A 110,921-nucleotide genomic window follows, 5' to 3' on the forward strand; every position below is an offset into this window, starting at 1 on the left:
CGATCTGAAAAATCCATTCCGGCTGTCTCCTCAATCTTAAGAATACGAAGGCGCTAATAATAACCGCTGTTGTATCAAAATTTTCGTCTTATTCCCGAAAAGTTTTCATATTTTTTGTAGCAAGAACAGGTGTATTCTAAATATCAAAGTTTTTGCTGAAATGAATACCTTCGGGTACTGCCTTTGTGTAAATCTGCGCTGTTCAGGGCAGTCTGCGAGCGGGTTTGCAGGCCATCGGGAAAAGCAAAATGTACACTGGTATGGCATACCAGTCATCACTGTCAGGTGATAATTCCAATTACGGTTTTGGCCTAATCTGTTCTGACAAAACAGACGACACTGCGGGCCGGTAATATAAATGTTCCGTGTTCACTCAGATAGCGTGCTTCAGCGGCAATCCGTGGATCGCCGGCATGACTTTGCATATGCACAGGATGCAGCTGATATCTGAGGCGCTGCTGTTCCGGAATAACAAGTGTCTGGGCGTGCTGACTGACGTTGATGAAATACATCAGTACTGGAAACGGGTTTTCTGCCAGGCCGGTTCCATCCAGATGGGCGGCAATCACGGCCGGATTCTGATCCGGGCCGGTATTATAAAAATGCAGGCGCTGTTGCACCTCTGCTGCATCATTCAGATGAAATAAAGGCGTGCTGTTGCGGATGCGTAGTAAATCGAGAAACGCATCACGACTCATGGCGATGTCTGCGAGCCGTGGTTTGATAAGAGGATTCCGCAGCAGGGGGCGCATCAACGGGTAATATCGGGCGTTACCTTCCGCCGGCGGCAAGCCGTTACCAAAATAGTTATCGCGTCCGCGCCAGTCGATCCGGTTAAACCAGTCGCCGGAGTTAAAGCTGTTGCCATCCAGCGATTTGGAACGCAGCAGTTCCGAACCTGCATGGAAGTAGGCAATGCCCTGACTGAAAGCAGTCAGGCCCAGGCCGAGTATCTGTGTTCTTGCCCTGTCTTCATGGCTGGTCTCGACGGGCAGCCGGAAGACATTGATGTCAAACAGGGTCTGGTTATCGTGATTTTCCACATAATTGACGACCTCAGTGGGGGATTGCGCATAGCCGGCGGGTTGTCCGTTGTAATTCATCTCGTGAAGCGCCAGTAACTGACCATCGGCAGTCTGCATGCGGTAATCACGCAGTGAGCCGGCGAGGCCGACGCGCACCATGTCTGCCGTACGGCTTTGCTCCTGGCGGGATGGCGTCACAGATAAATCATTCGGCGCATCCACCATGCCATTGATATAGCCTTGATTGCGCACGATGCTGGCAGCATCGTCACCGGGACTGGCGCCACGGATGGCATCTCTGGCGCGGTCGCTGAAAGTGCCGATACCGCTGCCATAAAGGCTGAGCTGGGTTGCCTGGACGAAGCGGGCGTCATTGGCGACTTCGCCGAAATTCCAGCCTTCACCGATCAGCTGGATTTCTCGGCCATTGTCATTGCGCAGCATCCTGCGGATGTTTTCCATCACAGCTCGTGGCTGATGTCCCATCAGATCGAAGCGGAAAGAGTCGATTTTGTATTCGCGTGCCCACATGCGGACGGAATCGCGCATCAGTTTCCCCATCATCCGGTTTTCAGTGGCGGTATTGCCGCATGGCTGACAGGTTGATTCCTCTATCTTCCCTTCGCTGTTGAGTCGGTAGTAATAGCCAGGAACAATCCGGTCCAGCACGGATTTCGGATGCTGGCCGCTGAACATGGTGTGGTTGTAGACCACGTCCATGCCGACCCGCAGATTGTGCCGATGCAGTGCCATTACCATGTTGCGAAATTCCAGAATACGCTGTGCCCCGTTTTCTGCCGAGCTGGCATAGCTGCCTTCCGGCGCATTGTAGTGCAGCGGATCATAACCCCAGTTGAAGCAGTCCCGATCGGCAAAGCGCGTGATGATGGCTTGCTGCGTCTCGCTGTCGGCACCACCTTTTATATGTGGTGTGATACATCCTTTTTCCGGTACAGATGCGATATCAAAGACGGGCAGCAAATGGATGTCGGTGATGCCGGCCTTGCTGAGCGCCTCCAGATGTCGCATGCCATCGGACTGCTTCTCGGTAAACGCCATGAATTTCCCACGGTATGCAGGCCTTACGCTGGCATCATTGATCGAAAAATCCCGGACATGCAGTTCATATACCGCCATGTCTGTGGGCTGACGAACGCGGTCAGGACGGTCTTGCCGATCCCAGCCATCGGGTTTCAGACGGGCATTTTGCAGGTTGGCGATATAGCTGCGCCCGGAATCGGTGTTCAGGCTGACGGAGTAAGGGTCGGTGACCAGATTTCTGACGATGCCTTTCCCGGGAACATACACTTTGACCAGATAGCGGTAATACTGGCCGCCCAGATTTTTGCCGGTATCGCCGTGCCAGATACCGGTCTGGGGATCCGGCTGCATATTAAATATGCTGCTGGCCTTACGCTGGCCATTGGGATAAATGCAGACGGCAACATGTTGTGCGACCGGCGCCCACAGATGGAAGCTGGTCGTGCCGCTTTGTCTGGATGCAGATGCTTTCCGGACAGGCGTGTCTGCGCCGAGGAATTGCTCATCGGCAGCCTGATACAAGTCATCCAGCACACCGGCGATTTGCAGTCCGGTGTATTGCCGTACTTCTCCGGCTTCGCTTTCCTGTACCAGTAATACTTGCTGCGTCAGCAGTTTGCGGAGTTCAGCACGGCTCAGCGCGTGACGTAATATCTTTCCTCCGGCGATGAAACGAAAGCGCGCCTGGGTGTCGGAAGGCACTTCCACCTGAGCAGTGATGTGCAAAGGAATGCGCTGATCTGCGCCACGCACGTGCTCTCCGGCATGCAGCGTCAGTCCGGCGTTTTCCGACGCATACAGATAAAACCGGTCACCTGGCGTTGCCGGCATATCGGGCCACTGTATCAAGGACTGATTCAGCCAGTAAGCCCGAGCCGAGACTGCCAGAGCAGGTGCGGCCGGACTGAGTACGGATGCATAGACGCCGTCACATTGCGCTATACCGGAGTGGCGAACAGGGGCAGTTTCAGCCTGCACCGCAATGACCTGAAGCCATAGTAGTGCCGTCAGCAGCCACTGACAGCCAGATCGCCGGATAGCTGGCCGCAGGCCTGTGTTTTGTGACGATATAAGAAAGCGCACCTTAAAAGTGTCTCCGTAAATATTTTTAGTATAAGTAGTTCAACTACATTAATGAGGTATGAAGTAATGCCTATTCATACCTTGTTTTTGCCCGATTTTATATCTGTGGATTAAATTTTACCGCATAAAATCAATAAAATGTTAGACAGCTTGATTTTATATATGTAGTATTGTTACATAAATGAGGGAGTGTCGGTATCACCGGCATCTGATTCTCACAACATTATTTATGGTGACAGGCTGGTGCAAGAATTGACGACATATAACCATCATCCCCCCCGTCTGCTGGCGGATATTGGCGGCACCAATGCGCGCTTTGCGCTGGAATTGGGGCCGCACCGGTTTACTGCGGTGCTGGTGCTGGCATGCAACGCTTATGCCGGCTTGCACGAGGCGATCCGGGCTTATCTGGAGAGCGATACGGTGCGCCAGGCATATCCAGCGATAGCGCAGGCACCGATTCGTCATGCCGCGATTGCGATTGCCAATCCGGTTGACGGCGATCTGGTCAGCATGACCAATCATCACTGGGAATTTTCAGTCAGTCAGCTGCGTGACGGGCTGGGCTTGCAGACACTGGTGGTCGTCAATGATTTCACGGCGCTGGCAATGGCGCTGCCTTATCTGCAACCGGAAGAAAAAGTGCAGGTCGGCGGTGGTCAGGCACAACCACAGCGCGTGATCGGACTGATCGGTCCGGGTACCGGACTTGGGGTTTCCGCCATTATTCCGGCTGGAAAGCAATGGGTGCCGTTGTCCAGCGAAGGCGGGCATGTGAGTTTCTCCCCTGTCGATGCAGAAGAATTGCAATTGCTGCAGGAAGTCTGGCGTGAATTCCCGCATGTCTCAGCCGAAAGACTGATTTCCGGCATGGGAATTGAGTTGATTTACCGTACGCTTTGCTGCTTGCAGGGACAAACGGATGCCCTGGAACTGCCAGCAGCAGAAATCAGCCGTCAGGCACTCGATGGCAGCTGTCCGGTTTGCCAGAAAACGATAGCGCACTTCTGTGCGATGCTGGGAACGGTGGCAGGCAATCTGGCGATTACGCTGGGCGCAACCGGCGGGGTGTATATTGGCGGCGGTATCGTGCCGCGTCTGGGTGAGCTGTTTGCGCATTCCGCATTCCGTCAGCGTTTTGAGGCAAAAGGGCGCTTTGTGAATTATCTGGCGCAAATCCCGACATTTGTGATTACTGCTGAATACCCTGCGTTTCTGGGGGTGTCTGCGATCCTGACAGAACGCTTGCCCGATATTGCCTGCTGAGCTGATTTTATTTCGCGTCTGACCATATTAATTACACTTGATTATGTCCATCCCAGTTTCTCAAACCAATATGACTTCTGCTGCTGACTGGTGGCGTGAGGCCGTGATTTATCAGGTTTATCCACGCAGTTTTTATGATACCAACAAGGATGGCATCGGTGATTTGCCGGGTATTACGCGCAAACTCGATTACATCGCTTCGCTGGGTGTGGACATTGTCTGGATTTCGCCATTTTTTAAATCGCCGATGAAAGATTTCGGCTACGATGTTTCCGATTACTGTGATGTCGACCCTTTGTTCGGCACGCTGGCCGACTTTGACCGGTTATTGCAGCGGGCGCATGAGCTGGGACTGAAGGTCATGATCGACCAGGTGCTCTCACACTGCTCCGAGCTGCATCCGTGGTTTGTGGAAAGTCGTCAGAGCCGTGATAATCCAAAGGCAGACTGGTATGTCTGGGCTGATCCGCAACCGGATGGTTCACCGCCGAACAACTGGCTGTCCGTCTTTGGTGGCTCCGCCTGGCAATGGGATGCGCGTCGCCGGCAATATTATCTGCATAATTTTCTGGTCAGCCAGCCGGATCTGAATTTCCATCATCCAGATGTGCAGCAGGCACATCTGGACAGCATGCGCTTCTGGCTGGAGCGTGGCGTGGACGGATTCCGTCTGGATGCCTGCAATTTCCATTTCCACGATCGTTCGCTACGCAGCAATCCGCCGGCGCTGAATCGCGATACTAAAACTGTACAGGATAACAATCCTTACGGCATGCAGGCGCATATCTATGACAAAACACAACCGGAAAACCTGGCGTTTCTGGAGAAGATACGCAGTCTGCTCAATGAATACGGTGCGATTGCCATTGGTGAAGTCGGAGCGGATGACTCTCTCGGGGTGATGGCGGAATACACGGCTGACGGCAATAAACTGCACATGGCATACAGTTTTAATCTGCTGACGCCGGATTTTTCCGCAGCATATATCCGCAAGCAGGTCGAGGAATTTGAGGTCCGGGTAAAAGGCGGCTGGGTTTCCTGGTCGGTTGGCAATCACGATGTGGTCCGGGTGATGTCGCGCTGGGGCGGCGTACATCCGGTGCCGCAATTTGCAAAGATGATGCTGGCGATGCAGTTGGCACTGAAAGGCACACCATGCCTGTATCAGGGTGACGAACTGGCATTAACAGAAGCGGATATTGCCTATGAGGATATTCAGGATCCTTACGGCATCACATTCTGGCCGGAATTCAAAGGGCGCGACGGATGTCGTACTCCGATACCGTGGGTGGCAACCGAGCCGCACGGTGGATTCAGCCCGGTCAAACCCTGGTTGCCGGTTCCCCCGGAACATGCCTCCAGTGCCGTAGATGTGCAGGATGCCGACCCGGCATCGGCGCTGAATTATGCCCGGCATATTTTGCACTGGCGCAAACAGTGGCCGCAATTAACGCGCGGCGAGATGCATTTTTACGATGCTCCGGAGCCGGTGCTTGCCTTGCGGCGTGATTTACCCGGACATCCGGCAGTGATGGCCTTGTTTAACTTGCGTGACCAGCCCATCAGTTTTAACTTGCCTGATGCGGCGCAAGCGACGCAGATGCCCGGCTATGATTTGCCTGGTAAGGTCAGCGGCGCACAGGTTGAACTGCCCGCTTTTGGCGCCTGGTTTGGCATACTGGAATCATGATTTGAGTGAGGCATGTGAGTGGCCGTGTTGAGCAGGCTGTGTCCCAAGCGCAGCCTGCTTATTTTTCTTTCAGATATATCCGGTCATCAAAAGTGAATAACCATTGCGGCCGGTAAACCGCAAAAATCGTCACCAGAAATCCCGTCAGAAAAGCTTCCCCCCAGGTGAGCAACAGCATATAGGCAAACGCATCGGCAGGAATCACCTTGCCTGGCAGCAGCCAGCCATGCATCAGCAATGCCAGCAGGCCTGCGCTGGCATTGACCGCAAATGCTCCGAAAAAACCGTTCCCAAACAGATAAACAAACATATGATGCGGCAAATATTCCCTGCTTTTACTCAGGATGAATGCACTCACCGAACATGGAATAACCGCCAGCAGCAGCATATTTGCGCCGAGATTGAGCCAGCTGCCGCCATATTCGGCCGTATACGCAAAAACAGCGACGGATGCGCCCCACATCGCCAGCGTCCGGTCAAACATCAATGCCAGTAGTGCAACCCCCATCAGATGCAGGTACAGGTCAGGATGCACCGGAATCCGCATGCGCCACACCAGAACCAGCACGATCACACTGGCGCACCAGGCAGAAAAAACGGTTGGCTGCTGCAGTTTTTGCCAGGGAAGCTGGTTTGACAGCAGCATCAGGGCTGCCAGTGCCAGCAAATTAAACAGAATGCCGGTGGTGAAATCGAGTGGAATATAAAAAAGACCCATGATGAGGTTCGCCTGTCCGGGAAAATGGTTGCCGGAGAAAGTATAAAACAAGCCGGCTGGCAGCAGGGTCGTCTGGATGTGTCCTGGTTCTGCCAGCGTAAGTAATGAAGAAAAATCTTGAGACAGATCAGCATCAACTGAAAGGTGATATCCAGAGGCAATACAGGCGAAAAAAAAAGCAGCGCTGCTGCGCTGCTTCAATGATCTGGCTATACCCGGCGAGATCAGGGATCGACCAGCAGCACAGTTGCTGTGGCTGTACCACCTCTGCCATCGCTGATGGTGTATTCAAACGTATCAGCAAAAAACGATTTGACTGGTGTGAACAGCACTTTGTTGTTCACGACAGAGATGGTGCCGGAACCGCCGGCAGGCTGGGTAGTGGACAGAATCGTCAATGGATCGCCATCCGGGTCGCTGTCATTTGCCAATGGGTCAAGCAGGCTTGCCTGATGGCCGGATACCGAAAAGAAATCATTTCTGGCAATAGGCGGATGGTTCGGCGCAACGACTGGCGGCTGCGGTGGAACCGGTGCTGGTACAACCGTTACCGCAACCTGTGCCGTGGCATTGCCGCCATGTCCGTCAGTGATGGTATAGCTGAAGCTATCAGCGCCGGCATAATCTGCGGCGGGCGTGTACAGGATTTTCTGTCCCTGAATTACTGCGGTGCCATGCGCTGCGCTGCCGACGCCGGAAATGCTGATGGGATCTGCATCCGGATCACTGTCATTACTTAACACGTCAATCAGCACGGGCTGATTCTGTTTGGTGCTCGCCGTATCATTGACTGCAACAGGCGGGCGGTTCAGGTAAGCGCGGGTGCGGGTCTGTACCTGTGTTTTTTCCTGGGAACGGTAGACGTCTACGCTGCGTTTATGCTCCATGCTCTGGCGCAGTGCATTGCGTACCCAGGCCGGTTCCTGCGGGATGTCTTCACGCCGGTAAGTGACGGATGGCTCTTCTCTCGTGATGTACTGTTCCGGGATATCGATGACTTCGTCTTTGTCGATCTGGCTGACAAACTCCAGATCAACGCGACGGTTTTTCTCGCGCATCTCCCTGGTGGCCGGATATTTCGGCTCCGACCTGCCTTTGCCCTCGACGACCACATCGACCGTATTCAATGCACCCAGCGAGATCAGATAGTCGCGGACAGCGATTGCGCGCTGCAAGGATAATTTCTGATTGAATTTTACAGAGCCCAGATCGCAGGTATGGCCCGTGATCCTGACATTGCCTTCGCGCTGATATTTTTTGAGCGTGTCGGCAATTTTTTCCAGTTCGGTACGCGCCACATCGGTAAGCCGGGCGCTTTCGATCACGAAGAAGGCATCGCCGCTCATGCTGGTGGTGGTCTTGACCAGACGGTGTGCCGTCGTTGCCGGTACGGTGGTCGTTACGAGTTTGGTAGTTTTTTCTTCCACCATACGGTATTTTTCGGCATGTCTGCTGCTGGTAGCACCGAAGTTGTAACGATAGAAGAATCCGATCCGGCTGTCATTCAGGCGGTCTTCAAAATCACCGGATTTACGGTAGTGCGCCAGTTGCAGCGCGACGCTGTGCGGTGTGCCGGTAAAGAATTTTTCGGCGGTCAGACTGGCGCCGGTCTGCCGGGCATTGGATTTGCCCCATTCGTAGTCCAGGCCAGCCGTAACGCGTAGTTGCTGTTCCGTGTAATGGTGGCCGGCGCGCATACCCAGACCGTAGTCATAAGCACGTTCATACAGGCGCGTTTCCGTCACGGTGTTGACTGTGTCGATGTAATCGCGACCGGCTTCATTGCCACGGATTTCATCCGTGGCCGAGATGATTTTACTGTTCAGCAGGCGGCGGTCAGAGTCGCTGTAGCTGGCAGACAGATGGCCAAACCAGTCGGCAGTTTCCCTGCCGACGCCAATGCTCAGTTTGCGATCATGCCGGGTATTCTGATCAATCGCGACGAAGGATTTGATCACGGCATTGTTGTGCAGGAAGTGATAACTCAGCTTGCCACCGCCAGCCTGATTATTCAGCCAGAGTTCGCCCAGCCATGCGGAATCAATGCTTTCATTCAGCAGGCCGGATAATTCTCCCGTCATTCCGCCCCGGTTCTGGAAACCGATGCCCAGCCGGGCGCTGTCGCCAATGAATTGCAGGCTGCCGCCTTGCTGTACAGGAGGTTCATTCAGTTGTGCATGAGCGGAGGGCAGGGCGTAAAGTAGCGCTAAGAGTAACGGCGAGTATTGCGGGCGGGAGTGGTGAGAAGGCATGAAAATGTAAAGGTTGAAAGTTTTGAATCTGGGATGGCCTTGTAATGTGCAATGTCGCAGCTGTCATGAAAACCGAACCAACGTCATGCAAACCGGATACCAATAACAAAAAACGCGATAAAAAACCCGCATCAGCACTGGGCTAGAAGCGGGTTTTTGTACATCTTTGGCGTACCTTAGATGAAATTCTGGTGGTGATAGGTGGACTTGAACCACCGACCCCAGCATTATGAGTGCTGTGCTCTAACCAACTGAGCTATATCACCAAGAAGCCTGAAATTATGTCATCCGGCAGATATTCTGTCAAGATTTTCGTGTGATTTTTCGCCAGCAAATGTACTTTTGGTGGAGAAAATGCAGGAAAAATTGCCGTAACATTAAGTCACGGCATTTCCGGTAAATCTTCTCCGCTCAGGTCAGCGGGCTTGCCTGTTGCAGCAGTTCGCTGATGCGGGTTGGCGCATCCGGATTAAAGCAGTCGATGATATGGCGTTCCTGCATGGAGCGCAGCCAGGTCAGCTGACGTTTTGCCAATTGGCGGGTTGCGATAATTCCGCGTTCGCGCATATCTTCATAGCTACTGTGTCCGTCGAGATACTCCCATGCCTGACGATAACCGACGCAGCGGATTGAAGGCAGATCCGGATGCAGGTCTGAGCGCAGGCGCAATTGCCGGACTTCATCCAGAAAACCCTGTTCCAGCATCAGGTCAAAACGCAGTGCGATCCGCTCGTGCAGGCGATGGCGTTCTGCCGGTTCCAGCGAAATTGAGAATAGTTCAAACGGTGCTGCGGCTTTTGTTTGCCTGGCCAGCAGGGCAGACATGGTCTGTCCTGTAATCATGTAAATTTCGAGCGCACGCTGAATACGCTGGCTGTCGTTGGGTTTCAGGCGGGCTGCCGTGTCCGGATCAATCTCTGTCAGACGCGCATGCAGGCCGGGTACGCCGATGTGCACCGCTTCGGCATCCAGCTCGGCCCGGATATCCGGGTTGGCGCCGGGCAGGTCATCGAGGCCGTGCCGGAGCGCATTGAAATACATCATGGTGCCGCCAACCAGCAGGGGTTGACTGCCCCGGGCGCGGATTTCCTGCACCAGACGCACAGTGTCTTTGCGGAACTGCGCTACTGAATACGATTCGGCCGGATCGATGATATCAATCAGATGGTGTGGAACTGCAGCAAGTTCGCTGGCGTTTGGTTTGGCTGTACCGATATCCATACCGCGATAGACCAGTGCTGAATCGACGGAAATGATTTCCACCGGCATCTGGCGGGCAATCGAGAGCGCGGCGGCAGTTTTGCCGGATGCTGTCGGCCCCATGATGGCGATGACAGGTGGAGTGCCAGATTGCGACTCCCGTGTTTCTTCCGGGTTTGAGTGAGATGTTGTCATTATTGGCCGCGCAGGAACATTTTATCCAGATCATTCAGACCCAGTTGCACCCATGTCGGGCGGCCATGATTGCACTGGTCGGCACGTTCGGTCTGTTCCATCTGGCGTAACAAGGCATTCATTTCGGTGACGGTCAGGCTGCGGTTTGCCCGGACCGCGGTATGGCATGCAAGCGTACCCAGCATTTCATTGCGGCGGTCGATCAGCACCCGCGAGCCGCCGAATTCTCTGACGTCGCGCAGCACGTCGCGTGCCAGTGACTGGGCATCGGCGTTTTTGAGTAAAGCCGGTACGGCGCGGACTGCCAGGGTGGTTGGGGAAATTGCCGTGATATCAAAGCCAAGTGTGCTGAGTATTTCGTGCTGTTCGCTGGCGGTGCCGACTTCGACTTCATCCGCATAAAAAGTCACCGGAATTAATAAAGGCTGCACCGGCATACTGTTCTGATCCAGCGCATTTTTGAGCTGTTCATACAGAATTCGTTCATGGGCGGCGTGCATATCGACCAGCACCAGACCTTTGCTGTTCTGCGCCAGCACATAAACGCCGTGCAATTGGGCCAGTGCAAATCCGAGCGGATGTTCGTCTTCCGGCAGCGTGTTGCCGCGCGCTGCCAGTGCAGAAGATGGTGATGGAGCCGGTGACTGAAACAGGGCGCCGTAATTTTGCAGACTCTGCGCCACACCCATGCCCTGGAGACTATCGCTATAAGTACCTGCACCGGTGTAAGCGGCGCTATCGGCCTGAGCTGCAGGAAATGCAGTCGCAAACTGTGACGCAAAAGTCGCTTGCTCACCAGTAATCCACGGCAGCGCTTTTCCTGTGGACATGGCAGTTGCCGGAGCCGGCACCGTACCGAATGCAGTCGCGGAAGTCTGTGCCAGCACACGGCTGACCGCATGGAAAACGAACTGGTGAACTGCGCGGCTGTCGCGGAAACGGACTTCAATCTTGGAGGGGTGCACATTCACATCCACCAGCGCAGGATCCAGATCCAGCGCCAGTACATACGACGGATAGCGGTCGCCGTGCAAGACATCCTGATACGCGGCACGCACGGCGTGGGTCAGCAGCTTGTCGCGCACGAAGCGGCCATTCACATAAAAAAACTGGGCATCGGCACGACCTTTGGATGCGGTCGGCAAGCCGGCAAAACCATGTAGTCGCAATGGTCCCGCTGTTTCATCCAGCGGAAGGCGGGCGCTGGAAAAGCTTTCTCCCAGAATCTGGGCGCTGCGCTTATCAATCGCGCTGACGTTCCAGTGATCGACAGTTTTTCCATTGTGATTTAAGGAAAATGCCACATCCGGGCGGGCAAGCGCGATGCGCCGGACCACTTCGGCGCAATGACCGAATTCAGTCTGCTCCGATTTCAGGAATTTCCGGCGTGCCGGCGTGTTGTAGTACAAATCCCTGACATCGACGGTGGTGCCCGGAGCGCCGGATGCAGGTGAAACCGTGCCGTTTTCTATCTGCCAGGCATGTGCTGCATTGGCTGTGCGGGTAGTCAGCGTCAGTTGAGAAACCGAGGCAATCGACGCCAGTGCTTCACCCCGAAAACCCAGCGTGGCAACATGCTCCAGCTCGGTCAGAGAGGCAATCTTGGACGTTGCGTGGCGTGCCAATGCGAGCGGTAACTGTTCCGGAGGGATGCCACGGCCATTGTCGGTGATCGCAATCCGTTTCACGCCGCCTTCTTCCAGCCGGATAGTGATCTGGCTGGCGCCGGCATCAAGGGCATTTTCCAGCACTTCTTTGACGACCGCCGAGGGGCGTTCGACGACTTCGCCGGCGGCGATCTGGGAAATCAGATGATCAGGCAGTGCCTGAATCGGACGGTAAATAGGGGAGTTGGCATTCATGGCGTGATTATACCCGTGCCGCCTTACGCAGATCGGGCTCAGAACCTGTTTCCGATCTTACTGCGCGTGCGTGATTCGGACATGCAACATACATTCCGCTTTTTGCACTGATCGCACGCTGCTCACGCCCGCTCGCGACAGATTGTAAAGAGAGGTTCTTGGTGTATGATTGCGGCGGTTTCACTGACTTGGATAAAAATGGATTTCATGCAACTTCTGGACATGATTCTGCATGTCGACAAAATGCTGGGCGCGGTGATCACACAGTACGGGACATTGGTTTATTTCGTCCTGTTTGCGATTATCTTCTGTGAAACGGCATTCGTGATTTTTCCGTTTCTGCCCGGAGATTCGCTGTTATTCATTGCCGGCACCTTCAGCGCAACCGGCGCGATGGATCCGCTGATCCTGATTCTGCTGCTGATTCTGGCATCGATCTCCGGAAACACGGTGAACTATTGGATAGGCAGTCTGATCGGTCATAAAGTGCTGGAAAAAAATTACCACTGGATCGATAAAAACGCGCTGCAAAAAACGCATGAATTCTACGAAAAGCACGGCGGGAAAACAGTCGTGCTGGCGCGTTTTATTCCGATCGTGCGGACATTTGCGCCATTCGTCGCGGGTATTTCTGACATGACGCATAAAACCTTTCAGACCTTCAATATCATTGGTGCGCTGCTGTGGATTTTGAGCCTGGTACTGAGCGGCTATTTCTTCGGCAATATTCCGTTTATCCGTGAGCACCTGAACAGCATCGTGCTGGTCGGTGTGGGCGCGGCTGTGATTCCGGTCGTGCTGGGAACCTTGTGGAAATTGCTGAAAGGCTTGCGGAAAGCATCTTGAAACACCCGTTGCATGCCGGGGATGCGCAGGTCATCTGGCTACACCGGCAAGCGCCGCCTAAGCCGGTTGCCGGACAAGTCTGCAACGGTTGCGGCGTGTGCTGCACCATCGAACCCTGTCCGGTGGCAAGCGTATTTCTGTGGCAATACCGTGGCAGTTGCCGGGCGCTGATCTGGGCGCCGGATGCGGAGCGGTATCTGTGCGGGATGCTGATCCAGCCTGCCCGTTATCTGCGCTGGCTGCCGCAGCGCTGTGAAACCTGGTTTTCACGCCGGGTAGCACGCTGGATTGCGGCTGAAACGGTCTGCGATTCGACCGCCTCGGCTGAGCTGCAAACGGAACCAGCTTCTTTACATTCCGAAAATCTGCCGAAATAACACACCCGCAAGGTGTCAGGGATGCGCGCAGATCTGATCGCAAAGATCAGGTCATGCGGTTTTTTGCCAGAGGTGGATTTTTGGCGAAATATTTTTTCACCCCTTTCAGCACCGCCTCTGCCAATTGATCCTGATAACTGTCATCGGTCAGCCGCGCTTCTTCTTCCGGATTGGAGATAAATGCTGTTTCGATCAGGATGCTCGGGATATCCGGTGCTTTGAGTACGGCGAATCCGGCCTGCTCCACGGCACCTTTATGCAGGCGGTTAATGCCGCCGATTTCATTCAGCACTACTTTACCCAGTTTCAGGCTGTCATTTATCTGCGCCGTGGTCGATAAATCCAGCAACACGCTGGCGAGCTGCTTGTCATGAGTTTTGATGTTGACGCCGCCGATCAGGTCGGCCGCATTTTCTTTATCGGCCAGCCAGCGCGCTGCTGTCGAGCTGGCGCCTTTTTCCGAAAGAATGAATACCGATGAACCGCGCGCCGAGGCATTTACAAATGCATCCGCATGCACCGACATGAACAGGTCGGCCTGGACCGCCCGCGCTTTTTGCACCCGGACATTGAGCGGTACAAAATAATCGGCATCGCGCGTCAGCATGACCCGCATATTCGGCTGTTGTTCAATCTTGGCCTTAAGCCGCTTGGCGATTGCCAGCACCACATCTTTTTCACGGCTGCCGCCGCGACCTGTTGCACCCGGATCTTCGCCGCCGTGGCCGGGGTCGATGGCAATCGTGATCATGCGGGTGATGACCGGATTCTTGTCTGTCGCGTTTTCCGGAACCTGCCCGGAGTGTTTGTCTGCGCTCGCCATGCTGTTGATATCAACGGATTTGTCGCCGGTGATTTTTTCTGCGATCTTGGTGTCAGGTTTTTGTACTTGCCGTGTATCCGGCTGGCGGCTCGCAGGCAGCTCGGGTTTCAGATTCGGCGTGGTGGGCGCCACCTGCGCGACGCTGTCTTTTTGCCACTCGCCTTTTTCGATGAGCGCGGCAATCGGGTCCGGCGGATTGGCAGGGTATAAGTCAAACACCAGCCGGTGCTTGTAGTTGCCGACCGGCTGCAGGGTGAATACCTGCGGGCTGACTTCTTCCTTGAGGTCGAATACGAGACGCACAATATTCGGTTTATTCTGACCGACCCGCACTTGTTTGATGTAAGGGTCGTTCGGCTGAATTTTGGCGACCAGTTCTTTAAGCGTTGGGTTCAGCTCTAATCCTTCGATGTCCACCACTAGCCGTTCCGGATTTTTGACGGTGAAAAAATTGGTGACCAGTTCGGTATCGTTTTCCAGGGTGACGCGGGTATAGTCCTCGGCGGGCCAGACCCGTACCGCAAGGATTTTCGCCGCCTGCGCGGCAGGCGTTGCCAATACCGACAGCAATAAGGTGCCGCCTGCTTTAATGATGGTGCGGCGGACGCGGGAGGCGGGCTGTGTTACAGATTCGGAACAAATTGGAGTGATGCGAGACATGCGATACCCTTGGCAGACAACGCGTGCAATTCTACCTCACGGCCATCGCCGGCGACGCGTAAATATACATTCAGGTCTGGCTCTGGCAACACGTCTTCGGCTTTTTCAGGCCATTCCACGATGCAGATATTACTGGCATTGAATTCCTCACGGAATCCGGCATCCAGAAATTCTTCTGGCGTGCTCATGCGGTACAGGTCAAAATGCATGATGGTGGCCGGCTGGCCGCGCAGCAGGATGTCATAAGGCTCCGCCAGCGTATAGGTGGGGCTTTTGACATGACCGGGATGGCCGGCAGCGTGGATCAGCGCACGGGTCAGCGCGGTTTTACCGGTACCAAGATCACCATGCAGAAAAATGGACAATCCCGGCACCAGCGTGTGCGCCAGGCTTTTTCCCAATGCCTGGGTGGCTGCTTCGTCGTGCAGGGTGGTTTTATAATGAGACATTGATCGCCAGAACCGTATTCATGAATTCGCTAAACATAGCATATCGCCATTCCCTTGTGTATGGGCCGGAGCCCGCCGATGAATCCTGACGTGGATACACAGGCGCTTGCGCAGCTGGCAACGCAGATTAAAGACTGGGGCAGGGAGCTGGGTTTTGCTGAAGTCAGGATTGCGGATATCGACCTGAGCCAGGCTGAGGCCGGCCTGCAGCGCTGGCTCGATGCTGGTTATCATGGTGAAATGGCTTACATGGCCGCACATGGCACCAAGCGCAGCCGTCCGGCAGAACTGGTCCCTGGCACGGTCAGGGTGATTTCTGCACGGATGAATTACCTGTCGCCTGCCGCAGGCTGGCGGGAGGCGGAGCAGCAGCATCAGGCCGATACCGCGGTGATTTCGATCTATGCCCGCGGACGCGATTACCACAAGGTATTGCGTACCCGTTTGCAACAATTGGCAGACCGGATCAGACAGTCGGCAGGTGAATTCGGTTACCGGGTGTTTACCGATTCTGCACCGGTCATGGAAGTGGCGCTGGCTGAAAAAGCCGGACTGGGCTGGCGCGGCAAGCATACGCTGTTGCTGAGTCGTGAAGCCGGATCGATGTTTTTTCTGGGAGAAATTCTGGTCGATATTCCGTTGCCGGTGGATGCGCCAACCGGCCATCATTGCGGACAGTGTTCGGCCTGCATGGATGTTTGCCCGACGCAAGCGATTGTCGCACCGTATCAGGTGGATGCACGGCGCTGCATTTCTTATCTGACGATAGAGTTGCATGGCAGCATTCCGGTGGAGCTGCGACCGCTGATTGGTAACCGGGTGTATGGCTGTGATGACTGTCAGCTCTGTTGTCCGTGGAATAAATTTGCCCAGAGCGCGGCAGTGGATGATTTTGCGGTACGCCACGGGCTCGACAGTGCGCGCATGGTGCATTTGTTCGGCTGGAGCGAGGAGCAATTCCTGCGCATTATGGAAGGCAGCCCGATACGTCGCATTGGTCATGAGCGCTGGTTGCGCAATCTGGCGGTTGGCCTTGGCAACACGGCGCTCACCTTACGCGGCGACGCAGAAATTATTGCCGCATTGCAGGCCAGACTCAGCCATCCTTCAGCGCTGGTGCGGGAGCACGTACAATGGGCGCTGACGCAGCATGGCGAGCAATATGGCCTGTCTGAGCCGAATGCGCACTAATCTGAATCACTTACCTCAAACGCCAGCCTGATGCGGCAACCGGTTAACTGACCAGATGCAGCCAGACTGGCAGGGTCAGTACCGACAGGATGGTGCTGGCTGAAATCAGGAAAGCGACAAATGGCCCGTTGCCGCCCATACGTGCCGCCAGGACATAGGCGCTGGAAGCGGTTGGCAGCGCACAGAACACCACCACAATCTGCAGCTGCAGCAGTGGCAATGCCAGCCAGCGCCCGAGCAGCAGGGCGATCAGCGGCAGTGCCAGCAGTTTGACCGACAGAAAATAAGCCGCGATTCCTTTCGCCTCGTGAATCGCCGACAACCGCATTCCGGCGCCGACTGCCAGCAGACCGAGTGCGATGGATGCGTTACCGAGCCGCGACAGCGTGGCATTCACACCTTCCGGCAAATGCCATTGCAACAGACTGCAGGCGACGCCGCTGGCCGTGCCGATCACCAGCGGATTGCTGGCGATTTCTTTCAGCAGGCGGCCGCTGTTATGAGCCAGTGCATACACTGCTGCCATGTTACACAGCGGTACCAGAAAACCGATCAGCAAAGCCATCAGCGCGGTCCCCTGTTCTCCGGCAAGGCGGGATGCAATGGCCAGCGCAATATAGGAATTGAAACGGAATGCCGTCTGCACTCCGGACTCAAAAATGCGTGGCGGCGAACGGAACAAAAAACGCGCCAGCCAGCCCAGCAACATGCCGGCAGCGGTGGCAATCACGCCGACCTGAAGCAGATGGCCGGTGGCATGAAAGTCGAACTGCGTGCGCGAGGTGGTGTAAAACAGCAATGCCGGAAACATGATGAAATACACGATCTTTTCCACCCCGGCCCAGAAATGACCGCCCCAGTGCGATATGCGGGCCAGTAAAAAGCCGATCAGGATCAGGCTGAAGTCAGGAAAGAGTAAGGTGAATACAGACATACTGAGGGGAGTATATTGAAAAAGCTTTTATTTATCTGGGCATCAGGGGTAAAAATCGCGATACCCCCTTGTTTTTGAAAAATCCCGGAGGAAGATTTTCTGTTTTTTATTTTAATATTCCAGCCAGTTCGACGGCGGTTTTCACCTGCATCTTGTCAAAAATATGGGCACGGTGTACTTCAACGGTACGCATGCTGATGCCAAGCTCGTCAGCAATCACCTTGTTCATTTTGCCGAGTAAAATCAGATCCAGCACTTCCTTTTCGCGGGCTGATAAAGTCGCCAGTCTTTCATGCACCTGCGCCGTTACACCCGCTGCGCGGGATTGCGCCAGCGCTTCCAGCACCCGGTCCATGAGCTTATTGTCGTTGAACGGTTTTTCAAAAAAATCGAAGGCACCTTTTTTCAGAGAGTCCACCGCCATCGGAACATCGCCATGACCTGTCAGGAAAATGACGGGCAGCCGCCTGACCAGATGGCGTTCGGACAACAGGTCAAACAGCTGGATACCGCTGAGTCCGGGCATGCGCACATCCAGCAAAATGCAGTCGCCATCGGCATCAAAGCGCAGCGGCTGTTCCAGTGCGGTCAGGAACTGTTCGGCACTGCTGTATCCGACTGCCGCTATCTGGCGGGAACGCGCCAACCATGACAGGGCATCGCGGATCACGTCTTCATCGTCAATGATGTGTAGCATGGGGTCTCTCTCCAGATTTATGGATGACTGCTGGCGGCATCCTGGCCGCTCTTATCGTCCGGCGGCAGGAGCGGCAGGACAAAACGGAAAATACTACCACCTGCCGGGTTGGGGCGGTGATTCAGGGTGCCGCCGTGGAACTCGATCGCGGTGCGGCAGATATTGAGTCCCATCCCCATACCGCTGGATTTGGTCGAAAAAAACGGTGAAAACAAACGCTCTGCGACAGTCGGCGCAATGCCGTGACCACGGTCCGCGACTTCCACAGCCAGCCCTTGTTCCGCGGCGTCCAGGCTCACCTGTATCCGCAGAAAGCGTTGCTCAGGCGGCGTCTGCTGCATGGCCTCAATCGCATTGCGGGTCAGATTCAGTAACACCTGTTCGATCAATACCTGATCGGCCAGCACTTTCGGCAAACCGGGTAAGGGCATCCATTGCAGCTGGATATGAGTCGACAGCGCCTGCAGTTCAATCAACGGCAGGGTATTCTGGATCAGCTCATTGATATCCAGCGGTTCACGCGATGGCGCGCGCTTTTTCACGAATTCATATACGCTGCGGATGATCTGCCCGGCGCGCTGCGCCTGCGCATTCACTTTGTCAAGCGCCGTCAGCAGTGATCCCTGATCTGTAGTGCCGGCATTGAGCAGATTGATTGCACCAGTGGTGTAGCTAGAAATCGCCGCCAGCGGCTGATTCAGTTCATGCGCCAGCATGGAGGCGATTTCCCCCATCGTGGCAAGACGTGCGCTGGCATGTAATTTTTCTTCCTGCTGCCGGGTCAGATCCTGCGCCCGTTTCAGTTCTGAGATGTCCAGGATCGAGCTCATCCAGCCCGTCTGGTGGCCAGTCTCATCAATCAGCGGCGACTCGTAAATCAATACCGGAATCCGTTCGCCGCTGGCATGCTGATAGATGGTTTCAAAGCCGTCCTGCGGCACCGATCCCGCCAGCAGCTGGGTGAAGCGCCGCTGGTATTCTTCAATCGCTTCCGGCGCCCAGTAAGGCATCGGCGGTAGGCGGCCGATAATTTGTTCCGCCGGATAGCCGACCATTTTGCAGAATGCCGGATTCACATACGTCATGCGGCCCTGCATGTCGCGCGCACGTAGTCCGGTGATCAGCGAATTTTCCATCGCCGTCCGGAACGTTACCTGCTGGCGTAATGCTCCTTCGGCCGCCAGCCGGCGGTTAATGTCGCGCCATAATGCGATCAAACTCCAGATCAGGCCGAGCGACAGCAGTACTACCAGCAGCACCAGCAGGTTCGACAAAAACGTCGGCTCCCGCTTGTTGCTGTTGGTGCGCAAAGTCAGGGTGATGCCGGGCAATTCCAGATTGCGGTTATGGGTATACACATTTTTGCCGATACCGCCCGAGGCGCGGGTTGCCACGACCCGATCATCGCTGTCGATCAGCGAAATCTGATTGTCCTGCGCAAACCACCACGGCACCAGTTCTTCCAGAATTCCGCTGGCCTGATAGGTGATGACGATACTGCCGAAATGCTGATTACCCTTGATCAGCGGAATCTGGCAGCTGATGGGATATGCCGCCCGCGAGCCGGGTTTGGGTGCCTGCGGTGCGAAGCAACGGGTCTTGTTATCGAGTTCTATCGAGCCGGATTCGGTGTAATGCGGAATCTGTGCATCCTTGCTGTGTATCGCCAGTTCGGAGGTGGAAGTAACGACCAGATCCTGCTGATCAAACCAGACCAGTCGCGCGATTTCATGATTATTTTTCAGCAGGTTTCTGAAACGCTCCAGCACGGTTGATGGCGAAAGCTGCATATTCATAATGTCAGCTCCGATCTGCCGCAGCATTTCATCATTGCGGTCAATCTGGAACTGAATCGCCTGCTCCACCCAGAGGGTATCGGCAATCAATTGCTCCTGTCGTTCATTGGCCTCCATGCGCTGCGCCTGCCATGGCAGCCAGATCAGAGTCAGAAGAAAAAGCGCGATCAGCAGGATAGGAATGATCCAGCGCCATTTCTCATCCGGCCACAGTCGCGTTTTGTAAAAATTTTTCATGGCATAAGTGTAAACCAGCTGTTCCCCGATGGTGATGCTGTGTGATGGCCTGTGGAAATCCACAGTTGCGCTGCATTAGCGTCATCTGAATAATCAATGATCAAAAAAATAATCGTCATTCATACGGGGACGTGCATGAAAATCAGATCTTTGCCGGGCCTTTTTCTGGCCGGTCTGCTGATCAGCAACATGGTATTTGCCCAGTCGCCGATCGTGATCAAATTCAGCCATGTGGTTGCCAGTGATACGCCGAAAGGCAAAGCGGCGGAGCGGTTTAAAGAACTCGCTGAAAAAGCGACCAAAGGCCGCGTGAAGGTAGAGCTTTATCCCAATAGCTCCCTGTATAAGGACAAGGAAGAACTCGAAGCCCTGCAACTGGGGGCAGTGCAGATGCTGGCGCCTTCGCTGGCGAAATTCGGACCGCTCGGGGTCAAGGAATTTGAAGTGTTTGATCTGCCTTATATTTTTCCGTCCAAAGAAGTGCTGTACAGCGTGACGGAAGGACCGATTGGCAAAGACCTGCTGAAAAAACTGGAATCGAAGGGCATTACCGGTCTGGCTTTCTGGGACAACGGATTTAAAGTCATGTCGGCGAACAAGCCGATTCATCTGCCGTCTGACATGAAAGGGCTGAAACTCCGGATTCAGTCTTCCAAGGTGCTCGATACGCAAATGCGTGCGCTCAATGCCAGTCCGCAGGTACTGGCTTTTTCCGAGGTGTATCAGGCGCTGCGGACGGGGGTGGTGGATGGCACAGAAAATCCGCCTTCCAACCTGTACACGCAAAAAATGCACGAAGTACAGAAGTACGTGACGCTGACCAATCATGGCTATCTTGGGTACGCCGTGATCGTGAACAGGAAATTCTGGGATGGCTTGCCTGCCGATATCCGTACCGAACTTGATGGCGCCATGAAAATGGCGACCAAATACGCCAACGCGATTGCGCAGCAGGAAAATGACAATGCGCTGGAAGCAGTGCGACGCTCCGGAAAAACGACGATTTATACGCTGAATGATCAGGAAAAAGCCGAATGGCGTAAAGCCCTGTTGCCGGTGCAAACGGCCATGGAATTGCGTATCGGTAAAGAGCTGATTGCCAATGTCAACAAAGAAGCAGCCAGACTGGGTGTGAAATAAAAAACCGGCTGCCGTAATGCCATATTTGAATCTCTTCTGCTGATTTTGGTGTGCAGCCAATGACGGATGCCAGCTGGATTAATTTATAAATAATTACCAACGGGAAACTATAATTTGCTATCACATTTTCCATTTCTACAAATGCGTTTTACATATCTGCAACAGATAGAAAGTTTTGCGTTGCTTTTGTTTTGTCAGGTGCCGGTTCACATGCTATATTCTGCGCAGTTGATGGACAGGCGGGTCACAAGATTAAAAGGCGGTAGTGCAAAAAAACGGTATGAATGCCGTGTAATGAGGAGACGCGCGTTTTTATTAAAAGCTGAGTGCTGTGCAGACACAGAAACTAAACAGCCGAAAACGCGAAACATGCTTACAAGGCGCATCGATGATGCGCCTTTTTCTTTGATGGCCGCCAGCTGCGTTTATACTGATAAATTCCATTGGTAAAAAGAAATAAGAGGATGTGATGCGGCAGGATTTTCCTATTTTCTCAGCCATTCTCGAAGCGCCGTTCGGTGCCCTCGGTATCCGTGTCGAGCAGAATATGGTCAGTGAACTGGTGTATTTGCCGCCACGGTTTACCGAAAAAGCACCGGAAGACGCTTTATCTGAGCAGGTCATGCGACAGGTTGAATACTATCTGGACGATCCTGATTTCCGCTTCCAATTACCATTAAAGCCGGCAGGAACAGAATTTCAGCGCCGTGTCTGGCAGGGCATTTCATCCATTCCACGCGGTGAAGTGCTGACTTACGGGCAGATTGCCCGCCAGATCCGCTCCGCTCCAAGGGCGGTGGGGCAAGCCTGTGGCGCAAACTGGTATCCCTTGGTGATTCCCTGTCATCGGGTGACTGCTGCAGGCGGACTCGGTGGCTTTGCGCATGACGATGATGAAAACGGATATCATCTCGGCATCAAGCGCTGGCTGCTGGCTCATGAGGGCGTAACAGCATATCTGCCGCAATCCGCCTGAGAGGTGTCTTTGCCCGTTACTGATCGTGCCAGTTGTGTGAAAAAATCTCTTCCCGATACCGCCGCCGTGCTGCCGGACAGCATCACTGCCCAGATTGACGAATTTTGCGACAGCATCTGGCTGGAAGACGGTCTGGCAAAAAATTCCATCGATGCTTACCGGCGTGATCTGCGTCTGTTTGCCGGCTGGTTGCATGCGCATACCGGCAAACACCTGTACGAGGCGCAACCGCAGGACCTCAGCGATTACACCGCCAGCTGCCGTGACGTGTCAAAGGCGACTTCCGCCAACCGGCGGCTGAGCGCACTGAAACGTTTTTATGCGCTGGCCCTGCGTCAGAACCATATCCGGGTGAATCCTTGTACCCGCCTGCGGGCCGCCAAACAAGCGCTGCGTTTGCCGCACAGTCTGAGTGAGGAGCAGGTGGTGGCATTATTGCAGGCACCGGAAGATACGTCGCTAGGGATTCGTGACCGGACGATGCTGGAGTTGCTGTATGCCTGCGGCTTGCGGGTTTCAGAACTGGTGGGACTGCAATCGGTGGAATTGGGGCTGAACGACGGTGTACTGCGCGTCACCGGCAAAGGTAATAAGACCAGGCTGATTCCTTTTGGTGAACAGGCGCGCGTCTGGCTGGAACGCTATTTACGTGAGGCCAGACCGGCAATACTCGGCGGCCAGGTGTCGGATGCCCTGTTTGTGACGGCAAGGGGGGGGGGCATGACACGCCAGATGTTCTGGATACTCATCAAAAAATATGCTGTACAGGCAGGGATTACCCAGGCTTTGTCGCCGCATACCTTGCGTCACGCTTTTGCTACCCATCTGCTGAATCATGGCGCTGATTTACGGGTAGTACAGCTTTTGCTGGGGCATTCGGATATATCCACCACCCAGATTTACACCTATGTCGCGAAGGAACGCCTGAAACAGCTGCATGCAGTGCATCATCCACGCGGATAATTTAGCGCTTCATCTGATGGTCGGATGAGATGATGATGTTCCATCAGAAAACAGATCGTCAAAAAACAAACGCCCCGCATAACGGGGCATTTGTTTATACAGCAAGGGTGAACAATTAACGGAAAGTATATTTCGCTGTGACGCGGAAATAACGACCGGTATTGTTATGCAGCGTTGAGTTGTAACCCTGAGCAATCGTGGCTGCTGTTGTTGTTGGATAGTATGGTGCTTTGGTATCCATGATATTTGCAATGTTCAGACCCAGAGTCATATGGCACCGCTTTCCTTGATGTCTTTTGCTGTGATGGTCTGAATTGGGGAAGTACCTTCCTTGTCAGAGCGCTTGATGTTCGAGCCGGTGATTTCAATCTTCTGGACTTTGGCATCGTTGTGAGCTTCCTGCGCCTGAACCGCACTGCTCAGCAAGGCTGAACCGGCTAACACGCCGAGCGCAAAGCGTACCGATTGCACGCTTGTTTTTTCTTTAAAAATCATTATGAGTGACTCCTGAGAGTTAATAAAAACAACAAGGACACTTGTGCACCTGCATTGTTGGCGTTCTGAGTACTGATAAAGCAAAAAGAGCATCCCGTGCACTCATCGGGAAGTGCAGGCAGTCAAAGCATCAGTGGGAAATGTCGGGCTTAAAAAATGAAAATTTTTAAATCAAGTGTGAGTTAATTATGTAAACAAAACGGAATAAGTTGAAAGCTTTTGTTACATTAGGGTGACATGACGTTGTTTGTGAACGACATTTTTGTAAAATATTTTTCTTATTGAGATCTTGTTTAAAATCGAAAAAAAGAGTTCAAATGAAATAATATTTCCAAAAATTATTTAAAAAAATCTTTCCCATTATTCAATATGGCTTTTATATATTTAAATTCAAAAAATAATGGCAAAAAGAAATGCAATAATCATTTGCAAATAAAATTATTTATTTGACACTCAAATGAAAGTATTTTTAATCAATTTTTGAAATTTATTGATTAATATGAAATTTATGCGTTGTATTGGTGTGAAATTGTCATGGCTTTTTGGGGTGTTAATCAAATTTAAATTAGGATTGGTGAAATGTTGAAAATTTAAATTGTCGATTTGATGAAACAGATCAGTGTTTCATAAAAAATGAAAAAAAATTTTCAATAAAATATGAATTAAAAAATTTCATTGATTAATTTATGTACTTTTAGAAAGTATCGTATTGTTTCAACCATTTTTTTAAATGTGACGAAAAACGGGCGATTTGTATGAAAACAACAAGACTAATCATTAAGTAAAAACGATATAAATAAATACATTTTTAGTGATTTATTTGGTCATTTCTTTAATTTTTTAGTTAAAAATCATTTTTTTGTTTTAAATCAAAATAATCAATTACTATCCAGCGTTTTCAGAAAAAATTGCCTTTTAAAGAATTTAAAAAAACATTAAATGACATTCTGTTACGAATCATAATTGGGATTCTTGCGCGCACCTTTGGTGTTGCTGAAATAGTTATGAGGCAGTTTGAGGTTACTGCGGTTCAGCGATGTCAGTATGAAGAGAAGTAGTGGTGTGTAAGGATATTCACCCTGAGTTTGTGGTGAAAGTAGCTTGTTACTTAATAAATAAAACAGAAGAAAGGTAATTCATGAAACTACGACGTCTCACAGTGGCATTGGCTGGTATCGGTTTGTGTTCTATCGCAGGGACTGCGCTGGGGCAGGACGCAATCTCGAAGGAAGATGCAAAGAAAAATGATGGGGTGCCTGTGCATAAAGTGGAAATCACAGGTTCTAATATCAAGCGGGTCAATATTGAAACAGCATCCCCGATTCAGATCATTACCAAGGATGAAATCGTCCGCAGCGGCGCGACATCTCTGAATGATGTTTTGCGGACGGTATCTGCAAACATCGGCGGGATTGACGAGAATCGTACGAACGGCTTTACGGCAGGTGCTGCCGGCCTGAATCTGCGTGGTATCGGTAGTCAGGCGACGCTGGTGCTGATCAATGGTCGCCGTCTTGCGCCTTATGCGCAGCCAGAATATCAGACCACGTTTGTGGATCTGAACTCGGTCCCGATCGGTGCGGTGGAACGGATTGAAATCCTGAAAGATGGTGCTTCCGCGATTTATGGTTCGGAAGCGATGGCCGGCGTGGTCAACATCATTCTGCGCAATAATTTCCAGGGTGCTGAAATCAGCGGCTCTTATGCCCAGTCGCAACGCAGCGACGGTGAGCAGCTCCGTTCAACCGTCAGCTATGGCTTCGGCAGTCTGGTGGAAGATCACTACAATGTATATGCCACGCTGGATGTGCGTCAGGTCAAGCCGATGTATATCAATAAACGCGATGGTTATCTGAGTACGGAAGACCTGCGTCCTTACGGTTATAAAGACAATCGTTCTATCTATACTTTCCCTGGCAATCTGTACTGGACTGATAAGGCAACCGGAAAATTTGTGACCCGCACGCTGGATCAGAATTGCCCGGCAGACCGTCTGGTTCCTGCGCAGACCATATTCGGTGCGAATTCGATGGGAACGGTTTGCGTATTTGATGACCTGAAGGACAGCAAATATAACTCCGCCGGTAAAACTGACCGGGTCGGTTTTACCAGCCGCGGTACCTGGCAGATCAATGCAACGACCGAAGCATTTGCAGAGGTCATGATTAATCAGAACAAGGCGACCGTTTCAGGAGTGCCACACTGGTTCGCCGGGCAGAACGGACTGGACACGCCGGCCTTGCCGATCACGCATCCACAATATCCGAAAGATCTGATTAATCCGGTGACCGGTAAAACACTGGCCGGCGGCAATGGCACAGTGCGCGTGCGTGCTTCGCTGAACGATTTCCCGGGACAGGGGCTGGAAAATACGACTGTGTTTGGCCGTTATCTGGCAGGTATCAAGGGGACTGTCGCAAACTGGGATTGGGAATCTGCGTTGATGTATAACACCAGCACAGTTGATTCCAAGGCCAGCAGCGGCATTTTGAAAACACCGTTTATCAATGCCTATAAAAACGGAACCTTCCTGTTTGGCGGCTCCGCACAGAATGCCGATTTGCTCAAGCAGATCGTCACCGACTCTTCCAGCAACTTTAAATCGGCGTTGTATCTGTGGGATGGAAAAATCACCGGCGAGCTGATGCAATTGCCAGCCGGCCCGTTATCCGTCGCGGTTGGTACGGAAGTCCGGCGTGAAACGCTGGAAGTCAATCCTTCTGCTCTGGCAGTGGCGGGTGAGCTGTATCACTGGGCGCAGTCTGAGCCAGGCTATACCCGCTCCCGCAATATCGGTTCGGTATACACAGAGTTGAACGCGCCGTTGCTGAAAAATGTCGAAGCATCTCTGGCGGCACGCTATGATAAATATTCTGATTACGGTAGTTCAACCACACCGAAGCTCGGATTGAAATGGACAGTCACACCGGAACTGGTATTGCGCGGTACCTATGCCACCGGTTTCCGTGCGCCGACGCTGGTGGAAAATTCTTCCCAGATCAAGAAGGCGTATCTGTCCTACCGCGATCCGGCACGTTGTAATGCAACCTTCCTGGCCGGATGTCAGTGGAGCAGCCCGTATGAAAGCGGTTCCAATCCCGATCTGAAACCGGAAACCGCCGACAGCTTCACACTGGGCCTGGTCTGGGAACCGACGACCTGGTTTGATGCGACCGTCGATTTCTGGCAGATCAAGCGTAAGGATGAAATTTCCACCTTTGATCTGGCAACTGTGCTGAATAATCCGGGGCGCTATGCTGGTAACCCAGCGGCCATCGTGACACGCTCACCGCTGACCGCGGCCGATCAGGCTGCCGGTGCCACTGCCGGTGAAATCACAAACCTGCGTTTGCTGCTGACCAATATTGCACAGACTCAGGTACGTGGCGTGGATGTGGCTTTGCACGGCAAGTTTAATGCCGGGGAATATGGCCGTCTGACGCCATCGTTGCAATTGACCTATAACCATTCCTATAAATCGGCACCTGCTCCGGATACTGAAATGATTGAGTATGCCGGTTCCCGTGGCCAGCCGCGCATCATCGCCAATCTGGGGCTGGGTTGGGAAAAAGCAGCATGGAAAGCGTCGGTGGATGCCGTGCATGTGGGTCACATGTCGGCGAAAGATGACTTTACCCAGCCATGTACGTTTGAGACGCAGGGTTATGCCAATCTGTGCGGCGATATCGGATCGTTCACGACGTTCAATGTGGGTGGCAGCTATTCCGGTTTATACAAAAACTTGAAGCTGAGTTTTGCAATCCGGAATATTTTCGACCGTATGCCGCCATTTGCACCGAGTCCAACATCTGCGCAAGCTGTGGCAGCATCATCGTTACACAGCACAGTTGGCCGCTATTTCATGCTGACTGCTGACTATAAGTTTAAATAAACGGACTGCAGCAGATAACGCCGGGATATGTGATTCCGGCGTTATTTTTTTCTGCGGACACGTTGCTTTTTCCTGTTCAGGCAAGGGAAAAGATCAACGCTTAGTCCGGAGTCTGTAGAAACAGGAGAATTTATGAAACGTAAAGCACAATTGATCTTGCGTCTTTGTCTGGCGCTGGGCATGACCGGTCTGATGCCGCTGGCGCATGCAGATACAACAATTCCGGTCGCCGATTTTTTCAAAAAAGCACAATATAGCGGCAGTCCTGTATTGTCACCCGACGGACAGAGCATGGCTGTTCTGACACCCAGGAACGGACGTTTTGTTCTCGCGATTATCCGGCTCGATTCGCGCACACCGAAAGTGATTGCCTCTGATCCTGACTGGGATGTGGTCAATCCGGCCTGGGTGAATAACGAACGTCTGGTATTCAGTCTCAGCAAAGGCAGCGACGCGGTTTATGAAGAACAGAAAGGCGGCGGATTATTTGCGGTGAATATTGACGGTTCCCGCTTTCGTAAGCTGACGCCGACGGTCAAAGAGGCGATGGCAAATAATATTCCTTATAAGCCTTATGCGCTGCTTTCCCGCGTCAGTGAAACGTCGAATGATCTGATTGTGGTCAACAATGAGCGTGGCCGCGATACCAAGCTGGGGGCTTCCGACGTGTTTCAGCTCGACACCACGACTGGCCGTACAACGCTGCTGACATTTAATAATCCGGGCAAGGTCACGAGTTGGGTGCTGGATCATCAGCATGTGGTACGGGTCGGGCTGGCGCTGGATGTGGAGCCGGACAGTAAGCGTATTAAACAGACCGTCTATTACCGTGACAATGCCGATGCGCCGTGGAAAAATATTTATCAGGCCTATGTTGATGAAGGACAGGGCATGCGGGTTCTGGGCTTTGATTTCGACAACAAGGCAATGCTGGTCGCCGGACGTTTCCATACCCGGGATAAGGAAGCCGTATATCTGTGGGACTTTGCAAAACAGGCACCTGGTGAAATGCTGGCGGATCACGCGCTGGCTGACGTGGATACCGTTCGTTTTGACGAGCGCCGTAAAAAGATCGTCGGTGTTTTGGTCGATGCCATGAAACAGGAAACCATTTTCTTTGATGAGGATTACGCCCGGCTGGATGCGGCCCTGCGCGCCAGTTTTCCGGGGCAGGACGTGAGTTTTCAGTGGAGCGGGAAAAACGTGGTGGTGGTCACCCGGGGGGCGAACAATCCCGGCAGCGTGTATTTTTACGATAGTGAAAAGAAAACTATCGAACCTCTGTACGTGATGAAGCCTGAGCTCGAAGGGAAAAAATTATCCGAAACCAAATTCATCGATTACAAGGCGCGGGATGGCCTGACGATTCCTGCCTACCTGACTTTGCCTGAAGGAAAAGACGCCAAAAAATTACCGCTGATCGCCTATGTGCATGGCGGGCCTCACGCACGTGATGAGTTTGGTTATAACCCGATGACCCAGATGCTGGCATCCCGCGGTTATGCCGTGTTGCAGCCGCAGTTCCGGATGTCCACCGGCTTTGGCTGGGCGCACCACAAGGCAGGCTGGAAGCAGTGGGGACTGGCGATGCAGGACGATATCACTGACGGTGTGAATGCACTGGTGAAGCAGGGAATTGTGGATAAAGACCGTGTCTGCATCATCGGCGCGAGTTATGGCGGTTATGCGACCATGTACGGCCTGATCAAAGATCCTGATCTGTATAAGTGCGGCGTTAACTGGGTCGGCGTGACTGATGTGAAGATGCTGTTTACCGTCACCTGGTCCGATATGTCCGGGCCTTACATGGATAACTTGGGGGTGTTGATGCACGGTGATCCGAAAACGGACGAGGCTTACTTCACCAAGGTTTCTGCTATCGGTAACGCAGACAAGATCAAGGCGCCGGTACTGATGGGCTATGGCAGCGAGGACGTACGTGTGCCGTTAATCCACGGCGAAAAGATGCGCGATAAATTGCTGGCGCAGGGTAATACCGTGGAGTGGGTGGTCATGGTCGGCGAGGAGCACAACTGGTACCGCGAGAGTAACCGCATCAAGTGGGGCGAAATGGTGTTGCGCTTTGTTGATCGCTACATCGGTGATGGTGCTTCTGCTGGAAAAAAATAAGAATGTAAGCTGAATCAGCTTGCCATCCTGTTTACGGGGATGGCGTTATCCGAATCCGGCAAGCAGGTTTGCCGGATTTTTTTTGACATGACAGGTTCAGGGCGCTGCATATCCGGCGCTGCGGTGTTGTCTGTACCGGAATATTCGCATTAGCCTGCAGGCTGCCGCTATAATCTGTGACCTGAATTACTTGTCCATGAGGTCAGATTTTGGCTAAGAAAGAGCATGTTTCTGAAACACAGGCGACCCAGTTTTTGCGTAAGCATCAGGCCGTTTTCACCGAGCATCCTTACAGATATGAAGAGCATGGCGGCACATCCGTGTCGGCCCGTGAGCTCGGCGTCGATGAGCATACCGTTGTGAAAACCCTCGTCATGCAGGATGAAGCCGCTAAGCCGCTGATTGTCCTGATGCATGGCGACCGTAAAGTATCGACCAAAAATCTGGCGCGCCAGATCGGTTGTAAATCCGTCGAGCCGTGCAAGCCGGAGATCGCGCAAAAACATTCCGGCTATCTGGTGGGCGGCACGTCGCCGTTTGGCATCCGCAAGCAGATGCCGGTGTATGTCGAGCAGAGTATTCTGGCGCTGCCAACGATTTATATCAATGGCGGACGGCGTGGGTATCTGGTCGGCATTGCGCCTGCGCTGCTGACAAGCCTGTTGCAGGCGCGTGCTGTGGAATGTGCTCTGGAAGAGTAGGTAAAGTAAGTTTTTCATGGGAGTATGTGAGAAAATCGCTTTCTACTCCTTGTAAAATAAGTGCATATTTTTAATACTGGAGGGGAGTATATTGGCCTTTCCATGTTCAGATCGGAATAAAAATGAATACAATTTTAGCGGTGGTGCTGGCTTATCTGATTGGCTCGGTATCGTTTGCCGTCGTCGTCAGTCGCTTACTGGGGCTGTCTGATCCGCGTACTTATGGTTCCAAAAACCCTGGCGCCACCAACGTACTTCGCAGCGGCAATAAGGCTGCAGCAGTGCTGACGCTCTTAGGCGACGCGGCCAAAGGCTGGTTTGCCGTCTGGCTGGCGAATCATTATGCAGAGCAGTTCGGACTCGATACTGCGAGCATTGCGCTGGTGGCCGTTGCGGTATTTCTGGGACATTTATGGCCAGTGTTTTTCAGGTTCGTCGGCGGTAAAGGTGTGGCAACGGCGGCCGGCATACTGATCGGCATCAATGTCTGGCTGGGGTTGGCAACGCTGGCTACCTGGCTGATCGTGGCGTTTGCGTTTCGCTATTCTTCGCTGGCAGCACTGGTGGCTGCAGTGTTTGCACCGCTGTATTATGGTTTTCTGTTTGGCCCGGATGTGATGATGCTGGCGGTATTTGTCATGAGCGGTTTGTTGGTCTACCGGCATCGCCAGAATATCGGCAATCTCATGGCGGGCAAAGAAAGCCGGATCGGCAGCAAGAAAAAATAATGTCGCCCGATGAATGTATTCGTAATGAATCCATCATTGTCTCATCGTCTATTTGCCAATAGGCGATGGCATGGGCGGTTACATTGATGGTTAGATGAATGGGTTTCCGTACTGAATCTGCGACTATTTAAGCGGCGCTCAGCTCATGCAGCGGCCAGCGTGGTCGCACATTGAAACCATAGTCCCGCGTCGCCAGAGCGGGATTTTTTTTGAGCCGCATCGCGCCGGCAAAAGCGATCATGGCACCATTATCGGTGCAGAATTCGAGTTCCGGATAAAACACCTGAAAACGCTTTCTGGCCGCAGCCGCGTTCAGTGCCGTGCGCAACTGGCGGTTGGCGCCTACACCGCCGGCGATCACCAGACGTTTGAGACCAGTCTGTTTCAATGCGCTTATACACTTCGCTGTCAGTACGTCGATGATGGCATCGACAAAGCCGCGTGCCACATTCGCTTTGTCGGTGTCGCTGATTGGTTCCGGATATTTTTTAACTGCGGTCAGCACCGCAGTTTTGAGCCCGGAAAAACTGAAATTAAAATCTTTGGAATGCAGCATCGGGCGCGGAAACTGATGAATTGCCGGGTTTCCCTGTTCTGCCAGTAAAGAAATGGCAGCCCCGCCGGGATAGGGCAACCCCAACAGCTTGGCGGATTTATCAAAGGCTTCGCCTGCGGCGTCGTCCAGCGTTTCACCCAGCAGCGTGTACTGACCGACGCCATCGACCCGCATCAGTTGCGTATGACCGCCTGAAACGAGCAATGCCACAAACGGAAATTCAGGTGGCGTGCTGGCCAGCAAAGGCGACAGCAGATGCCCTTCGAGATGATGCACGCCAAGCAGCGGTTTATCGAGTGCCATCCCGAGGCCGCAGGCAAATGATGCGCCGACCAGCAGCGCACCGGCCAGGCCCGGTCCCTGGGTGTAGGCAATCGCATCAATCTGCTCCTGTGTCATTGCAGCTTGCTGCAGTGTCTGATGAAACAGGGGCAGGGTGCGGCGGATATGGTCGCGTGACGCCAGCTCAGGCACGACGCCGCCATATTCCTGATGCATGGCAATCTGCGAATGCAGGGCATGCGCCAGCAAGCCGCGCTCCGTATCGTAAAGCGCCAATCCTGTTTCATCGCAGGAAGATTCAACACCGAGAACTATCATGAAGCCGTCAATCAATCAAAAGTGGATCAGTCCGGTACCGCCTGTTTTTACCAGGACCGCGTATCCGTCACAGGCAGAGCGGTGTGCAGGCGCAGACCAGAGGCTGTGAGGCTGAATTATAGCTTTGTCTTTCATTTCACGCGGTTTTGACCAGTGTTTTCAGTATCGGGAAGTCGATATAAAAATGTGAACCCTGTCCAGTGATTGACTCAAAACTGATCTTTCCGCCCATCTGCTCAACTAACTCGCGTGAGATCGCCAGCCCTAGTCCGGTGCCACCTTTCTGACGCGTATCGGAGGAATCCGCCTGTGCAAATTTCTGAAAAATGCGCGGATAAAATTCTTCCGGGATACCCGTGCCATGATCGCTGATGTTGATGCGGACATGAGCGCCAACAGTTTTGGCGGCGATCTGGACGGTTTCGTTTTCTGGCGAATATTTAATCGCATTGGACAGCAGGTTGGACAATATCTGCATCAGGCGTTGACTGTCGACCGCGATGAATACTTCAGGCAACGGATTTTGTAATTGCAGATGAATTTTCCGTTGTGTGCTGAAGGTCAGGTTGGTTTCAACGGCTTGCTGCAATAATGCAGTCAGTTCAAATGGCTGAATATGGAATTGCATTTTCCCGGCACTGAGTTTTTCCATATCCAGTAAATCATTAATCAGGAAAGACAGGCGCTGACTGTTTTTGCTGGCAATGGTCAGCAGCGACGACATGCTATCCGACATGCCGCCTGCGGCGCCGCCGAGTATCAGTCCCAATGCGCCTGAAATCGAGGTCAGTGGTGTTCGTAATTCATGGCTGACAGTGGCAATGAATTCGTTTTTGATTTTCTCCAGCCGCTTGCGCTCCGTAATGTCGCGCACCAGTCCGATATACAAAGGACGCCCTTGACGCCTGACGGCCGAAATTGACAGATCAAGCGGGAAAACATCCCCATTCTGGCGCCGCGCTTCAATTTCACGGGAGATACCAACCATATCATCGATGTTCATCAGGCTACCGAATGGATTCAGCTCTCCCTGAACATTATCTGGCGGTAGCAGAACGCTGAAGTGCTGGCCGATCAGCTGGTTGCGGCGATAGCCAAAAATATTAGCCGCAGCGCTGTTATATGCTGCGATCCTGCCTCTGTAATCAACCGTGATGATGCCATCCAACACATTGTCGAGAATTGCTTGCGTCTGCGCTGCCTGCTCTTTTAAGGCAATGGCAGTCGCCTTGCTTTCACTGATATCCTGGAAGGTGCCGTAAACCCGCTGTATCCTGCCATCTTTCCATTGCGGCAAACCGATCACACGTACCCATTTTTCATTTTTGCGGGCAGTGATAATTTCAAACTCGTCGTCGTAACGTTCGCCATCCTGGGCTGCTCTGATCAGCAAGGCGGAAATTCTTTCCCGATTTTTCCCTGGTTTATAAAAGGTAATCGCATTTTGTAATTCACAAATGTAATCCTGATCGACTTCATGAATCTGCCGGGTGACGTTGCTCCAGTATATTTGCTGAGTGTCGAGATCGTATTCCCAGGTGCCGATACGGGCGGCGGCATTGGATTGCTCCAGCAATTCATAGGCATGGGCCAGTTTTTCTTCCGCCAACCTTTCCTGCGTGACGTCCTGATGGCTGCCTGACATGACCAGTGGTTGACCATCTGCACTCCAGCTGACGACGCAGCCTCTGTCTCTGATCCAGACCCAATGTCCGTCTTTATGACGCAGGCGGCTGATCATATCGTAATACGGAATCTGGCCTTTGAAATGCTGTTCAATCAGATTGGCTGAAATTTTCATATCGTCCGGATGGCACAGATCCAGCCAGGTCTGGACTGTGGTCGGGGACAATTCCTCCAGCGTATATCCCAGCATTTCTGCCCAGCGCTCGTTCAGCACTGTTTTACCCGATGGCACATGACATTCCCAGGTGCCGATATTGGTCCCCTCGATAATATTGGCCAGCCGCTTTTCACTTTCCTCGTGCTGGCGCTGGATCTTTGCCGCATTCACCAGTTGTGCGATTGTGATCAGAATCGGTTGTAGAAATTCAGTCGGACTGACCTCGGTGATATTCTGATAATTCGCCAGCGTGATGAGCGCAATCACGACTCCGTCATGATGTATCGGAATACTGAGCAGATGACGGATTGCCGGATACCAGTCAGGTACTTGTAACTGGCTGTCGGTCGTCTGTGCCAATGGATATGACATCGGCTGTCCGGTCGTGAGCGCCAGGCGGGAGATGGTATCGATAGCGTCGAAAGTCAGTTCTTTGACGGGCTTCCGTTCTGGTTTTCCTGAGTATTCTTGTTGCTCGGAACCATTGAAGACTGCATGTATTTTCAGATAAGGCTGGTTATTGTGATCATGCATGACTTCGCAGATGAAGCCGAATTCTCCCTGATTCAACTGCAGGGTATCTGTTAACAGGCTCTTGAAGCCATCCCTCTTATTCTGACCTTTGATAAATTGTGACTGGGAACGCGCCACGATGTCATTCATCTGCTGTTGCAATTGCAGGGAATGATTCAATGTCATTTTTTTCAGTGTGCTGTTGACCCAGTCGCCGAGTAAGTTGACGAATTCGATCTCGACATCAGTAAACAGATCGCTGCGCGGCGAAGCATCGGAAAATGCCAGTGTGCCGTAACGTTCACCTTCCAGCAGTAAGGGAATACCGATGTAGGACTCCTGTTGAAAATGCAGATAGCTGGGATGATCGCGGTACTCGCTTTGTCCGAGATGATGGATATACACAATGCTCATATCCATGTTCAGTAAGTCGGAATAGGTCTGGTTGCGCTTGATGCGCTGACCTTCCTTGATCAAATTACCCGGAGACTGTGCAGCTTTGATTTCCAGTTCGTCACCGTAAATCAGTGAAATTGCGCCGGTGGACATCTTTAAATAGTCGCAACCCAGTGCCAGCGTTTTTCTGAGCAGAATTTGCGGATCCTGAAACGCGAGCGAAGTGATGCGGGTCAGTGTCAACAGGGCATCGTGTTGTCTTTGCGCGAGTTCGTTGGCGATTTCATGTTCGACACAATTTGCCAGATCACGCAGGATGGCTGCATCCTGTTGGCCCAACTCTCTCGGCTCACGGTCGATGATGCAGAGTGTGCCAATGCGCTGACCATTGCTGGCCTGCAGGGGCGCTCCTGCGTAAAAGCGGATATGCGGCTCTCCCAGCACCAGCGGGTTGTCCCAGAAACGGCGGTCTTTGCTGGCATCCGGAATCAGAAAAATCTCAGGGCTGAGAATCGCGTGGCCGCAGAAAGAAATATCCCGGCCGGTTTGTTTCGCATCCAGCCCCTGACGGGATTTGAACCATTGACGATCCGCATCAATCAGGGAAACGAGTGCAATGTCTGTTTTAAAAATCTGCCGTGCCAGGCGTGTGAGCCGGTCAAAGCGCTCTTCGGCCCGGGTATCAAGCAGGCGACATTCTCTGAGCGTATTCAGTCGCAGGTCTTCATCAGCAGGAAATTCTGGCGGCAACATGGTGCAGTGCTGTTTTCAATCGTGTCAGAACAAGGAGCGGTACAGAGCGAGCATACAAGGTTGTTCTGGCAGAATCATCCGTATTATCAGAATTGAGTCCAGATTTTTCAAACATTTGCATTTCTGACCGTATTTTTCCACATACCAAACCAGCATTACAGGTGCATCGGGAGGAAACAAACGGTTTTATTTATTTTTCATGTTTTTTAATTAAAACTGGGTTGATTAGCGGTTTTTCAGCCCATTGTCGGGTCGCTCGATGCTGCCGCATGATGTATCTCTAGCCTGTATCGCTTTCGCTGCCAGCAAGGGGGATGACATGATATTGTTTACCTAAGGTCTTGTACGCTGAAGATTTTCGAGACGGATACGTCGTTCTATGATTGCAGCAACTTATTTTCAGGAGAGGTTTATGCCCGACAAACAACAACTCGATGCATACTGGATGCCATTTACCGCGAACCGGGATTACAAGGCTGCGCCGCGTATCGTCGCATCGGCATCCGGCATGTATTACCACGATCAGAGCGGTCGCCAGATTCTGGATGGTACTGCAGGGCTGTGGTGCGTGCCGCTGGGGCATTCTCATCCTGTGATTGTTCGTGCTGTGCAGAAGGCGATTGCCACGCTGGATTATGCGCCCGCCTTCCAGATGGGGCATCCGGCAGCGTTTGAGCTGGCGGCGGAGCTGGTGGAGTACAGCGGCCGGCGTTTCGGCCAGGTGTTTTATACGAATTCCGGCTCGGAAGCGGTCGATACCGCGCTGAAAATGGTGCTGGCTTATCACCGCGCCCGCGGCGAAGGACAACGTACCCGTTTTATTGGCCGTGAGCGCGGCTATCATGGTGTGGGTTTTGGTGGTATGTCGGTTGGCGGTTTGTCGGCGAACCGCAAGCAATTCGGCAATCTGCTGGGCGGTGTGGATTATCTGCCGCATACCCATAATCTGGAAAAAAACGCATTCAGTCGCGGCTTGCCGGAATACGGCGCGCATCTGGCCGATGAACTCGAACGGCTGGTGACCCTGCATGACGCATCCACCATTGCAGCCGTGATCGTGGAACCGTTGTCCGGCTCGGCAGGCGTGATTCTGCCGCCTAAACATTACCTGCAGCGATTACGTGAGTTATGTGACAAGCATGGCATTCTGCTGATTTTTGATGAAGTCATTACCGGTTTCGGACGCATGGCAACACCGTTTGCCTGCGATTATTTCGGTGTGACACCAGACCTGATGACCACCGCGAAAGGACTGACAAATGGCGTGGTGCCGATGGGCGCTGTATTCAGCAAGCCTGCTATCTATGACACCCTGATGCAGGGCCCGGCAGGGATTGAATTATTCCACGGCTATACTTATTCCGGTCATCCGCTGGCCTGCGCTGCGGGACTGGCTGCATTGCGCGTTTTCAAGGAAGAGAAAGTGCTGGAGCATGCCCAGAGCATGACAGCTTACTGGGAAGACGGGCTGCATTCCCTCAAAGGATTGCCGTATGTGATTGATTTGCGCAATGCCGGACTGATCGGTGCGATTGAGCTGGAATCCTTGCCCGGCAAGCCCGGCGCCCGTGCCATGGAAGTTTACAAAACCGCCTTTGCCGAAGGCGTACTGATCCGGACTACCGGAGATATCATTGCCCTGTCGCCACCGCTGATACTGGAAAAACAGCATATTGATGAGTTATTCGGCAAGCTGCGAGAGATACTGAAACGTAACGCCTGAGTCTGAGATCAGTGCACTGATGGCCGGCAGGAGTGTGATCTACTCAAACAGCTGGGATTCGATGATGCCGGCCATCGCCTGTTCCGTTACTGTGCCCTCGCGCAGTCCAGCGGCAATGTTGGAACGGGTCTGCACCGATTTGTTCTGACTGGTTTTCCATTTTCCGGTCAGGCGGGTGATGGGGATGCGGATGCCGACTATCATTTCCATCATGTTGTCGATGTAGTCGCTTGGTGCATCACTGATTTTCCAGGGAAGCTGGCGGGCGGATTCAAAGTAATTTGTCAGCTGACTTAGCAGGGACAGAAATTCCGGTTTGCTGTCGATCGACTGGAAGCTGCCGTGGGCATGAACAACCGCATAGTTATAGGTCGGCACCACTGCGCCGGTCTGCTGTTTTTCTTCGTACCACGAGGGCGTGATATAGGCACTGGTGCCCTGAAATACCGTCAGCACTTCCTGCGTGTTTTGCCAGACCGGATTCGCTTTCGCGACGTGACCCAGCAGCGTGCCAAATGGCGCGTCTTCGGTGGGTGGCATGATCAGAAATGGAATATGGTTGGCGGTCAGACCATCCGCTTCCAGAGTGACCAGGCAAGCCAGCGGATGGTGTTGTATCAGGCTGTGCAGGACATCGATCCGGTCTTCGGCAAAATGCGGGGGCAGATACATGACGTTGTCCTGACTTTCTGATCGTCTTAAAGGTTTTGGTTCAGGCCGATTCGATGCTGACTTCGGCACGGATCGAATTCGCGATGTAGCAATGATCGTGAGACAGCGCATGCAAGGCGGCAATCTGATCGGTGCTGGGGATGGTGTCGCCGGAGAATTCGACATGCGGCCGCAGCGTGATGCGGGTGATCGATTTGCGGCGTCTTTCGTTGGCTTCCATGTAGCCAGTCGCATCATCGGTATAACTATCGACGATATAACCCTGTTTGGCTGCAAATGCGAGGAAAAACAGCATATGGCAGCTGGACAATGCCGCTACCAGCGCTTCTTCCGGGTCGACATTTTCTGCGACGGAATACGGCAGCGGTACGGAGGATGGTGCGGACGACGCCGGGACGCTCAAGCCGCCATCAAATTTCCATTCATGTGCGCGGCTGTACTGGTTGTCGCTGAATACCTGTCCTGCGCGCTTCCAGCTGACCAGGGCCTGATGCTGATCCATACATGCTCCTGAAAAATGGGAAATCAAAAAACGAATAATCGGAAACTGCCAAATCGAGAATGATTCCGCCGAGTGTAATGCAAAATACCGTGGCGGGAAATGATCCATATCAGAATCTGAGGACTGCGTGAATGTCTGATCAGACTGATGCTGTGTATCGCGTAGCGGCTGCATTTCCAGAGCGGATAACAAACCTCTTTCACCATGATGATGAAAGAGGTTTGCCGTGAGCTGCATCGCCGCAGCAGTGACGGGTTTTACCAGATCGTGATGCGTTTCTCAGGGGCGATATACATCTTGTCACCTTCTTTCACACCGAACGCTGCATAAAAGCCCGGAATATTGGTCAGCGGCGCATTACCGCGCACCGATGCCGGGGAATGCGGATCGATATTGAGCAGGCGGATCGTTTCGGCATCGCGTGCCTTGCCGCGCCAGACCTGGGCCCAGCCCATGAACAGACGTTGGTCGCCGGTATAGCCGTCGATCACCGGTGCTGGCTTGCCGCCGAGCGAGAGCTGGTAAGCCTTGTAAGCAATCGACAGACCGGAATTATCGGCAATGTTTTCACCCAGCGTCAGGGCGCCGTTGACATGATAGCCGGGCAGCGGGCTGTAGGCATTGTATTGCGCGATCATCGCCGTGGTCAGTTTGCTGAAGTTCGTTTTGTCTTCCTTGGTCCACCAGTCGCGCAGATTGCCGTCGCCATCGGACTGGCTGCCCGAATCATCAAAGCCGTGGCTGATTTCATGGCCGATGACGGCACCGATACCGCCGTAATTGACGGCATCGTCAGCCGCCGGATTGAAGAACGGCGGCTGCAGAATCGCTGCCGGGAATACGATTTCATTCTGACGCGAATTGTAATAGGCATTCACGGTCTGCGGACTCATACCCCATTCTTTGCGGTTCACCGGCTGGCCGAGTTTTGCCAGTTGCCGATGGTACTCATGGGCGCGGGCGCGCATGATGTTACCGACCAGATCGTCCTTGCGGATATCGAGTTTGCTGTAGTCGCGCCAGACATCCGGGTAACCGATTTTCGGCGTGAATTTCGACAGTTTGGTCAGCGCTTCTTGTTTGGTTTCCGGGCTCATCCATTCCAGTGTTTCAATGCTCTGCTTGTACGCCAGGGTCAGGTTGCTGACCAGTTGCTCCATGCGGACTTTGTTCTCTGGCGGGAAATAGCGTGCCACATACAGCTTGCCGAGTGCTTCCGGCATGCAGTCTTCCACGCGCGCCACGCCACGCTTCCAACGCGGCTGATTGGCAGGAATGCCGCGCAGGACGACGCTGGAGAACTGGAAATCCTCATCGACAAAGCGTTTCGAGAGCAGGCTGGCATAGGCGTCCAGCAGTTTCCATTTAAAGTAAGTGCGCCAGACCGGAACCGGCGTGTCGCTGATGATTTTGGCCAGATTGCTGAGAAAATCCGGCTGGCGCACGATCACGTAATCAACCCGTTTGCCGACACCGGTACCGGCGAAGTACATGGTCCAGTCGAAGCCCGGCAACAGGGTAGTGAGTTTGGCGATTTCAATCTTGTTATAGGTTTTGACCGGATTACGGTTTTCGACTTTGCTCCACTGAATCCGGGCGATCTCGGTTTCCAGCGCCAGGATGGAGGCAGCGGCTTTTTCCGCTTCTTTCTGGCCGCTCATGGCCAGCATGGTTTCCACATGCTTCAGATAGGCGTCCCGGAAGCCCTTGAGCTTAGCGTCATCGTCTTTCAGGTAATAGTCCCTGTCCGGCAAGCCGAGGCCGCCCTGACTCAGATACACGGCGTATTTGCTTGAATCGCGGGCATCCTGACCGATGCCGGATTGCACCGGCAGCGATATGCCCATTTTCCCCAGATAGGAAATCAGGGCCGGTAAATCTTCTTTGTGCATCAGCCGGTCAATCCGCTCAAAGCTGCTCTGCAGCGGCTGGATGTCGAGTTTGTCGGCACGCGCCTCATCCATGAAGCTGTTGTAGAGGTCGGCAATTTTTTTCTCGTTGCTGCCCGCTTTGAGTCTGCTATCTGCGGACAGGGCTTTGATGATGTCGAAAGAACGTTTTTCAGACAATTCACGTAACTGATCAAACGAACCGAAGCGCGCGCGGTCAGCTGGAATCTCTGCTTCGGCCAGCCATTTTCCGGACATGTACTGGAAGAAATCATCCTGTGGCCGCACGCTTTGATCGATCCATTGCAGGTCGATGCCAGAAACGCGGCTGGCGGCTGCCGTGGTGGCGGACGGTGTCACGACCGTTTTGGTCTGGTTGTCTGCGGCATCGGCACCGCCGGTTGTCAGTGCAGCGAATACGGCTAAGGAGAGCAGGGTACGTTGCATAGGAATTTCCTTGTTTGAATAAATGATCTTCCGGAACACCGGATAGCAAATGAGGGCGACGGTATCCCGAACGGAATACCGCCAGTTGCCATGTGACAAAGAAATGACTAAATAGTTCGTCGTCAGAACGAAAATATACTGGAGGGGAGTATGTTTAAATGGCCAATGTTAGTCTGGGTGAAAGGTTGATTTTTTAACATACTCCCTATTTTTTTATCGGGGGACAGGTTTCTGGATCTGGTATGCCCAATACAGCAGGGCGGCGCCCACTGCGATCATCGGCAGGGACAGCATTTGCCCGGCAGAAATGGTCAGACCGGCAAAGCTGACTTCATAATCCGGCGTGCGGAAATATTCGGTGAAAAAGCGCGCGCAACCGTACAGCAGCACAAACAGGGCGCCGACCGCTAAGCGGGGTCGCGCCTTGCTGGCGAACCACCATAAGATGGCAAACAGCAGCACACCATCGACCAGTGCCTGATAAATAGGCGACGGGTGTACCGGATGGTCCACTCCCGGCCAGATCATTGCCCACGGCAAATCGGCGGAAGCGACCCGGCCGGGTAATTCGTGATTAATGAAGTTGCCTATGCGGCCTGCGGCATATCCCAGCGGCACCAGCGGCGCAATAAAATCATATACATCGGCCAGATGCATTTTTGTTTTGCGTGCCCACAGCGACATGGCGATCAGCACCCCGAGAAAACCGCCATGAAACGACATACCGCCTTTCCAGACTTTAAAAATTTCGAGCGGATTCGCAGCATAGTAAGTCGGACCGTAAAACAATACTTCCCCCAGCCGTCCGCCCAGAATCACACCAAGCACGCCGTAAAACAGCATGTCGTCGATATGCTCACGGGTCCAGCCTTTGGCGGCGACATGCGGCAGACGCAGGCGCCAGCGACCCAACAGGACAAACTGCATGAACGCCACCAGATACATCAGGCCATACCAGTGGATAGACAAAGGGCCAATGTGCAGAGCAACGGGATCAGGGTTGGGATGAATCAACATAAATTCAGTCAGTATCAGTGGCAAGAGTGTCGGGAAGCAGCTGTAAAAATGTCGCCAGCACCGCAGACGGGTTGTCGCTGCGCCAGGCCAGACCAATTTCTGCCTGCGCAGTCTGGTCTGCGACCGGATGATACACCACGCCGGGGCGCTGCAGATTAGAGACTGATTGCGGCACCAGCGCGATGCCCATGCCTGCTGACACCAGACCGACGATGGTTTGCATCTGTATTGCCTCCTGAGCGATTTCCGGCACCAGTCCGGCACGGTGAAAGCAGCCCAGAATCGTGTCGTGCAATGCAGGAGCAATTTTGCGCGGAAACATAATCAGCGCTTGTCCGGCACAGTCCGCCAGGCGGATGGCGGCGTGGTGTGGAAACGTCTGCTCTGGCGTTGCCAGCATCAATGGTTCGGTAAGGATTTTCCGGTAGTTCAGCAGCGGTTGCAGGCGATCCGGCAACGGCGGGATCACGAAGCCGGCATCGATCTCTGTTTTTTCCAGTGCTTCAAGCTGTACATCGGTGGTCGCTTCGCGCAGTTCAATGCTGACTCCGACGTGTTGCTGGCGATAGGCGCGCAGCAGCGGCGGGAGAATGCTGTAATCGGCAATTGAGACAAAGGCCAGCGACAGGTGGCCCTCTGTGCCGGCAGCAGCCCGTTGTACCAGTGCATGCAGCCCTTGGGCCTGCTCCAGCAGGCGACGCGCTTCCGGTAGCAGCGCCTGCCCCGCCGGGGTCAGGGCGATGTGGCGGGTGTTGCGGGTCAGCAAGGCGGTGCCGAGCACTGCTTCCAGCATCTGAATCGCCTGGGATAATGGCGGCTGTGTCATGTGCAGGCGAGCTGCAGCGCGCCCAAAATGTAACTCTTCCGCAACGGCAACAAAGTAACGCAACTGGCGCAATTCAGGCTGGCGCATATCGGATGGGTTCATGGCGTACGCTGTTGTCAGCACCGGCGGGATTCAGACGGGAAGGTGGTCGTTGTTTTCAACGTCGTCCGGTTTTCTTGTCGAACTGACGTTTGACTCTTTCTTGCTGCATCTTCTCGTAATGGGCAATATCTTTGCGCTTATCCATTCCCAGCATACGCTCAAAAAATTCAAACCACAGAAATACCAGCACGGCCAGTCCGATGAACCACCACCAGGACATGGTTCCGAAAATCCAGACATTAGCCAGTTTCAGTACCAGCAGTAACACTAAGGGAAGAATGAGTAGCATAATTGATTTCCTTTGCCCCGCAGATTAATGCGGAATTTGCATCAGGTCAATCCGGCTGATTCCAGTTGCATTCAGACGGAAGAAAAGCGTTAAAATGAAGCGGCATTTTTTTAACCGGGAGAAAACAATGAAACTCGCATTATTGGTAGGAGCAACTCTGGCTGTATTCGCGTCTGGTTCTGCAATGGCTAATGCTGATCTGGCCAAGGCAAAAAACTGCATGGCGTGTCATGCGGTAGATAACAAGGTAGTTGGTCCAGCCTACAAAGATGTGGCAAAGAAATATGCTGGCGACAAGACAGCAGAAGCCAAACTGGTCGAGAAAGTGCAAAAGGGTGGCAGTGGCGTATGGGGTGCAATCCCGATGCCAGCGAATCCTCAGGTCAGTGAGGCTGAAGCAAAGACACTGGTGAAGTGGGTATTGTCTCTGAAGTAAGATGTTCTGACCTGCTCTGCCGTTCAATGGCCGGCAGGTTGCGCACATGTGCTGCATTGTGTTTGCATCAAAAGAAAAGCCCGGCATGCCGGGCTTTTCTATGTGCACGCTGCTCGGATTACTTCGTGACAGTCAGCAGATCACGCTTGCCGCCTTTGTAAGTGTACAGCGTCAGTGTGCCATCCTTGATGTCGCCTTTATCGTCAAAGGAGATATCGCCGGTGACACCCTTGTATTTGATTTTCTTCAGTGCTGGCAGGTATTTCGCAGGATCAGCAGAGTTAGCCTGCTTCATCGCTTCTACCATTGTCATGACAGCGTCGTAAACATACGGTGCGTAAATCTGCACTTCTACGCCGAATTTCTTTTTGTAAGCTGCTTTCCAGTCTTCGTTGACTTTCTTCTGAGCATCCAGAACACCGCCTGCTTCAGCGCAGACAACCTGGCCTTCGCCGATGCCGTCGCCAGCCAGTTTAACCAGGTCAGCTGTACAGATACCATCGCCACCCATGAACTTCGCATTCAAACCCAGTGCTTTCATCTGACGCAGCATCGGACCTGCCACTGCGTCCATACCGCCGAAGAAAACCAGATCAGGGTTCTTTGCCTTGATGGAGGTCAGGATTGCGCTGAAATCTGTGGATTTGTCTGTCGTGTGCTCAGTGACGACGATTTCGGCGCCCTTTCCTTTAGCACCTTTGGTGAATTCTTTTGCAACGCCTTCACCGTATGCTGTCTTATCGTCAATCACAGCGATTTTCTTCGCTTTGGAAATCTGTACAGCATAACGACCCAGTGTGCCGCCAAGCTGACCATCGTTGGCGACGACGCGGAATGCGCCTTTGAAGCCCTGATTGGTGTAAGGAACAGCTGTTGCGGATGGGGAAATCTGTGGGATGCCGGCATCGTTGTAAATCTTGGATGCAGGAATGGTTGTGCCGGAATTCAGGTGACCGATAACGCCGTTTACTTTCGCGTCAACCAGTTTTTGTGCTACGGTGGTGCCTTGCTTTGGATCGCCTGCGTCATCTTCGGCCAGCAGTTCGAATTTTGCTTTTTTACCGCCGATCATCACGCCTTTGGCGTTCAGTTCTTCGATCGCCATTTTGGCGCCGTTTTCATTGTCTTTACCCAGATGGGCAATAGAACCGGAAACCGGACCAACGTGACCAATCTTGACCACCAGATCTTCTGCTGCTGCCGTACCGGCAAAAGCGAAAGCAATCGCGCCAGCCAGTGGAATCATTTTAGTTTTGAACGACATGAACATACTCCTAAGGAATTAAAAAAAGTAGACGAAATTACTGCTTCACCGACTTATTCAGAACACTGAATAAAACAAAAGGTACAACATAAAAAATATTTCGCAAAGCTATTTTCTGCGGTTTTTTTTCAAAACAGACGATTTTTATATGCCCCATTTTCGTGCGCTGGACAAGCTTGATCGCAAGCTTTTGAATCATCTTCAAAAAGATAACCAGATTCCGACCAGAGTGCTGGCGGACAAACTGCATGTTTCCCAGCCGACTTGTTTGCGCCGCATCAGAGATTTGCGCGAGGAAGGCGTGATCAATGCAGATATCAGCATGGTTGACCCCTTCGCACTGGGATACGGAATGCTGGCTTTTCTGGAAGTCTCGCTGCTGAATCAGGCCGACGAATTCATGCACGAATTTGAGGCGCGTATGAATAAGGAAGCAGAGGTCATGCAGTGTTATTTTGTTTCTGGCGAGTACGATTATTTTGTCGTTGTGCACGTCATTGACATGGATGCCTACTATCAATTTGTGCGCCGCGCCATTTCCGGCCCGGGAAATGTACGGCATTTTCATTCCCGTTTTCCGATGAAAAAAACCAAGTTTACGACCCGTATTGCTTTCGATGAAAAAGCGGTGGAATTACAAGTCAAAACAGGGAAATAAATCTGCCCCAGTGTGACTTTTTCGTCAAAAAAGAACGTCCCGGAACATGATCTGGATCAATATCGCGGGACGTGAGGGTAAATGGCGGATGTGCGCGCTACAGTGCGCACAGGTACAAAGATGAAAACTTCTGAGGTCAGCCGGCTGCCAGCTGCATGGCCGGAGACTGGCCGGACATGCCGGTGAAGACAAAATCGACGTCCGGCTGTCGACCTGAAACAATCTCGGCAATCGCCTTTCCTGAACCGGCACCCATGGTCCAGCCCAGTGTTCCATGACCCGTATTCAGATACAGATTCTGGTAACGGGTTTTTCCGATATAGGGAATATTGGAGGGCGTCAGCGGCCGCAGGCCGGTCCAGTAAGCTGCCTGGTCGTAATTGCAGGCATCGGGAAACAGCTCTCTGGTGCGTCTGGTAATCGCTTCGCAACGCGCCTGATTCAGCTCCCGCGTATAGCCATTGATCTCGCAGGTACCGGCGACCCGCAGCCGGTTGCCCAGCCTGGACACTACCAGTTTGTAACCATCATCGGTCAGGGAAATGGTTGGCGCTGCATTGGGTTCAATAATCGGGTAGGTGGCCGAGTAGCCTTTGCCGGGATAAATCATGAGCCGGATTCCCAGCGGTTGCAGCAATGCCTGCGAAAAGCTGCCCATGGCGACGACAAAGCTGTCGGCCCGCAGGGTCTGGTGGCGGCCTTCACTATTGATCAATTCCACACCGGTAATTCTGGCATTGGCGCCAGTGCCTTCGTGTAACAGCCGGGTGACACTGGTGTTGTACTGAAAATTCACTCCCTGAGCTGCCGCCTTTTGCGCCAGTTTGCTGGTGAACTGATAGACGTCGCCGGATTCGTCGGTCGCGGTAAAATCTCCACCGACGATTTTATGGCGGATACCAGCCAACGCCGGCTCACGCCGCACCACTTCATCGGCATCCACCGATTCCCGCGGACATCCCAGATCGCGCATCAGCTGCGCCGCTGGCAGGGAATTGTCAAATTCTTTCTGATCGGTATAGAAGTGCAGAATACCGGCGGTCAGATGATCGTAAGTAATTCCTGTCTCTGCGCGCAAAGCCTGTAAAGTCTGGCGACTGTATTCAGAAATAGCCACGATTTGACGGATATTGTGCGCGGTACGCTGTGGTGTGCATTCACGCAGAAAATGCATGCCCCAGATCCATTGCAGCAGGTCGGCGCGCGGCCTGAACAGCAGGGGCGCGTCATCCTGTCCCAGCCACTTCAGTACTTTCAACGGAGCAGATGGATTGGCCCACGGCTCGGCATGGGATACCGAAATCTGACAGCCGTTGGCGAAGCTGGTTTCCTGCGCGGCGCCGGGCTGGCGCTCAATGACGGTGACTTCATGCCCTTGACGAGATAAGAACCAGGCGCTGGCTGTGCCGATGATGCCGGCACCGAGGACGATGACTTTCATGACGGAATTCTCCTGTGTGATCTGGAGAAATTGTAAGAAATCAGGAGTTTTTTATGTAATCAGAAATGGCTGAGATATTTTTATTTTAAAAAGTAAAAACTGGATTGATGTTTATTTTTAAAAATAAATTTGATGTTTTTAATTATTTTTGCATTTTTATCTTCGTGATTTCCTGCGTCACCGCACGGGTAATCATTTCTTCCAGCGATTTTTTGAGTCCGGCCCGGATTTCTGTGGTCAGTCCTTCCACGGCAGTTTGCAGCACATCGGCCAGGTTGTCCCGCACGCGATGTTCCAGAACGAAATCGATGCGTCCCAGCACCTGCTTCAGCGTTTCTTCCCTGATACGTTGTTCCAGTTGTTGCCAGTCATCCTGCGTCAAGACGGAAGATATTGATTGAGATTGCATTTGGGTTGTGGTGACGGCCTTTTCCGCGGGAGCGCTGGTAGGCGTTTCCGGGAAAATGATTTCTGTCAGCAGTGGAATATTATCTTCGTGAGCAGTAGACATGTTATTTAGCGACGTGATGGCTGAGCTGATGGCCTTGCTGCTGGTAATGGCGATAGCGTTCACGCGCGGCAAGGGTTTCTGCTTCTCCGGCGGAGACGATTTCTATCATGCGCGCAAAGCGTGAAAAATGCTCGGGGATCAATTCGCTCAGGTTGATCAGCAGCCCGGTATGAGGCGCATGCTCCAGATCCTGATGGGTCAGAAGTACTGGCGTCTGTGCTGCCAGCGCATCGCCTGCCATCACATGCGGCAAAAAATCTTCCTGACTGAATGTCCACAGCATTTCACTGAAACGGCGCAAGGCCTGAATATCGTTGTGGTAAACAGTCATGGATTGGCCGGCGGCACGCGCTTTGCGTACCAGCCGGCAGGCATACAAAAATGGTTCACTGACTTTGCTATGAAAGTCGATGCGCATGCTGTCAGAACCGGAAACCATTGTCCGTATCCGGTTTTTTTACGGGGAGAGATTTTCTGACTGGCGCGGCTGGCGTCTGGGTTGCAGTTTTACCGTTGTCAGCGGCTGATGGTGCGGCGCTTTCTGCCGGCGGATAGCGATAACTGGCCGGCAGACGGTTGCTTGAGGGATAACCGGCGCTGGTCAAGGCAGACTGCCATTCTTCGGTGCTGAAACCGCGCAGTTTCTGACGCCCGACCAGCAATAACGGAAGCTGGGTATCGCCGCCAGCCTGCTTCAGTTTCTCAATATCTTCGTTGGATTTAACGGTTTTTTCAGCAAAAGGTACGCCCGCTGTTCTGAGCATATTTTTTCCGTCATTGCATGGTGCGCAACTGGCGCCGGTGTATAGGATGACCGGACTTTGCGCAACTGCCTGCGCCAGTTCATAAGGTAGATTGCTGGTGTCGATGGCGTTGTTTAAATCACGTTTTTCCACGAGTTTTTGATTGACCGGCGGCGGTGTGTCGGAATAAGTGACTTTTCCGTCCGGCCCGACCGATTTATAGAGCTGTGCCTGAGCGCTGCTTGCCGCGAACAGCGCAGGTAGCAACAGGCAGATTACATGGCGATGTAGTTTCATAATATTCCTCAGGCAGCCATGCCGCTATGCCGCAATAACGCGTCGATTTGAGGCTCTCTGCCGCGGAAAGCCTTGAATGATTCCAGGGCAGGGCGTGAGCCACCCATTTCCAGCACTTCCTGGCGGAATTTTTGTCCGACGTGCCGTGACAGTGCGCTGCCATTCTGCTGACCATGCTCTTCAAAGGCAGCAAAGGCATCCGCAGACAGGACTTCTGCCCATTTGTAGCTGTAATAACCGGCCGCATAACCACCGGCAAAAATATGGCTGAAAGAATGCTGCAAACGGTTAAATTCCGGCGCCGTGAATACCGATACCTGTTCCCGCACTGTGTTCAGAATGTCCTGTACCGACTGGATGCCGTGCGGATCGAACTGGTCATGCAGACGCATGTCGAACAGGGCGAATTCCACCTGGCGCAATGTCTGCAAGCCCGACTGGAAATTTTTTGCTGCAAGCATTTTGTCGTACAGGCTGCGGGGCAGCGTTTCGCCAGATTCTGCATGTGCCGTCATCTGCTGTAACACATCCCACTCCCAGCAGAAATTTTCCATGAACTGAGATGGTAGTTCCACCGCATCCCATTCAACGCCGGAAATGCCGGAAACTGACAACTCATCGACTTGTGTCAGCAGATGGTGCAGGCCATGCCCGAACTCATGGAACAGTGTAATCACTTCATCATGCGTGAAGCAGGCTGGTTTGGTCACACCGTCAACGATAGCAGGTTCGGTGAAATTGCAGACCAGATAGGCAACCGGCGTTTGCACATTACCGGATTTGAGCCTGCGGCCACGGACGTCATCCATCCAGGCACCGCCGCGTTTGCCGTTGCGGGCATATAAGTCGAGATAAAACTGGCCGATCAGCTGATTGTCTTTTTCAATACGATAAAACTTCACGTCAGGATGCCAGACGCTGGCATGATCCGGTTGGATGCTGACGCCGAACAGTGTTTGTATCACCAGAAACAAACCTTGGATTACCTGTGGTTCCGGAAAATATTGTTTGACTTCATGTTCGGAGAACGCATAGCGCTGTTCCCGTAATTTTTCTGATGCATAGGCTACATCCCAGGCTTCCAGTTTCTCTATCCCCAACTGTTGCGCTGCAAATTCCCGCAGTTCCTGCAGATCTTTTTCAGCATAAGGACGCGCACGCTGAGCCAGGTCTTCCAGAAACCGGCTGACTTGCTCGGGTGATTCGGCCATTTTGCTGACCAGAGAAACTTCGGCAAAATTCCGGTAGCCGAGCAACCGGGCTTCTTCGCGTCGCAACTGTAATAATTCCGTGATGATGACGGTGTTGTCCCACTCCGGCTTGGCACCGAGTTCCGATGCTTTGGTGGCGTTGGCTCGATAAATTGTTTCACGCACGCTGCGCTCATCTGCGTACTGCAGCAGGGGAAAATAAGAGGGGAAATGCAGCGTGAATTTGTAGCCATTTTTCTGCTCGCGTTCAGCTGCATTTTTTGCCGCCAGAATCGCATCCTCAGGCAGCCCGCGCAGCTGCTGGCGATCTTCTATCAGCAGTTCGTAGGCATTGGTGGCATCCAGAACGTTTTCAGAAAAACGCGTGGATAACTGCGCCTGTTTTTCCTGAATTTCAGCGTAACGCTGTTTTTGTTCCGCGGGAAGTTCCGCCCCGCCCAGCCGGAAATCCCGGATCGCATTGCGGATGATGGTCTGGCGTGCCGCCGGCCAGGAAGCAAACTCCGGATGCCCGAGCAAGGCTTTGTATTGACTGAATAATGTCAGATTCTGGCCCAGCTCGGTCCAGAATTCGGTGACTGCGGGTTGGTTTTCATTGTAAGCCGCGCGTAGCTCCGGCGTATCAGCAACTGCATTGAGATGGCTGACAACGCCCCAGACCCTTGCCAGTTTTTCGGTGGCATTTTCCAGAGGTTCGACGATGTTCTCCCAACTGACCTGAATCCGGTCATTGGTGAGTCTGTCAATGACTGCACGGTTTTCCGTTAATAAAGCCTGTATCGCGGGAGAAATCTGTTCCGCACTGATTTCGGTGAAACGCGGTAAATCGCTCAGGTCAAGCAAAGGAGAATGGTCCGTCATCTTAATTTCTTTCAGCAGCTTCTATGGTATTAACCAGCAACATGGTAATCGTCATTGGACCGACACCTCCCGGAACCGGGGTGATGTAGCCGGCGACCTCTTTGGTCGGCAGATAGTCTACGTCGCCGCACAGCTTACCCTCGTCGTCGCGGTTCATCCCGACATCGATCACGACAGCGCCCGGTTTCACCATATCTGCCGTCACGATATTGCGTTTGCCGGTGGCGACAACGAGGATGTCTGCGTTACGGGTATGTGCCGCCAGATCGCGGGTCTTGGAGTTACAGATGGTGACGGTAGCACCGGCTTGCAAGAGCAGCATGGCCTGTGGTTTGCCGACGATGTTAGACGCACCGACCACGACTGCATTCGCGCCGCGCACCGGATAATTGATTGACTCCAGCATTTTCATCACACCATAAGGCGTGCAGGGCCGGAACAGTGGCTGCCCAGTCATCAGCAGGCCAGCATTGCTGATATGAAAGCCATCCACGTCTTTTTCTGCCGCAATCGCTTCGATGACTTTATTGGCATCAATATGCGGCGGGAGCGGCAGTTGAACCAGAATGCCATGGATTTTCGGATCATGGTTCAGGCGATCTATATGCCCCAGCAGGGCACTCTCGGTCAGTGTGGCATCGTACTTTTCGAGTACGGAATAAAAGCCGCAGTCTTCGCAGGCTTTGACTTTGTTTCTGACATACACCTGGGATGCAGGATTTTCTCCGACCAGAATGACGGCCAGGCCTGGCTGTTTTCCTTTGGCTGTCAGCGCTTTTGCGCGCTGAGTCACATCAGCACGTATTTGTTGGGAGAGAAGTGTTCCGTTGATGATCTGAGCAGTCATGATGGTGGGATGTGAGGAAAGACAAGCCAAGATTATAAAGGATGACAGGCAAGCCTTGGATTTCTTGACGATTGGTACAGTCATCTTCAAACAGGTATCACGGCTGTGTTTGAGAAAATAATAGAGATTTTTAAATGTTGCTTTTAGGAAAGTGAATTGTCCTAAAAAAGATACAATTTAATACAAAAATATACAAAACAGACGCAAAGAGTTTGACAGCGTCGATGGGCTGGTGGCTTCATGTTAGATATGAAAAATAATTTCCAAAAAAAATAATAGTGAAAAATTTTTGATTAATTCGTTTTCTTTCTATTTTTTATTAATTCATCGTACTTTTGGAGTAGACAATGCATAAGGAAAAAGTGATCTCACGATCATTGCGGATGACGTTTTCAGGTAGTCTGATGGTGGCAGCGGGTGTGATTGCCCAGCCTGTGTTGGCACAGGAAGATGCCAAAATTCAGCGTGTGGAAGTCACCGGGACCAACATCAAACGTGCCGAGGCTGAAACGGCTTCCCCGGTGCAGATTCTGAACCGGGCCGATATCGACAAGTCCGGCAAGGCGACAGTGGCAGAATTCCTGCAGACACTGGCACTGGACGGTGCAGGTTCCCTGCCAACCGGTTTTGGTAACGGTTTTGCTGCCGGTTCGACGGCAATTTCCCTGCGCGGTCTGGGTGCAACCTCGACACTGGTATTGTTGAATGGTCGTCGCATGGCGCCGTTTGGCCGTGCTGACGATGGTCAGAAAACGTTTACCGATCTCAGCACCATTCCTATGGAAGTGGTCGAGCGGATTGAAATTCTGAAAGACGGTGCGTCTTCCGTGTATGGTGCGGATGCGATTGCCGGCGTGGTCAACATTATCCTGCGTAAAAACTTCACCGGTATCGTTGCCAGCGCATCTGCCGGCACTTCCGGTTATCGCGATGCGAATCAGAGCAAGGCTTCTGTCACAGCCGGCTTCGGTGATCTTGAGCAGGATCGCTACAACGTGATTTTGAATGCGGAAGTATCGAAGTCCGACAAGCTGCAGAACAGCGACCGCGCCGGTCGTCGTGACTGGATTGGCGCCGGTGATCTGCGTCCTTGGGGTTATCCGATGGCGACACAGTTTGCAGCTGGTTATATCAGCGGTACAAACAGCGCATCTGCCAGCCCGACAGGCTCTATCCGTGATCCTAAAACGCTGAATTACGTTTCCTTGCCTGGCTGCTCCACACTGTCGACTACCAAGAATCAGGATCCGGGCGGCGGTTGCCTCTGGTATCAGGATCAGTTCCGTTCCATGCAGCCGCAGATTGACAGTGTGAATCTGTTTGCGCGTGGCACCTGGCAGCTGAATCAGGACATGCAGGCTTATGTAGAAGCAGGTTATTCCCAGCGCAAGACATCGTTTACGATGACTCCGCCATCTATCACACCAACCGTCGCTTTCCCTCCGAATGCGTTGAATCCGACCGGTGTGATTAACTATGGTTCCGGTGCAGGTACCACGATCGTGCTGGCGGCGAATCATCCGCAAAACCCGTACGGTGTCCCGGTGCGCGTGCGTTATTCGGCATTTGACGTCGGCCCGAGCACCCGTTCTGCAGATAATTCATTCAATCGCTTTGTTGCCGGTCTGAAAGGTAATGTGGCGGGCTGGGATTTTGATACAGCGTATCTGCATTCTGAAACACAACTGCATCTGAATTACAGCAACATGCTGAATATGGCAGTTGTCAAATCCGCGCTGGGTGATCCTAACAGCAAATATTTCCCATACTACATTGGAGCGCAGGCTGGTAAAAATCCGGCATCTCTGTATGCCGCGATGGTGACCAATGCGATTGCTGATGGCACCACCAAGATGGACATTATCGACTTCAAAGCTTCCCGCGAACTGATGCCGCTGGCCGGCGGTATGATGGGATTGGCGGTCGGTGCTGAATACCGTCGTGAATCTCTCGACAGCCCATCCCTGAGCGGTACACAGGATGGTTCGATCAATGCCAGCTATGTCGCCGCCAAAGGCAGCCAGAATATTGCGGCCTTTTATGCTGAATTGCTGGCACCGGTGTTAAAGACCGTTGAATTGTCTGCCGCAGTGCGTTACGACAAATACTCCAACTTTAATTCAACCACGCCAAAACTGGGTATCAAGTGGTCACCAATGAAGGAACTGGCATTCCGCAGCACTTACTCAGAAGGCTTCCGTGCTCCGGGTGCGGCTGAATCTGGTATTGAAAGTCAGAGTACGGGTTCTGCCACTGTGCGTGATCCGATCCGCTGCCCGAATGGCACGCCGCTGCCAGGGGCAACAGCGAATGACTGCGCGGCAACTGTCGCTGCCGTCAAGGTGGGTAATCCTAACCTGCAGCCAGAAACATCCAAGGGCTACACCCTGGGTATGGTCTGGGATCCGCTACCAAATACCAGTTTTGCAGTGGATGGCTGGATGATCAAACGCAGCAACGAAATCAATCCACTGACGTATGTGGAAGCTGCCGCGTTACCAACGGCGATCCGTTCGGACAATAACCTGACCATTGGCGGTGTAGTGACGCCTAACACAGGAACCCTGCTGATTTCCAAGGCGCCATACCAGAATTCCAGCTATACCCAGATCAGCGGTCTGGATGTGGATGCGAAGCAGCGCTTTAACCTGGGCGAATACGGCAAGTTGACAGCCGATGTACGTTGGACGCACGTGAATTCCTGGAAGCGCGTCGAAAAGAGCGGCAAAGCCTATGAATATGCTGGTACACATGGCAACTGCGACACTTCCAATTGTGCCGGTACACCAAAAGACAAAGTTAATCTGATTTTGTCCTGGGATAAGGCTGATTGGAACGTGACCGGTACCGCAAACTATCGCGGCAAAATGAGCAACGTCTATTTCGAAGGCGACCTGTGCGCATCGAAACTGGCGAATGGCGGCAATGCCCCGACAGCAGACTGCACATTGGCATCATTTACAACATTTGACATGTCTTTCCGCTGGAAAGCGATGAAGAATCTGGAAGTATTCGGTTCCGTGCAAAATCTGTTCGACAAAGTTGCTCCGCTGGATCCGCTGACTTATGGTGGCATGAGCTATAACCCAATGGATTCCAGTGGCGCGATTGGCCGTTATTTCAAACTGGGTCTGAAGTACAAGTTCAAGTAATTGCTGATAGTGTCGGCAGCAATCATCTGGATCTGTCAAATACTAGTGAATAAGCACATGCCATAGGTGTGCAGCGACCGTACTTTACCGTCAAGGTCTGTCCTCGGGCGATGAGAAATCATCGCCCTTTTTTATTGCCCGGACACAGTGATACAGGCTGCCGTTGATCGTCGACGCATTGTCACCTAAAGTGGAAAATCCTGCATTTATACAACGGATGCAGCAGGGTGACTGGCGTTTGCAGAAGGCAACATAACAGATAGAAACAGTATGTTGCGATGCAAACAAAATACCGCATTATGAAATCAAATATCGCTATTTGGAAAAATAAAAAACCCTGTTAGAATGCCTGCACTAACAAATGTAATGCCCTGATTCGTCCATAAGTCAACGCGCATTTTCAGTGAGAATGCACCAACAGGAGACCCTTATGTCACCCCAGATAGACCAAGTTCTGGCGCAAGCCGTTAATGATCCCGATGTCATGGAAACCAATGAGTGGCTGGATGCGCTCGAATCTGTGATTGAAAATGAAGGTCCTGAGCGCGCTCACTATCTGATGGAGCGCATGGTTGATCTGGCGCGCCGCCGCGGAGCGCACATTCCTTTCTCCAGCAACACAGCCTATGTGAATACGATTCCTGCCGATCAGGGCGAGCATTGCCCGGGCAATCTGGAAATCGAAGAAAAGCTGCGCTCTTATATGCGCTGGAACGCGATGGCGATGGTGGTGAAAGCCAACCGGCTGGATGGCGATCTGGGCGGTCACCTGTCGAGTTTCGCATCGCTTGCGAATATGCTGGGCATCGGCTTCAACCATTTCTGGCACGCACCAACCGAAGAACATGGCGGCGATCTGCTGTACATTCAGGGACACTCCGCACCGGGCATTTATGCCCGCGCTTTCCTCGAAGGGCGGCTGACTGAAGAACAATTGCTGCATTTCCGCCGTGAAGTCGATGGTAAAGGTCTGTCTTCTTATCCACATCCGAAACTGATGCCGGATTTCTGGCAGTTCCCAACCGTCTCAATGGGCCTGGGTCCCTTGATGGCGATCTATCAGGCACGCTTCCTGAAGTACTTGCATGCACGCGGCATTGCCGATACCGAAAAGCGTAAAGTCTGGGCTTTCTGTGGTGATGGTGAGATGGATGAGCCGGAATCGATGGGCGCGATCGGCATGGCAGGACGCGAGCAACTGGACAATCTGGTCATTGTGGTCAACTGTAACCTGCAACGCCTGGACGGCCCGGTGCGCGGCAACGGCAAGATCATCCAGGAACTGGAATCCGATTTCCGCGGCGCCGGCTGGAACGTGGTCAAGGTCATCTGGGGCGCAGGCTGGGATGAACTGCTGGCGAAAGACAAAGAAGGTATTTTGCAAAAAGTGATGATGGAAACCGTGGACGGTGAATATCAGAACTACAAAGCAAAAGATGGCGCTTATGTGCGTGCGCATTTCTTCGGCAAGCATCCGAAACTGCTGGAAATGGTCAGCAAGATGTCGGATGACGATATCTGGCGTCTGACCCGCGGTGGTCACGATCCGCACAAGATTTATGCCGCATTCAAGGTTGCGCAGGAAAATAAAGGTCAGCCTACCGTGATTCTGGCGAAGAGTATTAAAGGTTACGGTTTCGGTAAATCCGGCGAAGCGCGCAATACGGCGCACAACACCAAGAAGCTGGACGATGAAGCGATCAAAGCCATGCGCGATCGTTTCCAGTTGCCGATTGCCGATGCCGATCTGCCTGCGATTCCGTTTTACAAGCCAGCCGACGATACGCCGGAAATGCAATACCTGCATGCACGTCGTAAAGCGCTTGGCGGTTACCTGCCGCAGCGTCGTCAGAAAGCCGATGAAGTATTGGTGGTTCCGCCATTGAGCGCGTTCCAGGCAATGCTGGAACCAACTGCCGAGGGCCGTGAGATTTCCACCACTGCAGCTTATGTGCGTATTCTGACCGCCCTGTTGCGCGATGCCAGCGTGGGGCCGCGCGTGGTGCCTATCATGGTCGATGAATCGCGTACTTTCGGTATGGAAGGTCTGTTCCGTCAGATCGGTATTTTCAGTCAGGTCGGGCAGTTGTACGAACCGGTCGATAAAGATCAGGTGATGTACTACCGCGAAGATAAAGCCGGTCAGATTCTGCAAGAAGGGATTAATGAAGCCGGTGGTATGAGTTCCTGGATCGCCGCAGCGACTTCGTACTCGACGAACAACCGCGTAATGATTCCGTTCTACACGTATTACTCGATGTTTGGTCTGCAGCGTATCGGCGATCTGGCCTGGGCTGCGGGCGATATGCGGGCACGCGGCTTCCTGCTGGGCGGCACTGCGGGCCGCACCACGCTCAACGGTGAGGGTTTGCAGCATGAAGATGGCCACAGCCATGTACTGGCTTCGACCATTCCGAACTGCGTGCCTTACGACCCGACCTTTGCGCATGAAGTCGCGGTCATCATGCACGACGGCCTGCGCCGCATGGTCACCAACCAGGAAGACGTGTTCTACTACATCACGCTGATGAACGAGAACTACAGCCATCCGGGTCTGAAAGCGGGGCAGGAAGACGGTATCATCAAAGGTCTGTATCTGCTGCAGAAGTCGGAAGAAAAGACCAAGCACCGCGTACAGCTGATGGGTTCCGGCACGATTCTGCGCGAAGTGATCGCAGCTGCTGAACTGCTGCAATCCGACTGGGGCATCGCTGCCGACGTCTGGTCCGCACCATCCTTCACATTGCTGGCGCGTGACGGCCAGGATGCTGAACGCTGGAATATGTTGCATCCAACCGAAGAAGCACGTTTGCCATACATCACTGAATGCCTGAAAGACACGACTGGTCCGATCGTGGTATCGACAGACTATATGCGTACATTTGCAGAACAAGTACGTGCTTTCATCCCGAAAGACCGTAGCTACAAGGTCTTGGGTACCGACGGTTTTGGTCGCTCCGATTCGCGTGCGAAACTGCGTGAATTCTTTGAGGTAAACCGTTACTTCGTTGTGATTGCTGCACTCAAATCGCTGGCGGATGAAGGTGCCTTGTCCGCTTCCGTCGTTGCTCAGGCAATCACGAAATACGGCATCAATGCAGACAAACCCAATCCGGTCACTGTGTAATCCAACACAAGCAAAGCAGGAGAGTCATGCGCGGCATGGCTCTCTTCTCAGATAAAGCAAAGCGGAGCTAAAGCTATGAGTACAATTGAAGTCAAAGTGCCGGACATCGGTGATTTCAAGGAAGTGGAAGTCATTGAGCTGATGGTGAAGGTTGGAGACACCATCAAGGTCGATCAGTCGCTGATCACGGTTGAGTCTGACAAGGCCAGCATGGAAATTCCTTCCAGCCATGCCGGTATAATCAAAGAAATCAAAGTTAAACTCGGCGATAAAGTGGCCGAAGGTTCTTTGCTGGTGATCGTGGAAGCCAGTGGCGATGCGGCAGCGCCTGCACCCGTAGCAGCGCCTGCGCAACCAGTTGCTGCACCTGCAGTGCCGGTAGCGACTCCAATAGCAGCACCCACGGCACCAGTGACTGCAGCAGCAACCGTATCAACCGCATCAGCGTCAGCGCCGGTTGCTACGGCATCCGCGGGCAAAGCGCATGCCTCGCCCTCGATCCGTAAATTTGCACGTGAACTCGGCGTCGATCTGAGCCGCGTTGCCGGCTCCGGCCCCAAAGGTCGTATCACGCAGGAAGACGTACAGAACTTCGTCAAAGGCATCATGGCTGGCAGCACTGCGGTTGCCGCGCCGGTTGCGCAGAATGGCAGTGGCGCAGGACTGAATCTGCTGGCCTGGCCATCGCTGGATTTCAGTAAATTTGGTGCAACGACGACTTCGCCTTTGTCTCGTATCAAAAAATTGTCCGGCCCGAATCTGCATCGCAACTGGGTCATGATCCCGCACGTTACTCAATTCGACGAAGCCGACATCACCGGTCTCGAAGATTTCCGCAAATCGTCGAACGAAGCGATGGCAAAATCCGGCGTCAAGCTCACCATGCTGGCTTTCGTGATTAAAGCGAGTGTGGCTGCACTGAAAAAATTCCCGGCATTTAATTCTTCACTCGACGCAACCGGTGAAAGCCTGATTCTGAAACAGTATTACAACATTGGTTTTGCTGCCGATACGCCAAATGGCTTAGTGGTGCCGGTTGTAAAGAATGCTGATCAGAAAACTCTGTCGCAGATCGCGCTGGAAATGGGTGAATTGTCAACCCAGGCGCGCGAAGGCAAGCTGAAACCTGCTGATATGCAAGGCGCGACGTTCACGATTTCTTCACTCGGCGGAATTGGCGGTACAGCGTTCACACCGATCATCAATGCACCTGAGGTGGCGATTCTGGGCTTGTCGAAATCCAGTATCAAACCGGTATGGGACGGTAAGGCATTCCAGCCTCGTCTGATGCTGCCTTTGTCGCTGTCCTACGATCACCGCGTGATTGACGGCGCGATGGCGGCGAAATTCACAGCGTATCTGGCCGATGTGTTGGCTGATCTGCGTAAAACCTTGCTGTGAACGGAGACAATACGATGAGCGCTATTCAAGTTAAGGTTCCTGATATCGGTGACTTCAAAGAAGTTGAAGTGATTGAATTGTTGGTGAAAGTCGGTGATACGATTCAGGTCGATCAGTCGCTGGTGACAGTTGAATCGGACAAGGCCAGTATGGAAATCCCTTCCAGCCATGCTGGTGTGATTAAGGAAATGAAGGTCAGGCTCGGCGATAAAATCGCGGAAGGCAGTATTCTCCTTGTGGTTGAGGCTGAAGGTGCGGCAGCGAACGCAACACCTGCTGCATCGGCTGCTCCGGCTATTGCAACTGCGGTAGTTGCTGCTCCAGCTCCTGTTACTGCGCCTGCGGCTGCGGCAGTAACAGGCATCGTCGAAGTCAAAGTACCGGACATCGGCGATTTCAAAGAAGTCGAAGTCATCGAAGTCATGGTCAAAGCCGGCGATACGATCAAGGTCGATCAGTCTCTGATCACGGTTGAGTCGGACAAAGCGAGTATGGAGATTCCTTCCAGCCACGCCGGTGTGATCAAGGAAATCAAAGTCAAGGTTGGCGATAAAGTAGCCGAAGGCTCATTGCTGTTGCTGGTGGAAGCTGTGGGTGCAACATCTGCGGCATCTGCTGCGGTTGCGGCAGCTGCACCGGCAGCAGTCGTTGCAACTGCTCCGGCTGTTCCTGCACCTGTGGCATCCAGTTACACGGGGCAGGTCGATATCGAGTGCGACATGATGGTACTCGGTGCTGGTCCCGGCGGTTATTCCGCTGCCTTCCGCTCTGCCGATCTGGGCATGAATACGGTGCTGATCGAAAAATATTCAACACTCGGCGGTGTCTGCCTGAATGTCGGTTGTATTCCATCCAAAGCGCTGTTGCACGTTGCAGCGGTGATCGATGAAACTTCGCACATGGAAGCGCTGGGCGTGACATTCGCAAAACCGGCGATCGATATCGATAAACTGCGCGGCTACAAAGAAAGCGTCATCAAAAAAATGACGACCGGCTTATCCGGCATGGCGAAAGCGCGCAAGGTCAATGTCGTGCAGGGCGTTGGCCAGTTCCTCAGCCCTTACCATATTGAAGTGACGGCGGCTGACAGTAGCAAAAAAGTAGTGCAGTTCAAGCAGGCGATTATTGCTGCTGGTTCTTCCGTCGTGAATCTGCCATTTGTACCTGTTGATCCACGTATCGTCGACAGCACCGGCGCACTGGAATTACGTCAGGTACCGAAACGCATGCTGGTGATCGGTGGCGGCATTATCGGCCTGGAAATGGCGACCGTCTATTCGACACTCGGTGCGCGTATCGATGTGGTTGAAATGCTGGATGGCCTGATGCAGGGCGCCGACCGCGACATGGTCAAGGTCTGGCAGAAGCACAATGAAAAACGCTTCGACAACATCATGCTGAAAACCAAAACGGTCGGCGTGGAAGCGCTGCCGGAAGGCATCAAGGTCACGTTTGCGTCTGCTATTGAAGGCGAAGCTGCGCCAGCACCACAAATCTACGATCTGGTGTTAGTGGCTGTCGGTCGCAGTCCTAACGGTAAGAAGATCGCCGCAGACAAAGCCGGTGTGAATGTGACCGACCGTGGCTTTATCAACGTCGATAAACAGATGCGCACTAACGTGCCGCATATCTTTGCGATTGGTGATCTGGTCGGCCAGCCTATGCTGGCGCATAAAGCCGTTCACGAAGCGCATGTGGCAGCAGAAGCAGCGGCTGGTGAAAAAACCTATTTCGACGCCCAGGTGATTCCATCGGTGGCTTACACTGATCCTGAAGTTGCATGGGTAGGTGTGACTGAAGACGAAGCCAAAGCCAAGGGTATCAAGGTCGAAAAAGGCTTGTTCCCGTGGATGGCCTCCGGCCGTGCAGTCGCAAATGGTCGCGACGAAGGTTTCACCAAATTGCTGTTTGATGCAGAAACTAAACGCATTGTCGGCGGTGGTATCGTCGGTACGCACGCCGGTGACATGATCGGTGAGATTGCGCTGGCCATTGAAATGGGCGCAGATGCGGTGGATATCGGTAAAACTATCCATCCGCACCCGACGCTGGGTGAATCGATCGGTATGGCTGCCGAAGTCTACAAAGGCGTTTGTACCGACCTGCCGCCGCAACGCAAGAAGTAGAAATATTGCCCTCTCTCAAGGGGATGGTACTGCATGATAAAAAAACCGCGCTTCAGGGCGCGGTTTTTTTATCACCGAATTGCTATGTTAGCGCTTCAGAGATGCAGGTTCGCGATGATTTTCCGGTATGGGAAGATTTTTCAATGTTTCAGCAAAGGTGGCAGTTCGCCGGATTTCCGACCCTTGATGATGGCGGCATTAATGGATTTCAGCAGATGTTCATGATTTCTTAATCCTGCTGCGAAGTGAATTTCATCGGCGATGAGGGGTTTGCTCAGTACACGGATTCTCAGTGGCTTGCTGTTTATTTCAGACATGTTTACGTTGACCAGATACTGATTCAGTTCTGCTTCAACCTCGGCGGCGAAAGTGGTGCGCGAATTGAAGAGGAAACAATCCATGCGGCCCGACAGCAATTTTTTCAACCGTGAGCTGAGCTGAGAGGTATCTTCTTCCACTCTGAACAGCAGATTGCGCTGCCGCTCGATTTCATCGCCGAAACGTACCCCGCGCACGATACCAACGGATTTTCCCTGCAGATCCTGCAGGTTGTTGAATTCCATTTTAGAGTCTTCGCGCACGACGATCCAGACGATATCAGTAAATACCGGCTCTGAAAATTGCATGAATTTCTGCCGTTCTGAATTCTTTGATAAACCGAACGCCAGGTTTTCTCCTTCCTGCAGCTCTGCAGTAATGCGGGGCAGTGGCAGGCGGCGGAGCTGGAAAGAAATATTCAGGGCTTTTTCAAAATAATGAATGACGGCCTGATTCTCCGGGCGTATTGGTATCAGTACGCCGTTTTCATCGCGTGATTCGGAAATCATCAGCGTGATGCTGGCTGACAGTGGATTGCCAGTCCCGGCTGCATGGCTGGACATACCGGTACTGAAGCTGCCAAGCAGTAAAATGGCATTCAGTACAGACCGGCAGGAGACGGGCAGACGCAACAGGAATGGCGGTAAATAAAGCATGTCAACAGGTAATCAAATCCAGCACACCTGACCCATGACAGCGAGTCATGCCGGAAATCATCGCAGCATTTGTGATGTTTCGTGCGTCAGGGAAAAGCAAATAGGAAAAATGTTAAATAAATTAACTAATTATTTTAACTTTCCGTAATTCGGATTATATCGTTGAAAACCGGCTTATCCAGCCTGTCCGAGCCTGTTTTTCTATCTAAAATGGTAACGGATGTTACATCTTGGGTTGGCGGAAAAGCGGCCGAAAGACGTTCAGTTAGGCTCTGTTTGGTGCATCCGGCATGATTTTCGCTGCATTGCAGCGCAGCTGGTCTGGAGAAATGCGGCGCTGCGCATTGCCAATTGCCGCTTGCCTGTCTTAGTATCAAGAGATTGATCCACATCAAGATAGACCAGAAAATCCTCATGGAGACGGTATGGTAGATCAGTTTCAGGGCAGGGGCGGCGACAGTGCGCCGCCGGACATTAAAACCATTATCGATGATGAGTCGCCGTTTCCGCCAATCCGGCGGGTCGGGATATGGCGTCCTTTCACCTGGCTGAAACTGGGGTGGTCTGATTTCCGGGAGTCAGGTGGCCCCAGTGTTTTTTACGGCGCATGTTTTGCTGCGATGGGAATGATATTGAATCTGGTGTTGAGTCATGCGCCGGAATACGTATCGGCGCTGAGTTGCGGTTTTCTACTGGTCGGGCCATTGCTGGCGCTGGGTCTGTACGATATCAGCCGGCGTATAGAAAATGTACGCTCAGGTTTGCTTGGCAGCGTGTTTTCCATGCGCGGACGCTGGAGTAATATCGGTGTCCTGGCATTGGTGCTGGCGGTGATCATGATGGTCTGGGCCAGGGCTTCACTGGTTATTTTCGCGCTGTTTTATAACAAGGGTATGCCGAGCATGCACGGTTTTCTGACACAGCTGTTTTCCCTCAGTAATCTGGAATTCGTTCTGGTATATGCCTGCATTGGCTTTGTCTTTGCCAGCATTGTGTTTGCGATCAGCTGGGTGTCGATTCCTCTGATGCTGGACCGGGATACCGATGCGATTACGTCAATGATCATCAGCTGTGTTGCGCTGTTTATTAATGCGCCTGCGACCCTGATGTGGGCATTACTGATTGTGGCATCGGTGGTGATCGGACTGATGACCTGGAATCTGGGATTTATCCTGACCATGCCGGTGATCGGGCATGCGACCTGGCATGCTTACAAAGAAGTCGTTGGAACAGCATCAGACCGCAACTGAAGTTAACGGATGCTTGTGGCGTTCTATGTTTGATTGTGTATTTTCCCGACAAAAAAGCCCCTGTCAAAAGGGGCTTTATTTTTTTTGAGGCCGTTTCCTGACAGGAACGAGTCTGTCTGAGCGCTATCTGAGTGGTGGAATCGCTTGCGGCACCATCGGTCTGACAGGCTGTTCCTGCAGGCGTTTCATCAGAATCTGCAGTGCGGTTTCCAGTTGCTGATCCTGGCCGAGGAAAGTCGCATGTGGCAGGTTATTGACTTCCACATCAGGGATAACGCCGATGCCTTCGACCAGCCAGCGGCCATCCATACTGAACTGGGCAGATTCGGCAGCGCGGATCATGCCGTTATCGGACAGCGTATTATTATCCGATAGCCAGACTCCGGCACCGGCAGTGCGTTTGCCGACCAGTGGCCCCAGTTGCAGGGCTTTGATACCGGCGGCAAAGGTCTCGCCGTCTGAATAAGTCAGCTCGTCCACCAGTACCACCAGATGCCCGCGGAAAGTCTGCTGCATATTGGTATTCGGTGCCGTATGCGGGCCTGCCCAGAATGCCCAGGATTTGCGCAGCAGTTTTTCGATGATCCAGCTATCGATATTGCCACCGCGGTTGCGTCGCACGTCGATGATTAATCCATCCCGGTCGATGTTACTGTAAAACTCGCGTGCGAAGGCGTTGATATCCTGCGACCCCATTGCCCGCAGATGCAGGTAACCGATGCGACCTTTCGAGGCTTCCTGAACGCGGGCGCTGCAGCTTTGCTCCCAGTCGCTGTAACGCAGGTTGGCATGCTGGCTCATGCTGACCGGTGTGACGATGGTTGCATGCGGTGCCTGATTGCCGCGTCGCAGCTGCAATAAAACCGGTTTCCCTGCCTGATTGATCAGCAGATCGGTGATGTCGCGCGCTTCGGCAACGGCCTGCCCGTTAACGCGCAGGATCACATCACCTTCCTTCACATTCACATCCGGCTGGGCCAGCGGCGCACGCTCGGCTGGCAAATCTGGCTCGCTGCGGTAGATGTGTTCAATGCGCACGCCATCTGCGGTACGGCTCAGTACAGCTCCCAGTGATGCAGGTGTGCCTTCGGCTGCGGCTTTACGGATATCGCCGGGGCGAAACTGCGAATGCAGCGCACCGACTTCGCTGACCATCAATGCCAGCACATCGTTGAGTTCATTCCGGTCTGTGACGCGCTCGGCCAGCGGCGCATATTTGTCGCGGATTTTTTTCCAGTTCACTCCGCGCATGGCAGGGTCATACAGGTAATCCCTGTGCATGCGCCAGGCGTCACCAAACATCTGCCGCCATTCCTGACGCGGATTCACCATAAAGCTCCAGTCGCTGATAGCGACTTTCGCTTTGCTGATATCTGCCGGTGCTTTGGCACCAGCTTCGACGATCAGGAAATCGCCGTTGCCGGTTGTTGCTGCGATGCGGTAATAGACCCGCCGTTTATCGGCAGACACCTCGAATTCGCGCACGCCGCTGGCAAACACTTCCGGCTGCGGCGAATTTTTGCTGATCGCCAGCGTCTTGAGCGTGCCGCGTTCTTCGCTGCCATCCTGTTCCAGCAGATACAGGCGCTTGTCGTCGGTCGCAAGATAGCGGTAATTACCTGCAGGCAGCGGTACCTGATACATCCGCTCCGATAGCCCCGGATAGTCAATCGCAGGTAGTTTTGGCTGCAGCACCGGTTTGGCGGCGGCGTTCTGAACGGGCGTTGTCTCTTCCGGTTTGTCTGCCGTGGCAGGTTGAGCGGTGTTCTTTGCCGGTTTGCTCAGTTCGTCATCAGCCTTGAACGGGAAACTGTGATTGTTTTGCAGTGCCAGAGCAAATACGCCGGTGCGCTTATCAAAGCCGGGGCCCATGTTGCGGTCCCCCCAGGGCGCGCGGTTACTGACCTGAAATTGGCGTTCGGATAAAAAATACAGCCAGCGTCCGTCGCCGGAAAAAACCGGGCTATGCGAATCATAGCGGTCGGTCGTGACCACATGCATCTGACGGGAATCCAGTGCATACAGCATGATTTGCTGATGATGAATCTGATGATCCGGTCTGACGATGGCGAGCGCCTTGCTGTCCGGTGACCAAACCAGTTCACTGTAGCTATCGATGCCTTGTTTGCCGGCATCATCAATGACGCTATTCGCTTTATTGCGCAGATTCAGCAGCCAGACCCGGCCCCGCTTATCGGTGTGGGCGAGCCACTGGCCATCGGGTGATGGATACAGGTTAAAGCGATGCACGTCGCCATGACTGGTCAGCGCTTCCGGCTGGCCGACGCCGTTTGCCGGGAATGCCCAGATCTCGTTTTCGCCGCTGCTGTCGACGATCGCATAAACGGTCTGCTCATCGGGGGCCAGCACCGCGGCGCGGGCACGGGCACCTGCGGGTACCGGCAGGTCAATCCGGCGCTGCTGCCCGGTACCGGCGAGACTGAGGTGACCGCGCGCGGTAAACAGCAGGCGCTCTGATCTGGCGGCTAAGCTGGTATTGGTCAGATAGTCCAGCGGATTGCGGATCAGGCGCGCGCGCTGCTGATCGAAATCGGATACCAGCTCAATACCGGGCGTCTGGTCGGTGTGACTGGCAATGTCCAGCACATGCAGGTCTGCGCCAAGCTGATAGACGATTTTGCCATCACCCAATGCCGCATTCCGCACATCCCATTCCTGATGTGCTGTCAGTGCCTGCGCATCGCTGCCATCGGGATTGGCCATCCAGAGATTGAAAGCGCCATTGCGGTCGCTGAGAAAATACAATTTGTCCTGCCACCACATCGGGCGCCGGTTGTTGCTCTGCTCCGCGGCAAACAAACGGACGGCGTCGTCTTTGCCCTGCAGATCGTAGCGCCAAAGCTGGGCGATAGCACCGCCACGGTAATGTCTGGCGTTATCGTTGGTCATCTGCAGACCGAAGCGGGTGAAAAACAGATAACGGCCACTGTCGTCCAGTGTCGCCTCATTCGCGTCCGCCACCGGAAACACCCGCCGCTGCAGGGTTTGCGGATCAATCGCAGCAATCACGCGGTGTGCGTTTGGTCCGGTGCTGTTGAGCGTGCTGACCAGTACTTCTCCCTGCGTCGTCCAGCCGAGCACATTGACGACGTCGTTCTCAAAACTGATCCGCTTTGGTAAGCCGCCATTGACCGGCATCACATAGGCTTCGACCGGACCTTCATAGGCAGCGGAAAAAGCCAGCCACTGACCGTTTTGCGAGATGGCAGGCAGGGTCTCTGCCGACGGATGGGTCGTCAGCCTCTGCGCGGTGCCGCCTTGTATGCCGACTTTCCATAAATCTCCTTCGGCGGTAAACACCAGTTGCCCGTTGCGGACTGCCGGAAAACGGTAATACGCCGGTGCAGCCAGTGCTTCGCTGGTCCAGTTGTTCAGGCTGAGTGCTATGGAACATGCCAGCAGGCTGCGTTGCCATTGCCGGCGGCTGAAATGGGGAAGGAAAGTGGGTCGTCTCATGGAATATGATAGAAATAATGATGTTAACGTGCTGTGATGGATATAAAAAACAGACAGGATAGTGACGACAGTCTGCGCATATTTGTTTTGTAAGGAAAAAAGAAAAAAATGTACCAGACTGTAAAACAGTTTGGCGGACACAGTGATACCGCTTATACAATGGGGTAACGCCAAAATGGTTTTGCGTAAGCCCTGTTTCACGCAGACTGATATCGCTGGCAGGTATTACATATATCGCCATATCGTATTGCAACGGAGTCACTGATGAGACCAGTTAACCTGCTGAAAGTTCTGACCATGTTAAGCGTGTCAGTACCGCTGTCGCTGGTGTATGCGCAGAGTGTGACTTTCAGCATTGATACGCATTCTGAACGTCAAAATATCAGCCCTCTGATTTATGGTTTCAATGCCTATGCCGACGGCAGTGGCCGCACCGGCTGGGACGTGCATGGCGGCAGGACTGCGCTGGAAAGTGTCAATCTGGCTGCGCGGCGCATGGGCGGCAACAACATGACCAGCTATAACTGGGAAAACGGGGTCAGCAACTCCGGTGCTGACTGGTGCCATTCTTCGAATGCCGGCGTCAGTTATGCCAGCGATGCCGGCTTGCCGAATCAGGGCAGTGGTCTGGCTTATTACTCGCCTGGAGCCGCGCTGACCAGCTTTCACGACCAGTCGCTGGCGCTGGGCACGTTTTCTTTGCTGCAGTTGCCTGCTGCCGGTAAATTGCCGAAAGACATTGTGAATCTGTATCCACCTGCAACCTGCAATGGCTCTGCCTTATGGCAAAGTAGCGCCGGGCCTTCCAACGTGGATGTGACCCGCTGGCTCGATATCGTGAATGACAAACCAGTCAGCGCCGGTGCGTTGAGTCTGACGCCATCGCTGGATGACGGAGTGGTGTATATCGATGAGGAAATCAGCTTTCTCCTGAAAAAATACGGTAAGGCATACAGCACGAAGGGTGTGAAAGCCTACGAACTGGATAATGAACCGGATCTCTGGCATGTCTGGCCGACTCCGTGGGGGGAAGGCACCCATTCTCATCTGTATCCGGCGCTGACGACAGTCAGCGATGTGCTGCAGAAAAATCAGGCGCTGGCAACAACCGTGAAGCGTATGGACAGCTCTGCACAGACTTTCGGCCCGGCGTTGAGCGGGTATCTGGGGTTGTTCAGCTTGTGGTCGGTCTGGGATGGCGTGCAGGGGCATCAGCCGTCAGACTGGAATCAGTACAATGTTGAGCCGTATCTGAGTAAAAACACCGGCGACCGTTATCGCTATAACGGCATGACGATGGCGAATGTATATCTGGACAAGATGCGCCAGGCATCGACGGCAGCTGGCAGGCGTCTGCTGGATGTGTTTTCGCTTCATTATTATCCGCAGGTTTCTTCGGCACCGGCTGACCGGGTGCAGGCTCCGCGCAGCCTGTGGGATGCCAGTTATGTCGAACCGAGCTGGATCACGCAACCTGGTTACGGCTTTACCGACGGCCGCGCTCTGCAACTGCTACCCAAGCTGAAACAATCTGTCAGCGATTTTTATCCTGGCACCAGACTGGCAGTGACCGAATATGATTTCGGCGGACGTGATGATGTCACCGGTGCTGTCGCGCAGGCCGATGCGCTGGGCACTTTCGGCAAGCAGGGCGTATATCTGGCGACGTATTTCGGTGATGTGGAAGGTTACATCGCGGCAGGATTTAAAATTTTCCGTAACTATGACGGTAACAAATCGGTGTTTCCGGAAATTTCAGTGCATGCGGCCTCTACCAATGACAGCAACGGCACCGTGTACGCGGCAGTCAGCGCCGCAAATCCGGCGGTGCTGCACATTATCGCGATCAACCGCCTGAGCACGCCGTTAAATTCAAGCCTGCAGATCAATGCAGATAATGCTTTTCACACAGCGCAGGCATGGGGTGTGGATGGCAGCAGCAATCAGGTCACAGCGCGTGCCGGCGTCGGCAGCATCTCTCAAAATCAGTTCAGCTACACATTGCCCGCCTGGTCGGTATTGCATTTCGTCCTGCAGTGAGATGAGATGCAGCCAGGTCTGCATCCTCCTCTGCATACCATCATCCGGTATGCGCTGCGCCTGTCCGGCATACCGTTCCTGACTCTGTCATACCCGAATTACTCAGTGAGGGTATGTGGTGTGTTCAATATACTCCCCGCCAGTATTTTTAAACGCCGTTTATTTATGAAGACTTCCGGCAGTTTTTATTAAAAACTAGGGGGAGTATATAAAATTGGCCCATGAAAAAAGGCAGCCGCAGCTGCCTTCTGAAGAAACCATCCGCTGATGGAAAAATTTATTTTTTGATCTGTGCCAGGATCTCGCGCAGCATCGTCAGCATCTGGTCAATTTCTTCTTTGCTGACGTTCAGTGCGGGCATAAAACGCAGCAGGTCAGGACGCGGTGAATTCAGCAGCAGACCAAACGGTTCCATGTTGCGTGCGATCTCGACGATCTGCGCACCGATCGGCTGACCCAGTTTCAGCGCGCGCAATAAACCTTCGCCGCGTTCGCCCTGCAAACCGAAATCGTCAGACAGCTTCGTCAGTTGCTGGCTCAGATAAGCACCGTTTTCTTTCACCGCAGCGAGAAATTCCGGTTGGCCGACGGTTTTGAGCACGGCAATGCCGACCGCGGTCATCAAGGGTGCGCCGTTGTATGTGCCGCCCTGGTCGCCGGGTACAAAGCAGGCCACCTCTTCACGGCATAGCAGAGCCCCCAGTGGTACGCCGCCGCCGATGCCTTTGGCCAGCGTCATGATGTCCGGTTCGATTCCGGACAACTGGTAGCCAAACAATTCACCGGTACGCCCCATGCCGGTCTGCACCTCATCCACGATCAGCAGGATGCCATGTTTTTTGGTAAGTGCCCGCAATGCCTGCATGAATTCCCGGGCTGCGGGAATCACACCGCCTTCGCCCTGTACTGGCTCAAGCATGATGCCGACGGTTTTATCGGTAATCAGTTTTTCGACAGACGCAATATCGTTCAGGTCTGCTTTTGGGAAGCCGGTGACCTGTGGCGCGAAAATCGTATCCCAGCCCGGCTTGCCGGATGCCGACATCATGGCCAGCGTGCGGCCGTGGAAGCTGTGGTCAAAGGTAATGATTTCGTAAGCGCCGTTCTTGTTCAGCTGACCCCATTTGCGCGCCAGTTTGACGGCACCTTCGTTGGCTTCGGCGCCGCTGTTGGTGAAAAACACCCGGTCAAAACAGGATTGCTGCGTCAGCATGGTCGCCAGTTCCACCATCGGGGCATTATAGAAAGCAGGGGAAGGATTCAGCAGTTTTTGCGATTGCGCCACCAACGCTTCGTGAATCACGGCAGGACAATGTCCGAGACAGTTCACCGCCCAACCCTGCAGGTAATCCAGATAGCGCTTGCCGTTATTGTCAGTCAGCCACATGCCACGGCCTTCGGTAAACACGATTTCCGGGCGCGGCGTGATGTACATCAGAGAATTGACGTTGTACTGGCTGAATTCCATTTCTAGACTCCTTAGGCAATCGATACGGGTGTGTGGGACAAGCAAGGATAAAACAAAGGCAAAAAAAAACCACAGGAATGGCCTGTGGCTGGGGTCTGATACAGCGGTCTTAACGACACGCAGGGTCAATGACACATCCGCCCAGGCTCATAGTATGAGCGGCGACGTCGCACGATATTTGGTGAAGACATGTCAGGGAAAATTTTCATACAGCGGATAGTAGGACTTTTTGCGCACTGCGTCAAAATAAATTTTCAGAAAATCCGTGAAAAATTTGATGTTAATAAAATAAAAATAAATAGGCTGGCAGATAGCCCACCGAGCTGCCTTATTTCTGCCGGCAAGGTCTCATGCATACAACGTAAAAATGTGATTATTTTCCTGACCGCTACTGGTTGATGAAATGCTACTTATCTGGCAGCGCATTGCTCGCAGCGCGCTGCCAGCGGGAGACGTCAGCTTGCCAGATCGGCTTCTGAGGTGAATGAATCGGCGAAAAATTCCTCTTTCGGCAACTGGCACCGGGCAACAAAATCGCGCTGCGCCGATTCGATCACCACTGGCGCACCGCAGGCATATACCTGATGATCCGACAGATCGGGGAAATCCTGCATGACCGCCTGATGGACAAAGCCGGTGCGGCCAGTCCAGTGATCATCGGCGGCGGCATTGGAAATGACCGGCACGTACTTAAAGTACGGCAGCTTGCCTGCCCATTCTTCGCACAGGGCGTGCATGTACAGATCGGCAGGACGGCGGCCGCCCCAGTACAGGGTCACCGGACGGGACGATTCGAGATAGATCAGATGTTCCATGATCGCCTTGACCGGTGCAAAACCCGTGCCGGAAGCCAGCAGAATCACCGGTTTATCACTGTCTTCGCGCAGGAAGAAACTACCGTGCGGGCCTTCAAAGCGCAGGATGTCGCGCTCTTTCATGGTCGAAAAAACCTGATCGGTAAACAGGCCGCCCGGCATGTGACGGATATGCAGCGTGATGTGCTCGTCATTATGCGGTGCGTTCGCCATACTGTAGCTGCGGCGCTTGCCATCGCGCAGCATGAATTCGATGTACTGACCGGCGCGGTACTGCAGGCGTTCGTTGGCGGGTAGCTGTAAAGCGATCAGCATCACATCGTCGGACAATTTTTCCAGCTTTGCGATGCGGGTCGGCATTTTTTTGACCGGATACTCGCCGCTGGCAACAATTTCACGTGCTTCAATCGTCAGATCGCTCTGTGGCTTTGCGCAGCAGAATAAAGACATTCCTTGCGCTGCCTCAAGCTCGGGCAAAGCGCGTTGCTGATGATGTCCATGTGCCACACTGCCAGCAAGAATTTTGCCCTTGCAGGAACCGCAGGCGCCGTTTTTGCAGCCATAGGGCAGGCCGATGCCGGCGCGTAACGCCGCATTCAGCACGGTTTCATCGGCTTCGCAACTAAATTGACGGCCGCTGGGAGTAACAGTTACTTGAAAAGTCATACAATTCCGGATATGAAAAAACAATTAAAAAAATGGGGCAGGCCACGCTTGCTGATTATCGGTTGCGGCGATGTCGGCATGCGCCTGTTGCCGCTGGTGCGCGATACCTTCCGTGTTTATGCCGTGACCAGCCAGCCGGCGCGTTGCGCCGAATTGCGCGCTGCCGGAGCCGTTCCGGTGGTGGCTGATCTGGATCAGCCGGACACCTTGCAGCGGCTGGCGGGGCTGGCGCATTACATTGTGCATCTGGCGCCGCCGCGTGCAGAAGGCAGCGGGGACCAGCGCACCCGTCATCTGACCGCCATTTTACCTGACCAGAGCCGCCTTGTTTATGTCAGTACGACCGGTGTGTACGGCGATTGCGCCGGAGCCAGACTGGATGAAACGCACCCGGTACGTCCGCAAAATGCCCGCGCCGTGCGGCGTGTCGCGGCAGAGCGATGGCTGCGGCGTTGGGCGCTGCAGTCGCAATCGCAACTGGCGATTCTGCGGGTGCCGGGAATCTACGCAACCGATCGTCTGCCGCTGGAGCGTCTGGAAAAGGCGACGCCTGCGCTGACGGAAGCGGATGATGTATACACCAATCATATTCATGCCGATGACCTGGCGCGCCTGATCCGGCTCGCTCTGTTCCGCGCCAGGCCGCAGCGGATCTATCACGCAGTCGATCACAGCGAACTGAAAATGGCTGAATATTTCGATCTGGTGGCCGACGCGATGGAAATGCCGCGGCCGCCGCGCTTGCCGCGTGCAGAATTGGCACAACAGGTTTCCCCGGTGCTGTTATCGTTCATGTCTGAATCCCGCCGTCTGGATAACCGGCGGCTGCATCAGGAATTGCGGATGCAGCTGACCTATCCGCAAGTCGCCGACGGCATTGCTGCCGCCCGCGCATTTTATCTGGAACGCCGTCGCAATCTGCCTTGTGGCTTTCGTTTTTCCTGGCAGACCTAGCGTCGGTGCACTGCTGCAGGTATCGGGATCGTGTCAGGTAACGGCTGTGTCACGGTAACAGTGAATAATGGGCCGTGGCTGCCAGTCCCGATGTTCTTGCCTTGCGTGGGATCGGCAGAAAAATACCGCAGCATGCTTTACCCGGTCTGGCCAGTGCTACCGGTTGACTGAATGAGAGTGTGATGAATCTGAATTTTCTGACAGAGACTTTTGGCCGCTTCATCCACGCCCATGGCATGGGGCATCATTTCCGGCGCTTCAGTATTCTGGATACTGTGTTTGGCGCGTCGGCTGACAAGGAGCTGCCTTCCGCGTTATCCGATCATTTGCAACAGGCTTCAGCCGCTGCGCCCGATGTGTTACTGCGCACGCTGGAAAGCCGGCACGACGGCCTGACCGATATTGAATCTGGTATCCGGCAGCAGCAATATGGCCTGAATGTGATTGACCAGCAGAAAGCCCTGCCGTGGTGGCAGCACTTCTGGAGCTGTTACCGCAATCCTTTCAATCTGCTGCTGACTGTGCTGGCGATCGTGTCTTACGTCACGGATGACATGAAGGCGACGATTGTGATCTCAGCGATGGTGGCGCTGTCCACGGTTTTGCGCTATGTGCAGGAAGCGCGCTCTAACCATGCCGCAGAAAAACTCAAAGCCATGGTCAGCAATACCGCCACAGTCATGCGGCACGATCTGGCCGAAGAAGCAGCGGCAGATGCCCGCAAGTATTTTGATGTGCAGCTACATCCGCACGGCGCCCGCCGGGTTGAAATACCGATGAAACTGCTGGTGCCGGGCGATGTTGTGGCCTTGTCTGCTGGCGACATGATTCCTGCCGATGTCCGTATTCTGACTGCCCGCGATCTGTTTGTGAGCCAGTCTGCGATGACCGGTGAATCATTGCCGGTAGAAAAATTCCCCGAAGATCAGGGACCGCCGTCAGCCAATCCGCTGGAGCTCGATAACCTGTGTTTCATGGGAACCAGCGTGGTGAGCGGTACCGCCACTGCGGTGGTGCTGGCGACCGGTGCGCGTACTTATTTCGGCACACTGGCAGAAAGAGTGACCGCGACTGACCGCGGTCCGACGGCATTTCAGGCGGGTGTCAATAAAGTCAGCTGGGTGCTGATCCGCTTCATGATGGTGATGACACCCGCCGTATTTCTGATTAACGGACTGACCAAGGGCGACTGGCTGGAAGCATTTTTATTTTCCCTGTCGATTGCTGTCGGGCTGACGCCGGAAATGCTGCCTGTGATCGTCACATCCACACTGGCCAAAGGTGCCGTTGTGTTGTCGCGTCAGAAGGTCATCGTCAAGCGGCTGGATGCGATCCAGAATTTTGGTGCGATGGATGTGCTGTGTACCGATAAAACCGGGACGCTGACGCAGGATAAGATTTTCCTTGCACGTCATACCGATGCGTTTGGTAAAGAGTCGGAAAAGGTATTGCAATATGCCTGCCTGAACAGCTATTACCAGACCGGGTTGAAAAACCTGCTGGACGTTGCGGTTCTGGAAAACATGAACAACAGAGCGCTGGATGCCGTCACCGGACGCTATCAGAAAATTGATGAAATTCCTTTTGATTTCAATCGTCGCCGCATGTCGGTGATTGTCGAGGAAAAAGATGACGGGCATCTGCTGATCTGCAAAGGTGCGGTGGAGGAAATCCTGGCTGTCTGCAGCGAAGTGGCGGTGATTGACGGGACGGAAAAGCTGATGCCGGATTTACTGACGCAGTTAAAGACTGTCACCGGTCAGTTGAATGGAGAAGGTCTGCGGGTGGTCGCCGTAGCAGCCAAACATCTGCCACCTGACAAGGTGACGTATAGCGTCAGCGATGAAAGCGACATGGTGCTGATGGGGTACATTGCCTTTCTCGATCCGCCGAAAGAATCGACCGCGCCGGCCATTCTCGCACTCAAAGAAAATGGCATCGAAGTCAAAATCCTGACCGGTGACAATGCGCTGGTGACCGCTAAAATCTGTCGCGAAGTAGGATTGCCGGTGACCGGTATGAAGCTGGGGGCGGAAATTGAAACGATGGATGACGCAGAACTGGCGCAGGTCGCGCAACAGACGACAGTATTTGCCAAGCTGAGTCCGATTCACAAAGAACGGATCGTGCGTGTGTTGCATCAGCAGGGACACGTGGTCGGTTTCATGGGCGATGGTATTAACGATGCGGCGGCATTGCGGGCTGCCGATATCGGTATTTCAGTCGACACGGCGGTGGATATCGCCAAGGAAGCGGCGGATATTATCCTACTTGAAAAAAGTCTGATGATTCTGCAAGAGGGCGTCATCGAAGGCCGCAAGACCTTTGCCAACATGCTCAAGTACATCAAGATGACGGCCAGCTCGAATTTCGGCAATGTGTTTTCAGTGCTGATCGCCAGCGCATTTTTACCTTTTTTGCCGATGCTGCCGGTGCAGTTGCTGGTACAGAATCTGTTTTACGATATTTCGCAGATTGCGATTCCGTTCGATCATGTGGATCAGGAGTTTTTACAGAAACCGCAGCATTGGGATCCTTCCGATCTGGGGCGCTTCATGGTTTTTTTTGGCCCTGTCAGTTCGCTGTTTGATGTGCTGACGTTTGCTTTGCTGTGGTTTGTATTTGCTGCCAACACGACGGAAGTGCAGGCGTTTTTCCAGTCAGGCTGGTTTGTGGAAGGGCTGCTGTCACAAACGCTGATCGTGCATCTGATCCGTACCCGGAAAATTCCATTCATCGAAAGCCGGGCTGCCTGGCCGATGCTGCTGACGACCGCGTCAGTCATGCTGGCAGGTATTCTGCTGCCGCTGTCTCCGCTGGGTTCTTACTTTAAATTCGTCAGCTTGCCGCTTGCTTATTTTCCCTGGCTGGCAGCCATGCTGCTGGCGTATATGGTTCTGACACAGTTGATGAAAAACTGGTATGCCCGCCGCTTTACATGGCAATAACAATCAGCGATATGGCAGAAATGGAAACGGCAACCGGTTCAGTTGCCGTTTGCCGTCATGCTATGCAGCTGTTTCAGTGTCAGAATAAGGCGGAAGTGACCTTCAGCACTTCCTCGATTGTGGTGACACCTTCCCGGATTTTGTCGGCACCGGCAATACGCAGAGGTTTCATGCCATCTCTGATGCTCTGATCGCGCAGGGCGTGAATATCGGATTCCTCGGTAATCAGTTTGCTGAAGGCTTGTGAGACAGTCAGCAATTCATAAATGCCGGTACGCCCCAGATAGCCGGTCTGGCGGCACTCAGGGCAGCCCACAGGACGGTAAGTGACGGTCGGTTTTGGCAGGGTGCCTTCGACCAGCGAATCCCAGATCACATCGGGCATTTCTGCATCGGCGGTTTTGCAATGCGGGCACAGGGTTCTGACCAGCCGCTGCGCCAGAATGCCGATCATGGTCGCTTCCAGCAGGTAGTAAGGCACGCCCAATTCCAGCAGCCGCATGATGGCGGAAGGCGCATCGTTGGTATGCAGGGTGGACAGCACCAGATGTCCGGTCAGTGCCGCCTGCACAGCCATTTCTGCCGTTTCCAGATCGCGGATCTCACCGACCATGATGATGTCCGGGTCTTGTCGCATCAGGGCACGGATGCCATCGGCAAACCCCAGTTCAATTGAGGACTGCACCTGCATCTGGTTGAACGAGGCTTCCACCATTTCAATCGGGTCTTCCACCGTGCAGACATTCACATCAGACGTCGCCAGCGCCTTGAGGGTGGTGTACAGCGTGGTAGTCTTACCGGAGCCGGTCGGTCCGGTCACCAGAATGATGCCGTGTGGTTTGCTGGTCAGTGCATCCCAGCGTTTAGCATCGTTATCCGGAAAACCCAGTTCAGGCAAGGTTTTCACTACGACTTCGGGATCGAAAATACGCATCACCATTTTTTCGCCGAACACGGTCGGCAGTGTGGAAAGACGCAATTCGATTTCCTGACCGTCAGCTGTGCGGGTCTTGATCCTGCCATCCTGCGGCCGGCGTTTTTCGATCACGTCGATCCGTCCCAGCAGCTTAATCCGGGCAATCATCGCAATCATGACGGTGGCCGGTACCTGATACACCTGGTGCAGCACGCCATCAATACGGAAACGGATGATGGCCATATCCCGCTTCGGTTCCAGGTGGATATCGGAAGCTCGCTGGTCGAAGGCAAATTGCCACAGCCAGTCAACGATGTTGATAACGTGCTGATCGTTGGCATCGACCTGTTTATTGCTTTTTCCGAGCTCTACCAGTTGTTCCAGGTTTTGCCGCAGACCGAGATCATTGTTGCTCGATTTACGGGCATCCTTGATTGATTTGGCAAGCGAAAAAAACTGCGCAGTGTACTGGGCAATCTCAAGCGGATTGGCGAACACAAGGCGGATTTCCTTGCGTGAAATGCGCGTGATTTCAGACTGCCATTCATCATTGAACGGATCGGTCGTCGCCACCACCACGGTATTGCCGATTGCTTCCACTGGGAGGATGTGGAAGCGGGTTGCATAGGTGGCAGACATCACATCAGAAACCGTGGTGAAGTCGATTTTCAGCGGATCAATGCGGTAAAACGGCAGGTTTACTTTTCTGGCTGTCCATTCGGTCAGCCAGTCCAGCGTCAGCAATTTATGCGGTGCTTTGAGTGACGTGATTTTGCATTGTGCTGCTGCCGTCAGCGGGTGCATGGCGGATGGTGCATTTTTCAGAATGCCCTGCGCTTCATTGAATTTGATTTTGGCATCTTCCTTGGCAATCAGCCCGTCCGCCATCATCCAGGTGAAAATCTGCTGCAGGTTCAGATGCCGGAGTGCTTTGGTATTCATATGTTCTGACTGGCGGTGAAATGATGCGTGGTTCGGGAAGATGGCCGTGCTGTGTTTCAGTAATCCGGTCAATCCGGATCGCAGGCTGCTTTCAGACCGTTGACCCAGGATTTGGCGGGTAATCTGGTCTGCATCCTGATCTCTTCAGCTCTGGTGTACAAGGTGGTGAAATCCAGCACAGAACGTTGTTTGAAAGCGACGGCGACTACGTTGCCGTCATGGACTTCCGGCAGACATAGCACATTATCAAAAGCATAGCGCAAAGCTTTCAGATTGCGCGCATAGCTGGGATGATCGCCAAACAGGTTGATGGTCAGGATACCATCCGGTTTGAGGCAGGCGGCGCAGGCGCGGTAAAACTCCGGCGTATCCAGCACCGGTCCTTTGGCTGTGGCATCGTAGAGGTCAACCTGTAAGACGTCGATGGTATCGCTGTTTGCTTCGTCGTTGACGAAATCCAGCGCATCCATTTCTATGACCTGCAGACGGTCATCGTTCGGCGGCAGTTTGAACATGCTCTCGCAAATAGCGATCACGGACGGATTCAGTTCGACCGCGGTGACCTGTGCCTGCGGAAACTGCCGATAGCAGAATTTGGTCAGTGCACCGGTACCAAGACCAAGTTGCACGATGTGCTGAGGCGCAGGTTGGAACAGCATCCACAGCATCATCTGCTGAGCGTATTCGAGTTCAATGGCATCGGGCTTGCGCAAACGCATCGCACCCTGCACCCACTCGGTGCCGAAATGCAGAAATCGCACCCCATCCAGTTCAGACAGCGTTACAGGAGCAAACTTCGGTTTGCGTGGTTTTTTAGCGGCAGTAACCGCTTTGGCCGGGCCGGAGCGGTAATTGCTTTCGGCTTCGATCGATTTTCGTTTGATAAGCATTGTGTTATTTTACCTTTTGCGCTTTGTGCAGAGCATTGATTCATGTAAAAGTTTGTCGCTGAATGTGTCAGTGCTGTCCCGAGTCTGGCGCTGCCTGTAGTGGTGGTGGCGCTGAATCATCGGCAACATGCCGCAGTCGTTGCCACTCAAGGCATTTCTGCCTAAATGATTTGCTTGCGTGTGCCGGTGACGATGAGGGCAGCACCAGCGTCTGAAAACCCTGTTCCCGGAACCAGCGTTGCAGTCGTGCCGCTGTTTGTCCGTTGAAGCAGACGCGCTGTAGCCGGGGGTATCGCTGATGCAGCGCGGAAAAATCATTCAGTTCGCCGTTACGGATCGCTGTATCCAGACTGCCTTGCCGCTGGCAATGCCGGAAAATGTCCCATAAGCCTATACCTTGCTGTAACAACGCCGCCAGTTTGTCCGGGTAATCGAGCGCAGTCAGGTCGCGTTCCACCACTTCTGACAACAGCCGCCAGAACTGATTATGACGAAACGCATAATATTGGCCGGCCAGCAGCGAAGCGTTGCCGGGAAAACTGCCCAGTATCAGGGTATGGGTATCTGCATTGATGACGGGCGGAAAGCCGGACAGTCGTTCGATAGTATTGTTCCGTGCCGCAGATGGCGCCTGTGCAGTAGCGTAAGTCATAAGGATAAACGGGTCATGGCAGATACAAGATGAAACAATCATGGCGCATGGTTGGCGATTTTTTTGTCAACCATGATGCCGGTGAAAGCGTTAGGCAGACACTGTGATCAAACGATAGAATGGTATTTTAATTGGAACACGGCAAGGAGATGGCAATGAAAAAAATCTGGATAACGGCAATGGCGACTTCAGTGGCAGCCGTTGTATTACTTGGCGGTTGCGCAACGCAATCGGATTCCGGCAGCGTTTATCGTTCCAGCCAGACGCAGAATGAGCAAAGCGTGCGTATGGGCTATGTTGAATCGGTACGCGAAGTAACGATTGATAAAGGGCAGACCGGTGTCGGCACTGCGGCTGGCGCTGCGCTGGGCGGTATTGCGGCCGGCTCCAGTGTCGGGCAGGGTAATGGCGCGATTGCCGCAGGGATAGTCGGCGCTGTCGCCGGTGGTATTTTGGGCCAGACGATTGAAAAGAGAAACAGCCAGCAGCGCGGTCTGGAAATCACCGTCAAGCTGGATAATGGTGATATGAAAGCGATTACCCAGGATGCCGATGAAATTTTCCGTGTCGGTGACCGCGTGCGTCTGCTGTCGAACGGTCGCACCACTCGCGTCACCCATTAATATGTTCCGGAGTTGCCTGATGCAACGATATTAAAAAAGCAGCCTTGTTAGGCTGCTTTTTTTATGTTTCAGAACGGCGCATAATGCAGATTGCGGTTGTGGCATTTAAAAGGAGAATACAGATGAACAGACGCTTATTGGCGATGCTATCAGTCGCGCTGCTTTCGCCGCTGGCTCACGCCGGAGAAGTCAGCGTGACCTGGTATGAGCCTGAAAAATATACCGATATCCGGCCGACCAATGAAACCCGTGAAGTTTTTCGTGACCGGGTGACCAAAGAACTGGGGCTAGTTTTTGCCGATCTGGCAAAAAAACTGCCGGATGATGTGAAATGGCTGGTAACGGTGACTGATGTGGATCTGGCCGGAGATGTGCGTCCGATGATGCACGGTGGCATGAATGATATCCGTATCATTAAGGATGTGTACTGGCCCCGGATGGCGCTTCAGTTTCAGATGACGGATAGCACTGGAAAAGTGATTGCTGAAGGTAAGGAAGACATCAAGGATATGAATTTCATGATGGGTATCCGCATTCCGTCCGGCAACACCAGTTTTGAATATGAAGAAAAAATGCTGCACGACTGGTTTAAAAAGCAGCAGCGCGATGGACGATTTCCGTCGAAATAATAATGGGTGTAATGGGCGGTGGGGGCTGCGTTCTGGAGCTGCCGCTCATACGCCGCATTACTTTGCGCATTCGCAGTGTCATCGCGTTCTGCCGGGTGCCATGAGATTGCAACTTTGCCAGCTCAACAAGTATGGCAAGGCACAGATCCACGCGCTGTGCCGGTGCACTCAATGCGCGAATCAAATACCGGATCAGATATCAGATCAGATGCCGGATCAGTTCATCGGATCAACTTTATACTGCTGTGTCTGCAGCCAGCCAACTTCCAGAAAACCTGCCGGAACCACATCTGTATCGGAAACTCCATTCAGGGTATGAAAGTCAAGGTTCATGCGTTTCAAAGTCTGGTCGCAGACCAAAAACTGCACACCTCTGGCACGTAAATCATTGACTGCTTTGGCGATGCCGTTATTCTTTTGAGCCAGTAATTCAAGCCCGGGGCCGTAATTGACGACCTTCACCGACAGGTGACCGCCAAATTGTTGCGCTGCGTTCATTGCATTCTGAATGTTCGCCAGTTTCAGTTGCCAGACTGAAGAATCGCCGCTGGTGACGGGAACCACAATGTTGACATCGCCATAGGTGGCATGTGTGATTTTCGGTTCAACATAACTGTCAGCACTGGCGATGCCGGAGAGTAACAGACTGCCTGCCAACAAGAGAGACTTGGTCATGTATTTCATCAGTGGCTCCATCAGATAAGACTGGTTGAAATGAACTGTCTGGCACGCGTCCCCGGCATGCCGTTCAGAGCGCCGGTCGGTAAGCAGACGGTTGTCTGCCGTGCAGTGTAGCACCGCGCTGCAGGAAGGAAAGGGGAAACAGAAAAGAAGCGGTGAAGCCGCCAATCCGGAGCATGGGAAATATCCGGACTGGCGTGATGAAAGGCTGCCGTTTTGCGTGCAGCCCGTTGGACAGGTCAGCGGCCCAGCAACATTTCGTTCAGACGTTTGACGAAACTGCTCGGGTCGGTCAGATTGCCGCCTTCTGCCAGCAAGGCCTGATCAAACAGGATGTGTGACCAGTCGTTGAATTTTGCTTCTTCGTATTTCAGTTTCTGCACCAGCGGATGATCCGGATTGATTTCCAGAATCGGTTTGGATTCCGGTGCGGCTTGTCCTGCGGCTTTCAGCATGCGCGCCAGATTGCCGGACAAATCATGTTCGTCGGCCACCAGACAGGCCGGCGAATCGGTCAGACGGAAGGTCACACGCACGTCTTTTGCTTTGTCGGCGAGTGCTGCCTTCATTTTTTCAACCAATTCCTTGAACTGGGTTTCGGTTTCTTCGTGCTGTTTTTTCTCGGCTTCGTCTTCGAGCTGGCCGAGATCAAGGCCGCCTTTGGCAACAGAAGCGAGTTCCTTACCTTCAAATTCGCTCAGGAAAGACAGCATCCATTCGTCAACACGATCGGTCAGCAGCAGAACTTCCACACCTTTCTTGCGGAAGATTTCCAGATGCGGGCTGTTTTTCGCAGTCGCATAGCTTTCTGCGGTCACGTAATAAATCTTGTCCTGGCCTTCTTTGGCGCGGGCGAGGTAATCTGCCAGCGACACGGTTTGCGCATCGCTGTCGTTATGGGTCGACGCAAAGCGCAGCAGTTTGGCGATGCGGTCTTTGTTGGCATGATCTTCACCGATGCCTTCTTTCAATACCTGGCCAAATTCTTTCCAGAAAGTCGCATATTTCTCATGCTTTGCCGCAGCGTCGTCACCCTCGGCATTGGCGAGGTCTTCCAGCATGCCGAGTACGCGCTTGGTCGAGCCTTCGCGGATTGCTTTGATGTCACGGCTTTCCTGCAGGATTTCACGCGAAACGTTGAGTGGCAGGTCGTTGGAGTCGATCACGCCTTTGACGAAGCGCAGATAGACTGGCATCAGTTGCTCGGCGTCGTCCATGATGAAAACGCGTTTGACGTACAGCTTGATGCCGCCGCGCTTGTTGCGATCCCACAGGTCGAACGGTGCACGCGCCGGGATGTACAGCAGTTGCGTGTATTCGCTGCGGCCTTCGACGCGGTTGTGCGTATGGCTCAGCGGTGCGCTGTAGTCGTGTGAAATGTGTTTGTAGAATTCGTCGTACTGCTCCGGCGTGATCTCGGATTTGCTGCGTGCCCACAAGGCGCTGGCCTGATTGACGGTTTCCAGTTCGTCTCTGAGCACCTGTTCTTTTTTCTCTTCATCCCACTCTTCTTTCTGCATTTTGATCGGCAGAGAGATATGGTCGGAGTAGGTACGGATGACGGATTTCAGTTTCCAGGCAGACAGGAATTCGTCCTCGCCTTCGCGCAGATGCAGGATGATATCGGTGCCGCGGCTGGCTTTGGCGATATCTTCGACACTGAAATCGCCTTCACCGGCAGATTCCCAGCGCACGCCTTCGCTGGCTGCTAAACCTGCGCGGCGCGATTCGACCGTGATGCGGTCGGCAACGATAAAGCCGGAATAAAAACCGACACCGAACTGGCCGATCATGGCGGCATCTTTTTGCTGATCGCCTGAGAGTTTGCCGAAAAATTCTTTAGTGCCGGATTTGGCGATGGTACCCAGATGCGCAATCGCATCTTCTTTGCTCATACCGATACCGTTATCGGAAATCGTGATCGTGCGCGCCGTTTTGTCGAAGCTGACTTTGATGCTGAGTTCAGCATCGTTTTCAAATAAGGCGGCGTTGTTGATCGCTTCAAAGCGCAGTTTGTCGGAAGCATCCGAGGCGTTCGAGATCAGTTCGCGCAGAAAGATTTCCTTGTTGGAATACAAGGAATGAATCATCAATTGCAGCAGTTGTTTGACTTCGGCCTGAAAGCCCAGTGTTTGTTTTTCTGACATATTTCCCTCAATAGATTCAATCGAATTCTGGCGCGCTGCGGATTGCTTGGTGGGAATAATGCTTGTTGCAATCCGTGCGTGCGTTCTGGTCGGAAATGCGGATGATCCCGGAAATTTCAAGACCTGAGCGTAAGCCGGTCAGTTGTCGCGACGGATGTTGCATTGCAAATTAAAATATAATTGCATTTGTATCATTCATTTTCTACATTGGGTTATGGTTGTGTTTTTTATCATAAATAGATGAGTTGTTCCAATGATTCCGCTCCGTCCTCTGTTGATGTGGAAAAGGCTGTTGCTGTTAGTGGCAACCATGCTGCTGATAGCGCCGTCCGCCGGTGCCGTGAATCTGTATCTGACTGATGTCGCGCCTTTTGCTTATCTGACGGATAAGGGTGGGCATGCCGATGGCATCAATATCCGCATTGCCCATGAACTGGAAAGGCGTACCGGTATTCCCCTGAACCTGATCATTGTGCCGACCGTGCGCCACCTGACGTTATTTGTCGCAGACAAAGAGGCATACAGCATTTCTCACAGGGAAAATTTTTCCGATACCGAGGGGCAGATTCTGGGCGATGTGACGCATTATCCGATCGTGGTGGTGGCGCGCACCGAAACACCGATTACCACGGTGGACGACGTGATTCATCTGTCACAGCAAAAAGGGATAGGCATGATGCGACGCATGACTTACGGTACTTTCGGTCAGGATGAGCGCATCCGGAAGGTGGAAATCAGTACGCTGGAAAACGGGTTGCGGATGTTGCAGGCGGGGCGCATTTCCGGCGTGATCGGCAGCCTGCCGGCCTTGCAGGCTGCTGCGAAAAAGAATGGCAGCGACCTGCAAGCCGAACCATGCGTGGTCATTACTCATGGCGCGCATGTGCTGCGGGTGCGTCCGGCTTTTGCACAGACCAATACATCCCGTCAGTTGTCTGCCGCATTGGCCGCCATGCATGCGGATGGGTACATTAACCGTGTGGTGAGCGACTTTCTTCAGCCATCGAAGCATATGCCTTTGGTTGAATAAGTCCGTCAGACGCTTTTTACCTGTTTTTCTGGGAAATATACTGGGGGGGTATATTAAAAACCCTTTTAAAATCCATGATGTTAAGACGAATTCGGACAATACTCCCCTATTTTTTGATTTATCCTCGAAATTTTCCCTTCCGGCATCGCTGACTGACATCGTGCCGCCGCATCCTTTTTCCTGAGAGATATTGCTTGATTTGCCATGCATTTGCTGAATAATTGTCAGCCTGATCATTTTTTCGGAGCAAGGGTTTTGCATGATGCCTGCCGTTACGTTGCTTATGCCGATTTCACTGATTTCCCCGTTCGTTTTCAAATTTGCTTCCGGAAGTTTTTTCAGACCGGTTTCAATATGGACTTTCACTTCCTTTGACTGCCGGGCTTTGAGGGGAACCGTGCGGCTCCGGCTTGCCGGTCAGACGCCATCCCGCGTGGTGAATGGCGGGCGTATTGCATTATTTGCCGTTCTGGCAGGACACGCTTTCGTGCCGGCGTATGCCGGAACGGACCCGCAAGAGCAGCAAGGCTCCGTGCAGACCGTGGAAGTCGCCGCATCTGCCAGCGAGAATCAGCGCCGTGATGCCAACGTGGCGCGGCTCGTGGTCGGGCGTGAGCAGTTGCTGCAGTTTGGCGATACAAGCTTGTCCGACGTGCTGAAACGCCAGCCCGGCGTTTCGGTGGTCGGCAACGAATTGCGTCTGCGTGGCCTGGGCAATGGTTATACCCAGATATTGCTGAATGGCGATCCGGTGGCGCCGGGCTTCACGATCGACAGCCTGTCGCCAGAGCTGATTGAGCGCGTCGAAATTTTACGCAGCCAGACTGCCGATAGTAGTGCTCAAGGCATTGCCGGCAGCATCAATATCGTGCTGCGCAAAGGCATTCACAGCGCACAGAAAAACGGAAAAGCCGGCATCACCGAATCCGGCGGTCACTGGTCGCCACAAGCCAGTCTGGAGCTGGCCGACAAGTTTGATAACGGTCTGTCGTATTCGCTGAATCTGGCCGTCATCCGCAGCCACAGCGGCGCGGAACCGGTCACGTCGGAACGTATCAACGATGCGGCGGGAAATCCGGCAATCCTGCGCGCATTCCATGAGCACTATCAGTTCGATACCGACAAAATCAGTGTCGCACCGCGGCTGGTCTGGGCGCTGCCGGCAGGCGATCAGCTGGCCTGGCAGAACTGGCTGGACTATAGCCGCAGCCACATGGCCGGCGCCAATACCGAAACCACTCTGCAAGGCAGCAGCTCGGACTATCCGCAAAACGATTACCGCTTTGCCGCCGATATCCTCAGCTGGCGCAGCGATCTGAGCTGGATGCACCGGTTCAATGCCGGCATGAAGCTCGATACCCGGCTGGGCGGGCAGTACAACCAGCGCAACAGCGATTATTATTTTGATGGATTTCCGGCCGGTATCAGCACGCCATTTATCCGTAACGTGGTGTCCGATGCCATCGACCAGAATCTGATCAGCAGTGGCAAACTGCTGTATCGCCTGAATGAGCTGCACAGCCTGGCATTTGGCTGGGATGGCGGGCTGATCCGCCGTAGCGAGCAGCGTCTGCAATACGACCGCAATGTGCCGGACAATCCTGCTGGCAGCGCCGGGTTTCTGGATGAGAACTACCGCGCTGACGTGCGGCGGCTGGCGCTGTTTGCGCAGGATGAATGGGAGTTCAGCCCGCGCTGGCAGGCTTACATGGGACTGCGCTGGGAAGGACTGCGCACCGTCATCACCGGCCGCACGATCACTGAAACGCAGACCCGTTCCAGCGTCTTCAGCCCGGTGTTCCAGACCTTATGGAAGTTGCCCGGCACCGAAAAAGACCAGTTGCGCTTTGCCATCTCGCGCACCTATAAAGCACCGGAAACCCGGAACCTGGTACCGCGCCGCTATACCGTCAACAATGACAATAATCCTAATAACTCCGACTTTCAGGGTAACCCGCACCTGCTGCCTGAACTGGCTTGGGGAGTTGATGTCGCCTATGAGTATTACTTCTCCGCGCAGGCCATGTTCAGCCTTGCCGCTTTCCTGCGCCGGATTCAGAACGTGACCACCTATACCTTGTTCCAGCAGGACGGCATCTGGATCACTACGCCGGACAACCGTGGCCGGGCACAGGTCTATGGACTGGAAATGGACAGCCGGTTTCCGCTCATATTCTGGTTCAGTCAGGCACCGGCGATCGACGTGCGGATCAATGCAGCGCGCAACTGGTCGCGTCTGGACAGCGTGCCCGGCCCGGACAATCGCCTCAACAATCAAGTGCCGCTGACTGCCAATCTGGGGCTGGATTACCGCCGTAGCGAAACCCATACGCTCGGCATGAATTTCAATCTGCAGACGGCTGGCCGGGTACAGGGTTCTGCGGTACTCAGCACCTACAAAAGCGTGAGCCGCACTCTGGACTGGTACAGCCTGTGGAAACTGAGAAAGGGAACGCAGATCCGGCTGTCCGTCAGCAACGCCCTGCATCAGCCAGTGATCAGCGGCCAGACGTATTTCGATCCGGAAACACAGGCCAGCATGCAGCGCACCACCCGGACACCCGGTCAGAGCAGCGTGAAGCTGGTGTGGGAGCAGGCGTTGTGAGTATGGTTGTGCCGCATCCGAAGATCAGCGACAGAAACCGTTGATTTTCGGATGCGGATTGAAGCTTATGGTGAATCAACCGGCCACCGCCGAAAGACCAGTTTTCCCAAGACGTTTCTTTGAAACACACCATAACCTCTTCAGGGTGCAGGCCCAGAAGTGACAGATCTGCCATGAGTCCTGACAGCAGCTTCTTTTTGACTTTGACGCTGCGGCCGACAGACCAGAGAATTTCAATTAAAACGAAATTCTCCGTTCGCACAGACGTCAGATCCGGATAGACCGGGTCGTAGCGAAAATTTTCTGCATCCAGCTCAATGACGCGTTGAAACTTGTCGGTTACCGGAACACCTGATGCCACCAGTGCAGCATGTACAGCGTCCAAAACGCCGGTTTTGAAAGCGACAGACTTGGGATGACGAACGGTTAGCGTAACAAGCGGCATCAAGATTCTCCAGAAAAGATGTGTTAGTGCAGCGCGGGTGATGACTTGACATCTGGCTTATCGATTTTCTCGTTTGTCAGGATGACCGGTGCAGCGGCAGGAGATGCCGCGTCCGGGTTACAGGCGCTTGATATTCATGCTGCCAGCTTTGTCTTCGACTTCAAAACCGAGCGCATGTAATTCAGCGCGCAGGCGATCGGCTTCTGCCCAGTTTTTCGCTGCACGGGCGGCCAGACGTTGCTCGGCAAGGCTTTGCACTTCGGCCGGAATTTCCAGCGCACGCGGTTCCCAGTTGGCGAGACCCAGACCAAACACACGATCAAATTCGGTAACGGTTGCCTTTTTATCGGCATCGCTGAGATCTGATTTCAGCATTTCCCAGACCAGTGCCAAGGCACGCGGTACGTTCAGATCTTCGTTCACAAACGCAGTGAATTTTTCTTTGAACTCTGCATTCACGCTGCCACCGGCAGGCCACGCATAAAACGTGTCACGCAGACGTTGCAATGCTGTTTGTGCAGACTGCAAAGCCTCAAAACTGAATTGCATCTGGCTGCGGTAATGCGCCGTCAGGCACAGATAGCGATAGGCGAGTGGATCGATATGCTGATCAAGCAGGGTTTGCAGACGCAGGAAATCGCCGCTGGATTTCGACATCTTGCCGGAGTCAATCTGCAGGAAATAACCATGCATCCAGAAGTTCGCCAGACGGGTGCCGTGGCAAGCCTGATTCTGCGCAATTTCATTACTGTGATGAATCGCGATGTGGTCTTCGCCGCCGCAGTGAATATCGAACCACGGTGTCAGATATTTGGCCGACATCGCCGAGCATTCGATATGCCAGCCCGGGAAACCGCGTCCCCACGGACTGTCCCACTCCATCTGGCGCTGCTCGCCTTCCGGACTGAATTTCCATAAAGCGAAATCGGTCGCATGGCGTTTTTCACCCAGCTCGACGCGGCTGCCTGCCTTGATCGCATCGCGTTTGATACGGGCCAGATAGCCGTAGTCATCCTGCTTGCTGGTGTCGAAATAAATACCGTCGCTGGTGCGGTAGGTATAGCCGTTTTTTTCGATGCAGGAGATGAAATCAATCTGCTCGGCAATGTGGTCAGTCGCCTTGCACCAGATCGCTGGTTCCAGCACGTTCAGGCTGTTCAGGTCGTTCTTGAAAGCGATGGTGAAACGGTCGGCAATCTGCCATGCTGATTCACCGGCTTTGCGGCTGCCTTTTTCCATTTTGTCTTCACCGTCGTCGCCATCGGATACCAGATGGCCGACGTCAGTGATGTTGATGACGTGGCGCACGGTGTAGCCGTTCCACTCGAGTGTGCGGCGCAGTATGTCTTCAAACAGATAGGTGCGCAAGTTGCCGATGTGTGCGTAGTCATACACGGTCGGGCCGCAGCAATACAGTCCCACCCAGTCATTGCGCAAAGGGGTGAATGGGCGCAGGCGGCGTTCCCAGTTGTCGTAAAGCTGTATGTCCATCGTTTTTTTTGCCAATAGAGAGAAGAAGGAAATCGGTGCGCGATGGAGGAACTCACATCGGCGGTCTTGCGGGCAGGTTCAACAACAGCAACAGACGGGCGGCACGGAAACCGGCAGCGCGCCGGTCCGGAAATGCAGAATGTCTTGTTGAGTTGGCATCGAAGTTGTGTTGAACGTCGTCAGAACAGGGTGAGAATGTAGCATATTCGCCCTGTTTGTCCTAGAGCTGCTGCCGGCGACAGGTGATGCCGGCCGGCAATCGCAGGACAGGACGATGTCTGCATATTCCCCGACTGCCGCTGCCCTGCGGCCGGGGTTGCCGGGCAGGGTGGCGTCAGCGCAATTCTTTTTTGAGAAATTCCCAGACGCCGGGGTCGGACATGGCGGCAATGTTGATCCGCATCTTGGTGGACGGGGTCTGGTGCGGTGAAAACAGGCTGCCCGGCGCCAGCAGAAAGCCTTGTTCCATTGCTTTTTCAGTCAGCCGGTTGGTATCGGTACCGGTTTCGGTCCACAGAAACATGCCGGCAGGGGTGCGGTAATCCACTTTCATGCCGAGTTGCTCAAGGCGTTTGGTGATGTCGTCACGCACACTGTCGAGTTTCACCCGGATGCGGTCCACGTGTTTGCGGAAATGCCCTTCGGACAGGATTTTGTAGACCACCCGTTCGCCGATTTCGGTGGTGGTCAGGGTGGACAGCATTTTGCGGTCAGCCAGCCGCACCGCCAGTTCCGGCGAGGTGGCGATGAAGCCGACCCGCAGGTTGGCTGCCAGTGTCTTGGAAAATCCGCCCAGATAAATGACGCGACTGAGCTGGTCCAGCGCCGAAATCCGGGTGGCGGGCTGCACGGCGGGGCCGGGATGCATGTCGCAATAAATATCGTCTTCCACGATCATGAAATCATGCTGCTCGGCGGTTTTTAAAACCTGAAAGGCTTTGGCGGCCGACAGCGAGGTCGAGGTCGGGTTATGCATCACGGAGTTGATGATGTACAGCTTGGGCTTGTGGATCGCTGCCAGTTCTGCCAGTTTGGCGACGTCCGGGCCATCGTGCAGACGCGGAATGCCGATTACTTTGGCGCCGAGGATGGCAAATGAGCCGAACATCAGGAACCAGGCCGGGTCATCGACAAAAATGGTGTCGCCGGGCTGGGTGAATTCACGCGCCACCAGATCCAGCGCCTGTGTCACGCCGGACGTCATCACGATCTGCTCCGGTGCAGCGGCGATTTCGAGTTCGGCCAGTTTCAGTTGCAGTTGCTGGCGCAGCGGCAGAAAGCCTTGCTGAGTGCCGTAATGCAGCAGCAGATTCTGATTCAGGCGGCTGATGGCGCGCAAGCCGTTGGCGACCAGTTCGCCATCCAGCCAGTCATGCGGCAATACGCCGGAGCCTGGCATTTTCTGCGGAGGCAACTGCCGGAACATATTCCGTACCAGCCAGACCACATCGAGTTGCTGCGTGCCCGGTATCAGCAGCGGCGTGGCAGGAGACGGATTGAGCATGGAAGCGCGTTCGCGGACAAAAAAGCCGGCGCCGCGGCGGGATTCCAGATACCCCTTGGCGACCAGCCGGTCATACGCTTCGACCACCGTGAAGCGGGACACGGACTGCTCGTCGGCAAACTGTCGTATCGAGGGCATGCGCGCGCCGGTGCGCAGCAGTTTGTCGTCGATCCGGTTGGCGACCGCTGTCACGATCTGTTCGACCAGCGAATCGCCGGAGTCGCGGGAGATAAAAAAGGCAGGAGTCTGCATGACGGATCTCTGTGGTACTGAAAACATGGTGACAATCGCCATTCTGCGTGAAGGCAGGTGTATTGGAAAAGTTACCATAACAGTGTGATAATTATGTCTTTGAGTGTACTGGTACTGTATTGGTTTTTCCGTTTAGGATAGCACAAACACTGACTAAAAAGTGAGCAATCCATGTTGCAGCACACAAACCTTTTCGGGGGATACCATGCGGATCATCGACACCAGTACAGCACTTGATTTACAGAGCAGGGAAGTTCTGTCTGTCACGGCGGCGCAGCCTGTTCTGCTGCAACTGCAGTCGGGGTTGGTCTGGATTACCGTCACGGATGACGAAAACGATTACTGGCTGGCCGGCGGTGAGCATCTCCATTTACCCGCCCGGCGGCACGTGGTGATCGAGGCCGATGCGCTTGCCAGCCGTCTGTTGCTGACCCTGTTACCGCAACCGGAAGCCGCCGGTGTGCTGCCAGTTGCCGCTGTGCCGGCCGTGCTGGAAGACCTGGTCTGATACCGGGAAAAAATTAAAAAACAGGGAGTATCCTTAAAAATATACCTGATATCCATGTAAAAAAAGGACTTTTTAAAATACTCCCCCTGAGTATATTTTTATTTCAACGATCCCGGAAACGGGCTGTGCCGGTTGCGGCGCAGGTTTGTCTGAACCGTATCCAGAATGGAGTTGGATTGTGCCGCTGACTGAATTTATCGCTTTTTCTGTTTTCGCCTGGATAGGCTCATTCACGCCCGGCCCGAATGTGGCGATTGCCGCCGCGACCGGCGTGAACCATGGCGTGCGTGCCGCATTGCCGCAAGTCATGGGTGTGCCTTTCGGCTTTGTCTTCATGATGTGGCTGGTCGGCATGGGCGGTGCGGCGCTGCTGCAGGGTTCTCCGGCGCTGGTCTGGGGCATGAAGCTGTTGGGAAATGGCTATCTGTTGCTGCTCGCCTGGCGTCTGTGTTTTTCGGCGCAACTGTCGGACAGCCAGCGGATGCAGCCGATGACTTTGCTGCAGTCGGCGCTGTTTCAGGTGGTCAATCCCAAGGCGTGGATGATGCTGGTGGCAGCCACTTCCATCTACGCAATCGGCCAGCAGAATTTCATGCCGCGCATGGGCTGGATGAGTCTGGGTTTTGCTTTGCCCAGCGCGCTGAGTCTGTTGCTGTGGGCATGGATGGGACAGCAATTGCGGGAATGGCTGCAGGTCGGGCAGCGTTTGCGGCTGTTTAATCTGGGTATGGGGATGTCGCTGGCGGCCACGGCTATCTGGATGAGTCTGTTATGAAATATGATCCGGAGACAGAATTGTTGCTTTCTGCGCAATCTGTATCGCCTGCGTCTGTTGCCCTGCCTGCACCGCTGATGGCGGCCGACAAAGAGGCGCCAGCCCGGCTGGAATCGCATGGCATGTGGCTGGGTCTGGCCGGTGTGATGATTTTTAGCCTGACGCTGCCGTTTACCCGGCTGGCGGTGGCCGAATTGCCGCCCTTGTTCGTCGCCTGCGGACGGGCGGTGGTGGCGGGGCTGCTGTCGGCGGCCTTGCTATGGCAGCAAAGAGTGACGTTTCCCGATGCGACGCAATGCCGCGCGCTCTTGTTGAGCGGAGCCGGCGTGATTCTCGGATTTCCGATCCTGACTTCGATGGCGATGCAGGCGGTTCCTGCGACGCATGGCGCCATCGTGCTCGGCATTTTGCCGCTGGCCACGGCGCTGTTTGCCGCTCTGCGTTTCCACGAGCGTCCGTCTGCCGGATTCTGGATCATGGCCGTGTTGGGCAGCAGTCTTGTGGTTTGGTTTGCCTGGCTGCAAGGCGCGGGACACTGGCACTGGGCTGATCTGGCGCTGGCAGGTGCAGTGGCCGCCGCCGCTTACGGTTATGCGGAAGGCGGCCGGCTGTCGCAGACTATGGGCGGCTGGCAGGTGATTTCCTGGGCGCTGGTGCTATTGCTGCCGTTGAATTTGCTGGTCACTGTCTTGGTTGCGGGTTCGCATGTGATCCGCGCCTCGCCGCTGGCCTGGGGTGGCTTTGCCTATGTGTCGGTATTTTCGATGTTCATCGGTTTTTTGTTCTGGTACAAAGGGCTGGCGACCGGCGGCATCGCTCGGGTCGGGCAGATTCAGCTGTTGCAGCCGTTTCTGAGTCTGCTGGGAGCGGCGGTGCTGCTGGGTGAACCACTGAGCTGGATGAATGCCGGATTCGCAATGGTAGTCATGGCAACCGTGGGTGTAGGACGGCAGATGAAGATTCAACGGTAGTAACGCTGAAAAGCTCGCGCAGACCGAATTAAATCCGTGATACCAGTTGAATTTAGGGGTGTTAATCGGCAGTGCGCGGGCTTACAATAGAAGGCTTGATTCCCCGGAAGGCACGGCTCTGCGGGCAGTCGTCCGCGGGAAAGAACCGGATAATAACAATTAATTTTTCATTGACCGATGGGTTATCAGTGAGGGCTGATGGCCATTTTCAGGAAATACCATGTCTATTTACCAAAAACTTGAAGAACTGAAAATTGAATTGCCAACCGTTGCCACACCGGCAGCGGCCTATGTGATGTTTGCGCAGACCGGCAATACGGTTTTCCTGTCTGGTCACATCGCCAAAAAAGACGGCAAGGTCTGGGTCGGGCAACTGGGCAAAGATATCACCACCGAAGAAGGCCGTCAGGCTGCACGCGCGGTGGCGATTGATCTGGTGGCGACTTTGCGCGCTGCCTGCCACGGCGATCTGACCCGTGTGAAACGCATCGTCAAACTCATGAGTCTGGTGAATTCCACACCTGATTTCACCGAGCAGCATCTGGTGACCAATGGCGCTTCCGAGTTGCTGGTGGAGCTGTTTGGCGAACAGGGCAAGCATGCCCGTTCCGCATTTGGCGTGGCCCAGATCCCGATGGGCGCTTGTGTCGAGATTGAATTGATCGCCGAGATTGCCTGATTGATTCATCCATGTAATTTTTAAAATACCTTGCCGATGAAGGCATGACTTCCAGTGAGACCAGCATGAAACTTGAAAATCCTACCCCTATCAATTGGAAATTCTCCGACCGCGCAGAACAACTGCAAAGCTCGGCGATTCGTGAGATTCTGAAAGTGACCATGCGTCCGGAAGTGATCTCTTTTGCCGGCGGCCTGCCTTCACCGGAGACTTTTCCGGTGGAGCGCATGAAGGCGGCGTTCGATAAGGTATTATCGACCCAGGGCAAGGCTGCATTGCAATACGGCCCGACCGATGGCTATGCGCCATTGCGCGAATTCCTGGCCGACTCGCTGTCGGTGGATGGTTCGCGTATTTTGCCGGAGCAGATCCTGATGGTGTCCGGTTCGCAGCAAGGGCTGGATTTGCTCGGCAAAGTGCTGGTCGATGAGGGGAGTAAAGTGCTGGTCGAAACACCGAGCTATCTGGGTGCCTTGCAGGCATTTTCTGTGTACCGGCCTGAGTTCGTTTCTGTGGATACGGATGCACACGGCCTGATCCCGGCTTCCGTCGCCAGCAAAGGCGCCGGCGCGCGCCTGATGTATGCCCTGCCAAATTTCCAGAATCCGACTGGCCGTACTTTGTCGGTTGAACGCCGCGTCGAGCTGGTGGAAACCTGCGCCCGCATGGGGATTCCGCTGATCGAGGATAATCCTTACGGCGATCTGTGTTACAGCGGCGAGCCGTTACCAAAGATGCTGAACATGAATCCGGGCGGCGTCATCTACATGGGTTCTTTTTCCAAGGTACTGACTCCCGGCATCCGTCTGGGTTATGTGGTTGGCCCGACACCGCTGATCCGTAAGCTGGAACAGGCCAAACAGGCAGCTGACCTGCATACGGCGCAACTGACCCAGATGGTGGTGTACGAAGTCATCAAGGATGGTTTCCTGGCCGAACATATTCCGACCATCCGCAACCTGTATTCGCGCCAGTGCAATGTCATGCTGGACGCAATGAAAAAACATTTCCCGGCTGGTGTCGAATGGACCACGCCCGAAGGCGGCATGTTCATCTGGATCACGTTGCCAGCGCATATCGACAGCAATGAATTGCTGGCAGAAGCGATTCAGCAGAACGTCGCGTTCGTACCCGGTGGACCGTTCTATGCAAACGAGGCAGAAAAAAACACCATGCGTCTGTCCTTTGTCACCGTGTCTCCGGAGCGTATCAATGAAGGCATTGAAAAACTGGGCAAACTGATCAAGGCCAGAATCCCGGCCTGATAATCCCCGATGGCGTACGCATCCCATGACCGGATGACCTTCGTAAAACCCGTCGTACTGGCGGGTTTTTTTATAGTGTTACTAAAAAGTCCGAAAGGCCGAAAGACATAAAAATGGTGAGGAATTGTAAGATAAGTCACTTGTTGGCAGCGTCCGGTATTGAATTAAGACGTCATCGGAAAAAATGCACAGCGTAAAAATATTGTATGGTGGTATGAAATTCTCAAAATCTGGTTCACCTGTTGTCTGAGGTGAACTATATTGAAGTTCCGTTAATATGAAAAAAAGGGGGTTGGTGATGAAAAAGCAGCTGATCGGGATGATGGTTCTGTGTGTCTTGACAGGCATAGCCATGGCTCAGAATAACAACACTGCCAAAACGGCCTATGCCGAAGCCTCGCGTCAGGCTGCCGCGCGTTATGCCGATGACAAAAAATTGTGCGCAGACGAAACCAGTTCCAGTGCCCGCATGCAGTGTCTGCGTGATGCCAAGACCGAATATAACAAAGCGCTGGCTGCCGCCAAGACCAGTTCTGGCACGGCAACGGCTACCGGTAGTAAGAATACCGCCACATGTGCTGACTGTGGCCGCGTAGTGGCGGTTCATGTATCGGAAAAGGAAGGGGAAGGCGGAGCATTGGGCGTGATCGCCGGCGGTGTGGCCGGTGCCTTGCTGGGTAATCAGGTCGGCGGCGGTACCGGGCGCGATCTGGCAACGATTGCCGGTGCGGCCGGCGGGGCGTATGCCGGACATAAAATTGAGCAGAAAGCGAAAGCCAGTAAAGTCTGGACGGTCAGCGTCCAGTATGACAACGGTAATAAACAGGATTATCAGTTTGAAGCCGATCCTGGCTATCAGAGCGGCGATCTGGTCAGGTCTAATGGCAATACGATCATCCGCCGTTAAGCGTACCTGACGTCCATGGCACGCGCTTTTTGCGGGCGTCCGGGCGTTTTCAGGCAGTTTTGCCCCGTTATTGTGCAACGCCGACTTAGCCGGCGTTGTACTGGTATGCTGTCAAAACGAGTTTCTTGCTTAGACATGATTCCGGGGTTAGACTGCAAAAACCTTATTTTCGCCGCAGGAGATCACGGTTCTATGGGCAGGCATATCAGATATTCCGTCATCCGATCAAGGCAGTTTATCCTGCTTGCCCTGTTCTCCGGCATGGCATTCTGGTCAGTCAATGTTGCAGCCGATGAGTTATGCAAAAAACTGATTGCCACTGGTAATCCGGAATACCCGCCATTTCTCTGGCGCGATCCCGACGATGAAAACCGCCTTATCGGCGCTAATGCAGAGCTGATGCAGGTATTGTCCAAAGAAATCGGTATCCCGATTGAGGTGCGCTATCTGGGGCCGTGGGGGCGGGTGCAGGAAGAGGCGAAACTGGGTCGGATTGATTTGCTGGCCGGGGCATTTCTGACACTCGCCCGGCTCGATTATATGGATTATTTTTATCCGTCTTTTCATAAAACCCATACGGTGATCTGGAGCCGGTCCGATCACAGTTTCATTTATAAAAAGTGGAGTGATCTCGCTGGCAGGCGTGGCGTGACGGTGATTAACAACAGTTTCGGCGAAGAGTTTGATCGCTATGCCAAAGAGTCTCTGAAAATTATGACCGTCGCCAGCCTTGAACAGGCACTGAATATCCTGACGCTGGGCCGGGCAGATTATCTGATTTATGAAGAAGATCCCGGCTATGCGTATATCGCTAAGCTCAATATCAATAATCTCAAAACCCGGATGCCAGCGATTACCAATGAAGATCTGTACGTCACTCTTTCACACAAATCTCCGTGCAACACGCCGGAGCTGCGCGCCCGCATTGCCCGCGCCATGTACCGGATAGAAAAACAGAATGTGATGAGCAAATTGGTCACTGCGCAGATTCAGCAATGGCGCAAACAGCAGTCTAAATAAACAGGCATCCGGACTGATGTATCTTTTGCGAAGCCTATCCTTGCGGCAGATATCGATTGCTGGCGTGGCGGTCGGTATTTTATTGCCGGCATTATTATTCGGCTATTTTGCCGTGACGTCCCGTTATGAACGCGAGCTGCAGCTGCGCATTCAGGATCCGATGTCCCAATATGCGGACATGTTGTCCAAAGCAATGGAAATCCCGATCTGGAATGTTGACAAGGATGTCGCCCAGACATTCGTGCAGGCAGTCATGCGTAATCCGGATGTGATTGCTGTGACGGTGACTGATGAGACCGGAGCCGTGTTCGTGCAAAGAAGCAAAGCGCACCTTCCCGGCAGCGGCGTGACTAGTGAGACTCGCCCGATCCGGCTTGAACAGAAAGTCATCGGTAAGGTCACCGTTGAGCTGACCAAGGAACATATTGACCGTGACTTAATCGACGATATTCTGAAAATGGTTGCCGGGTTGATTGTGCAGGTATTTTTTTCTTTTGTGCTGGTTTTGTTTGTGTTCGACCGCAGGATTGTTCGCCCGATCCAGGCACTGCAGCGCGCTACCCGGTTGTTGGCTGAGGGGAAATTGAACAATCCTCTGAAATGGCGTCGTCGCGATGAAATCGGTAATCTGGCGCAGGATCTCGATGCGATGCGGCTGAACCTGGGTAAATTGCTGAGCGAGCGCGAACAGCAGAATGATTTGCTGCAGCAAGAGCTCAGGGAGCGTCGTCGGGTTGAGCAGGAACTCAGGGATACCGAGATGAAATTCATCGCGATTTTCCAGGCATCCCCGGTTGCCATGCAAGTTCTGCGTAAAAATGGCAGTTACGTCATTGCAGACGCCAATGATGCGTGGTTGCGACAATTTCACTTCAAGCATGTCGGTGAGCTGTCCGGGGCGGGTATCCATGGAAAGCTGTGGCGTCACCTAGAAGATTTTGAAAAAATCGTACACTTGCTGGAACGTGATGGCGAGATTCATTCCTACGAAGCCTGGTGCCGCTGTGGTGATGGCGAAAAGATGCTGCTGTGTGAAATGTCTGGCCGCCTGATACGGATTGGCAACGATCCCCTGTTGCTGGTGGTGCAGGAGGATATCACGGAAAAACGACAGCATGAGCTGGATATCCGGAACATGAATGTCACGCTGGAAAAGCGCGTGTCTGAACGCACCCACGAGCTGGAAGAGACCAATACCGAGCTGACGGTCGTGCTGGAAAACCTGCAACGGGCGCAGCAGGAATTATTGCGTACTGAAAAAATGGCGGCATTGGGGTCGCTGGTGGCCGGTGTCGCCCATGAACTCAATACACCGATCGGCACCTGCGTCACGGTTGCCAGTACCTTGCAGCAGCAAACAGATGATGTTCTGCGGCAGTATGCACAAGGCATCAAGCGTTCGGCACTGGAAGAGTATTTGCATCATGCGCGCACGGGTAACGATCTGCTGCTGCGTAATCTTAGCAAGGCATCGGAACTGGTGATCAGTTTCAAACAGGTTGCAGTCGACCGGACCAGCGCTAACCGCCGTTTGTTTGCGATTGACGAAATGACTGATGAGCTGATCATGACACTCGGACCGATGATCCGTAAAACGAAACATCAGGTGGTGGCAGATCTGCCGAAAAAATTCATGATGGACAGTTATCCCGGTGCATTGGGGCAGGTGCTGACAAACCTGATTAATAACGCGTTTATTCATGCATTTGATGCCGAGACACGGGGGACGATCACTATTTCCGGTCATTTACTGAATCCGGATCTGATCGAACTGCTTGTCACCGATAATGGTAAAGGCATTCCGGCGGCTAATCTGGGACGTATTTTCGATCCGTTTTTTACCACCAGACTGGGGCAGGGCGGCAGCGGCCTGGGATTGAATATTGTCTATAACCTGGTGCGCGATGTCTTAAGTGGGAATATCGCCGTCGAAAGCCAGCCGGGTCATGGTTGTTGTTTCCGGATTACTTTGCCACGAATTGCCAGGAGCGCGGACCGGGGGCTGGAACATTGATCTGTGAATCATCGCGGCGTTTCAGCAAGAATATCCGTCGCCGGAACTAGCCTTGCCACGGACTGATCTGCTAAAGTCGCACCATGAGTAAATTATCTTTAGATCGCATCCTGCAGTCGCAGGGCTTTGGTACCCGCAAATATTGCCGTGAACTGGTGGAAGACGGCGAAGTGAGTATTCAGGGACAGGTGCTGGACAACTTTAAGCAGCCGGTTGAGACCGATGGTCTGGTGTTTCATATTTTTGATGAAGACTGGGAATATCGCGAGCATGTCTATCTGGTGCTGAATAAACCAGGAAATTTTGAATGCTCGCGCAAACCAAGCCATCACCCCGGTGTGCTGACCTTGCTGCCGGAGCAGTTCAGCTGGCGTGATGTGCAGCCGGTAGGACGGCTGGATCACGATACAACCGGGATGTTGCTGATGTCGGACGACGGGCCGTTTATCCACGCGCAGTCTTCGCCGAAACGCCATATTCCGAAAGTGTACGAGGCCACCACGGCTGATCCTGTAACACCGGAGCTGGTAGCGACGCTGCTGGCGGGCGTCAAGTTGCATGATGAACCTGCCCCGCTGGCCGCGCAGACATGCCGTCAGCTGAGCGAACACAAACTGGAAATCATTCTGGAGCAAGGGAAATACCATCAGGTCAAACGGATGCTGGCGGCAGCCGGTAACCATTGTGCGGCATTGCAACGTACTGCCATCGGACAGCTGACACTGAAATCGCTGAATCTGCAAGAGGGCGAGTGGTGTTATCTGACGGCAGAGCAGATGGCCTTACTGGTTCCTTCCCAGTCATAAGCGCAATCGTAATATCGGGACTGAGCGCTGGCAGTGGTAGCTTTTGTGGCGATTCGGCAGTTGCAGGGTGGTTTGCCGGTCAATCTGAGTAAGCTGGATAATCTGAACAATCTGGATGAGCAGAATTAAGGAGTATCAGTATGCAGGTGATTGCAATAGTGAATCCTAAAGGCGGTGCCGGTAAGAGCACGGTTGCCACCAATCTTGCCGGGTATCTGGCTTCACGTGGTCATCAGGTCATGCTGGGGGATGTCGATGTCCAGCAATCGTCCCGCACCTGGCTGGATTTACGTCCTGCCAGTCTGCCACCGATTACGGCCTGGGAGGTCAACGAAAATCTGATCGCCAAGCCACCCAAAGGCACGACCCATGTGATACTGGATACACCGGCCGGCCTGAAAGGACATAAACTTGATGCCGTGCTGAAAATAGCCGACCGGCTCATCGTGCCTTTGCAACCATCGATTTTCGATATTCTGGCAACGGAAACCTTTCTGAAAAAACTGGCGCGCCGCGAGCAGAAATGCGCCGTCGGTGTGCTTGGCATGCGGGTGAATGCGCGTAGCCGGGCGGCTGATCAGCTGGCGCATTATGTCGGGCAACTGGGGCTGCCGGTGCTGGGTTATCTGCGCGATACACAGAACTACATTCAGCTGGCTGCACATGGCGCGACATTATGGGATGTGGCGCCATCGCGGGTTGAAAAAGACCTTGCCCAATGGGGCGAAATATTGCGCTGGCTGCAGTCCTGATTCATTTCTTCGGCGTACTTTGGCTGAACCTGAACAACCCTGGCTGGATTTGTCTTTGATCACAGGTAGCGAATAAAAATTCCCCGCCCGGCCCGGATATCCATATAATGCCGTCTCTCTCACCTCTCAGCAGGTGGATTTATCTTTTGATATCAAAGACTTATGGCATGCACGCAACTATTTTTCAAACTCCTGTTGTCCGCACACTCATGCGCTGGATTTCTGTCATGGTTTTACGCTTGTGCGGCTGGCGGATTGAAGGGATCACTCCGGCAGAACCGAAATACGTGCTGATTGCCGCGCCGCATACCAGTAACTGGGATTTTCCGGTCACACTGATGGTGTGCTTCGCTTTGCGCCTGAAAGTGTACTGGATGGGCAAGGTCAGCCTGTTTCCGCCGGTGGTCGGCGTGGTCATGCGCTGGCTGGGAGGAATTCCGGTGAATCGCAATCGCGCATCGAATCTGGTGCAGAGTACCGTTGATGCATTTCATGCCAGCCAGACGCTGACGGTGATCGTACCTCCGGAAGGAACGCGGGGAAAAGTTACGCACTGGAAAACCGGTTTTTACTACATTGCCGCCGGTGCCGGCGTTCCGATTGCCCTGGGATATCTGGATTTCAAGCGCAAAGCCGGCGGCATTGGTCAGATGTTTTACCCCACCGGCGATATCGTTGCTGACATGGAATATATTCAGGATTTTTACCGCAGCATTCATGGAAAAAATCCCCAGCAATTCAGCGCCGATCACATTCAGATCCGGTGATGGAGAACCGGCGTGTCGTCCGCTTGCTGTCTGCTATTAAGCATATTCATATCAGAGTTATTCCGGTTTTAAAGGCTTGGTTTCTGAGACCGCAGGTACGATGGCGGTGACGCTGTCTCGTGTCTGTGGCAGCAGCAGCCATTGCATCGGCTGCAGGATCAGTTTTTGCGTCAACCATTCGCAATGAGGATGTGCGCCGAGATATACGATGACAGCACTGGATGCGAGGGAAATCAGTAGTCTGGCGGCATCTTCCATCTGGAAAATACGGTTCAGGATGCCCAACTGGTACAGCGCGATCAGTGCCATGCCGTGCCACAGGAAAACATACATGGATTGCCGGCCGATGCGGGCCAATCCCAGATCGCGGCGGCTTAACAGATGCAGTACGGATAAGCCCAGCATGCCGGATACGGCATACTGCAGCAGCTGATAAAGGCTGCCGGTCGGATTTGCCATGCCGAGCCGTTGCAGCGAAAAACTGCCATACAGCCAGCGGTAATCAAAATTCGCAGGCAGCAAAAAACAGACGACAATGCTGCTTGCCGTAATCATCAGTGCCAGAGCAGTCCAGACAAACTTGCGCCGCAAGTTGAAAAAATTGGGACCCAGCTGCCAGCCAAGCACAAAAAACGGAAAAAATATCAGCGTGCGTGAGCTGCTGAGCAGATAGCCTGTGTGTTCCGAATAGGAGGTAACCATCGCCAGCACCACTGCCAGCATGACCGGGAACTGCAAACGGGCGAATAAGGGCAGCAGCAGACGCCAACTCAACAGGCTTAACAGATACCACAGCATCCAGTAAGGTGCGATCAGCCCGGCATATACGCTGAAGCTGCCGCGCAGCAGATATTCGGTCAGTTCGTAGATCAGCTCGAAACTGATCAGTGGCGCAAGAATATTTTTAATCAACTGTCCCGATTGCCGCTGGTCCAGCACAGGTTTTGACACCATGCCGGAAACCAGCGCAAACATTGGCATGTGAAAGGCATAGGCAAAAATCCAGATCGGGCGCAAAAAGGCGTCGTTACTGATATGCAATTCGATGAGATGCCCAAAAACCACCAGAAATATCAGGATTGCTTTGATATTATCGAGGAAGACATTTCTGTTCTGAGATGGAAGGACTGCGCTGGACATTACGGCACGGGAAATCGGAAAATCTCTCATCATAAACGAAAGCCCGCAACAGAGTGGCAGTCACTTTGTAACGAAATGACGTTTTTAGCATTCCCGCTTTTCATTGAGAATCCCCGATGACTGAAAAACAGGTCGTAACATCATGACATCAGCAGCACTACGAATTGAAAAATGTTTTCTCTGCGAAATTATTGCTGCGTTAAAATGGCCGGAGTAATTATCCCGGCGGGTGATCATGGCTAAAGATAAGACGAAATCGGCGATCCTGAGTTCAGAACTGGATTTCGAAAATGTAGATGGCAGTCCGATCAAGGATATGGATATCGATTTGTCGCATCTGCAGTTTGATCTGCCATCCGATAAAACGGACCCTGCCACTTTTCTGAGCAAGCCTGTTGCCGAAAAACCACCTATCAGGCCGCAGTCAGCTGCTTCACCAACCAAAAAGACCACGATATTATCAGCAGGAAAAAAAACTGCAGGCAAAAACAGCAAAATCAGCGATCGCATCACCCTGTATGCCGCAGTCATCGCGCTGTGTGGCTTCCTGATTATTTTCGGCAGCATTTTTTATTTCAAAGTGCTGGGCAGCGATGAGACTGTGCCGAGTTATCTTGTTTTGCCGCGGGCTGTGATTCATCCTGATGGACAGGTTGTACGCATACAGCTGACTTTACAGGTAGAAAGCAAAGATCGCGAATGGCTTGGTTCGAATAAGAAAGCCTTGTCGGACATCCTGCCGATTGTGCTGATGAATGTTGATCCGGAAGATTTACATTCAGAGAAAGGGTTTGAGCATTTGCGGGAACAACTGCGTCAGGAGTTCAATCAGCGTATGGGGACCAATAAAATCAATGCGGTGCTGGTCAATGAGTTATTGTCTCAGAGTCACTAATCCGGCAGACACTAAATACATCGTGCTGGTTTCGTGAAGGCGAATGCTGTTCTGAACCGTTTCATTTTATGTTGCCGTAATGTTGCTGCGACATGGTGTCAGGGATAACAATCTGGCCTGATGCTGTGTTGCGATGATTCTGCCGGTGCCATTGCAAGGCAAATGCACCGGTAACAATATCTGCTCACAGCTCCTGTAAATAACGCAGCAATTTCGCCAGTGCGTGCTGTACGGTCTGTTCTCTGACTGCATGGCGGTCACCGCTGAACACCAGCCTTTCCGTATGCGTGACGCCGCCCACCGTCCAGCCGAAGCAGACCGTGCCAACCGGCTTGCCTGGCACGGCTCCGGTTGGTCCTGCGATGCCGGTCGTGGAAAGGGATACATTGGCTTCGGAATGCGCGATCGCGCCTTCTGCCATGGCAGCAGCGATTTCCTCGCTGACTGCGCCGTGGCGTGCAATCAGTGCGGCGGAAATATCCAGCAGCTCGGTCTTGGATGAATTGGAATAGGTGACAAAACCGCAGTCGAACCATTCCGAAGAACCGGCAATTTCGGTGATGGCTTGCGACACACCGCCGCCTGTACAGGATTCGGCGACACTCAGCAGTAATTTTTTGTCTTTCAGTTCCGCACCGACCTGGGCGGCGAGTTCGAGTGTGGTTGGCATGATGTGTCTCCTGTCTGTGTGAATTGTTGGAAGGTAACAGGTGCAGCCATGAATGATCTGGCTGCAGAGTCTGACTTACTTTACCACCATGTGTGCTGCAAAGTGAAGCAGGCCGGCGCAGAATAAAAAGACTGTTGGTTGTTGTCCTCAGCAGATTCAGATCGCACGCCAGAGTGCGAACGTCAGTAGAGTGAAAAACGCTGCCACGATATCATCCCACATGACGCCGAAGCCGCCTTTCAGATGACGGTCAAAATAACGGATCGGTGGTGGTTTGACCATATCAAAAAAACGGAACAGCAGAAATGCACAGGTCTGCACGGCGCTGCTGGCCGGTGTCACGAACAGCAGGACGGCCCAGAACGCGATGATCTCATCCCACACCATACTGCCGTGATCTGCCACGCCGAGATGCTTGCCAGTGACACGACAGGCCCAGATACCGATCAGAAATCCGGCAATGATGACCCAGCTCCAGTGCAGCGGGGTGAACAGCAGCGGCCAGCGGGTGCTGAATATCTGAAAACTGAACCAGGCGAACAATGTGCCCATCGTTCCCGGCATCACCGGTGATAAGCCGCTGCCAAAACCCTGCGCCAGAATATGCGCCGGATGGCTCAGCATGAAGCGTCCGTTGACAGCAGGGAGTGAGGTGGCTGGTGGCGAATCGGCAGGCATCATGATGTCGTGAAATGGTCGAAAGATTGAAAGGCCAATGTGACCGGATCGCCCGCTGCATCGACGAGGCGCAAACCGGGAGCCGCATCAATGCTGCCAACCCTTGTCACAGGGGTGCCTGATTGTCTGGCGGCAGCCAGCACCTCATCGCGACGGTGTGGTGGCGCGGTAAAGCACAATTCATAATCGTCACCGCCATTGAGCGTGAACTGGCGTCGCAGTGACAGTGTCTGCTGTTGCAGCACCGGCCCGGCCGGCAGCCGGTCAAGCTCCAGTATGGCGCCGACAGACGAACGTTTCAGGATGTGCCCCAGATCGCCAGCCAGCCCGTCGGAAATATCGAGTGCGGCATGGGCAATTCCCCGCAATGCCATACCGAGTGCGACGCGTGGTGTGGGACGGTGCATGCGCAGTGCCGCCTGCAGATGATCTGCGCTGTTGAGCGGCACTTCTTTCCAATAAGCGCCCAGTGCCAGCCGGGCATCGCCGAGCGTGCCTGAAATCCAGATGTCGTCACCGGCCTGTGCGGCATCCCGGCGCAATGCGCTGCCCGGCGGCTGCTCACCCAGAATGGTGATGCAGATATTCAGCGGCCCTTTGGTGGTATCGCCGCCGATCAGCCGGCAGTGATGTTGGTCAGCCAGTTGCAGCAGGCCTGCGGCAAATTGTTCCAGCCAGTCCGGATTGGCCTCCGGCAGAGAAAATGCCAGTGTGAATCCCAGTGGCTGCGCACCCATCGCCGCGAGGTCGGACAGATTGACAGCCAGGCATTTGTGTCCCAGCCAGAAGGGGTCCGCATCCGGAAAAAAATGGCGGCCAGAAACCAGCATGTCGCTGGAAACGGCCAGCTGCATGCCGGGTGTGGGCTGGAGCAGGGCGCAGTCGTCACCGACGCCGAGCGCGAGCCACTCGTCGGCAACGGAGTGCCGCGCGAAATAACGTTGAATGAGTTCGAATTCTGAAAGCATGCCGCATTGTACTCAATGTCTTGCTGCATGCGTGGTATTGGTGCTGCCGACAGTCTGGCGGTGGTTTGTTCCAGAGTTACCAGCCACTTGGGATACTGCGCAATCAGGGCGCCGTAATCCGTTTTACGGCGAGCAGAATCTGATTATTGAATGACTGTTAGCCGGGGAGTATCAGTAAAAAACGGCCTGTTATCAACGTAAATAAAGGATCTTTCAATATACTGTGGGGAGTATATTGAAAGGGAAATTTGGCTTTGTTCTTTCTCTATCCACTGATTCAGGCAATCAGATGACAACTGCTCCCCAGTTCCTGCAACAAGGCGTTGCGTTGTTGCTGATCTTGCGGCGCCAGCCCGAATCCGCGCAGCTTGTCCTGATGGTCGTAAAAACGACTGATGGTGATTCCGCCTTCCTCGTCGGTTTCCCAGCGTCCGCGTTTTGCCAGGTCTGGCGCCACCGGCATCAGTGCAATCGGACAAGAGGGTGTTTTGACCAGCACTGGCATGGGTTTGAATTCGATACGTCGGGAGTGTCCGCTCAGATTTTGAGCGATGGTGCGGGCGGCAGCCATGACTGGCGCTACATACGGTAGCCACAGATGTGCGCCGTCTGGCTGGGCATATTCCGTACAGTCACCGAGCGCGTAAATTCCCGGAATGCTGGTTTCACCGAAGACGCTGACCCGTATACCGCGTCCGGTGGCCAATCCGGCGGATTCCGCCAGCCGCAGGTCTGGGCGTAGCCCGATAGCAGATAACACCAGATCGGCGGTCAGGCTTTGTCCGTTTGTCAGCGCGACTTGCAGGCTTGTGCCGGCATGTGTCAGATGCGTTGCCGTGGTGCCGGCTTGAATCCGCACCTGCTTTGCCAGTAAAGCCTGTTGCAACCTCCGGGAAACGGGTGGTGGCGCCAGTGCCGCCAGCGGCAGGGTATTTGGATCCACCAGCGTGACCCGATAGCCCGCGCCGGAAAAGTCATCGGCAAATTCACAGCCGATCAGACCTGCACCCAAAATCACGACATGCGCGCCGCTGCCTGCTGTATCCAGCCGTTTGCGCAACTCGGCATAGTCTTGCCAATGATTGACGGATAATATCTGATCCGCCGCATCGCCTTGCATAGTCAGCTGCACCGGCTTGGCGCCGACCGCCAGTACCAGCTGCTCAAACTCGAATTCGCCCGCACTGGTCAGCAGACTGCGCCTGGTGGCGGCGATCTGTTGTATCCGGGTGTTGGTCAGAATGGTGGCATTGAGCTGTGCAGCCATCTGCTCCGCACTCCGGCTTAACAGCGTCGTGATCGGCTTATTCTGCGCAAAGGCATTCGATAGCATCGGCTTGGAATAAAAACTGCCGTCATCGCCGGTAATGATCAGGAGCGGCGTGCTGCTGTCGAGCTGACGGAATTCACGGGCAACGGTGTATCCGGCCAGTCCGGAACCGGCAATGACGATGGGCTTCATCTCAGATCTCCACCATCTCGAAATCGGCCTTGGCGACGCCGCAGTCCGGACATTCCCAGTCTGCCGGGATATCTGTCCAGCGAGTGCCGGGGGCAATGCCTTCTTCCGGCAGGCCCTGCGCTTCATCATAAATAAATCCGCAAACGATGCATTGATAAGTTTTCATGGTTTTTTCTATCCTGGTATCGGTTATCTTGAGTCAAAATGTGTGGAGGTTTGTGGCGTCGGATCAGGCCTTGCTGGCATTGAGCACAGCGCGGTAATGATTGGCATGCCGCTCTTCCACTTTGGCCAGCGCTGCAAAGCGTTTTGCTGCCATGGCTAAAGTCCGTTGAAAATTTTCTGCGTGTTCTTTTGATTCGGCGATCTGCTCATCGTATTCGGCGACGGCGGCATGATTGCCTTCCTCCACGGCCAGGTGGCGGAAACGGGGATACATCTCGGTGTATTCGTAGGTTTCACCTTCAATCGCAATTTCCAGCGCCCGCTCAGGTGTCATCTGCGCTTTCGGGTAAAGCAGGTCGAGATGGCCGAAAGCATGCATCACTTCCTGATCGGCGGTCGCTTCAAAAGCCTTCGCGATGTCTTCCGCACCGGCTTCGCGGGCAAGTTTCGCAAAATAACGATATTTAATGTGCGCCATGGATTCCCCGGCAAATGCAGCTTCCAGATTCTGGATCGTGACAGATGGCTGATGTTGGTTACTCATACGTTTCTCCTGGTGAGGTGGTAAGTCATTCGGCTCGGATTAAAAACTATCAAACATGAGGTAATCATAGTCAATGATGATTAATTTTTGAAATTGATTAATTAAACTAAATTCATAGTTATTTTCTATATTTCATCTGAATGAAGGTTCGCGATGGGGATGTTTCATATTCTTTTGATAATCGACCTTCTATGCTTATGCTTCCAAGGCATAAAAGTCGTACAAATACGTATGAGGTTAGAGTAATCCCTCTGCTAAAATCTCAGGCTAAAGTAAGTTTTCAGTAAGCAAAATAGAAAGAAGGTCGAGCCCATGGATTCAGCAGATCAGAAAGAGCAGATACGTCAACAATTGCGTCAGGCAGCACTGGAGTACCATGAGTGCCCGTCTCCGGGAAAAATCAGCGTCACGCCAACCAAGCAATTGACCAACCAGCGTGACCTGGCGCTGGCCTACTCTCCTGGCGTGGCGGCACCTTGCGAAGAAATCGTGGCAGACCCGACCGCAGCCTTTAAATACACGGCGCGCGGCAATCTGGTCGGTGTGATTACTAACGGTACAGCCGTGCTGGGGCTGGGCAATATCGGCCCACTGGCATCCAAGCCGGTGATGGAAGGCAAGGGCGTACTGTTCAAAAAATTTGCCGGTATCGACGTGTTCGATATTGAAATCAACGAACCTGATCCTGACAAGCTGGTCGATATCATCGCTTCGCTGGAACCAACTTTTGGTGGGATCAACCTGGAAGATATCAAGGCACCGGAATGCTTTTACATTGAGCGCAAACTGCGGGAACGCATGAAGATTCCCGTCTTCCATGACGACCAGCACGGCACGGCAATCATTGTCGGCGCGGCGATTCTGAATGGCCTGAAAGTCGTGGGCAAAGACATTAAAAATACCAAAATGGTGGTGTCCGGCGCTGGCGCTGCAGCGCTGGCCTGCCTGGACCTGATCGTCGATCTGGGGTTTCCGATTGAAAATATTTTTGTGACTGATCTGGCTGGCGTGGTGTACAAGGGCCGTGCCGAACTGATGGATCCGGATAAAGAACGCTTTGCGCAAGATACAGCGGCACGCAGTCTGCGCGAGGTCATTCCTGGTGCAGATATTTTCCTCGGCCTGTCCGCTGCCGGCGTATTGAAGCAGGACATGGTTGCGCAGATGGCCGCTAAGCCGCTGATCCTTGCGCTGGCGAATCCGACACCTGAGATCCTGCCGGAAGAAGTCAAAGCCGTCCGCGATGATGCCGTCATGGCGACAGGCCGTTCTGATTTTCCGAATCAGGTGAATAACGTACTTTGCTTCCCTTATATTTTCCGTGGTGCGCTTGATTGCGGCGCGACCACCATCACAAGGGAAATGGAAATTGCTGTTGTACATGCGATTGCCGAACTCGCACAAGCTGAACAGTCTGACATCGTGGCCTCTGCCTACGGTATCAGCAACCTGTCATTTGGCCCGGAATACCTGATTCCGAAACCATTTGACCCGCGTCTGATGATAAAGATTGCGCCGGCAGTGGCGCGCGCAGCAGAAGAGTGCGGTGTTGCCGCCCGTCCGATCAAAGATATGCAGGCTTACGTTGAGAAGCTGCAGCAATTCGTCTATCACAGCGGCACTTTCATGAAGCCGCTGTTCCAGATCGCTAAAAAGGCGCCGGCAGAACGTAAACGGATTGTCTTTGCCGAAGGCGAAGAAGAGCGCGTACTGCGTGCTGTGCAGGTTGTGGTCGATGAAAAACTGGCGACCCCGATCCTGGTTGGCCGTCCGCACATTCTTGCCCAGCGCGTTGAAAAATTCGGTCTGCGGATTCGTCCCGGCGTTGACTTTCAGGTGATCAATCCTGAGTTCGACGAACGCTACCGCGATTACTGGCAAACCTATTACGCCATGACTTGCCGTAAAGGTGTGACGGAACAATATGCCAAGCTGGAAATGCGCCGCCGTCACACGCTGATCGGCTCGATGATGATTCACAAAGGCGATGCCGATGGTCTGATCTGCGGTACTTTCGGCACTACCGGCTTGCATTTGAATTACATCAATCAGGTTTTGGGCAGGCGAGAAGGCGTCAATGTTTACGCGGCAATGAATGGTCTGGTACTGCCGGATCGTCAGTTAGTGCTGGTGGATACGCATGTGAACGAAAATCCGACTGCCGAACAGATCGCAGAAATCACCATACTGGCTGCAGAAGAAATGCGCCGTTTTGGGCTGCAGCCAAAAGCGGCATTGCTATCGCATTCTAATTTCGGCTCCAGCAACAGCGAGTCCGCTCAGAAAATGCGTGCGGCACTGACGATTATTCAGCGTGAAGCACCGGATCTGGAAATCGATGGTGAAATGCACGGTGATACTGCGCTTGATTCCGCATACCGCAAGAAAATGATGCCGGGCTCCACCTTAAAAAGTGATGCCAATCTTCTGGTCATGCCAAATATTGATGCAGCAAACATTGCCTACAATTTGCTGAAAACCACGGCAGGCAATAACGTTGCAATCGGCCCGATCCTGCTTGGTTGCGCCAAGCCTGTACATATTTTGACGCCATCAGCAACAGTCCGTCGTATCGTCAATATGACTGCGTTGTGTGTTGTTGATGCACTGGCACAACGTTGACAATGAAAGCAACTGAAAAGGAATTGCCGCAGCCCCAAGTGCAGTGATTCTGGTTTCATTGCTCTCCGATATCAAAAGCCTGACTTATGCGAGTCAGGTTTTTTTATTATTGATGACAAAGGGTAGTTGACATGGGTAGGTAAGTCGTTCATAATCTCGTTTCTCTGCTGCTGACGAACAAAACGCTTCGCGGCCAGGCAAAAAGCCGGCAGACAAGAATACAGAATGCGATCTTTAACAATTAACAGTCAATAAATGTGGGCACTTGATGAAAGCGCACCGGTCAGTTTAACTGGCCGGCATGCTTAAAAAATATCAAATGTTCGCAAGAAATAACAAACAAG

General features: G+C 53.4%; 85 protein-coding genes, 1 tRNA gene and 1 pseudogene. 40 read left to right on the plus strand and 47 right to left on the minus strand.

The genetic code is table 11. The features are described 5' to 3' along the window. Nucleotides 1–311 precede the first annotated feature (311 nt). A complete protein-coding gene (locus tag HV832_RS14440; RefSeq protein WP_317889344.1) occupies nt 312–3,149 on the minus strand; it encodes an alpha-1,6-glucosidase domain-containing protein in 2,838 nt (945 codons plus the stop codon). A 252-nt stretch (nt 3,150–3,401) separates the two neighbouring features. Here HV832_RS14440 and HV832_RS14445 point away from each other — a divergent pair, with 252 nt between their 5' ends. Further along, nucleotides 3,402–4,415 (plus strand): glucokinase, encoded by a 1,014-nt coding sequence (locus HV832_RS14445; protein WP_223827354.1) that lies wholly within the window; start codon nt 3,402–3,404, stop codon nt 4,413–4,415. Nucleotides 4,416–4,485: 70 nt separating this feature from the next. Next, nucleotides 4,486–6,105: an alpha-amylase family glycosyl hydrolase gene (locus HV832_RS14450; RefSeq protein ID WP_223827353.1), complete on the plus strand. Its 1,620-nt coding sequence runs from the start codon at nt 4,486–4,488 to the stop codon at nt 6,103–6,105. 58 nt (nt 6,106–6,163) lie between these two features. On the opposite strand, the gene HV832_RS14455 is transcribed toward HV832_RS14450, so the two are convergent. The 5 genes from HV832_RS14455 to mutL form a co-directional block, all read right to left on the minus strand. Next, a complete protein-coding gene (locus HV832_RS14455; RefSeq protein ID WP_176804565.1) occupies nt 6,164–6,823 on the minus strand; it encodes an energy-coupling factor ABC transporter permease in 660 nt (219 codons plus the stop codon). 224 nt (nt 6,824–7,047) lie between these two features. Further along, a complete protein-coding gene (locus HV832_RS14460; protein WP_176804566.1) occupies nt 7,048–9,075 on the minus strand; it encodes an Ig-like domain-containing protein in 2,028 nt (675 codons plus the stop codon). A 189-nt stretch (nt 9,076–9,264) separates the two neighbouring features. Further along, a tRNA-Met gene (locus HV832_RS14465) sits at nt 9,265–9,341 on the minus strand. Nucleotides 9,342–9,486: 145 nt separating this feature from the next. Then, a complete protein-coding gene (miaA, locus tag HV832_RS14470) occupies nt 9,487–10,470 on the minus strand; it encodes a tRNA (adenosine(37)-N6)-dimethylallyltransferase MiaA (RefSeq protein WP_176804567.1) in 984 nt (327 codons plus the stop codon). Continuing rightward, a complete protein-coding gene (gene mutL / locus HV832_RS14475) occupies nt 10,470–12,332 on the minus strand; it encodes a DNA mismatch repair endonuclease MutL (protein WP_176804568.1) in 1,863 nt (620 codons plus the stop codon). Before mutL ends, miaA begins: the two co-directional genes overlap by 1 nt. Before the next feature lie 198 nt (nt 12,333–12,530). Between mutL and HV832_RS14480 the strand changes: the two genes are divergently transcribed. Together HV832_RS14480 and HV832_RS14485 are read left to right on the plus strand one after the other, a co-directional pair. Continuing rightward, nucleotides 12,531–13,178, plus strand: coding sequence for a VTT domain-containing protein (locus HV832_RS14480; RefSeq protein WP_176804569.1), 648 nt, complete (start codon nt 12,531–12,533; stop codon nt 13,176–13,178). Beyond that, nucleotides 13,175–13,555: a hypothetical protein gene (locus tag HV832_RS14485; RefSeq protein ID WP_218132053.1), complete on the plus strand. Its 381-nt coding sequence runs from the start codon at nt 13,175–13,177 to the stop codon at nt 13,553–13,555. Before HV832_RS14480 ends, HV832_RS14485 begins: the two co-directional genes overlap by 4 nt. A gap of 46 nt (nt 13,556–13,601) precedes the next feature. On the opposite strand, the gene HV832_RS14490 is transcribed toward HV832_RS14485, so the two are convergent. Together HV832_RS14490 and tsaE are read right to left on the minus strand one after the other, a co-directional pair. Then, nucleotides 13,602–15,038 carry an N-acetylmuramoyl-L-alanine amidase gene (locus HV832_RS14490; protein WP_176804570.1) on the minus strand — a complete coding sequence of 479 codons (1,437 nt, stop codon included), beginning with the start codon at nt 15,036–15,038 and terminating at the stop codon, nt 13,602–13,604. Next, nucleotides 15,002–15,487, minus strand: coding sequence for a tRNA (adenosine(37)-N6)-threonylcarbamoyltransferase complex ATPase subunit type 1 TsaE (gene tsaE, locus HV832_RS14495; protein WP_176804571.1), 486 nt, complete (start codon nt 15,485–15,487; stop codon nt 15,002–15,004). The genes HV832_RS14490 and tsaE overlap by 37 nt, the downstream gene beginning before the upstream one ends. 78 nt (nt 15,488–15,565) lie before the next feature. Here tsaE and queG point away from each other — a divergent pair, with 78 nt between their 5' ends. Continuing rightward, entirely contained in the window at nt 15,566–16,678 is a 1,113-nt protein-coding gene (gene queG / locus HV832_RS14500) for a tRNA epoxyqueuosine(34) reductase QueG (protein WP_223827352.1), read from the plus strand. A gap of 43 nt (nt 16,679–16,721) precedes the next feature. On the opposite strand, the gene HV832_RS14505 is transcribed toward queG, so the two are convergent. From HV832_RS14505 to HV832_RS14515, 3 genes are all read right to left on the minus strand, one after another. After that, nucleotides 16,722–17,612, minus strand: coding sequence for an AEC family transporter (locus HV832_RS14505; RefSeq protein WP_176804573.1), 891 nt, complete (start codon nt 17,610–17,612; stop codon nt 16,722–16,724). 106 nt (nt 17,613–17,718) lie between these two features. Continuing rightward, nucleotides 17,719–18,309 carry a response regulator transcription factor gene (locus tag HV832_RS14510; protein WP_176804574.1) on the minus strand — a complete coding sequence of 197 codons (591 nt, stop codon included), beginning with the start codon at nt 18,307–18,309 and terminating at the stop codon, nt 17,719–17,721. Nucleotides 18,310–18,326: 17 nt separating this feature from the next. After that, nucleotides 18,327–20,342 carry a sensor histidine kinase gene (locus HV832_RS14515; RefSeq protein ID WP_176804640.1) on the minus strand — a complete coding sequence of 672 codons (2,016 nt, stop codon included), beginning with the start codon at nt 20,340–20,342 and terminating at the stop codon, nt 18,327–18,329. 135 nt (nt 20,343–20,477) lie between these two features. Here HV832_RS14515 and HV832_RS14520 point away from each other — a divergent pair, with 135 nt between their 5' ends. From HV832_RS14520 to xerD, 3 genes are all read left to right on the plus strand, one after another. Further along, nucleotides 20,478–21,482 (plus strand): TRAP transporter substrate-binding protein, encoded by a 1,005-nt coding sequence (locus HV832_RS14520; protein ID WP_176804575.1) that lies wholly within the window; start codon nt 20,478–20,480, stop codon nt 21,480–21,482. Nucleotides 21,483–21,951: 469 nt separating this feature from the next. Next, a complete protein-coding gene (locus HV832_RS14525) occupies nt 21,952–22,458 on the plus strand; it encodes a methylated-DNA--[protein]-cysteine S-methyltransferase (RefSeq protein ID WP_176804576.1) in 507 nt (168 codons plus the stop codon). 36 nt (nt 22,459–22,494) lie between these two features. Continuing rightward, nucleotides 22,495–23,421: a site-specific tyrosine recombinase XerD gene (xerD, locus tag HV832_RS14530; protein WP_399311377.1), complete on the plus strand. Its 927-nt coding sequence runs from the start codon at nt 22,495–22,497 to the stop codon at nt 23,419–23,421. A 115-nt stretch (nt 23,422–23,536) separates the two neighbouring features. Here xerD and HV832_RS17525 read toward each other — a convergent pair whose 3' ends face one another. After that, nucleotides 23,537–23,662, minus strand: a complete 126-nt coding sequence (locus HV832_RS17525; protein ID WP_263398764.1) for a hypothetical protein — start codon at nt 23,660–23,662, stop codon at nt 23,537–23,539. Between the two features lie 26 nt (nt 23,663–23,688). Continuing rightward, entirely contained in the window at nt 23,689–23,916 is a 228-nt protein-coding gene (locus HV832_RS14535) for a hypothetical protein (RefSeq protein ID WP_176804577.1), read from the minus strand. Nucleotides 23,917–25,054: 1,138 nt separating this feature from the next. On the opposite strand from HV832_RS14535, the gene HV832_RS14540 reads away from it, so the two are divergent. From HV832_RS14540 to plsY, 4 genes are all read left to right on the plus strand, one after another. Beyond that, the gene (locus tag HV832_RS14540; protein ID WP_176804578.1) at nt 25,055–27,808 is read left to right on the plus strand and encodes a TonB-dependent receptor; all 2,754 of its coding nucleotides are present in this window, start codon (nt 25,055–25,057) and stop codon (nt 27,806–27,808) included. A gap of 132 nt (nt 27,809–27,940) precedes the next feature. Continuing rightward, nucleotides 27,941–29,938 carry a S9 family peptidase gene (locus HV832_RS14545; RefSeq protein ID WP_176804579.1) on the plus strand — a complete coding sequence of 666 codons (1,998 nt, stop codon included), beginning with the start codon at nt 27,941–27,943 and terminating at the stop codon, nt 29,936–29,938. Nucleotides 29,939–30,147: 209 nt separating this feature from the next. After that, nucleotides 30,148–30,639 carry a Cys-tRNA(Pro) deacylase gene (ybaK, locus tag HV832_RS14550; RefSeq protein WP_176804580.1) on the plus strand — a complete coding sequence of 164 codons (492 nt, stop codon included), beginning with the start codon at nt 30,148–30,150 and terminating at the stop codon, nt 30,637–30,639. Nucleotides 30,640–30,761: 122 nt separating this feature from the next. Beyond that, nucleotides 30,762–31,367, plus strand: coding sequence for a glycerol-3-phosphate 1-O-acyltransferase PlsY (gene plsY, locus HV832_RS14555; RefSeq protein ID WP_176804581.1), 606 nt, complete (start codon nt 30,762–30,764; stop codon nt 31,365–31,367). 127 nt (nt 31,368–31,494) lie between these two features. Here plsY and tsaD read toward each other — a convergent pair whose 3' ends face one another. Further along, nucleotides 31,495–32,523, minus strand: a complete 1,029-nt coding sequence (tsaD, locus tag HV832_RS14560) for a tRNA (adenosine(37)-N6)-threonylcarbamoyltransferase complex transferase subunit TsaD (protein WP_176804582.1) — start codon at nt 32,521–32,523, stop codon at nt 31,495–31,497. 136 nt (nt 32,524–32,659) lie between these two features. Next, nucleotides 32,660–36,028, minus strand: a complete 3,369-nt coding sequence (locus tag HV832_RS14565) for a PAS domain S-box protein (protein WP_176804583.1) — start codon at nt 36,026–36,028, stop codon at nt 32,660–32,662. Nucleotides 36,029–36,440: 412 nt separating this feature from the next. On the opposite strand from HV832_RS14565, the gene aptA reads away from it, so the two are divergent. Then, the gene (gene aptA, locus HV832_RS14570; RefSeq protein ID WP_176804584.1) at nt 36,441–37,751 is read left to right on the plus strand and encodes an omega-aminotransferase AptA; all 1,311 of its coding nucleotides are present in this window, start codon (nt 36,441–36,443) and stop codon (nt 37,749–37,751) included. A 39-nt stretch (nt 37,752–37,790) separates the two neighbouring features. Here the strand turns inward: aptA and HV832_RS14575 are convergent, their stop codons facing one another. From HV832_RS14575 to HV832_RS14600, 6 genes are all read right to left on the minus strand, one after another. After that, on the minus strand, nt 37,791–38,423 hold the full coding sequence (locus HV832_RS14575; RefSeq protein WP_176804585.1) for an FMN-binding negative transcriptional regulator: 633 nt from the start codon (nt 38,421–38,423) through the stop codon (nt 37,791–37,793). A 40-nt stretch (nt 38,424–38,463) separates the two neighbouring features. Further along, entirely contained in the window at nt 38,464–38,925 is a 462-nt protein-coding gene (locus tag HV832_RS14580; protein WP_176804586.1) for an OsmC family protein, read from the minus strand. A gap of 257 nt (nt 38,926–39,182) precedes the next feature. Further along, nucleotides 39,183–41,261, minus strand: a complete 2,079-nt coding sequence (locus tag HV832_RS14585) for a M13 family metallopeptidase (RefSeq protein WP_176804587.1) — start codon at nt 41,259–41,261, stop codon at nt 39,183–39,185. A gap of 213 nt (nt 41,262–41,474) precedes the next feature. After that, nucleotides 41,475–42,278, minus strand: a complete 804-nt coding sequence (gene lgt, locus HV832_RS14590) for a prolipoprotein diacylglyceryl transferase (protein WP_176804588.1) — start codon at nt 42,276–42,278, stop codon at nt 41,475–41,477. A gap of 4 nt (nt 42,279–42,282) precedes the next feature. Next, nucleotides 42,283–43,206, minus strand: a complete 924-nt coding sequence (locus tag HV832_RS14595; protein WP_176804589.1) for a LysR family transcriptional regulator — start codon at nt 43,204–43,206, stop codon at nt 42,283–42,285. 55 nt (nt 43,207–43,261) lie between these two features. Then, on the minus strand, nt 43,262–43,495 hold the full coding sequence (locus tag HV832_RS14600) for a TIGR04438 family Trp-rich protein (protein WP_176804590.1): 234 nt from the start codon (nt 43,493–43,495) through the stop codon (nt 43,262–43,264). 127 nt (nt 43,496–43,622) lie between these two features. On the opposite strand from HV832_RS14600, the gene HV832_RS14605 reads away from it, so the two are divergent. Next, nucleotides 43,623–43,931, plus strand: coding sequence for a c-type cytochrome (locus HV832_RS14605; protein WP_176804591.1), 309 nt, complete (start codon nt 43,623–43,625; stop codon nt 43,929–43,931). A 118-nt stretch (nt 43,932–44,049) separates the two neighbouring features. Here the strand turns inward: HV832_RS14605 and HV832_RS14610 are convergent, their stop codons facing one another. Then, entirely contained in the window at nt 44,050–45,195 is a 1,146-nt protein-coding gene (locus tag HV832_RS14610; protein ID WP_176804592.1) for a branched-chain amino acid ABC transporter substrate-binding protein, read from the minus strand. A gap of 148 nt (nt 45,196–45,343) precedes the next feature. Here HV832_RS14610 and HV832_RS14615 point away from each other — a divergent pair, with 148 nt between their 5' ends. Beyond that, nucleotides 45,344–45,853, plus strand: a complete 510-nt coding sequence (locus HV832_RS14615) for an Lrp/AsnC family transcriptional regulator (RefSeq protein ID WP_176804593.1) — start codon at nt 45,344–45,346, stop codon at nt 45,851–45,853. Nucleotides 45,854–45,989: 136 nt separating this feature from the next. Here HV832_RS14615 and HV832_RS14620 read toward each other — a convergent pair whose 3' ends face one another. The 6 genes from HV832_RS14620 to folD all read right to left on the minus strand — a co-directional run bounded on the left by HV832_RS14620 (nt 45,990) and on the right by folD (nt 51,764). Further along, nucleotides 45,990–47,294 (minus strand): D-amino acid dehydrogenase, encoded by a 1,305-nt coding sequence (locus HV832_RS14620; protein ID WP_176804594.1) that lies wholly within the window; start codon nt 47,292–47,294, stop codon nt 45,990–45,992. Between the two features lie 142 nt (nt 47,295–47,436). Beyond that, on the minus strand, nt 47,437–47,805 hold the full coding sequence (locus HV832_RS14625; protein WP_176804595.1) for a hypothetical protein: 369 nt from the start codon (nt 47,803–47,805) through the stop codon (nt 47,437–47,439). Between the two features lies 1 nt (nt 47,806). Next, nucleotides 47,807–48,244: a DNA polymerase III subunit chi gene (locus tag HV832_RS14630; RefSeq protein ID WP_223827351.1), complete on the minus strand. Its 438-nt coding sequence runs from the start codon at nt 48,242–48,244 to the stop codon at nt 47,807–47,809. Continuing rightward, the gene (locus tag HV832_RS14635; protein WP_176804596.1) at nt 48,228–48,845 is read right to left on the minus strand and encodes a glutaredoxin family protein; all 618 of its coding nucleotides are present in this window, start codon (nt 48,843–48,845) and stop codon (nt 48,228–48,230) included. Before HV832_RS14635 ends, HV832_RS14630 begins: the two co-directional genes overlap by 17 nt. A gap of 8 nt (nt 48,846–48,853) precedes the next feature. Then, complete coding sequence (locus HV832_RS14640) at nt 48,854–50,917, minus strand: M3 family metallopeptidase (protein WP_176804597.1); 2,064 nt, start codon at nt 50,915–50,917, stop codon at nt 48,854–48,856. Between the two features lies 1 nt (nt 50,918). Beyond that, entirely contained in the window at nt 50,919–51,764 is an 846-nt protein-coding gene (folD, locus tag HV832_RS14645) for a bifunctional methylenetetrahydrofolate dehydrogenase/methenyltetrahydrofolate cyclohydrolase FolD (protein ID WP_176804598.1), read from the minus strand. Nucleotides 51,765–52,111: 347 nt separating this feature from the next. Between folD and HV832_RS14650 the strand changes: the two genes are divergently transcribed. The 4 genes and pseudogenes from HV832_RS14650 to lpdA all read left to right on the plus strand — a co-directional run bounded on the left by HV832_RS14650 (nt 52,112) and on the right by lpdA (nt 61,570). Continuing rightward, complete coding sequence (locus tag HV832_RS14650; RefSeq protein WP_176804599.1) at nt 52,112–54,916, plus strand: TonB-dependent receptor; 2,805 nt, start codon at nt 52,112–52,114, stop codon at nt 54,914–54,916. Between the two features lie 430 nt (nt 54,917–55,346). Then, complete coding sequence (gene aceE / locus HV832_RS14655; protein WP_176804600.1) at nt 55,347–58,043, plus strand: pyruvate dehydrogenase (acetyl-transferring), homodimeric type; 2,697 nt, start codon at nt 55,347–55,349, stop codon at nt 58,041–58,043. A gap of 18 nt (nt 58,044–58,061) precedes the next feature. Further along, a pseudogene (gene aceF / locus HV832_RS14660) lies at nt 58,062–59,444 on the plus strand (dihydrolipoyllysine-residue acetyltransferase); the annotation flags it as partial. 14 nt (nt 59,445–59,458) lie between these two features. Further along, entirely contained in the window at nt 59,459–61,570 is a 2,112-nt protein-coding gene (lpdA, locus tag HV832_RS14665) for a dihydrolipoyl dehydrogenase (protein WP_176804601.1), read from the plus strand. A gap of 140 nt (nt 61,571–61,710) precedes the next feature. On the opposite strand, the gene HV832_RS14670 is transcribed toward lpdA, so the two are convergent. Next, the gene (locus tag HV832_RS14670) at nt 61,711–62,544 is read right to left on the minus strand and encodes a substrate-binding periplasmic protein (RefSeq protein ID WP_176804602.1); all 834 of its coding nucleotides are present in this window, start codon (nt 62,542–62,544) and stop codon (nt 61,711–61,713) included. Between the two features lie 425 nt (nt 62,545–62,969). Here HV832_RS14670 and HV832_RS14675 point away from each other — a divergent pair, with 425 nt between their 5' ends. Then, complete coding sequence (locus tag HV832_RS14675) at nt 62,970–63,794, plus strand: DUF2189 domain-containing protein (RefSeq protein WP_176804603.1); 825 nt, start codon at nt 62,970–62,972, stop codon at nt 63,792–63,794. 123 nt (nt 63,795–63,917) lie between these two features. Here HV832_RS14675 and HV832_RS14680 read toward each other — a convergent pair whose 3' ends face one another. Then, nucleotides 63,918–67,271, minus strand: coding sequence for a S41 family peptidase (locus HV832_RS14680; protein ID WP_176804604.1), 3,354 nt, complete (start codon nt 67,269–67,271; stop codon nt 63,918–63,920). 264 nt (nt 67,272–67,535) lie between these two features. Here HV832_RS14680 and HV832_RS14685 point away from each other — a divergent pair, with 264 nt between their 5' ends. Further along, complete coding sequence (locus tag HV832_RS14685; protein ID WP_176804605.1) at nt 67,536–69,311, plus strand: glycoside hydrolase family 44 protein; 1,776 nt, start codon at nt 67,536–67,538, stop codon at nt 69,309–69,311. Between the two features lie 277 nt (nt 69,312–69,588). Here the strand turns inward: HV832_RS14685 and HV832_RS14690 are convergent, their stop codons facing one another. Continuing rightward, nucleotides 69,589–70,779 carry an acetylornithine transaminase gene (locus HV832_RS14690; RefSeq protein WP_176804606.1) on the minus strand — a complete coding sequence of 397 codons (1,191 nt, stop codon included), beginning with the start codon at nt 70,777–70,779 and terminating at the stop codon, nt 69,589–69,591. Between the two features lie 455 nt (nt 70,780–71,234). Beyond that, nucleotides 71,235–72,260 (minus strand): CDP-6-deoxy-delta-3,4-glucoseen reductase, encoded by a 1,026-nt coding sequence (locus tag HV832_RS14695; protein WP_176804607.1) that lies wholly within the window; start codon nt 72,258–72,260, stop codon nt 71,235–71,237. Nucleotides 72,261–72,272: 12 nt separating this feature from the next. Here HV832_RS14695 and HV832_RS14700 point away from each other — a divergent pair, with 12 nt between their 5' ends. Then, nucleotides 72,273–73,214: an SDR family oxidoreductase gene (locus HV832_RS14700; RefSeq protein WP_176804608.1), complete on the plus strand. Its 942-nt coding sequence runs from the start codon at nt 72,273–72,275 to the stop codon at nt 73,212–73,214. A gap of 182 nt (nt 73,215–73,396) precedes the next feature. Next, the gene (gene mgtA, locus HV832_RS14705) at nt 73,397–76,162 is read left to right on the plus strand and encodes a magnesium-translocating P-type ATPase (protein ID WP_176804609.1); all 2,766 of its coding nucleotides are present in this window, start codon (nt 73,397–73,399) and stop codon (nt 76,160–76,162) included. A 79-nt stretch (nt 76,163–76,241) separates the two neighbouring features. On the opposite strand, the gene tfpB is transcribed toward mgtA, so the two are convergent. The 3 genes from tfpB to HV832_RS14720 form a co-directional block, all read right to left on the minus strand. Next, nucleotides 76,242–78,020 (minus strand): type IV pilus assembly ATPase TfpB, encoded by a 1,779-nt coding sequence (gene tfpB / locus HV832_RS14710; protein WP_176804610.1) that lies wholly within the window; start codon nt 78,018–78,020, stop codon nt 76,242–76,244. 68 nt (nt 78,021–78,088) lie between these two features. Beyond that, nucleotides 78,089–78,910, minus strand: coding sequence for a spermine/spermidine synthase domain-containing protein (locus tag HV832_RS14715; protein ID WP_176804611.1), 822 nt, complete (start codon nt 78,908–78,910; stop codon nt 78,089–78,091). Nucleotides 78,911–78,977: 67 nt separating this feature from the next. Further along, nucleotides 78,978–79,562: a DNA-deoxyinosine glycosylase gene (locus tag HV832_RS14720; protein WP_176804612.1), complete on the minus strand. Its 585-nt coding sequence runs from the start codon at nt 79,560–79,562 to the stop codon at nt 78,978–78,980. Nucleotides 79,563–79,717: 155 nt separating this feature from the next. On the opposite strand from HV832_RS14720, the gene HV832_RS14725 reads away from it, so the two are divergent. Then, a complete protein-coding gene (locus tag HV832_RS14725) occupies nt 79,718–80,185 on the plus strand; it encodes an outer membrane lipoprotein (RefSeq protein ID WP_176804613.1) in 468 nt (155 codons plus the stop codon). Nucleotides 80,186–80,307: 122 nt separating this feature from the next. Continuing rightward, nucleotides 80,308–80,814: a DUF3016 domain-containing protein gene (locus tag HV832_RS14730; RefSeq protein WP_176804614.1), complete on the plus strand. Its 507-nt coding sequence runs from the start codon at nt 80,308–80,310 to the stop codon at nt 80,812–80,814. A 216-nt stretch (nt 80,815–81,030) separates the two neighbouring features. Here the strand turns inward: HV832_RS14730 and HV832_RS14735 are convergent, their stop codons facing one another. Then, nucleotides 81,031–81,489 carry a DsrE family protein gene (locus HV832_RS14735; protein WP_176804615.1) on the minus strand — a complete coding sequence of 153 codons (459 nt, stop codon included), beginning with the start codon at nt 81,487–81,489 and terminating at the stop codon, nt 81,031–81,033. A gap of 245 nt (nt 81,490–81,734) precedes the next feature. After that, nucleotides 81,735–83,642: a molecular chaperone HtpG gene (gene htpG / locus HV832_RS14740; protein ID WP_176804616.1), complete on the minus strand. Its 1,908-nt coding sequence runs from the start codon at nt 83,640–83,642 to the stop codon at nt 81,735–81,737. A 253-nt stretch (nt 83,643–83,895) separates the two neighbouring features. On the opposite strand from htpG, the gene HV832_RS14745 reads away from it, so the two are divergent. Together HV832_RS14745 and HV832_RS14750 are read left to right on the plus strand one after the other, a co-directional pair. Beyond that, nucleotides 83,896–84,672, plus strand: a complete 777-nt coding sequence (locus HV832_RS14745) for a substrate-binding periplasmic protein (protein WP_176804617.1) — start codon at nt 83,896–83,898, stop codon at nt 84,670–84,672. Nucleotides 84,673–85,069: 397 nt separating this feature from the next. Then, on the plus strand, nt 85,070–87,277 hold the full coding sequence (locus HV832_RS14750) for a TonB-dependent receptor plug domain-containing protein (protein WP_317889342.1): 2,208 nt from the start codon (nt 85,070–85,072) through the stop codon (nt 87,275–87,277). Here the strand turns inward: HV832_RS14750 and HV832_RS14755 are convergent. From HV832_RS14755 to HV832_RS14765, 3 genes are all read right to left on the minus strand, one after another. Then, nucleotides 87,171–87,722: a tautomerase family protein gene (locus HV832_RS14755; RefSeq protein WP_176804618.1), complete on the minus strand. Its 552-nt coding sequence runs from the start codon at nt 87,720–87,722 to the stop codon at nt 87,171–87,173. The two genes, HV832_RS14750 and HV832_RS14755, sit on opposite strands and share 107 nt — an antisense overlap. Nucleotides 87,723–87,839: 117 nt before the next feature. Beyond that, entirely contained in the window at nt 87,840–89,213 is a 1,374-nt protein-coding gene (cysS, locus tag HV832_RS14760) for a cysteine--tRNA ligase (protein WP_176804619.1), read from the minus strand. A gap of 334 nt (nt 89,214–89,547) precedes the next feature. Next, nucleotides 89,548–90,969, minus strand: coding sequence for an aminotransferase-like domain-containing protein (locus HV832_RS14765; RefSeq protein ID WP_223827350.1), 1,422 nt, complete (start codon nt 90,967–90,969; stop codon nt 89,548–89,550). A gap of 205 nt (nt 90,970–91,174) precedes the next feature. Between HV832_RS14765 and HV832_RS14770 the strand changes: the two genes are divergently transcribed. The 11 genes from HV832_RS14770 (at nt 91,175) to HV832_RS14820 (ending at nt 101,433) form a co-directional block, all read left to right on the plus strand. Continuing rightward, the gene (locus HV832_RS14770; protein WP_176804620.1) at nt 91,175–91,477 is read left to right on the plus strand and encodes a DUF2917 domain-containing protein; all 303 of its coding nucleotides are present in this window, start codon (nt 91,175–91,177) and stop codon (nt 91,475–91,477) included. A gap of 178 nt (nt 91,478–91,655) precedes the next feature. Further along, entirely contained in the window at nt 91,656–92,252 is a 597-nt protein-coding gene (locus HV832_RS14775) for a LysE family translocator (RefSeq protein ID WP_176804621.1), read from the plus strand. Between the two features lie 77 nt (nt 92,253–92,329). Next, nucleotides 92,330–93,223 (plus strand): DMT family transporter, encoded by an 894-nt coding sequence (locus HV832_RS14780; protein WP_223827355.1) that lies wholly within the window; start codon nt 92,330–92,332, stop codon nt 93,221–93,223. Nucleotides 93,224–93,443: 220 nt separating this feature from the next. After that, nucleotides 93,444–93,902 carry a RidA family protein gene (locus tag HV832_RS14785; RefSeq protein WP_176804622.1) on the plus strand — a complete coding sequence of 153 codons (459 nt, stop codon included), beginning with the start codon at nt 93,444–93,446 and terminating at the stop codon, nt 93,900–93,902. Nucleotides 93,903–93,967: 65 nt separating this feature from the next. Then, entirely contained in the window at nt 93,968–95,167 is a 1,200-nt protein-coding gene (locus HV832_RS14790; RefSeq protein WP_176804623.1) for an aminotransferase-like domain-containing protein, read from the plus strand. Nucleotides 95,168–95,465: 298 nt separating this feature from the next. Continuing rightward, nucleotides 95,466–96,074: an outer membrane lipoprotein gene (locus HV832_RS14795; RefSeq protein WP_176804624.1), complete on the plus strand. Its 609-nt coding sequence runs from the start codon at nt 95,466–95,468 to the stop codon at nt 96,072–96,074. Between the two features lie 192 nt (nt 96,075–96,266). Further along, nucleotides 96,267–97,094, plus strand: a complete 828-nt coding sequence (locus HV832_RS14800) for a substrate-binding periplasmic protein (RefSeq protein WP_176804625.1) — start codon at nt 96,267–96,269, stop codon at nt 97,092–97,094. 25 nt (nt 97,095–97,119) lie between these two features. Further along, nucleotides 97,120–99,108 (plus strand): sensor histidine kinase, encoded by a 1,989-nt coding sequence (locus HV832_RS14805; RefSeq protein ID WP_176804626.1) that lies wholly within the window; start codon nt 97,120–97,122, stop codon nt 99,106–99,108. Between the two features lie 83 nt (nt 99,109–99,191). After that, complete coding sequence (locus tag HV832_RS14810) at nt 99,192–99,914, plus strand: pseudouridine synthase (protein WP_176804627.1); 723 nt, start codon at nt 99,192–99,194, stop codon at nt 99,912–99,914. 140 nt (nt 99,915–100,054) lie between these two features. After that, nucleotides 100,055–100,666 (plus strand): ParA family protein, encoded by a 612-nt coding sequence (locus tag HV832_RS14815; protein ID WP_176804628.1) that lies wholly within the window; start codon nt 100,055–100,057, stop codon nt 100,664–100,666. Nucleotides 100,667–100,833: 167 nt separating this feature from the next. Continuing rightward, complete coding sequence (locus tag HV832_RS14820; RefSeq protein ID WP_176804629.1) at nt 100,834–101,433, plus strand: lysophospholipid acyltransferase family protein; 600 nt, start codon at nt 100,834–100,836, stop codon at nt 101,431–101,433. A gap of 57 nt (nt 101,434–101,490) precedes the next feature. On the opposite strand, the gene HV832_RS14825 is transcribed toward HV832_RS14820, so the two are convergent. Beyond that, nucleotides 101,491–102,573 carry an acyltransferase family protein gene (locus tag HV832_RS14825; protein WP_176804630.1) on the minus strand — a complete coding sequence of 361 codons (1,083 nt, stop codon included), beginning with the start codon at nt 102,571–102,573 and terminating at the stop codon, nt 101,491–101,493. A 235-nt stretch (nt 102,574–102,808) separates the two neighbouring features. On the opposite strand from HV832_RS14825, the gene HV832_RS14830 reads away from it, so the two are divergent. Then, entirely contained in the window at nt 102,809–103,468 is a 660-nt protein-coding gene (locus tag HV832_RS14830; protein ID WP_176804631.1) for a flagellar basal body-associated FliL family protein, read from the plus strand. A gap of 184 nt (nt 103,469–103,652) precedes the next feature. Here the strand turns inward: HV832_RS14830 and HV832_RS14835 are convergent, their stop codons facing one another. The 6 genes from HV832_RS14835 to HV832_RS14860 form a co-directional block, all read right to left on the minus strand. Next, nucleotides 103,653–104,138 carry a CinA family protein gene (locus tag HV832_RS14835; protein WP_176804632.1) on the minus strand — a complete coding sequence of 162 codons (486 nt, stop codon included), beginning with the start codon at nt 104,136–104,138 and terminating at the stop codon, nt 103,653–103,655. A gap of 156 nt (nt 104,139–104,294) precedes the next feature. Continuing rightward, complete coding sequence (locus HV832_RS14840) at nt 104,295–104,819, minus strand: phosphatidylglycerophosphatase A family protein (RefSeq protein ID WP_223827349.1); 525 nt, start codon at nt 104,817–104,819, stop codon at nt 104,295–104,297. Then, on the minus strand, nt 104,816–105,784 hold the full coding sequence (gene thiL, locus HV832_RS14845; protein ID WP_176804633.1) for a thiamine-phosphate kinase: 969 nt from the start codon (nt 105,782–105,784) through the stop codon (nt 104,816–104,818). The genes HV832_RS14840 and thiL overlap by 4 nt, the downstream gene beginning before the upstream one ends. 277 nt (nt 105,785–106,061) lie before the next feature. Then, nucleotides 106,062–107,246: an FAD-dependent oxidoreductase gene (locus tag HV832_RS14850; RefSeq protein WP_176804634.1), complete on the minus strand. Its 1,185-nt coding sequence runs from the start codon at nt 107,244–107,246 to the stop codon at nt 106,062–106,064. A 1-nt stretch (nt 107,247) separates the two neighbouring features. After that, complete coding sequence (locus HV832_RS14855) at nt 107,248–107,412, minus strand: rubredoxin (protein ID WP_176804635.1); 165 nt, start codon at nt 107,410–107,412, stop codon at nt 107,248–107,250. A gap of 63 nt (nt 107,413–107,475) precedes the next feature. After that, nucleotides 107,476–107,955 (minus strand): rubrerythrin family protein, encoded by a 480-nt coding sequence (locus HV832_RS14860; RefSeq protein WP_176804636.1) that lies wholly within the window; start codon nt 107,953–107,955, stop codon nt 107,476–107,478. Nucleotides 107,956–108,267: 312 nt separating this feature from the next. On the opposite strand from HV832_RS14860, the gene HV832_RS14865 reads away from it, so the two are divergent. Then, nucleotides 108,268–110,577 carry an NADP-dependent malic enzyme gene (locus HV832_RS14865; RefSeq protein ID WP_218132054.1) on the plus strand — a complete coding sequence of 770 codons (2,310 nt, stop codon included), beginning with the start codon at nt 108,268–108,270 and terminating at the stop codon, nt 110,575–110,577. The last annotated feature ends 344 nt before the right edge of the window (nt 110,578–110,921 follow it).

The sequence above is a fragment of the Cognatundibacterium oligocarboniphilum genome (genome assembly GCF_013377855.1).
In the GTDB taxonomy this organism is placed as follows: domain Bacteria; phylum Pseudomonadota; class Gammaproteobacteria; order Burkholderiales; family Burkholderiaceae_D; genus Undibacterium; species Undibacterium oligocarboniphilum.

Excerpts from the sequence above, each read along its gene's own strand:
- htpG (WP_176804616.1), bottom strand. The coding sequence starts at position 83,642 with ATGTCAGAAAAACAAACACTGGGCTTTCAGGCCGAAGTCAAACAACTG.
- HV832_RS14600 (WP_176804590.1), bottom strand. The coding sequence starts at position 43,495 with ATGCTACTCATTCTTCCCTTAGTGTTACTGCTGGTACTGAAACTGGCT.
- mutL (WP_176804568.1), bottom strand. The coding sequence starts at position 12,332 with ATGAATGCCAACTCCCCTATTTACCGTCCGATTCAGGCACTGCCTGAT.
- plsY (WP_176804581.1), top strand. The coding sequence starts at position 30,762 with ATGAATACAATTTTAGCGGTGGTGCTGGCTTATCTGATTGGCTCGGTA.
- HV832_RS14855 (WP_176804635.1), bottom strand. The coding sequence starts at position 107,412 with ATGAAAACTTATCAATGCATCGTTTGCGGATTTATTTATGATGAAGCG.
- HV832_RS14810 (WP_176804627.1), top strand. The coding sequence starts at position 99,192 with ATGAGTAAATTATCTTTAGATCGCATCCTGCAGTCGCAGGGCTTTGGT.
- HV832_RS14820 (WP_176804629.1), top strand. The coding sequence starts at position 100,834 with ATGCACGCAACTATTTTTCAAACTCCTGTTGTCCGCACACTCATGCGC.
- HV832_RS14745 (WP_176804617.1), top strand. The coding sequence starts at position 83,896 with ATGATTCCGCTCCGTCCTCTGTTGATGTGGAAAAGGCTGTTGCTGTTA.
- HV832_RS14840 (WP_223827349.1), bottom strand. The coding sequence starts at position 104,819 with ATGATGCCTGCCGATTCGCCACCAGCCACCTCACTCCCTGCTGTCAAC.
- aptA (WP_176804584.1), top strand. The coding sequence starts at position 36,441 with ATGCCCGACAAACAACAACTCGATGCATACTGGATGCCATTTACCGCG.
- HV832_RS14865 (WP_218132054.1), top strand. The coding sequence starts at position 108,268 with ATGGATTCAGCAGATCAGAAAGAGCAGATACGTCAACAATTGCGTCAG.
- thiL (WP_176804633.1), bottom strand. The coding sequence starts at position 105,784 with ATGCTTTCAGAATTCGAACTCATTCAACGTTATTTCGCGCGGCACTCC.
- HV832_RS14515 (WP_176804640.1), bottom strand. The coding sequence starts at position 20,342 with ATGAAAAATTTTTACAAAACGCGACTGTGGCCGGATGAGAAATGGCGC.
- HV832_RS14675 (WP_176804603.1), top strand. The coding sequence starts at position 62,970 with ATGGTAGATCAGTTTCAGGGCAGGGGCGGCGACAGTGCGCCGCCGGAC.
- HV832_RS14815 (WP_176804628.1), top strand. The coding sequence starts at position 100,055 with ATGCAGGTGATTGCAATAGTGAATCCTAAAGGCGGTGCCGGTAAGAGC.
- HV832_RS14635 (WP_176804596.1), bottom strand. The coding sequence starts at position 48,845 with ATGAAACTACATCGCCATGTAATCTGCCTGTTGCTACCTGCGCTGTTC.
- HV832_RS14695 (WP_176804607.1), bottom strand. The coding sequence starts at position 72,260 with ATGACTTTTCAAGTAACTGTTACTCCCAGCGGCCGTCAATTTAGTTGC.
- cysS (WP_176804619.1), bottom strand. The coding sequence starts at position 89,213 with ATGGACATACAGCTTTACGACAACTGGGAACGCCGCCTGCGCCCATTC.
- HV832_RS14770 (WP_176804620.1), top strand. The coding sequence starts at position 91,175 with ATGCGGATCATCGACACCAGTACAGCACTTGATTTACAGAGCAGGGAA.
- HV832_RS14670 (WP_176804602.1), bottom strand. The coding sequence starts at position 62,544 with ATGCTTTATTTACCGCCATTCCTGTTGCGTCTGCCCGTCTCCTGCCGG.
- HV832_RS14800 (WP_176804625.1), top strand. The coding sequence starts at position 96,267 with ATGGGCAGGCATATCAGATATTCCGTCATCCGATCAAGGCAGTTTATC.
- lpdA (WP_176804601.1), top strand. The coding sequence starts at position 59,459 with ATGAGCGCTATTCAAGTTAAGGTTCCTGATATCGGTGACTTCAAAGAA.
- HV832_RS14755 (WP_176804618.1), bottom strand. The coding sequence starts at position 87,722 with ATGCCGCTTGTTACGCTAACCGTTCGTCATCCCAAGTCTGTCGCTTTC.
- lgt (WP_176804588.1), bottom strand. The coding sequence starts at position 42,278 with ATGTTGATTCATCCCAACCCTGATCCCGTTGCTCTGCACATTGGCCCT.
- HV832_RS14505 (WP_176804573.1), bottom strand. The coding sequence starts at position 17,612 with ATGTCTGTATTCACCTTACTCTTTCCTGACTTCAGCCTGATCCTGATC.
- HV832_RS14790 (WP_176804623.1), top strand. The coding sequence starts at position 93,968 with ATGAAACTTGAAAATCCTACCCCTATCAATTGGAAATTCTCCGACCGC.
- HV832_RS14785 (WP_176804622.1), top strand. The coding sequence starts at position 93,444 with ATGTCTATTTACCAAAAACTTGAAGAACTGAAAATTGAATTGCCAACC.
- HV832_RS14850 (WP_176804634.1), bottom strand. The coding sequence starts at position 107,246 with ATGAAGCCCATCGTCATTGCCGGTTCCGGACTGGCCGGATACACCGTT.
- HV832_RS14620 (WP_176804594.1), bottom strand. The coding sequence starts at position 47,294 with ATGAAAGTCATCGTCCTCGGTGCCGGCATCATCGGCACAGCCAGCGCC.
- HV832_RS14480 (WP_176804569.1), top strand. The coding sequence starts at position 12,531 with ATGGATTTCATGCAACTTCTGGACATGATTCTGCATGTCGACAAAATG.
- HV832_RS14735 (WP_176804615.1), bottom strand. The coding sequence starts at position 81,489 with ATGACCAAGTCTCTCTTGTTGGCAGGCAGTCTGTTACTCTCCGGCATC.
- HV832_RS14715 (WP_176804611.1), bottom strand. The coding sequence starts at position 78,910 with ATGCTTATCAAACGAAAATCGATCGAAGCCGAAAGCAATTACCGCTCC.
- HV832_RS14585 (WP_176804587.1), bottom strand. The coding sequence starts at position 41,261 with ATGCAACGTACCCTGCTCTCCTTAGCCGTATTCGCTGCACTGACAACC.
- HV832_RS14720 (WP_176804612.1), bottom strand. The coding sequence starts at position 79,562 with ATGACTTACGCTACTGCACAGGCGCCATCTGCGGCACGGAACAATACT.
- HV832_RS14680 (WP_176804604.1), bottom strand. The coding sequence starts at position 67,271 with ATGAGACGACCCACTTTCCTTCCCCATTTCAGCCGCCGGCAATGGCAA.
- mgtA (WP_176804609.1), top strand. The coding sequence starts at position 73,397 with ATGAATCTGAATTTTCTGACAGAGACTTTTGGCCGCTTCATCCACGCC.
- HV832_RS14700 (WP_176804608.1), top strand. The coding sequence starts at position 72,273 with ATGAAAAAACAATTAAAAAAATGGGGCAGGCCACGCTTGCTGATTATC.
- HV832_RS14765 (WP_223827350.1), bottom strand. The coding sequence starts at position 90,969 with ATGCAGACTCCTGCCTTTTTTATCTCCCGCGACTCCGGCGATTCGCTG.
- HV832_RS14580 (WP_176804586.1), bottom strand. The coding sequence starts at position 38,925 with ATGGATCAGCATCAGGCCCTGGTCAGCTGGAAGCGCGCAGGACAGGTA.
- HV832_RS14630 (WP_223827351.1), bottom strand. The coding sequence starts at position 48,244 with ATGGTTTCCGGTTCTGACAGCATGCGCATCGACTTTCATAGCAAAGTC.
- HV832_RS14565 (WP_176804583.1), bottom strand. The coding sequence starts at position 36,028 with ATGTTGCCGCCAGAATTTCCTGCTGATGAAGACCTGCGACTGAATACG.
- HV832_RS14725 (WP_176804613.1), top strand. The coding sequence starts at position 79,718 with ATGAAAAAAATCTGGATAACGGCAATGGCGACTTCAGTGGCAGCCGTT.
- HV832_RS14490 (WP_176804570.1), bottom strand. The coding sequence starts at position 15,038 with ATGTCTCGCATCACTCCAATTTGTTCCGAATCTGTAACACAGCCCGCC.
- HV832_RS14545 (WP_176804579.1), top strand. The coding sequence starts at position 27,941 with ATGAAACGTAAAGCACAATTGATCTTGCGTCTTTGTCTGGCGCTGGGC.
- HV832_RS14520 (WP_176804575.1), top strand. The coding sequence starts at position 20,478 with ATGAAAATCAGATCTTTGCCGGGCCTTTTTCTGGCCGGTCTGCTGATC.
- HV832_RS14540 (WP_176804578.1), top strand. The coding sequence starts at position 25,055 with ATGAAACTACGACGTCTCACAGTGGCATTGGCTGGTATCGGTTTGTGT.
- HV832_RS14610 (WP_176804592.1), bottom strand. The coding sequence starts at position 45,195 with ATGTCGTTCAAAACTAAAATGATTCCACTGGCTGGCGCGATTGCTTTC.
- HV832_RS14640 (WP_176804597.1), bottom strand. The coding sequence starts at position 50,917 with ATGACGGACCATTCTCCTTTGCTTGACCTGAGCGATTTACCGCGTTTC.
- HV832_RS14450 (WP_223827353.1), top strand. The coding sequence starts at position 4,486 with ATGACTTCTGCTGCTGACTGGTGGCGTGAGGCCGTGATTTATCAGGTT.
- HV832_RS14795 (WP_176804624.1), top strand. The coding sequence starts at position 95,466 with ATGAAAAAGCAGCTGATCGGGATGATGGTTCTGTGTGTCTTGACAGGC.
- miaA (WP_176804567.1), bottom strand. The coding sequence starts at position 10,470 with ATGACAACATCTCACTCAAACCCGGAAGAAACACGGGAGTCGCAATCT.
- HV832_RS14860 (WP_176804636.1), bottom strand. The coding sequence starts at position 107,955 with ATGAGTAACCAACATCAGCCATCTGTCACGATCCAGAATCTGGAAGCT.
- HV832_RS14455 (WP_176804565.1), bottom strand. The coding sequence starts at position 6,823 with ATGGGTCTTTTTTATATTCCACTCGATTTCACCACCGGCATTCTGTTT.
- HV832_RS14595 (WP_176804589.1), bottom strand. The coding sequence starts at position 43,206 with ATGAACCCATCCGATATGCGCCAGCCTGAATTGCGCCAGTTGCGTTAC.
- aceE (WP_176804600.1), top strand. The coding sequence starts at position 55,347 with ATGTCACCCCAGATAGACCAAGTTCTGGCGCAAGCCGTTAATGATCCC.
- tfpB (WP_176804610.1), bottom strand. The coding sequence starts at position 78,020 with ATGAATACCAAAGCACTCCGGCATCTGAACCTGCAGCAGATTTTCACC.
- HV832_RS17525 (WP_263398764.1), bottom strand. The coding sequence starts at position 23,662 with ATGGATACCAAAGCACCATACTATCCAACAACAACAGCAGCCACGATT.
- tsaD (WP_176804582.1), bottom strand. The coding sequence starts at position 32,523 with ATGATAGTTCTCGGTGTTGAATCTTCCTGCGATGAAACAGGATTGGCG.
- HV832_RS14510 (WP_176804574.1), bottom strand. The coding sequence starts at position 18,309 with ATGCTACACATCATTGACGATGAAGACGTGATCCGCGATGCCCTGTCA.
- queG (WP_223827352.1), top strand. The coding sequence starts at position 15,566 with ATGAATCCTGACGTGGATACACAGGCGCTTGCGCAGCTGGCAACGCAG.
- folD (WP_176804598.1), bottom strand. The coding sequence starts at position 51,764 with ATGACTGCTCAGATCATCAACGGAACACTTCTCTCCCAACAAATACGT.
- HV832_RS14615 (WP_176804593.1), top strand. The coding sequence starts at position 45,344 with ATGCCCCATTTTCGTGCGCTGGACAAGCTTGATCGCAAGCTTTTGAAT.
- HV832_RS14650 (WP_176804599.1), top strand. The coding sequence starts at position 52,112 with ATGCATAAGGAAAAAGTGATCTCACGATCATTGCGGATGACGTTTTCA.
- HV832_RS14605 (WP_176804591.1), top strand. The coding sequence starts at position 43,623 with ATGAAACTCGCATTATTGGTAGGAGCAACTCTGGCTGTATTCGCGTCT.
- HV832_RS14690 (WP_176804606.1), bottom strand. The coding sequence starts at position 70,779 with ATGGAATTCAGCCAGTACAACGTCAATTCTCTGATGTACATCACGCCG.
- HV832_RS14625 (WP_176804595.1), bottom strand. The coding sequence starts at position 47,805 with ATGTCTACTGCTCACGAAGATAATATTCCACTGCTGACAGAAATCATT.
- HV832_RS14460 (WP_176804566.1), bottom strand. The coding sequence starts at position 9,075 with ATGCCTTCTCACCACTCCCGCCCGCAATACTCGCCGTTACTCTTAGCG.
- HV832_RS14525 (WP_176804576.1), top strand. The coding sequence starts at position 21,952 with ATGCGGCAGGATTTTCCTATTTTCTCAGCCATTCTCGAAGCGCCGTTC.
- HV832_RS14685 (WP_176804605.1), top strand. The coding sequence starts at position 67,536 with ATGAGACCAGTTAACCTGCTGAAAGTTCTGACCATGTTAAGCGTGTCA.
- HV832_RS14535 (WP_176804577.1), bottom strand. The coding sequence starts at position 23,916 with ATGATTTTTAAAGAAAAAACAAGCGTGCAATCGGTACGCTTTGCGCTC.
- HV832_RS14825 (WP_176804630.1), bottom strand. The coding sequence starts at position 102,573 with ATGTCCAGCGCAGTCCTTCCATCTCAGAACAGAAATGTCTTCCTCGAT.
- HV832_RS14575 (WP_176804585.1), bottom strand. The coding sequence starts at position 38,423 with ATGTATCTGCCCCCGCATTTTGCCGAAGACCGGATCGATGTCCTGCAC.
- HV832_RS14730 (WP_176804614.1), top strand. The coding sequence starts at position 80,308 with ATGAACAGACGCTTATTGGCGATGCTATCAGTCGCGCTGCTTTCGCCG.
- HV832_RS14835 (WP_176804632.1), bottom strand. The coding sequence starts at position 104,138 with ATGCCAACCACACTCGAACTCGCCGCCCAGGTCGGTGCGGAACTGAAA.
- tsaE (WP_176804571.1), bottom strand. The coding sequence starts at position 15,487 with ATGTCTCATTATAAAACCACCCTGCACGACGAAGCAGCCACCCAGGCA.
- HV832_RS14830 (WP_176804631.1), top strand. The coding sequence starts at position 102,809 with ATGGCTAAAGATAAGACGAAATCGGCGATCCTGAGTTCAGAACTGGAT.
- HV832_RS14780 (WP_223827355.1), top strand. The coding sequence starts at position 92,330 with ATGGCGGCCGACAAAGAGGCGCCAGCCCGGCTGGAATCGCATGGCATG.